The sequence below is a fragment of the Pseudomonas sp. B21-009 genome (assembly GCF_024749345.1).
GTDB lineage: Bacteria > Pseudomonadota > Gammaproteobacteria > Pseudomonadales > Pseudomonadaceae > Aquipseudomonas.
This window is the reverse complement of the sequence record NZ_CP087199.1, coordinates 3900961-4013018: the sequence shown is the minus strand read 5'-3', so window position 1 is coordinate 4013018 and position 112058 is coordinate 3900961. Positions and strand designations below refer to the sequence as shown.

The 112058-nt window shown below is 62.6% G+C and carries 111 protein-coding genes and 4 pseudogenes (2 of these 115 only partly in view); 81 read left to right on the top strand and 34 right to left on the bottom strand.

Annotation, left to right across the window (positions count from 1 at the left end; genetic code table 11):
* From LOY34_RS18440 to LOY34_RS18275, 34 genes are all read left to right on the top strand, one after another.
* A protein-coding gene (locus tag LOY34_RS18440; RefSeq protein ID WP_258594311.1) for a phage regulatory CII family protein crosses the window boundary here: on the top strand, positions 1–199 show its final stretch. It extends 290 nt beyond the left edge of the window; 199 of the gene's 489 nt are visible here — the last part of the coding sequence; its start codon lies beyond the left edge, outside the window; its stop codon occupies positions 197–199.
* A complete protein-coding gene (locus LOY34_RS18435; RefSeq protein WP_408980889.1) occupies positions 120–395 on the top strand; it encodes a TraR/DksA family transcriptional regulator in 276 nt (91 codons plus the stop codon). The genes LOY34_RS18440 and LOY34_RS18435 overlap by 80 nt, the downstream gene beginning before the upstream one ends.
* A complete protein-coding gene (locus LOY34_RS18430; protein WP_258663850.1) occupies positions 392–3127 on the top strand; it encodes a bifunctional DNA primase/polymerase in 2736 nt (911 codons plus the stop codon). Before LOY34_RS18435 ends, LOY34_RS18430 begins: the two co-directional genes overlap by 4 nt.
* Entirely contained in the window at positions 3124–3459 is a 336-nt protein-coding gene (locus LOY34_RS18425) for a hypothetical protein (protein WP_258663848.1), read from the top strand. Before LOY34_RS18430 ends, LOY34_RS18425 begins: the two co-directional genes overlap by 4 nt.
* Positions 3456–3929, top strand: a complete 474-nt coding sequence (locus LOY34_RS18420) for a hypothetical protein (RefSeq protein WP_258594305.1) — start codon at positions 3456–3458, stop codon at positions 3927–3929. The genes LOY34_RS18425 and LOY34_RS18420 overlap by 4 nt, the downstream gene beginning before the upstream one ends.
* Positions 3930–4121: 192 nt before the next feature.
* Positions 4122–4469, top strand: a complete 348-nt coding sequence (locus LOY34_RS18415) for a phage holin family protein (protein ID WP_258663847.1) — start codon at positions 4122–4124, stop codon at positions 4467–4469.
* 88 nt (positions 4470–4557) lie between these two features.
* The gene (locus tag LOY34_RS18410) at positions 4558–4821 is read left to right on the top strand and encodes an HNH endonuclease (protein ID WP_258663845.1); all 264 of its coding nucleotides are present in this window, start codon (positions 4558–4560) and stop codon (positions 4819–4821) included.
* 165 nt (positions 4822–4986) lie between these two features.
* Positions 4987–5520 carry a phage terminase small subunit P27 family gene (locus LOY34_RS18405; RefSeq protein ID WP_258663843.1) on the top strand — a complete coding sequence of 178 codons (534 nt, stop codon included), beginning with the start codon at positions 4987–4989 and terminating at the stop codon, positions 5518–5520.
* Positions 5483–7315, top strand: a complete 1833-nt coding sequence (locus LOY34_RS18400) for a terminase large subunit (protein WP_258663842.1) — start codon at positions 5483–5485, stop codon at positions 7313–7315. The genes LOY34_RS18405 and LOY34_RS18400 overlap by 38 nt, the downstream gene beginning before the upstream one ends.
* 187 nt (positions 7316–7502) lie before the next feature.
* The gene (locus LOY34_RS18395) at positions 7503–8771 is read left to right on the top strand and encodes a phage portal protein (protein WP_258594296.1); all 1269 of its coding nucleotides are present in this window, start codon (positions 7503–7505) and stop codon (positions 8769–8771) included.
* Positions 8768–9715 carry a S49 family peptidase gene (locus tag LOY34_RS18390; RefSeq protein WP_258663840.1) on the top strand — a complete coding sequence of 316 codons (948 nt, stop codon included), beginning with the start codon at positions 8768–8770 and terminating at the stop codon, positions 9713–9715. The genes LOY34_RS18395 and LOY34_RS18390 overlap by 4 nt, the downstream gene beginning before the upstream one ends.
* 85 nt (positions 9716–9800) lie before the next feature.
* Positions 9801–11105, top strand: a complete 1305-nt coding sequence (locus tag LOY34_RS18385) for a phage major capsid protein (protein WP_258594292.1) — start codon at positions 9801–9803, stop codon at positions 11103–11105.
* Positions 11106–11152: 47 nt separating this feature from the next.
* A complete protein-coding gene (locus LOY34_RS18380; protein WP_258663838.1) occupies positions 11153–11422 on the top strand; it encodes a hypothetical protein in 270 nt (89 codons plus the stop codon).
* 2 nt (positions 11423–11424) lie between these two features.
* The gene (locus tag LOY34_RS18375) at positions 11425–11976 is read left to right on the top strand and encodes a hypothetical protein (protein ID WP_258663836.1); all 552 of its coding nucleotides are present in this window, start codon (positions 11425–11427) and stop codon (positions 11974–11976) included.
* Between the two features lie 2 nt (positions 11977–11978).
* The gene (locus tag LOY34_RS18370; RefSeq protein WP_258663835.1) at positions 11979–12341 is read left to right on the top strand and encodes a head-tail adaptor protein; all 363 of its coding nucleotides are present in this window, start codon (positions 11979–11981) and stop codon (positions 12339–12341) included.
* The gene (locus tag LOY34_RS18365) at positions 12334–12855 is read left to right on the top strand and encodes a hypothetical protein (protein WP_258663833.1); all 522 of its coding nucleotides are present in this window, start codon (positions 12334–12336) and stop codon (positions 12853–12855) included. Before LOY34_RS18370 ends, LOY34_RS18365 begins: the two co-directional genes overlap by 8 nt.
* A gap of 21 nt (positions 12856–12876) precedes the next feature.
* Complete coding sequence (locus tag LOY34_RS18360) at positions 12877–13470, top strand: hypothetical protein (protein ID WP_258663831.1); 594 nt, start codon at positions 12877–12879, stop codon at positions 13468–13470.
* Positions 13467–13715, top strand: coding sequence for a DUF2635 domain-containing protein (locus LOY34_RS18355; RefSeq protein WP_258663830.1), 249 nt, complete (start codon positions 13467–13469; stop codon positions 13713–13715). The genes LOY34_RS18360 and LOY34_RS18355 overlap by 4 nt, the downstream gene beginning before the upstream one ends.
* Positions 13712–15205 (top strand): phage tail sheath subtilisin-like domain-containing protein, encoded by a 1494-nt coding sequence (locus LOY34_RS18350; protein ID WP_258663828.1) that lies wholly within the window; start codon positions 13712–13714, stop codon positions 15203–15205. The genes LOY34_RS18355 and LOY34_RS18350 overlap by 4 nt, the downstream gene beginning before the upstream one ends.
* A 57-nt stretch (positions 15206–15262) precedes the next feature.
* Entirely contained in the window at positions 15263–15610 is a 348-nt protein-coding gene (locus tag LOY34_RS18345; RefSeq protein WP_258663825.1) for a phage tail tube protein, read from the top strand.
* On the top strand, positions 15610–15909 hold the full coding sequence (locus LOY34_RS18340; RefSeq protein WP_258663823.1) for a phage tail assembly protein: 300 nt from the start codon (positions 15610–15612) through the stop codon (positions 15907–15909). Before LOY34_RS18345 ends, LOY34_RS18340 begins: the two co-directional genes overlap by 1 nt.
* Before the next feature lie 129 nt (positions 15910–16038).
* Complete coding sequence (locus tag LOY34_RS18335) at positions 16039–18411, top strand: phage tail tape measure protein (protein WP_258663821.1); 2373 nt, start codon at positions 16039–16041, stop codon at positions 18409–18411.
* A 2-nt stretch (positions 18412–18413) separates the two neighbouring features.
* Positions 18414–19841, top strand: coding sequence for a DNA circularization protein (locus LOY34_RS18330; protein ID WP_258663820.1), 1428 nt, complete (start codon positions 18414–18416; stop codon positions 19839–19841).
* Positions 19842–19845: 4 nt separating this feature from the next.
* The gene (locus LOY34_RS18325; RefSeq protein WP_258663818.1) at positions 19846–20958 is read left to right on the top strand and encodes a phage baseplate assembly protein; all 1113 of its coding nucleotides are present in this window, start codon (positions 19846–19848) and stop codon (positions 20956–20958) included.
* Positions 20955–21446: a phage baseplate assembly protein V gene (locus LOY34_RS18320; RefSeq protein WP_258663816.1), complete on the top strand. Its 492-nt coding sequence runs from the start codon at positions 20955–20957 to the stop codon at positions 21444–21446. The genes LOY34_RS18325 and LOY34_RS18320 overlap by 4 nt, the downstream gene beginning before the upstream one ends.
* Positions 21447–21453: 7 nt before the next feature.
* Positions 21454–21849 carry a phage GP46 family protein gene (locus tag LOY34_RS18315; protein WP_258665136.1) on the top strand — a complete coding sequence of 132 codons (396 nt, stop codon included), beginning with the start codon at positions 21454–21456 and terminating at the stop codon, positions 21847–21849.
* Positions 21839–22879 carry a baseplate J/gp47 family protein gene (locus tag LOY34_RS18310; protein ID WP_258663814.1) on the top strand — a complete coding sequence of 347 codons (1041 nt, stop codon included), beginning with the start codon at positions 21839–21841 and terminating at the stop codon, positions 22877–22879. Before LOY34_RS18315 ends, LOY34_RS18310 begins: the two co-directional genes overlap by 11 nt.
* Positions 22870–23466 carry a YmfQ family protein gene (locus tag LOY34_RS18305; RefSeq protein ID WP_258663812.1) on the top strand — a complete coding sequence of 199 codons (597 nt, stop codon included), beginning with the start codon at positions 22870–22872 and terminating at the stop codon, positions 23464–23466. Before LOY34_RS18310 ends, LOY34_RS18305 begins: the two co-directional genes overlap by 10 nt.
* Positions 23467–23472: 6 nt before the next feature.
* Complete coding sequence (locus LOY34_RS18300; RefSeq protein WP_258663811.1) at positions 23473–25395, top strand: hypothetical protein; 1923 nt, start codon at positions 23473–23475, stop codon at positions 25393–25395.
* A 47-nt stretch (positions 25396–25442) separates the two neighbouring features.
* The gene (locus LOY34_RS18295) at positions 25443–25829 is read left to right on the top strand and encodes a phage tail assembly chaperone (protein ID WP_258663809.1); all 387 of its coding nucleotides are present in this window, start codon (positions 25443–25445) and stop codon (positions 25827–25829) included.
* Positions 25830–25876: 47 nt separating this feature from the next.
* Entirely contained in the window at positions 25877–26506 is a 630-nt protein-coding gene (locus LOY34_RS18290; protein WP_258663807.1) for a hypothetical protein, read from the top strand.
* The gene (locus tag LOY34_RS18285) at positions 26506–27057 is read left to right on the top strand and encodes a glycoside hydrolase family 19 protein (protein WP_258663806.1); all 552 of its coding nucleotides are present in this window, start codon (positions 26506–26508) and stop codon (positions 27055–27057) included. Before LOY34_RS18290 ends, LOY34_RS18285 begins: the two co-directional genes overlap by 1 nt.
* Entirely contained in the window at positions 27054–27566 is a 513-nt protein-coding gene (locus LOY34_RS18280; RefSeq protein WP_258663804.1) for a lysis protein, read from the top strand. The genes LOY34_RS18285 and LOY34_RS18280 overlap by 4 nt, the downstream gene beginning before the upstream one ends.
* Positions 27567–27721: 155 nt before the next feature.
* Entirely contained in the window at positions 27722–28516 is a 795-nt protein-coding gene (locus tag LOY34_RS18275) for a DNA adenine methylase (protein ID WP_258663802.1), read from the top strand.
* 190 nt (positions 28517–28706) lie between these two features.
* Here the strand turns inward: LOY34_RS18275 and LOY34_RS18270 are convergent, their stop codons facing one another.
* Both LOY34_RS18270 and LOY34_RS18265 read right to left on the bottom strand, forming a co-directional pair.
* Complete coding sequence (locus tag LOY34_RS18270) at positions 28707–29798, bottom strand: hypothetical protein (RefSeq protein WP_258663800.1); 1092 nt, start codon at positions 29796–29798, stop codon at positions 28707–28709.
* Positions 29799–30923 carry a hypothetical protein gene (locus tag LOY34_RS18265; RefSeq protein ID WP_258663798.1) on the bottom strand — a complete coding sequence of 375 codons (1125 nt, stop codon included), beginning with the start codon at positions 30921–30923 and terminating at the stop codon, positions 29799–29801. It lies immediately after the preceding gene.
* A gap of 593 nt (positions 30924–31516) precedes the next feature.
* Between LOY34_RS18265 and LOY34_RS18260 the strand changes: the two genes are divergently transcribed.
* The gene (locus LOY34_RS18260; RefSeq protein ID WP_195884672.1) at positions 31517–31978 is read left to right on the top strand and encodes a hypothetical protein; all 462 of its coding nucleotides are present in this window, start codon (positions 31517–31519) and stop codon (positions 31976–31978) included.
* Positions 31979–32021: 43 nt separating this feature from the next.
* On the opposite strand, the gene LOY34_RS18255 is transcribed toward LOY34_RS18260, so the two are convergent.
* The gene (locus tag LOY34_RS18255) at positions 32022–32468 is read right to left on the bottom strand and encodes an acetyltransferase (RefSeq protein ID WP_195884671.1); all 447 of its coding nucleotides are present in this window, start codon (positions 32466–32468) and stop codon (positions 32022–32024) included.
* Between the two features lie 582 nt (positions 32469–33050).
* Here LOY34_RS18255 and LOY34_RS18250 point away from each other — a divergent pair.
* The 5 genes and pseudogenes from LOY34_RS18250 to LOY34_RS18235 all read left to right on the top strand — a co-directional run bounded on the left by LOY34_RS18250 (position 33051) and on the right by LOY34_RS18235 (position 38171).
* Positions 33051–34007 (top strand): LysR family transcriptional regulator, encoded by a 957-nt coding sequence (locus LOY34_RS18250; RefSeq protein ID WP_195884670.1) that lies wholly within the window; start codon positions 33051–33053, stop codon positions 34005–34007.
* A gap of 118 nt (positions 34008–34125) precedes the next feature.
* Positions 34126–34386: pseudogene (locus LOY34_RS27575) on the top strand (PAS domain S-box protein); the annotation flags it as partial.
* 357 nt (positions 34387–34743) lie between these two features.
* Positions 34744–35691, top strand: a pseudogene (locus tag LOY34_RS27570) (methyl-accepting chemotaxis protein); the annotation flags it as partial.
* Positions 35692–35700: 9 nt separating this feature from the next.
* Positions 35701–37458, top strand: a complete 1758-nt coding sequence (locus LOY34_RS18240; RefSeq protein WP_195884669.1) for a bifunctional diguanylate cyclase/phosphodiesterase — start codon at positions 35701–35703, stop codon at positions 37456–37458.
* Positions 37459–37535: 77 nt separating this feature from the next.
* The gene (locus LOY34_RS18235) at positions 37536–38171 is read left to right on the top strand and encodes a hypothetical protein (protein WP_258663795.1); all 636 of its coding nucleotides are present in this window, start codon (positions 37536–37538) and stop codon (positions 38169–38171) included.
* On the opposite strand, the gene arsH is transcribed toward LOY34_RS18235, so the two are convergent.
* The 3 genes from arsH to LOY34_RS18220 are packed head-to-tail and all read right to left on the bottom strand — an operon-like array spanning position 38142 to position 39674.
* Entirely contained in the window at positions 38142–38834 is a 693-nt protein-coding gene (gene arsH, locus LOY34_RS18230) for an arsenical resistance protein ArsH (RefSeq protein ID WP_195884667.1), read from the bottom strand. The two genes, LOY34_RS18235 and arsH, sit on opposite strands and share 30 nt — an antisense overlap.
* 12 nt (positions 38835–38846) lie before the next feature.
* Complete coding sequence (locus LOY34_RS18225; protein WP_045194831.1) at positions 38847–39317, bottom strand: arsenate reductase ArsC; 471 nt, start codon at positions 39315–39317, stop codon at positions 38847–38849.
* 12 nt (positions 39318–39329) lie between these two features.
* Positions 39330–39674 carry a metalloregulator ArsR/SmtB family transcription factor gene (locus LOY34_RS18220; protein ID WP_195884665.1) on the bottom strand — a complete coding sequence of 115 codons (345 nt, stop codon included), beginning with the start codon at positions 39672–39674 and terminating at the stop codon, positions 39330–39332.
* A gap of 170 nt (positions 39675–39844) precedes the next feature.
* Here LOY34_RS18220 and LOY34_RS18215 point away from each other — a divergent pair, with 170 nt between their 5' ends.
* The gene (locus LOY34_RS18215; protein WP_195884664.1) at positions 39845–40885 is read left to right on the top strand and encodes a DUF1176 domain-containing protein; all 1041 of its coding nucleotides are present in this window, start codon (positions 39845–39847) and stop codon (positions 40883–40885) included.
* A 74-nt stretch (positions 40886–40959) separates the two neighbouring features.
* On the opposite strand, the gene LOY34_RS18210 is transcribed toward LOY34_RS18215, so the two are convergent.
* The gene (locus LOY34_RS18210) at positions 40960–41745 is read right to left on the bottom strand and encodes a sulfite exporter TauE/SafE family protein (RefSeq protein ID WP_045194827.1); all 786 of its coding nucleotides are present in this window, start codon (positions 41743–41745) and stop codon (positions 40960–40962) included.
* A gap of 503 nt (positions 41746–42248) precedes the next feature.
* Positions 42249–42872 carry a helix-turn-helix domain-containing protein gene (locus LOY34_RS18205; protein WP_045194826.1) on the bottom strand — a complete coding sequence of 208 codons (624 nt, stop codon included), beginning with the start codon at positions 42870–42872 and terminating at the stop codon, positions 42249–42251.
* 121 nt (positions 42873–42993) lie between these two features.
* On the opposite strand from LOY34_RS18205, the gene LOY34_RS18200 reads away from it, so the two are divergent.
* From LOY34_RS18200 to LOY34_RS18190, 3 genes are all read left to right on the top strand, one after another.
* Positions 42994–44124 (top strand): FAD-binding oxidoreductase, encoded by a 1131-nt coding sequence (locus tag LOY34_RS18200; RefSeq protein WP_195886029.1) that lies wholly within the window; start codon positions 42994–42996, stop codon positions 44122–44124.
* A 19-nt stretch (positions 44125–44143) separates the two neighbouring features.
* Positions 44144–44521, top strand: coding sequence for a RidA family protein (locus LOY34_RS18195; protein ID WP_195884663.1), 378 nt, complete (start codon positions 44144–44146; stop codon positions 44519–44521).
* A gap of 71 nt (positions 44522–44592) precedes the next feature.
* On the top strand, positions 44593–45657 hold the full coding sequence (locus LOY34_RS18190) for a hypothetical protein (protein ID WP_093380939.1): 1065 nt from the start codon (positions 44593–44595) through the stop codon (positions 45655–45657).
* Positions 45658–45711: 54 nt separating this feature from the next.
* Here the strand turns inward: LOY34_RS18190 and LOY34_RS27565 are convergent, their stop codons facing one another.
* The 3 genes and pseudogenes from LOY34_RS27565 to LOY34_RS18180 all read right to left on the bottom strand — a co-directional run bounded on the left by LOY34_RS27565 (position 45712) and on the right by LOY34_RS18180 (position 48658).
* Positions 45712–46452: a methyl-accepting chemotaxis protein gene (locus LOY34_RS27565; RefSeq protein ID WP_408980598.1), complete on the bottom strand. Its 741-nt coding sequence runs from the start codon at positions 46450–46452 to the stop codon at positions 45712–45714.
* Between the two features lie 162 nt (positions 46453–46614).
* Positions 46615–47598 (bottom strand): annotated as a pseudogene (locus LOY34_RS27560) (cache domain-containing protein); the annotation flags it as partial.
* A 175-nt stretch (positions 47599–47773) separates the two neighbouring features.
* Positions 47774–48658, bottom strand: coding sequence for a LysR family transcriptional regulator (locus LOY34_RS18180; RefSeq protein WP_195884662.1), 885 nt, complete (start codon positions 48656–48658; stop codon positions 47774–47776).
* A 122-nt stretch (positions 48659–48780) separates the two neighbouring features.
* On the opposite strand from LOY34_RS18180, the gene LOY34_RS18175 reads away from it, so the two are divergent.
* Positions 48781–49227 (top strand): PACE efflux transporter, encoded by a 447-nt coding sequence (locus LOY34_RS18175; protein ID WP_045194813.1) that lies wholly within the window; start codon positions 48781–48783, stop codon positions 49225–49227.
* A gap of 9 nt (positions 49228–49236) precedes the next feature.
* Here the strand turns inward: LOY34_RS18175 and LOY34_RS18170 are convergent, their stop codons facing one another.
* The 6 genes from LOY34_RS18170 to LOY34_RS18145 form a co-directional block, all read right to left on the bottom strand.
* Entirely contained in the window at positions 49237–50283 is a 1047-nt protein-coding gene (locus LOY34_RS18170) for a hypothetical protein (RefSeq protein WP_195886028.1), read from the bottom strand.
* 64 nt (positions 50284–50347) lie between these two features.
* A complete protein-coding gene (locus tag LOY34_RS18165) occupies positions 50348–50773 on the bottom strand; it encodes a hypothetical protein (protein ID WP_258663793.1) in 426 nt (141 codons plus the stop codon).
* 135 nt (positions 50774–50908) lie between these two features.
* Complete coding sequence (locus LOY34_RS18160) at positions 50909–51595, bottom strand: GntR family transcriptional regulator (protein WP_195884660.1); 687 nt, start codon at positions 51593–51595, stop codon at positions 50909–50911.
* 16 nt (positions 51596–51611) lie between these two features.
* Complete coding sequence (locus LOY34_RS18155) at positions 51612–52316, bottom strand: FadR/GntR family transcriptional regulator (protein WP_045194809.1); 705 nt, start codon at positions 52314–52316, stop codon at positions 51612–51614.
* 69 nt (positions 52317–52385) lie between these two features.
* Positions 52386–53696, bottom strand: a complete 1311-nt coding sequence (locus LOY34_RS18150; protein WP_038994418.1) for a C4-dicarboxylate transporter DctA — start codon at positions 53694–53696, stop codon at positions 52386–52388.
* A gap of 246 nt (positions 53697–53942) precedes the next feature.
* Positions 53943–54257: a helix-turn-helix domain-containing protein gene (locus tag LOY34_RS18145; protein WP_045194806.1), complete on the bottom strand. Its 315-nt coding sequence runs from the start codon at positions 54255–54257 to the stop codon at positions 53943–53945.
* A 278-nt stretch (positions 54258–54535) separates the two neighbouring features.
* Between LOY34_RS18145 and LOY34_RS27555 the strand changes: the two are divergent.
* From LOY34_RS27555 to LOY34_RS18135, 3 genes and pseudogenes are all read left to right on the top strand, one after another.
* Positions 54536–54805 (top strand): annotated as a pseudogene (locus LOY34_RS27555) (PAS domain-containing protein); the annotation flags it as partial.
* Between the two features lie 174 nt (positions 54806–54979).
* On the top strand, positions 54980–56089 hold the full coding sequence (locus LOY34_RS18140; RefSeq protein WP_371128675.1) for a methyl-accepting chemotaxis protein: 1110 nt from the start codon (positions 54980–54982) through the stop codon (positions 56087–56089).
* Between the two features lie 22 nt (positions 56090–56111).
* Positions 56112–57800, top strand: a complete 1689-nt coding sequence (locus LOY34_RS18135; RefSeq protein WP_045194801.1) for a bifunctional diguanylate cyclase/phosphodiesterase — start codon at positions 56112–56114, stop codon at positions 57798–57800.
* A gap of 78 nt (positions 57801–57878) precedes the next feature.
* On the opposite strand, the gene LOY34_RS18130 is transcribed toward LOY34_RS18135, so the two are convergent.
* Positions 57879–58277 (bottom strand): hypothetical protein, encoded by a 399-nt coding sequence (locus LOY34_RS18130; RefSeq protein ID WP_045194799.1) that lies wholly within the window; start codon positions 58275–58277, stop codon positions 57879–57881.
* 285 nt (positions 58278–58562) lie between these two features.
* Here LOY34_RS18130 and kdpF point away from each other — a divergent pair, with 285 nt between their 5' ends.
* The 6 genes from kdpF to LOY34_RS18100 are packed head-to-tail and all read left to right on the top strand — an operon-like array spanning position 58563 to position 66355.
* Positions 58563–58652, top strand: coding sequence for a K(+)-transporting ATPase subunit F (gene kdpF, locus LOY34_RS18125; RefSeq protein WP_036996387.1), 90 nt, complete (start codon positions 58563–58565; stop codon positions 58650–58652).
* Positions 58653–58660: 8 nt separating this feature from the next.
* Entirely contained in the window at positions 58661–60355 is a 1695-nt protein-coding gene (gene kdpA / locus LOY34_RS18120) for a potassium-transporting ATPase subunit KdpA (RefSeq protein ID WP_045194798.1), read from the top strand.
* Positions 60356–60365: 10 nt separating this feature from the next.
* On the top strand, positions 60366–62420 hold the full coding sequence (gene kdpB / locus LOY34_RS18115; protein WP_195884658.1) for a potassium-transporting ATPase subunit KdpB: 2055 nt from the start codon (positions 60366–60368) through the stop codon (positions 62418–62420).
* 15 nt (positions 62421–62435) lie between these two features.
* Complete coding sequence (gene kdpC / locus LOY34_RS18110; protein ID WP_195884657.1) at positions 62436–62996, top strand: potassium-transporting ATPase subunit KdpC; 561 nt, start codon at positions 62436–62438, stop codon at positions 62994–62996.
* A gap of 15 nt (positions 62997–63011) precedes the next feature.
* On the top strand, positions 63012–65666 hold the full coding sequence (locus LOY34_RS18105; protein ID WP_093380958.1) for a sensor histidine kinase KdpD: 2655 nt from the start codon (positions 63012–63014) through the stop codon (positions 65664–65666).
* Positions 65663–66355, top strand: a complete 693-nt coding sequence (locus LOY34_RS18100) for a response regulator (protein ID WP_195884656.1) — start codon at positions 65663–65665, stop codon at positions 66353–66355. Before LOY34_RS18105 ends, LOY34_RS18100 begins: the two co-directional genes overlap by 4 nt.
* Positions 66356–66415: 60 nt before the next feature.
* On the opposite strand, the gene LOY34_RS18095 is transcribed toward LOY34_RS18100, so the two are convergent.
* Positions 66416–67456, bottom strand: coding sequence for a patatin-like phospholipase family protein (locus LOY34_RS18095; RefSeq protein WP_045194791.1), 1041 nt, complete (start codon positions 67454–67456; stop codon positions 66416–66418).
* Positions 67457–67614: 158 nt separating this feature from the next.
* Between LOY34_RS18095 and LOY34_RS18090 the strand changes: the two genes are divergently transcribed.
* From LOY34_RS18090 to LOY34_RS18080, 3 genes are all read left to right on the top strand, one after another.
* Complete coding sequence (locus LOY34_RS18090) at positions 67615–67893, top strand: hypothetical protein (RefSeq protein ID WP_028941416.1); 279 nt, start codon at positions 67615–67617, stop codon at positions 67891–67893.
* A 14-nt stretch (positions 67894–67907) separates the two neighbouring features.
* Positions 67908–68678 (top strand): CHAD domain-containing protein, encoded by a 771-nt coding sequence (locus tag LOY34_RS18085; protein WP_230090884.1) that lies wholly within the window; start codon positions 67908–67910, stop codon positions 68676–68678.
* Positions 68679–68760: 82 nt separating this feature from the next.
* Complete coding sequence (locus LOY34_RS18080) at positions 68761–69561, top strand: acyl-CoA thioesterase II (protein ID WP_045194787.1); 801 nt, start codon at positions 68761–68763, stop codon at positions 69559–69561.
* 6 nt (positions 69562–69567) lie between these two features.
* Here the strand turns inward: LOY34_RS18080 and LOY34_RS18075 are convergent, their stop codons facing one another.
* The 3 genes from LOY34_RS18075 to LOY34_RS18065 all read right to left on the bottom strand — a co-directional run bounded on the left by LOY34_RS18075 (position 69568) and on the right by LOY34_RS18065 (position 72378).
* Positions 69568–69930 (bottom strand): Mpo1-like protein, encoded by a 363-nt coding sequence (locus LOY34_RS18075; protein WP_045194785.1) that lies wholly within the window; start codon positions 69928–69930, stop codon positions 69568–69570.
* 76 nt (positions 69931–70006) lie between these two features.
* On the bottom strand, positions 70007–71485 hold the full coding sequence (locus tag LOY34_RS18070; RefSeq protein WP_045194783.1) for a methyl-accepting chemotaxis protein: 1479 nt from the start codon (positions 71483–71485) through the stop codon (positions 70007–70009).
* An 86-nt stretch (positions 71486–71571) separates the two neighbouring features.
* A complete protein-coding gene (locus LOY34_RS18065; protein ID WP_045194781.1) occupies positions 71572–72378 on the bottom strand; it encodes a TatD family hydrolase in 807 nt (268 codons plus the stop codon).
* A gap of 158 nt (positions 72379–72536) precedes the next feature.
* Here LOY34_RS18065 and LOY34_RS18060 point away from each other — a divergent pair, with 158 nt between their 5' ends.
* Entirely contained in the window at positions 72537–73961 is a 1425-nt protein-coding gene (locus tag LOY34_RS18060) for a transglycosylase SLT domain-containing protein (RefSeq protein WP_195886026.1), read from the top strand.
* Between the two features lie 570 nt (positions 73962–74531).
* Positions 74532–74840, top strand: a complete 309-nt coding sequence (locus tag LOY34_RS18055) for a hypothetical protein (protein ID WP_045194777.1) — start codon at positions 74532–74534, stop codon at positions 74838–74840.
* A gap of 18 nt (positions 74841–74858) precedes the next feature.
* On the opposite strand, the gene LOY34_RS18050 is transcribed toward LOY34_RS18055, so the two are convergent.
* Positions 74859–76076 carry a DUF3422 domain-containing protein gene (locus LOY34_RS18050; protein WP_195884655.1) on the bottom strand — a complete coding sequence of 406 codons (1218 nt, stop codon included), beginning with the start codon at positions 76074–76076 and terminating at the stop codon, positions 74859–74861.
* A gap of 152 nt (positions 76077–76228) precedes the next feature.
* Between LOY34_RS18050 and greB the strand changes: the two genes are divergently transcribed.
* Positions 76229–76705, top strand: coding sequence for a transcription elongation factor GreB (gene greB / locus LOY34_RS18045; protein WP_195884654.1), 477 nt, complete (start codon positions 76229–76231; stop codon positions 76703–76705).
* On the opposite strand, the gene LOY34_RS18040 is transcribed toward greB, so the two are convergent.
* On the bottom strand, positions 76706–79204 hold the full coding sequence (locus tag LOY34_RS18040; protein ID WP_045194764.1) for an ABC transporter permease: 2499 nt from the start codon (positions 79202–79204) through the stop codon (positions 76706–76708).
* Positions 79204–79887 carry an ABC transporter ATP-binding protein gene (locus tag LOY34_RS18035; protein WP_045194762.1) on the bottom strand — a complete coding sequence of 228 codons (684 nt, stop codon included), beginning with the start codon at positions 79885–79887 and terminating at the stop codon, positions 79204–79206. Before LOY34_RS18035 ends, LOY34_RS18040 begins: the two co-directional genes overlap by 1 nt.
* A 10-nt stretch (positions 79888–79897) precedes the next feature.
* On the opposite strand from LOY34_RS18035, the gene LOY34_RS18030 reads away from it, so the two are divergent.
* The 3 genes from LOY34_RS18030 to LOY34_RS18020 all read left to right on the top strand — a co-directional run bounded on the left by LOY34_RS18030 (position 79898) and on the right by LOY34_RS18020 (position 81940).
* On the top strand, positions 79898–80503 hold the full coding sequence (locus LOY34_RS18030) for an arylesterase (protein ID WP_195884653.1): 606 nt from the start codon (positions 79898–79900) through the stop codon (positions 80501–80503).
* Between the two features lie 56 nt (positions 80504–80559).
* On the top strand, positions 80560–80841 hold the full coding sequence (locus tag LOY34_RS18025; protein ID WP_010222548.1) for a hypothetical protein: 282 nt from the start codon (positions 80560–80562) through the stop codon (positions 80839–80841).
* A gap of 121 nt (positions 80842–80962) precedes the next feature.
* Entirely contained in the window at positions 80963–81940 is a 978-nt protein-coding gene (locus LOY34_RS18020; RefSeq protein WP_093380972.1) for a L,D-transpeptidase family protein, read from the top strand.
* 129 nt (positions 81941–82069) lie between these two features.
* On the opposite strand, the gene oprI is transcribed toward LOY34_RS18020, so the two are convergent.
* Positions 82070–82321 carry an outer membrane lipoprotei OprI gene (gene oprI / locus LOY34_RS18015; protein WP_003259780.1) on the bottom strand — a complete coding sequence of 84 codons (252 nt, stop codon included), beginning with the start codon at positions 82319–82321 and terminating at the stop codon, positions 82070–82072.
* A gap of 507 nt (positions 82322–82828) precedes the next feature.
* On the opposite strand from oprI, the gene LOY34_RS18010 reads away from it, so the two are divergent.
* Complete coding sequence (locus LOY34_RS18010; protein ID WP_010222546.1) at positions 82829–83113, top strand: GNAT family N-acetyltransferase; 285 nt, start codon at positions 82829–82831, stop codon at positions 83111–83113.
* A gap of 86 nt (positions 83114–83199) precedes the next feature.
* Here LOY34_RS18010 and LOY34_RS18005 read toward each other — a convergent pair whose 3' ends face one another.
* On the bottom strand, positions 83200–84276 hold the full coding sequence (locus LOY34_RS18005; protein WP_195884652.1) for a 3-deoxy-7-phosphoheptulonate synthase: 1077 nt from the start codon (positions 84274–84276) through the stop codon (positions 83200–83202).
* Positions 84277–84440: 164 nt separating this feature from the next.
* The gene (locus LOY34_RS18000; protein WP_045194748.1) at positions 84441–84893 is read right to left on the bottom strand and encodes a PilZ domain-containing protein; all 453 of its coding nucleotides are present in this window, start codon (positions 84891–84893) and stop codon (positions 84441–84443) included.
* 116 nt (positions 84894–85009) lie between these two features.
* Here LOY34_RS18000 and LOY34_RS17995 point away from each other — a divergent pair, with 116 nt between their 5' ends.
* The 10 genes from LOY34_RS17995 (at position 85010) to LOY34_RS17950 (ending at position 96790) form a co-directional block, all read left to right on the top strand.
* Positions 85010–85978 (top strand): putative 2-dehydropantoate 2-reductase, encoded by a 969-nt coding sequence (locus tag LOY34_RS17995; RefSeq protein ID WP_195884651.1) that lies wholly within the window; start codon positions 85010–85012, stop codon positions 85976–85978.
* Positions 85979–86020: 42 nt separating this feature from the next.
* Positions 86021–86929 carry a 5'-nucleotidase gene (locus LOY34_RS17990; protein ID WP_045194745.1) on the top strand — a complete coding sequence of 303 codons (909 nt, stop codon included), beginning with the start codon at positions 86021–86023 and terminating at the stop codon, positions 86927–86929.
* Between the two features lie 92 nt (positions 86930–87021).
* Positions 87022–87519, top strand: a complete 498-nt coding sequence (locus LOY34_RS17985) for a universal stress protein (protein ID WP_045194744.1) — start codon at positions 87022–87024, stop codon at positions 87517–87519.
* Between the two features lie 124 nt (positions 87520–87643).
* The gene (cysB, locus tag LOY34_RS17980; RefSeq protein WP_010222540.1) at positions 87644–88618 is read left to right on the top strand and encodes an HTH-type transcriptional regulator CysB; all 975 of its coding nucleotides are present in this window, start codon (positions 87644–87646) and stop codon (positions 88616–88618) included.
* A gap of 421 nt (positions 88619–89039) precedes the next feature.
* A complete protein-coding gene (locus LOY34_RS17975) occupies positions 89040–89519 on the top strand; it encodes a CS1 type fimbrial major subunit (RefSeq protein WP_195884650.1) in 480 nt (159 codons plus the stop codon).
* A gap of 96 nt (positions 89520–89615) precedes the next feature.
* Positions 89616–92147, top strand: a complete 2532-nt coding sequence (locus LOY34_RS17970; RefSeq protein ID WP_195886025.1) for a CS1-pili formation C-terminal domain-containing protein — start codon at positions 89616–89618, stop codon at positions 92145–92147.
* Entirely contained in the window at positions 92147–93358 is a 1212-nt protein-coding gene (locus LOY34_RS17965; RefSeq protein WP_195884649.1) for a hypothetical protein, read from the top strand. The genes LOY34_RS17970 and LOY34_RS17965 overlap by 1 nt, the downstream gene beginning before the upstream one ends.
* Before the next feature lie 134 nt (positions 93359–93492).
* On the top strand, positions 93493–94227 hold the full coding sequence (locus tag LOY34_RS17960) for a molecular chaperone (RefSeq protein ID WP_258663787.1): 735 nt from the start codon (positions 93493–93495) through the stop codon (positions 94225–94227).
* A 36-nt stretch (positions 94228–94263) separates the two neighbouring features.
* The gene (locus LOY34_RS17955; protein ID WP_195884647.1) at positions 94264–94890 is read left to right on the top strand and encodes a response regulator transcription factor; all 627 of its coding nucleotides are present in this window, start codon (positions 94264–94266) and stop codon (positions 94888–94890) included.
* A gap of 13 nt (positions 94891–94903) precedes the next feature.
* Complete coding sequence (locus tag LOY34_RS17950; RefSeq protein WP_195884646.1) at positions 94904–96790, top strand: ATP-binding protein; 1887 nt, start codon at positions 94904–94906, stop codon at positions 96788–96790.
* On the opposite strand, the gene LOY34_RS17945 is transcribed toward LOY34_RS17950, so the two are convergent.
* On the bottom strand, positions 96777–97511 hold the full coding sequence (locus tag LOY34_RS17945; RefSeq protein ID WP_093387442.1) for a phosphoadenylyl-sulfate reductase: 735 nt from the start codon (positions 97509–97511) through the stop codon (positions 96777–96779). The two genes, LOY34_RS17950 and LOY34_RS17945, sit on opposite strands and share 14 nt — an antisense overlap.
* Before the next feature lie 129 nt (positions 97512–97640).
* Here LOY34_RS17945 and thrH point away from each other — a divergent pair, with 129 nt between their 5' ends.
* Complete coding sequence (gene thrH, locus LOY34_RS17940; protein ID WP_195884645.1) at positions 97641–98258, top strand: bifunctional phosphoserine phosphatase/homoserine phosphotransferase ThrH; 618 nt, start codon at positions 97641–97643, stop codon at positions 98256–98258.
* A gap of 44 nt (positions 98259–98302) precedes the next feature.
* Here thrH and pabB read toward each other — a convergent pair whose 3' ends face one another.
* From pabB to LOY34_RS17920, 4 genes are all read right to left on the bottom strand, one after another.
* Positions 98303–99646, bottom strand: coding sequence for an aminodeoxychorismate synthase component I (pabB, locus tag LOY34_RS17935; protein ID WP_195884644.1), 1344 nt, complete (start codon positions 99644–99646; stop codon positions 98303–98305).
* Between the two features lie 127 nt (positions 99647–99773).
* Complete coding sequence (locus tag LOY34_RS17930; RefSeq protein ID WP_045194737.1) at positions 99774–100751, bottom strand: alpha-L-glutamate ligase-like protein; 978 nt, start codon at positions 100749–100751, stop codon at positions 99774–99776.
* On the bottom strand, positions 100751–102283 hold the full coding sequence (locus LOY34_RS17925; protein ID WP_045194736.1) for an inactive transglutaminase family protein: 1533 nt from the start codon (positions 102281–102283) through the stop codon (positions 100751–100753). The genes LOY34_RS17930 and LOY34_RS17925 overlap by 1 nt, the downstream gene beginning before the upstream one ends.
* Positions 102284–102288: 5 nt before the next feature.
* The gene (locus LOY34_RS17920) at positions 102289–102825 is read right to left on the bottom strand and encodes an ATP-dependent zinc protease (RefSeq protein WP_026001282.1); all 537 of its coding nucleotides are present in this window, start codon (positions 102823–102825) and stop codon (positions 102289–102291) included.
* A 293-nt stretch (positions 102826–103118) separates the two neighbouring features.
* Between LOY34_RS17920 and LOY34_RS17915 the strand changes: the two genes are divergently transcribed.
* The 6 genes from LOY34_RS17915 (at position 103119) to prpD (ending at position 111499) form a co-directional block, all read left to right on the top strand.
* Positions 103119–103829 (top strand): GntR family transcriptional regulator, encoded by a 711-nt coding sequence (locus LOY34_RS17915; RefSeq protein WP_045194728.1) that lies wholly within the window; start codon positions 103119–103121, stop codon positions 103827–103829.
* A complete protein-coding gene (prpB, locus tag LOY34_RS17910) occupies positions 103826–104716 on the top strand; it encodes a methylisocitrate lyase (RefSeq protein ID WP_045194726.1) in 891 nt (296 codons plus the stop codon). The genes LOY34_RS17915 and prpB overlap by 4 nt, the downstream gene beginning before the upstream one ends.
* Positions 104717–104793: 77 nt before the next feature.
* On the top strand, positions 104794–105921 hold the full coding sequence (gene prpC, locus LOY34_RS17905) for a 2-methylcitrate synthase (RefSeq protein WP_195884643.1): 1128 nt from the start codon (positions 104794–104796) through the stop codon (positions 105919–105921).
* A gap of 160 nt (positions 105922–106081) precedes the next feature.
* On the top strand, positions 106082–108673 hold the full coding sequence (acnD, locus tag LOY34_RS17900) for a Fe/S-dependent 2-methylisocitrate dehydratase AcnD (protein ID WP_195884642.1): 2592 nt from the start codon (positions 106082–106084) through the stop codon (positions 108671–108673).
* A 99-nt stretch (positions 108674–108772) separates the two neighbouring features.
* The gene (gene prpF / locus LOY34_RS17895; protein WP_195884641.1) at positions 108773–109963 is read left to right on the top strand and encodes a 2-methylaconitate cis-trans isomerase PrpF; all 1191 of its coding nucleotides are present in this window, start codon (positions 108773–108775) and stop codon (positions 109961–109963) included.
* A gap of 51 nt (positions 109964–110014) precedes the next feature.
* Positions 110015–111499, top strand: a complete 1485-nt coding sequence (gene prpD, locus LOY34_RS17890; RefSeq protein WP_195884640.1) for a 2-methylcitrate dehydratase — start codon at positions 110015–110017, stop codon at positions 111497–111499.
* An 85-nt stretch (positions 111500–111584) separates the two neighbouring features.
* Here prpD and acnB read toward each other — a convergent pair whose 3' ends face one another.
* A protein-coding gene (gene acnB, locus LOY34_RS17885; protein WP_195886024.1) for a bifunctional aconitate hydratase 2/2-methylisocitrate dehydratase crosses the window boundary here: on the bottom strand, positions 111585–112058 show its final stretch. 2136 nt of this gene lie beyond the right edge of the window; 474 of the gene's 2610 nt are visible here — the last part of the coding sequence; its start codon lies beyond the right edge, outside the window — the gene reads right to left on this strand; the stop codon is at positions 111585–111587.

Below are 112058 nucleotides of genomic sequence, written 5' to 3'. Positions count from 1 at the left end.
TGAAGCACTGAAGGCCGTGGGCAAGTTGCTGGAAGAGGCCAGCGAGTTTGTGTCCAGCATGCATGACGGTGCCGCCGACAAAAAGTGGGAACTCCATGAGGTTCTCGACCTAGAGAAGCATGGTATGGACGTTATCCGCGAAGTGTTGGGCATCATGGCCGGTGCGCGGCAGGCGATGGAGGACCGTATCGATGGCTGATGAAATTGATCGGGCCAATGAGCAGGTCGAGTATCACCTGCAGGTCGCATTGCAGTCCCGGCCACGCCAGTCGCTCAAGCCAAGCGCTCAGTTCTGCGTTGATTGTGAAGACCCGATCCCGCTGCCCCGTCAGCGGGCCGTTGCAGGTTGTGAGACCTGCATCAGCTGCCAGGGGTTACGGGAGCGTTGGGGATGACTGAGCGCAATGGAGTGCCGACTGCTGTCTGGGCCCGCCGCTATATCGAAACTTTCAACTTCGCCCTGGTGCCAATCGAGCCGGGACAAAAGGGCCCGAAAGGTAAGGGCTGGAACCAGCCTGGTGGGTACTTTGTAGATGCGGAAGCCGCTGAGGCATTCTGGCAGAAGAACCCATCGCACAACATGGGCGTCGTTCATGGCCCCAGTCGAGTCTGTTCCCTGGACGTGGATGATGTCCAGTGGACGCGCTTCGTCCTGCAAGAGCAGTTGGGGGTCGATTTGGATGCGTTGGCAGTTGCCTATCCGACGGTGGTAGGCAACCCGGCACGTTTTCGTGTGTTGTTTCGCGTGCCTGACGGCGTTGAGCTGAGTCGACATTCGCTGTTCTGGCCAAATGAAAGTGATCCTGATGGTTCGATTTTCCGGGGGTTCATGGCCCAGGCCAAGGCAGCGAAAGAGGCCGGAGACGCGGAAGCCGAGGCCGTTGCGCGGGCTGCAGCTGAGCCCTACAAGAAGTTCACCGTATTTGAATTGCGCGCCGGCCTGACGCAGGACGTGCTACCGCCTTCAATCCACCCGGGAACGCAGAAACCTTATGTATGGCGCAACCCTCCCAGGGCTGAAGGTTTGCCAGATCTACCTGCTGAGTTGTTAGCCATCTGGCAGGGCTGGGATGCATTCAAGCCTGAAGCGGAAGCCGTCTGTCCATGGGCCCTGAAGCTCGCTAAGGCTCCACCGGCTGCGCCCAAGCGAGCTTTGGTCGGAGGTAAGCAACTGCCGAAAGTTATCGATGAGTTCAATCGTTGTCATGACATCGAAGCGCTGCTGGCAGCTCATGGTTACAGCAAGCACGGCGGTAAATGGCTCTGTCCTCAAAGTAGTAGCGGGCTGCCTGGGATCACTATTACGGAGGGTCGTCTGTACTCGCATCACAGTTCTGATCCGTTGGCGAATGGGCACAAGAACGATGCCTTTGATGTGTATTGCATTCTTGAGCATGGGGGGGATGTACAGGTTGCGACGAAGGCGGCAGCTCAATTGTTGGGCATCGATTCAGCGAGTCGCTCATCGCAGCCACCGACGCGCGGTGAGCTTCCCCGTTCCCCATCGAATGAGAGCGAGATTGAAGAGGTGCTGCCTCAGGTGGTTGAGGGCCTTCCCCGCACCCCATCAGAGGAAAGCGCGGCCAGCTCCTCCAATATCGGGGGTGAGGGGGATGAGGGCCTTGGTATCGCGCAGATTCTGAGGCGATTCGCCTTGGTGGAAGGAACTACTCACGTTTGGGATTTCGACAAGTCGAGGCTGATTAAGAAGTCGGGATTTGAAGCGCTGATTGGCAAGCCGCTCGCGAAAGAATGGTTGGCAGATGCCAGCCGAAAGCTGATTTCTGCTGAGCAGGTTGAGGAAATTCAACAGATCCGGCAGTTGGACAGCAAAAAGGGCGGTGCTTTGCAGATGTCGCCCATTGACCGGTATGTGTACATCGACGGCACTAAAGATGTGTGGGACCGAGAGAAGAAGCGGCGTATAGCTGAGGGGGCCGTCAAGATGGCCCTTGGCGGTATGTATCCCGTTTGGCTTAACAGCCCAAACCGACGTGTCGTTGATGTCGACCATATTGTGTTCGACCCAACGATGACCAAAGACCCAAATCAGTACATCAACACATTTGAAGGCTTGCCCCTGGAGCCTTTGCGCAATGACGAAGCCTGCGAAAACCTGCGCTGGCTTATTTCATTCCTTTGCAACCATGACCTACCCGCCACTGAGTGGCTAACACGTTGGTTGGCGTACCCGCTGCAGCACATGGGCGCCAAAATGGACACTGCTGTACTAATGCACTCCATCATGGAGGGCTCGGGCAAGAGTCTGCTGTTTGCCGATGCAATGGGCGAACTCTACGGCCAATACGCCGCAACAGTAGGGCAGACGCAGTTGGAGGGGTCTTTCAACGCTTGGCAGAGCCGCAAGCTTTGGGCGGTGTTTGAAGAGGTTGTGAGCCGGGATCAGCGGTACAACCAAGTCGGCAAGATCAAGCACCTGGTCACTGGCAAGACGGTGCGCATGGAGTCCAAGTTCATCAACGGTTGGGAGGAAGCCAACCATATGAACGCGGTGTTTCTGAGTAACGAGATCTTGCCGTGGCCGATCAGCGATAGCGACCGGCGGATGTTGGTGATGTGGCCAATGGAGACACTTCCGGAAGAGCGTCAGCGTGCGATAGGGCACGAGTTGAAGAACGGTGGCATTGCGGCCTTGTATGCCTGGTTGTTGAGCGTTGATATGGGCGACTTCAACCAGCGGACCCGCCCGCCCAAGACTGAAGCGCGCCAGCGCCTTGTAGCTCTCAGCCGCGCAGCCTGGCAGACGTTCCTGCACCTTTGGCGGTGCGGTGATCTTGGGCGAGGCCTATGGGGTTGTTGCATGTCGTCGGACCTCTATGCCCTGTTCTTGGAGTGGTGCCAGCGCAATAGAGAGCATGCGATGAGTCAAACGAAGTTCTCGCTGTTCATTAGCTCTGAGGTCGAGAAGACGCGGCCCATTCCCTGGACGGACGGCAACAACAGACGATTTGCGGCATTTTTCTTCCCAAATGACTCTGATGCTTCCCTTCCCCCATCGTTGAAGGCGGCCGAGCTGGGCGTGGCGGTCACCGAGTGGCGTGCCAAGGCAAAGCTTGCGGGTTGGAACGTGGATGGCTGGGACCATGTGAAGGGGCTTGCAGCATGAATACGGCTATCGGTGTGGTGGGTGTGTTGGGTTGGTGTTGGGTCTATGTGTCGGGGGCAACACAGGCAAAGTCCGCAAATTCTGCGGGTTTGACTGGGGCTGTAGTGGGTGTGTTGGGTTTGTCGTCGCGCACGCGCGGGCGCGTATTTTTCATTGGGTTTAAACAGGAGGAAAACACTCCCCATGCGAGCCCTAAAAAACTCAACAAACCCAACACACTAAACACAAGGCTTATGAAGTTATTGAAATCACTGGCTTTTAAGTGTGTTGGGTTTGTGTCGGGTAGCTCTGTTTTGTGTCGGGTGCGCGATTTGCGGGAGATTCAGGGATGATTGAGGATATCGAGAGCCTCATGAAGCATTGGGGTGAGCAGCAGGCCCGGTTCGGCCATGAGGCCAGTCTGGGCAGCCAGATGGGTTCAATCGTTGACTGGAAAGGAGGGGCGCCACGTGGCACGCCAGGAACTAGACCACTTATTGGTGGCGGATCGGGGATGGACTACGCAGCGGCTGAAGTAGATGCTGCCATCGCCGAGCTAGAGCGCCGCGACGAACGCGGCCAAGCATTGGCCAAGCTGGCCCGGTTTCGGTATCACTACGGCGCGCCCATTCGTGAGCAGATGCGCGAAGTCGGATTGGCGGAAGGCGCTGATCGTACCTACCGAAACTGGGTGCAAGCGTTGCATTTGCGTGTCATGACAATCCTGATGGCGCGTCAGGGCGTCGTCCACGGTCGTACCGTTCGTCGGAGTGGAATGGCTCAAAGTGGGGCCAAAGTAGTGTCAAAGTCTGGTCGAAGTTGATAACCGAAAATTGCCTCTTTTCGGTTTTTCCGGAGGCGGGTAAAAAGTCCCCACGATATGCGAACTGCGCTTAGGCGCTCCCCAAAGCACTGTGCTGTGCAAGTCTGCCCCGAGTCGTCGGAGCAATGAGAACCCTGCCATTTGGCGGGGTTTTCTTTTTCCGGCGCCGTGTACTCGACCTATGAGGCTCTCATGACCAATGAGCAACAAGCGTTAATCGAAATGCCGATCTGGATGGTGGTAGTACTGTCCTTGGTGGGCGGTGTATCGGGCGAGATGTGGCGCGCCGATAAAGCAGGTGTTCGCGGCTGGGGCTTGGCGCGGCGTGTTGCGTTGCGTTCCGGTGCCTGCATCGTTTGTGGGCTGTCGACCATCATGCTCATGTATTCAATGGGTGTTTCGATCTGGGCATCTGCGGCGGTTGGTTGCCTCACCGCAATGGCCGGTGCTGATGTGGCGATTGGTTTGTATGAGCGCTGGGCCGCAAAGCGCCTGGGTGTCTGTGATGTGCGCCCTACCAGCAATGAACAAGGGCAGTGATCGTCGCGGGAGCAGTGCTTCCCGTGGTTATGGTCACCGGTGGCGGTTAAGCCGGGATGCATTCTTGGCTCGGCATCCGTTCTGCTCAATGTGTTCCACCGATTACCGCCCGGTCGCTGCAATGGTGGTTGACCACAAGATCCCGCCTCGATTGAAAGAGGCGAAGGAAAGCGGCGACGCCGAGCGGATCAAGGCTGCCTGGAAGTTGTTTTGGGATCAGGGCAACTGGCAGCCACTATGCAAGCTCTGCCACGACTCGACCAAGCAGCGGCTTGAGCGCAGCGGTCGGATTGCTGGCTGCTCGGCGTCAGGCATTCCCCTCGATCCGAATCACCACTGGAACCGGCGCTGATCGGGTGCGGGCCGCCGTCGGGCAGCCAGCCCCCCCTACCCCTGGCTGCCAGGGGTAGGGGGGGTAAAAAACTATTTTCCTCTTTGCTTCTAGACCGCATGCCCCCCTCTGTGTGCAAAACCGGGAAAAATGAGGGAGGGGGGGTATCAGAAATGGAGGTTTCCCATGGCTGGAAACGGTAATTCCGGGCGGCCTGGTCTGCCCGCGTCGGTGCATTTACTCAACGGCAACCGAAGTAAGCGTTCGCCGGCTGAGCTGTTGAACGAAATCAAGGATCCGGCGCTGCCGGCTGCTGTGCCGCCTATGCCTGATTTTCTTAGCGGTGACGCTGCAGCCGAATGGACCCGTATTACCGGAGCGCTTCTGGCGCTTGGGTGGGTGTCGCGGTTGGACCAGATGGCGCTCGCCACTTACTGCCAGGCGTACGGCGACTGGTTGCGTTTCCAGCGGTTGATCGCTGAGCGCAATGCGAAGTCGGATGATGGCCTGGGTGGTGAAGTTCAGACCTTCAAGACCGGCGCGCAGCAGACCCACGTTCTGCGGCAGCTGGCCAACGACGCCGAGAAGCGTGCCAACGCTGCCGGTGCTCAGTTCGGGTTATCTCCCTTGGCGCGCCGGAATATGAGAGCCGCGCCGGCGGCACAAGGAGATTTGTTCCCCAATGCAGAACGAGACGCTGCCGCAAAGTATTTCAACTGACTGCCGGGTAAAGAGCTTCGCTGACAGAGTGTTGGCCGGCTCGATCATCGCTGGCCCAGACGTTCGCAATGCTGCGCGGCGGCATCTGCTGGATCTGGAGAAAGGGCACGAACGCGGGTTGATCTGGAATGCCGAAGCGGCGCTGCGCGCCATCGGTTTTTTCGAAGACGTGCTGTGTCTGAACGGCGGCGACTTCGAGGGCCTGCCATTCCGCCTTGCGCCATGGCAGGCGTTCATTATCGGTAGCCTGTTCGGCTGGTACACCGATGATGGCTATCGTCGGTTTCGCCAAGCGTACATCGAGACCGCCAAGGGCTCGGGCAAGTCGCCCCTGGTCGGCGGGATCGGGCTGTATGGATTGGTTGCGGACGGTGAGCAACGCGCTGAGATCTACGCTGCCGCAACGAAAAAAGACCAGGCGCAGATCCTTTTCCGCGATGCGGTCAGCATGGTGAACATGGCGCCACACCTCTCGGCACGCCTGGTGCAATCGGGCCGTGATGAAAAGGTCTGGAACCTGTTCTATCCCAGCACGCATAGCTTTTTCCGCCCGATCAGCTCCGACGAAGGCCAGTCCGGCCCTCGGCCGCACATCGCGCTGATTGATGAACTGCATGAGCACAAGACGGCCAGCGCGGTGGACATGATGCGGGCCGGTACCAAGTTCCGGCGCCGTGCGTTGATTGTGATGATCACCAACAGCGGCTCCAACAAGGGCTCGGTGTGCGGTCAGTATCACGACCTGTGCGTACGGATCTGCGAGGGCAAGGAAGAAAACGATGCGTTTTTTGCCTTCATCTGCTCGCTGGATAAGGGGGATGACCCATTCAAGGATGAGTCGTGCTGGCCGAAGGTGAACCCTTCGCTGGACTTCATTCTGGAGGGCCAGACCGACGGCATCCCGGGCCGCAAGTACCTGCGGGAGCAGGTGGCCGAAGCGAAGGGGCTACCGGCGAAAGAGGCCGTTGTCAGGCGCTTGAACTTCTGCGAGTGGACCCAGGCGACATCGCCTTGGCTGTCCTGGGAGATCTGGCGCGGTGCTGCTGAGCGGGTGCCGATGCGCGTCCTGCGCAACCGACCATGCGTTGGCGGGCTGGACCTTTCCAGTACCACGGACCTGACTGCATTCGTGCTGATGTTCAGCCCGATGCCGCACGATCCGCACTGGCGCTCGCTGTCGTACTTCTGGATCCCCGACGACGACCTGTCTGGCCGGGAGAAGCGCGACCGTGTGCCGTATCTGCAATGGATCAAGGAACGCCATCTGGAGACCACGCCGGGGCGAGCCATCAGCAAGCTGCATGTGCTACGGCGCCTGCAAACTATCTGCGATTACTTCGACGTGCGGCGGATCGCCTACGACCGGTGGCGGATCGAGGACTTGCTGTCATTGATGAACGACAACGGCATCACGTTGCCCGAACTCAAGCCTTTCGGCCAGGGCTTCAAGGACATGGGGCCGGCCGTCGATGAGTTCGAGCGACGTTTGTTGGGTCGCAAAGTAGAGCCGTCGGCGGTGATTGAGCTGGACCCGGAGGACTATGAGGTTGTGTCTGAGGTCGACACATCCACCGAGGTGGTCGAAACGCTCCTGCACGATGACAACCCGGTGATGACTTGGAACGCGGGCAACGCGGTGATCGTGTTCGATCCGGCCAACAACCGAAAGGTCGACAAATCCAAAGCCACGGGCCGCATCGACGGCATCGTTGCCGCTGTGATGGCGGTTGGCATCAGCGGTGACATTTCCGAGGCATCCGGCACGTCGGTTTACGACGAAGGGGTAGGTATATGAAGTTGGCAATTTTGTCCTGGCTGGCAGGCCTTCTAGGGTTTGCACTGCTGGTGGGTGGCGTCTGGATGGTGCATCGGCCAGCCGCATTTATCGTCGCCGGAGCCGGGCTGTTGGCCTGGTCAAGGCTGGCTGACCAAGCGGCAGCGCGCCTGGCGGCGCGCCAGGTGGCTGGAGGAGGGGGCTGACCATGTTCTTTTCCAGCTTGCGTGACACCGGTGCTGCTACGTTGACTAACCCGGATCATGGGTTCTGGCGCGGCCTCCTCGGGCGTGGTCGAAGCTCTGCAGGCGTGACGGTAACGCCAGACACAGCGCTTGCCCTGCCTATCCTGCAGAACTGCGTGACCTTGCTGGCTGAGACGGTGGCGCAGCTGCCGCTTGAGATGTATCAGCGTAAGGCCAATGGGCAGCGTGAACCGGCGATCAATCACCCCTTGTACGATGTGCTGCGCTACCAGCCCAACCCATTCCAGACACCTTGTGAGTACATGGAGCGACACCAGGGCGCGGCGGGGCTGCGGGGTAACGCCTTCAGCTTCATCGACCGTCGGGAGGACGGCAACGTCACCGCCCTTTGGGCGCTCAAAAATGAACAAGTGCAGGTGCTCAAGGGCGCTGACCTGCTGCCTTACTACCGGATTGGTGTAGGCGAGGCGGTGCCGATGCGGATGGTGCATCACGTGCGCTGGTTCGGCACGAACCCCTACGTCGGGCTTTCGCCCATTGAGTTGCACGCTGATGCAATTGGATTGACCCAGGCTGTTCGCCAGTACACCGGCAAAAGTTTCGCCAATGGCGTGGCCGTGTCTGGCGTGATCGAGCGCCCCCGCGAGGCACCCGCGATCAAAGACCAGGGGATCATCGACAAGATCGTTGATCAGTGGGGGCAGAAGTTCGGAGGCATGGACAATGCTAAGAAGGTCGCGCTCCTGCAGGAGGGCATGACGTTCAAGCCGGTGTCGATGACCAACGTCGATGCCGAGATTGTCGGAATCATGAAACTGACCGGACTGGACATCGCACGGATCTACAAGATCCCACTGCCGATGGTGAATGATCTGGAGAAGTCGAACTACAACACCCTGGAGCAGCTGATGATTCAGTTCGTGGTGTTCGCCCTGCTGCCCTGGGTGAAGCGCCATGAACAGTCGATGATGCGCGACTTCCTGTTGCCGAAGGATCGGCGAGATTACTTCATCGAGTTCAACCTGGCCGGCCTGCTGCGCGGCGACCAAAAAAGCCGCTATGAGGCCTACGCCATTGGCCGCCAGTGGGGATGGCTGAGCGTAAACGACATCCGGCGCCTGGAGAACATGCCGCCAGTACAAGGCGGCGATATCTACCTGCAGCCCCTCAACATGGTCGACGCTGGCAAGCAGCCCGACTTAAACAACCCTGCAGTGCGTGCTCAGCTGGAAATGCAGCACGCCGAGATCGGGAGGATTCTTGCCCAATGAGTAAGCGCTATCTGCGGGCATCCAGCCTGCTATTCAATCAACCTCTGCTGGTCACACCGGACATGCTCGACCTGGGCGTGCGCTGGGCCAACCAGACCATGAGCCTCAACATCGTCAACATCGGGGGCAGCTCGGCCCAGATTTGGAAGGATGACGATCCCATCGACCGCGTAGCGTACGCCGACGAACAACGGCGTAGTGCCATTGCCCAGACCGGGATCGAGGTCATTCCAGTAAGCGGTGTGTTGGTCAGTCGAGGCAGCCATCTGAACGCCTGCGAGACGATGACCAGCTATGAGGGCCTGCGCTCCCAGCTGCAGCGCGCCGTGGGTGATCCGATGGTCGAGCACATTGTGTTGGATATAGACAGCCCGGGCGGTTCCGCTGTTGGCGCCTTCGAGCTGGCCGAGGATATCCGTGCAATGACCGCACAGAAGCCTATCACCGGCCTGGTCAATTACATGGCGTACAGCGGCGGTTACCTGATCGGGTCCGCCTGCAGCGAGCTGGTTGTAAGTCGGACTAGCGGCGTCGGCTCCATCGGCGTGATCGCGAGTCACATGGACCGCTCGAAAATGGAAGAAGGGATGGGCGTCAAGGTGACCACGGTATTTGCCGGGGCGCACAAAAATGACCTGTCACCGCATGAGCCGATTACGGAACAGTCGCTGGCTTTCCTCAACGAGCTGGTGCAGGAGAGCTATCAGATGTTTGTGAGCGCTGTGGCTGAGTATCGCGGCTTGCCGGTCGCCAAGGTGATCGCCACCGAGGCCGGGGTATATCGCGGCCAGAATGCAATCAATGCAGGCTTGGCTGACCGCATGCAGATCCCTCAGCACACCGTCGATGAGCTGTCGCGTGCTGTTGCGCAGAACCGTGCAACGCGCCAGTCGAGCCGCATCAGCGTGCGTGCAGCGGCGTTGGCGATGCAATCGTTCGTCTGACCCTATCAACCGTATCAACTGAATCCAGACCCGCTTAGTGCGGGTTTTTTTATGCCCAGGAGGCAGCATGTCCCTTGTACTTCAAATGCGTAACGAGCGCGCAGGCCTGGTCACCCAGGTGCAAGCTCTGGCCAAGATCGAGGCCGGCGGCGGTAGCTTGAGTGCCGAGCAGCTGCAGCAGTTCACTAATCTGGAATCGCAGATCAATGACCTGACCGCCAAAATCAGCCGCGCCGAATCAGCGGAGCGCTTAGCGGCCGCGAGCGCTGTGCCGGTGAACGAGTCGGCTCAGGGCGCTACTAGCCCGCCGAACGGTAGTATTTCCGGCCCATTCAGCGAAAAGGCCAAGCCTGGTACTGGTATGGCGCAGATGGCGCGCTTGCTGGCCTCTGCCCAGGGGAATCAGCAGACGGCCGCCCAGATGGCGAAGGACGGCGGTTTCCCGGCTGATGTCCACATGGCTTTGAGCGTCGTAACCCCAGGTGCGGGCGGTGTGCTTGTGCCGCAGAACTTCGCCACCGAAGTCATTGAATCGCTTCGCCCGGTATCCATTGTTCGCAAAATGGGGGTCACCAGCCTGCCGCTGAACAACGGCAACCTGACCCAGCCACGTATTACCGGCAACACCGTAGTGACGTACATCGGTAGCGATACCGATATCCCGATCACCGGTATGACGTTCGCTGACACCAAGCTGTCGGCGAAAAAGGCGGCCGCCATCGTGCCGATCTCCAACGATCTGCTGGCGATGAGCGGGGTTAACCCTCGCGTCGATGGCCTGGTGCTCAGTGATCTGACGGTGAGCATGGGCCTGTCGGAGGATCTGCACTTCATCCGTGCTGACGGCACCGGCTCGCTGCCCAAGGGTATGCGTCACTGGGCGCTGCCTTTCAACATCCTGACCGCGCCTGTGGTGGATGGCCTCACGCTGGAAAAAATCGATTTGTTCCTGGGCGGGATGATGCTGCGCCTGGAAACGGCGAACGTGATGATGAAGTCGTGCGGCTGGCTGATGGCGCCGCGTGTGTTGCGTTGGTTGCAGGCGCTGCGCGACGGCAACGGCAACAAGGCTTACCCGGAAATCGATGCCGGCATGCTCAAGGGTTACCCGGTTGGCCTCAGCAACCAGATCCCGGTGAACCTCGGCGCCGATGGCAACGAAACCGAGATCTACTTCGTCAACTTCGCGGACTGCATGATCGGCGAAGACATGGATCTTACCCTGAGCTTCAGCAACGAGGCTTCCTACAAGGATGCCCAGGGCGAGATGGTCAGTGCCTTCCAGCGTGACCAGACCTTGCTACGTGTGATCGCGAAGCACGACTTCGGCCCGCGCCACGTCGAGAGCATCGTGGTGGCGGTCGCTGTGAAGTGGGGCGCTGGCATGTAACCCCTGGCCCCGGATGAGCCGGGGCCGCTCAACTGGATGGAATGTTTATGGCAAAGGTAATTATTACTTTCACCGGCTCCTGGCGTGGCTACGGCAAGGGCGAGGTAGCGGGTTTCGAGGAAGACGTAGCCCAGTCGCTGATCGATGGTGGGCGTGCAGAGCTGTATGAGGGCAAGAAAACTGGCAAGCCCGGCGGCGGTAAGGGCAAGTCGGCGCCGGCAGCGAAAGGCCCCGCCCAGCCCGGCCCACCAACGGAGCCGCCACCGGATGAAGGGTCGGACAACACCGATCCCGAAGACGATGAAGACAAGCCCTGATCATGGCTCGCCGCATCGCCTACACGGGGGCGCCCGTGCTAACGCTGGAGCAGGTGGCCTTTCAGTGCAGGGCCGAGCCAGAGGACCTGCAGCCCGAACTTATCGACCTGATCATTATCCCCGGGGTTACCGCGCAGGCTGAGTCGAGGACCGGGGCGGCCATTCGTGAAGCGGTTTATGAGGAGGACTGGCCAGCGTCGTATCCGTCGGGGCATTCGCTGGATGTTGGCCAGGTGGTTGCTGTTGAATCAGTGCTGGCCGTTAGCGATGCCGGGCAGGAGAAGGCATTTGACGGGAGGGTAGAGCTCCGCCAAGGAGGCAAGGAGAGCTATCTGATCTTTCCGGGGGGCAGACCTGAGGGCCGGCTGCGTATTCGCTATCGCGCCGGGGTGGACTTGAAGGCGCACCCGGGTGTTTTGAGCTGGCTGCTGATGGCCGCCGAAACCGCATTTACGCATCGTGGGCTGATGGTCGTTGGCCAGTCGCTGACCGAGTTGCCGTCGAGCTTTATCGACCATCTGATAGCGGACATCACTGTCCCGCCGAGATTTTAGTCATGGCTCTCAGGGAGCCCGCAACGGGCGAATTAAACCGGCGAATCATGATTCGGCAACGCACCGATAAGCCGGCTAAAGACTTCGGCTTGGACTCGGCTTTCAGTGGCGAGGTTTGGCGCTGGGCATCCATTTTGCCTGTTGGTACCGCTGCTTACGCTGCTGGTGTTCAGCTGGATGCCAAGGTCACTCACCGCGTTACTTTTCGCTTTCTGGACGGTATCTCGGAGGATCATGAGGTGGTGCACGGTGCCAAAATCTACAGGGTGCGTCGCGTGGCTGATCTGAACGGGGCCCATCGTTTCACGGTGTTGGAAGTGGAGATGATCGGCGGGGTGACCGCTGGAGGGGGCGTTTATGGCTAGCCGTTCTTCGGTCGAAGGTTATGTGCACTTTGAAGGCTTTGACAGTTTCGAGCGCGACGCCTTCGACAAGTCCAAGATCCGCGCGGCGATGCGTAAAGCCGGCCGCCTGGTCACGCAACGAGCGCAGATGAACCTAGCGCTTGGTAAAGGTCAGGACGGCTATCCGGTCAACCGCACGGGCGCCACCCTTGAATCGATCAACTTCAAGGTATCGCGGGCCGGCTTTCTCGTGCGGATCGCTCCGCGCAAGACCAGCTCCATGAAGGAGTTCTATCCGGCCTACCTGCATTACGGGGTCAAGAAAGGAAACCGCCCCGGAAAGCTTGCACCAGGCATGGGTAAAGGCAAATCGAACCGCCGAGCCAATGGCGATAGGGCGCTGGCCCTTGCTGCCCGTGCCGCCGCTGGGTGGCGTATTACCCCCCGCGACAACTACATGGCGGATGCCTTGCAGGACTCCAGGTCATCGGTGCAGGCGCTGCTATCAGCTGCATTTGCGGCCGCCTTGAACTGACCTCAAAAACCGGAAACCACGATGAGACTAAATGTGATCGTCGCGCATTTGCGCGCCTACTGCCCGACATTCTCCACACGTATTGCGGCGGGTATCGACTGGGATGCAGTCGCGAGCAGTTCCAAGCTGCAGCACCCATCGGCCTATGTGATCGCTTCCGACGATCAGGCAGAACCGAATGACCTGCAGACCGGTGTCCGCCAGGTTATTTCAGATGGATTCGACGTGGTTGTTGTGTTGGACACCAGCGATGAACGTGGCCAGGAGGCCGCGCAGGATCTGCACGAACTGCGCGCGGAAATCTGGCGGGCACTGGTGGGGTGGAAACCCGACAGCGAGTACGACGCCATCACCTATGGCGGGGGCGCGCTGATCTTCATCAACCGAGCCCGGGTGATCTACCGCTACAGCTTCAGCGCTGAGTTCCAGTTGGGCCGTAATCGTGATGGTGACCCGGCTGAGACGTGGCACGAGCGCGAGCTTGACGGTCTGCCTCCGCTGGAGGGCATCGACACGCGATACGACTTTATCGACCCCCTGAGGGATCCGAACGCGGCTCCTGGCGGGCCTGACGGGCGGGTAGAACTTGAAACCCGAGAGGACTTGAACCCATGAATCTGATTCACGTGAAACCGGCGCCGGGGCGACTCTGCCCCATGCCGGAGAAGGGCGGCCAGCTGCTGCCGGAGGCGGGCGACAAGGTACCCCGCGACGCGTACTGGCAGCGCCGTATCAGCGACGGCGACGTAGTACGCGTCGAAGCTGCGCCGGCAGAAAGCCCGGCCGTAGAGTCCGAACCTGTGGCGGCGCCTGAGCCCGTCACTCAATCCAAGCCAGCCCGAGGGAGTAAGGCGCAATGAGCGTAGGTTTCAGCACTATTCCGGCCGACATCCGCGTGCCGCTGTTTTATGCCGAGGTCGACAACTCGCAGGCCAACAGCGGCGCCTCGACCCTGCGCCGGCTGCTGGTCGGCCAGGTCAACGACGACGCCGACAGCTCCGAGATCGGTAGCCTGGTTCTGGTGGCCCGCACCGCCGAGGCCCGCGCTATCGCTGGTGACGGCTCGATGCTGGCCGCCATGCACAAGCAGCACCGCGCCATTGACTCGGCCGGCGAGGTTTGGTGTTTGCCGCTCAAGGCAGTCGGTACGCCGGCGAAAGCCGACGTTACCGTAACGGGCACGGTTACTGTGGCCGGGCTGGTCAATCTGTACATTGCCGGGCAGCGCGTGCGCGTCCCAGTCGTTGCCGGCGCTACCGCTGACGTGGTGGCCGCCGCCCTGGCTGAGGGCATCAATGTGGCGCCTGACATGCCGGTGAAGGCCACGGCAGAGGCTACGGCGGTGAAGCTGGTGGCCAAGTTTTCGGGGGAGCTGGGCAACGACATTCAGTTGCAGCTCAATCGCCTGGGCCGCAATAACGGCGAGGTAACCCCCGCCGGCCTGGTGCTGACCATCACTGCCATGACCGGCGGCGCCGGTACGCCGGACATTGCCGAGGCCCTGGCGGCCCTGGGTGATGAGGAATTCGAGTTCATTTGTCAGCCCTGGACTGACACCGCGACGCTCGATGCCTGGAAAGTCGCCATGGATGACAGCGCCGGGCGCTGGTCCTGGGCAAAGCAGCTGTATGGCCACGTCTACACCGCCAAGCGCGGCACGCTGGGCCAACTGGTGGCGGCGGGGCGCCTGCGCAATGACCCGCACGTGAGCATTCACGGCTGTGAAAAGGGCGTGCCCCAGCCAGTCTGGGAAGTCGCGGCGCAGTGGGCCGCGCGTACTGCCGTGTTCATCAGTGCCGACCCGGCGCGCCCGACGCAAACCGGTGCGCTGGCAGGCATCGAGCCGGCGCCGTCGAGTGAGCGCTTCATGCTGACCGAGCGGCAATCGCTGCTGACCAGCGGCATCGCCACGGCCTGTTACACCGGCGGTAACTACCGCATCGAGCGCGCCGTTACGACCTACCAGCGTAACGACCTGGGCCAGCCGGATGACTCCTACCTCGACAGCGAGACGCTGCACCAGTCGGCGCACGTTATCCGCTACCTGCGCGGGATCATTACCAGCAAGTACGGGCGAAGCAAGCTAGCCAACGACGGCACCCGCTTCGGTGCTGGCCAGGCAATCGTCACCCCGCTGGTGATCCGGGGCGAACTGATCGCCGCCTATGGCGCGCTCGAGCGCGACGGCATTGTTGAGAACAGCGAGCTGTTCAAACAGTACCTGGTGGTCGAGCGCGATCCGCGTAACCCCAATCGTGTCAGCGTCCTGTTTCCGCCGGATCTGGTCAATCAGCTGCGGGTGTTCGCCTTGGCGTACCAGTTCCGCCTGCAGTACCCCGAAGCGGTGTAACCCTTTTCGTTCAACTCCAGCCCGCCACGCGCGGGCTTTTTTATGGGAGATCCTTTCATGAGTCAGAAAGTCGCGGGTACCTGTTACGTCAAGGCCGACGGCGAACAGCTCACGATCAGCGGATCGGTGGAGTGTCCGCTGTCCGACGTGAAGCGCGAAACCATTGTGCGGGGCCATTACAAGGAAGAAGACCTGGTGCCTTACATCAGCGTCGATGCGGTTAAAACGCGCAATTTCCCTCGGGCCAAATTGGCCAACGCCACCAACATGACCATTACCGCCGAGTTGGCCGACGGTAGTAGCTACGTGCTGAGCGGCGCGTATCTGGTTGATGAAACCAAAGTGACCGGCGATGACGCAAAAGTCGCGCTGAAGTTTGAAGGCATTGCAGGAGACTGGCAGTAATGAGCACCGTAACCCACAAGCTGAGCGCCCCCATTCAAGCCCATGCCGAGGAAGTCACTGAACTGAGCCTGCGCCGTCCAACTGTGCAGGAGGTCCGGGCCATCAAACTCCTGCCGTACACCATGGGCGAAAGCGGCTACCCCATTGCCGATGTCGAAACCGCGTCGAAATACATCGCGGTGTGTGCCGGCATCCCGCCCAGCTCGGTTAACCAGTTGGACCTGTCCGACCTGAACACCCTGGCGTGGATGGTCATTGGTTTTTTCATGGCCCCCGCTTCAGCTCAATCGACGGACTGATCGAACTGGCCTACGACCTGGCCTGGTACTGGAAAGTCAGCCCGGGAGAGGTCACGGCTTGGCCGCTCGACGTGTTGTTCGAGAGTGAAGAAAACGCCTGGCGAATTCAGGCGTTAGTAGGGGGCGGCAATGGCGGATAAGTTCCAGCTCAAAGCGCTTATTACCGGCGTCGACAAGCTGTCGCCGGTGTTGAGCGGGGTTCGCAAGAACGCGGCCAACTTTCGCAAGCAGTTGAACAGCTCGGGCCTTGGCAAGATCACCTTCATGGATGCGATCCAGGGCGGGGCCATCGCGGCCCCGTTTGTCATGGGGGTGCAGGCTGCCATGGGCTTTGAAAGCGCCATGGCGGACGTTAAGAAGGTGGTTAACTTCGACTCGCCCGAGCAGTTCAAGGCGATGAGTGATGACGTGTTGGGCCTGTCCGAACGCCTGCCGATGGCGGCCGAGGGCATCGCGCAGATTGTCGCCGCCGGCGGCCAGTCGGGCATTGCCCGGGAGGAACTGAATCAGTTTGCTGAAGACGCGGTGAAAATGGGCGTCGCGTTCGACCAGACGGCCGAGCAGTCGGGCAACATGATGGCCAAGTGGCGGACGGCCTTCAAAATGAATCAGGCCGAGGTCGTCACCCTGGCCGACCAGATCAACTACCTGGGCAACACCGGCGCGGCCAGCACTGGGCAAATCTCGGCGATCCTGACGGCCATCGGGCCGCTGGGTGAGGTGGCCGGGGTCAGCGCTGCACAGTTGGCGGCGATGGGTTCGACCCTGGCTGGTGTGGGTATCGCCCAGGACGTGGCCGCCACCGGCATCAAGAACTTCATGTTGACGCTGACCGCTGGCACGGCCGCGACAAAGGCACAGAAAGAGGCCTATAAGGCGTTGCGCCTGGACGCGAACCAAATCGCCAAGGGCATGCAGACCGACAGCGAGGGCACGATTAACCGCGTGCTGCAGACGCTGGCCAAGGTCGAGAAAAGCAAGCAAGCGGCCGTGCTTACCAACCTGTTCGGCAAGGAATCGGTAGGGGCCATTGCGCCGCTGCTGACCAGCTTGAACACGCTGCAGAAGAACTTTAAGTCTGTCGGCGATGAAAGCGAATACGCCGGATCGATGCAGGCGGAATACACGGCCCGCGCGGCGACCACGCAAAACGCCATGCAGCTCCTGCAGAACCGGGTGACCCGGTTGGGCATCACGGTTGGCAGTGTGCTGCTGCCGCCGTTTAACGAGTTCATGGCCACCGTGGGGCCGATCATCGGCAAGGTGACCGAGCTTGCCGGGGCCAACCCGTGGTTGATCAAGGGCATTATCGGCGCGGCTGTGGGCTTTACCGTGTTGCGCTTGGCCACGGCAGGGGCAACCGCTGCGCTGACGGTGATGAATGGCGTTGCCAGCATGAGCCCGATTGGTCTGGTGGCGCGTGGCATCGCCCTGGCCGCCGGCCTGGTGATTGCCAACTGGTCGACCTTGGCGCCGTACTTCGAGGCTATTTGGTCGCGGATTCAGGGGCCGGCGATGGTCGTGTGGGGCTGGATGAAAACGGCCTTTGCCTGGACGCCGCTGGGGCAGATCATTGCCAACTGGGGGCCCATCAGCGAATTCTTTGGCGCACTGTGGGGGCTGGTTAAAGCCTTTTCGGTGCCGTTCTTTGACTTCCTGAAGGCCGTTTTTGACTGGTCGCCGCTGGGCATCATCGTCAAGCATTGGGAACCGATCACGGGCTTTTTCCGCAGCCTGTGGGAGAAACTGCGGCCAGTCATTGAACCGATGATGAAGTTTCTGGGCATCGAGACCGACGGCGGCGGGGTGATCAATGCGGCGACGGAAAAGGTCAACGCCTGGACAGAGCAGCAGAACGCCCGTAACGCTGCCAATAACCCGGCACCGGGGCAGTTGGTCAAGCCGATAGCATCGGCGCCGGAATTGATGCCGGCGGCCACCAGCACGGCCAGCTTGCTACGCGCCCCGGGCGCTGGGGCTCCTGCCGCACCGCTGCAGCTAGTGAAGCCGCAGCCGGTGGCGCAACTGCTCCCGGCCGCGTCGGCGGCCGCTACGACGCTTCCAGAAGCGGCAAAAACGGCGACCGCTCAACCGGTACCCGCAGCCCCACCGGGTCCGCTCGCGCCGGTGTCCAAGGTCGGCTCGCAGGACATGCTGCCGGAAGCCGAGAGGCGCCCAGTGGCTGCCCAGGTGCTGCAGTTTGAGCAACCCAAGGGGATGACCCCCGCAGACATGCTCAAAGCCGCGCAGGCAGCCCAGCAGCTCGCCCAGCCGCCACGCTCAGGTGCATTGCCAGGGCAGTTGCCGGCGTCGGGCAGTTTGCCAGCCGCGCGCGGGTCGCTGGTGCAGCAGGCGGCAGCCACGCAGAAAACCAATCTGGAAGGTTCCATGCTGGTGCGCTTTGAGAACGCCCCGGCGGGTATGCGCGTGGATCAGCTACAAACCAATCAACCCGGCCTGACGGTAACCCCGCAAGTCGGCTACCGCTCGCTGAGGGGGTGACAATGGAAAGAACCTGGCGGGATGAGCTGCACCCGGCATCCTTTCGCGGGGTGCCGTTTCATGTGGACAGCGACGCCATGCCGGTCGGCCGGCGCACGCAGCTGCATGAGTATCCCCAGCGGGACAAACCGCTGGTCGAGGATATGGGCCGGCGCACGCGAACCACCAAGCTAACGGCCTTTGTCATTGGTGATGACTACCTGGTAAAGCGGGATGACCTGCTGAAAGCGCTGGATGAGCCCGGCCCGGGGGAGCTGGTGCATCCCTGGTTCGGACGCATGAATGTAACGGCGGGGGACTGCGAGGTCACCCACGAGCGGCGCGAAGGCGGCATGGCGCGCTTTGACCTGGTGTTCATCGAAGCCGGGGAGAAGGGGTTCCCGGCCGGGGTGCCGAACACTGCGCGGCAGGTTGAGGAATCATCGGAAAGTCTGCTGGAGTCGGCGATCAGCCGATACAAGGCGGCAATGTCGGTGGTGAATCGGGCGCGCCTGGCGGTGGTGGCTCTGCAGAACGGCATTGCCGGCATCCAGATGGCGATCTATCAGGAATTCGGCCAACTGGTCGCCCTGGTCGGTTCCGTCGAAGCCCTGGCTGACATGCTGATCAATGCCCCGGGCAACTTCGCCGCGATGATCCGGGCGCAGTTTGCCGATATCGGTGGCCATTCGCGTTCCTCGGGCTACCGCTGGGCACCGTCGGCAGACGGTTCGGGCAGTGCGTCGTCGGGTGGGGCGGGCGGCGTTTCTGGTACTGGCGGCACTGCGGCGGCCGACCTCGAGGCCGACCCGGAGTTTGCCCGCACGGTCGCTGGCCTAGCTGAGGTTGAGCCGGTCTTTACCACTTTTGTGACGGCGACCCGGGATATCACCGGCCAAGTCGAAACGGCTCGGGCGCTGGCCGCCGAGGCCGCTACCGACAAGGCAATCAGCAACACCGCCGGCGGTACGGCTACGGTCGCAGTCGTCAAGGCGGCCCGCGAGCTGGTGCGCGATGCCTTGCTTGTGCTGGCAGCGCGAACGGCGGCGGTTATGCCGGTGATCGCTGCGCCGGCGCCGCTGCCGGGTAGCCCGTCTCTGGCCCAGCAGGTGGCGGCGCCGATCCAGCGGCCGGAAGTGCCGGCGGCCGCAGAGGTGGTGTTGATCCGTGATGCCATCGGCGCCGCGCTGTGGGAGGCGGCGCAGACCGCATCGCATCATCATTTTGAGGTGTTGGAAGCCGTGCGCAAGCACGTTACCGGGCACCTGACCGAGGTGGCCCGCTCGGGCGTTCGCCTCACCGAGGTCACGACGCAGGAAAGTCTGCCGGCGTTGGTGCTGGCTTATCAATGTTTCGGCGACGCCACGCGCGCCGGCGAAATCGTTACACGTAACAAGGCCGTACACCCGGGCTTTCTGCCGCCGGGTGTGTTGACCGTCGCCCAGGAGTAGGCCAATGGACAACTTGAACGCTGTCACGCTGAGCGTGAACGGCCTGGATTATCGCGGCTGGACGAAAGTCAGCATCAGCGCCGGGATCGAGCGGCAGAGCCGAGACTTCAAGCTCGACGTTACCTGGCGCTGGCCCGGCCAGGACACCGAAATACCGGTACGCCAGGGTGACTACTGCCAAGTGCGCATTGGTGATGACCTGGTGCTATCGGGCTGGATCTACAGCACGCCAGTCAGCTACGACAGCAAGTCGGTCAATCGGGCCATTGCCGGCCGCTCGCTAACGTCTGATCTGGTCGACTGTTCAGCGATCAACAAACCCGGGCAGTGGCGCGGGCAGAGCGTGCAGAAGATCGTCCAAGCCCTGGCCGAACCCTACGGGGTGCAGGTGCTGAGTCAGGCGGCCGAAACCACGAAGGTGGCCGATCACAGCATCGAGCCGGGAGAAACGGTGTTCGAGTCGATCGACCGCCTGTTGACGCTTTCCCGGCTGCTCTCGACCGACGATGCCCGCGGCCGATTGGTGATCATCCGTCCGGGCAGCGCCGGCCGGGCAGTCGACCGCCTGGAGCTGGGGCAAAACATCCTGACCGGTTCTGCCGCCCTGGACTTTTCCGGGGTGTTTTCTGAATACCGGGTGACCGGCCAGCGCTCGGGCACTGATAAGGAGTTCGGCGAAAAGGCCTCGGAGGTGCGGGCGTCGGTCACTGACCCGCGCGCCACCCGTAAGCGGGTGCTGCTGATCCACGAAAGCGGCCAGATGACGCCGACGCTTGCCGAGGCGCGGGCCAACTGGGAGCGCGGTAACCGCATGGGCAAGGCGCTGACCCTGCAATACAAGGTGCAGGGGTGGCGGCAGTCCAACGGCGCGCTATGGCTGCCCAACATGGTCGTGCGGGTGGTCGATGGCCTGATCGGCATCGACCGGGACATGTTGATCAGCGAAATCGAATACAGCCTGGATGAGAACGGCACGGTAGCCAACATCACCGTAGGCCCGCCGGACGCCTTCGACCCGGAACCGAAAGACCCGCACAAAGCCCGCAAGCTGAAGAAGGGCGGCAAGGCGGACAACTTCGAATACCTGATCCCCGCTGACTGGAAGCCTGGCACATGAGTGGATTTAAAAACTTCCTGGCCCGGGGCGTGCTGTCGCTGGTGAACGCCGGCAGCAAGATGCAGGGCCTGCAAATGCGGCTGACTGCTGATGAAGTGAAAGACGGCATGGAGCACTTCGAGCCCTACGGCCTGACTTCAAATCCCCACCCCGGCGCGGAGGGCCTGGCGGCGTTCCTGAACGGCGACCGCTCGCATGGGGTGGTGATTTGTGTGTCCGACCGGCGCTTTCGCCTGCAGGGGCTCAAAAGCGGCGAGGTGGCGTTGTACACCGATGAAGGCGACTACCTGCACTTCAAGCGTGACCGCGTGATCGAGGTCAGCACGCTGACCCTCAAGGTCAAGGCGGAAACGGCGGTTGAGTTCGACACCCCGGTCATTCGGACCACGGGACGCATCGAATCCGCCGGCGACCAGATCGCCGCCGGCGTGAGCACGTCCCTTCACGTTCACGAAGGCTCAGACAAAAAGCCGGTACCGGAGGGCTGAAATGGCATTGCTCAATGACGACGCGTGCGAAAGCGCCTGGCGCCGGGCGGCGGTGATCAGCCTTTTGACCTGGCGCCGCGCCGAGGCTGACGACCGCTTAGACGACGGCCAGCGGTATGGCTGGTGGGGCGACAGCTTCCCCACCCTGGCCAATGACCGCATTGGCTCGCGCCTGTGGCAACTACGCCGGCGCACGTTGACCGCCGACACCGAGCGTGACGCGGTGGCCTTCGCCCGGGAGGCGCTGGGCTGGATGCTGGAGGACGGGCGGGTGACCAGCGTTAGCGTAACGACCGCGCGCGGGGTGGACCGGCTGAACATGCTGGTGGTGCTATCGATGAAGGACGGCACCGCCATAGACCTGAAACTCGACAATCTCTGGCAGGTGATCAATGCCGTTTGAAACCCCGACGTTACCCGGGCTCATCGCTCGGGCGCAGGCCGACTTGGCGGGCTCCAGCGCGCTGCTACGGTCTGACGCGGAGGTGCTGGCCCGCGTGCTGGGCGGCGCCTCCTTTGCTCGCTATGGGCATCAGGAATACATCGCCGCGCAAATCCTGCCCGACACGGCCGATGAAGACACGCTGCGCCGCATGGCCCGCGCGCGGCTCAAGCGTGACCGCCTGGCGGCAGTTGCGGCCAGCGGCACCGCGACCTTTATCGGTGCCGTCTCAGCGCTGCTCGATGCCGGCACGCTCCTGCAGCGCGACGACGGCGCACGCTTTCGGGTGGTGGCCACGGTCAAGCTGACCGTGGCCCAGGGCGTGGCCAAGCTGGAAGCCCTGGAAGCCGGCCTGTTGGGCAACACCCCGGCCGGTACCACGCTGAGGCTTATCAGCCCGGTGCTCGGGCTCAATGAGGTCTTTACCGTTGAGGAACCCGGCCTGCAGGGCGGTACCGAACAGGAGAGCATCGAGACGCTGCGCGGCCGGGTGATCCGCTCTTATCAGGTGATCCCGCACGGCGGCAGCAAGGACGATTACGTCACCTGGGCGCTTGAGGTGGCTGGAGTGACGCGGGCTTGGGTTGTGCGCCGTTGGATGGGCCCGGGCACGGTGGGGGTGTTCTTTGTGCGTGACGGCGATATCGACATCATCCCCAACGCCGAGGCCTGCGCGAAGGTGGCGGCCTACATCGAGAAAGAACGGCCGGTAACGGCTGAGGTGTACGTGCAGCCGCCGGCAGAAAAGCCGGTTCAGTACCAGCTCAAGGTTACTCCCGACAGCAGCGCGGTACGGCGGGCGGTCGAGGCGGCGTTGATCGATCTGCACAACCGCGAGTCGGAGTTGGGCGCCGAACTGCTGGCCACCCATATCAGCGAGGCAATCAGCGGCGCGGCCGGCGAGCGGGACCACGCCCTGACCGCGCCGGTGGGCAACGTATTGGCCGCCGCCCATGAGCTGCTGACCTATGGGGGTGTGCTGTGGCTGTAAGGACGGCAGAGGATTACCAAGGGCAATTGCGCGCGCTACTGCCCCCGGGCCCGGCCTGGGATCGTGAGCTTAACCCGCAGGTTGACGCGCTGTTGGCTGCCGCCGCCCAGGAGCTGGCCCGCGAAGATTTGCGGGTGGCGGACCTGCTGACTGAGAGCGAGCCGGACACCGTGCGCGAGCTGGTACCGGACTGGGAACGGGTCATGAAACTGCCTGACCCGTGTCTGGGCGAGTCGCCGACCTTCGATGACCGGCAACTGGCGGTGCGTCGACGCCTGGTCGAGGTCGGCGGCCAGACGCCGGCGTACTTCGTCGAGCTGGCTTTCAGCCTGGGTTACACGCAAGCCCGGGTGATCGAGCACCGCGCGCCTCGCTTTGGCCGGTCGCGCTTTGGCGCCGCGTACTTCGGGACGTGGACCGCCCAGTTTATGTGGACCCTAGAAACCGGGCCGCGCCTGCGCCTCGGGCGCCGCTTTGGCGCGAGCTACTGGGGGCAACGCTTCGGGATGAACCCAAGCGGCGCCCTGGAATGTGTGATCAGGCGTTCGGCGCCGGCGCATGCAATCGAATTCATAAACTACGGATAACTGCTAATGGACTTTCCCAAAACAACCCCCGGCGCCGGCCTGGTAAATGGTCGGTTTGTTGATGAAGACCCGTCCCTCGGCACCATGGGCTCGCTGATCCCCGCTGCCTGGGGCAACTCGGTCACCCAAGAGATTCTTAACGTGATCACGGCGGCCGGACTGGCGCCTAGCGAAAGTGACGTGAGCCAGTTACTGAAGGCCATCCAGAGCCTTGCGGCCAGCGATATGAAGCGCTCGGTGCGCTGCGCGACCACGGGCCCTATTGCCCTGTCCGGTCTGCAGAGCATTGACGGTGTGGCCGTTGTGGCCGGTGACCGGGTGCTGGTGAAGGATCAGGCCAACGCGGCGCAAAACTGGATCTACACCGTGGCGCCTGGCGCGTGGGAGCGCGCGCTTGATGCAAACGAGAGCATTGAATGCACGCCAGGACATTTGATTGGTGTTCAGGCTGGCACCGTCAATGCGGGCTCTATTTGGCAGCTGGCTAATACAGTTCCACCCGTTCTGGGTGCCACCGGGCTGACCTTTGTACGCGTGGTTGGGAAAACCGGCGTGGCAGCTGGCAGCTATCGCCAGGTGGATGTAGATGTGCTGGGCCGTGTAGTCGGCGGGAGCAACCCGACCACCCTGGCGGGCCATGGCATCACCGATGCGCTCAAGAACGTCAACCCGTTGCCGGGTGGCAGTATCGATATTCATGGCGCGCCCTATGCCTTCGTGACTTCACCATATGAAACGTCGATGGGGCAAAACTGCTATTGGAACGGTACGGATTGGCTCCGCCATAACGAGAGTGCGGCAGCCATCTGTGTGACGGCAACCAATGGCGGGGTGCTTATTCGCCGGGCGCCGGCCGGGCCTAACCCGATTGCGTGGGCCACCGCCTCGCCGATTCTGGATACCTCGAACATCCTGTTCAGCTACCTCAAGCAGTTGCCGGCAAAAGTGGTTGACCATGGCATTACCGACGTTTACACCAAGACGGAAACCCAGCAGCGCATTGCCACGGCGGTTGCTGACCTGGTGGGCTCGGCGCCCGGTGCACTGGACAAGCTTGATGAGCTGGCCGCTGCCCTGGGTAATGACCCGAACTTTGCCGCGACGATGATCAACCAGCTGGCCACCAAGGCCAACCGGGCAACCACCCTCGGGGGCTACGGGATTACCGACGCCATTCCGAACCGCAACCCGTTGGCGGCCGGCAGCCTTGATATTCACGGCGGGCAATTTGCGTTCCTGACCTCCGGTGATGAATCGGCAGTGGCACAAAATGCGTATTACGACGGGTCGAAATGGGTTCGGCATGATCCGTCGAAAGGTTCGGTTGCACTGGTGGCTACGGCCGGCGGCGCGGTGGTGCGCAAGTGGGCAGCGGGCACCCCGGCGGGAGATCCCGGTGTAGTTCGTCAGATTGTCGACTTCAGCATGCAGGCCTCTGAGGCGGACATTGACGAGGGGGTTTCGTCGAGCAAATGGGTCAGCGTGGGGGGCTTGGCGCGCTTTGTGGTGCGCACGGTGAAGCAAGCAACCGAAGCGCTGGCCGGGCTTGCGCGGATCGGTACGCAAGCCGAAGTGAACGCCGGCATCGATGACACGCTGATCGTGACGCCGAAGAAACTACGCTTCGGGGTCGCCTACAGCCTGACGCAAAACGGCTATATCGCGCTGCCGTACTGGCTCGGCGGCTTCATTTTCCAATGGGGTTACGTGTACGAGTCGCAAAGCGTTACCGACTATCGGCCTTTCACCATTCCGTTTCCGAACAATGTTTTCGGCATGACGATGTCGATTGAGGCGCAGACCACTGGCGGGCACACCAACAGCTTGGGGCATGTGGTGCAGGTGATCGGGCGCAATGCGTTTCTGTGGTCGGTCGGCGGTTCGCTGAGCGGTGCAGGTTATGGCTACTACTGGGCTTGGGGGAACTGAGAGTGTCTGATCGTTATTGGTTTGTAGTGGATGGCGCCGGCCGCCTAATGGGTCGCCTCGACGCCGTGGTTAATCGCGAGGTACCGCCTGAGGCGATTCCCGTCAGTAAGCGGCTGTTTGATCAGAGCCTGGAGGCCCCGCGCGGCCTGCAGTGCTATTTCGTTGACGGCGCGGTGGAGTTTCGACCGATCGAAGGGCTGGCCGCCACTGAGCAGCGGGACTGGCGTAATGCGCAACTGGCCGGCGTCGAGTGGCTGCGCAACCGTCACCGCGACGAGCAGGACCTGCAGCGCGAGCCGACCCTATCAGCGCAGCAATTCAGCGAGCTGCTGGGCTACATGCAGCAGCTGCGCGAGTGGCCGCAAACCGAGCAGTTCCCCGACGCCGAACACCGGCCCGTGGCGCCGCCGTGGATCGCCGAGCAAGTCCAATAGAGCCCCGCACTGTCGGGGCTTTTTCTTTCCTGTAATCCGAGGTTTCCATGTTCAAACACCTATTCCGGGCGGCCCTGCAATGGCTGCTGTTGTTCCCTGTCCGTGTAGTGCTGATTCTGCTGGGGGTGTTGGTGGTGCCCCTTGCGCTGCCGTTTGCTCGGGCTGAGGGGCCACCGGTGCCGTTCACCCAGGCGCCCGGCTGTTGGCGCCTGGTCAAGTTGCCGGCCTGGGCCTGGCTCTGGTCGAACGACCGGGACGGCGCCCGGGGCGATAAGCGCGGCTGGTGGCACCTGAATGCCCCCTTTGGCTTGGGCGCCGAGCATTGGTTTTCGATGCTCTGGTGGCTGGCTCTGCGCAACCCGGCCAACAACATGCGCTTTACCCCGTTACTCGGTTGCCCCGTAACGGAGTGTGATTACCGCTACTGGGGTGACGAAAACGTCGAGGATCGCCCAGGGCAGGGCGGTGCTCGTTTGCTCCTGGCTACGCACAAAGTCACTGGCCGTCGCTACTACGGCTTTTATGGCGTGCGGCAGTGGTCCGCAAAACGCGCAGTGGTTGTGCAGCTGGGGTTCAAGGGGGAGCCCAAAGACTGGGCAGAGGACTACACCAGTGACCTCTCCCGCCAGTGGGCGGGCCTCACCTTCGAAATCAATTTTTTCAAGGATATTTCCTGATGGCTATCACCGCACCGCAACTGCTGCAGATCCTCCCCAACGCCGGCAAACAAGCTGGCGTTTTTGTTCCTGGCCTCAATGCCACCATGGGCAAGTACGCCATCATCACGCGCCTACGTATGGCCGCATTCATTGCCCAGATCGGCCACGAGTCCGGCCAGTTGCGATACGTCCGTGAGCTGGGTGGTGACACCTACCTGGCGAAGTACGACACCGGCAGACTGGCCCAGCGCCTGGGCAACACACCAGAGGCTGACGGCGACGGCCAGAAGTATCGCGGCCGTGGGCTGATTCAGGTTACCGGGCGTGCCAACTACCAGGCCTGCAGCGAAGCCCTGTTCGGCGACAGCCGATTGCTCAACACGCCTGAGCTGCTCGAGCAGCCGGTCTATGCCGCGATGTCGGCGGGCTGGTACTGGCAACGGGCGGGGCTCAACTCCCTGGCCGACAAGGGCGACTTTCTCGCCATCACCAAGAAAATCAACGGCGGTACCAACGGTCTGGAGGATCGCGAAGAGCTGTATGAGCGCGCCTTGAAGGTGCTGCAGTGAAGGGCCTGAATTGGCAACTGCCGGTGCTGGCACTGCTGTTCGGGGTTGCCCTGGGCGGCGGTGCTGCCTGGATCTGGCAGGCAAACAGCTACGAGAAGGCGCTGGCCCTGAAGGACGCTGGCCATCAGAAGGAGCGAGAAGACGCCGCGACCGCCGCGATCAATCGGCTCGGCCAGGAGCAGACCCAGCGCCGGGCCCTGGAGGATCGCCTGCAGGCGAATGATCAAACCCACTACCAGGAGCTGTTCGATGCCCAACAGACTCAGGCTCGCTTGCGTGACCGCCTTGCTACTGCTGATCTGCGGTTGTCAGTCCTACTCGACGCCACCCAGGGTGGTGACTGTGGGGTGCCAGCCACCACCAGCGGCACCGGCGTGGTTCATGGAGCCATTCGAGCCAACCTTGACCCAAGACATGCTCAACGAATTATCAGCATCTCCGACCGAGGCGACAAAGGATTGATCGCCCTCAAGGCTTGTCAGGCCTACGTGCGCGCTATCACGCGCTGAAGTGAAAAGGAGCGGGCCAGCAGGATGCGTCAACATCCAGCTGGCCCACCGAACCCGCAGACCCTTCCTGCAAGTCCAGCCGAGGCTCCTGCTCCGTGCACAAAGCGCGGCGAGCCTAACACCTGTTTATTCATACAGTAAAGACTTGCTATCAAATGACCACTCCAATCATTCCCTGGATGGGCGGCAAGCGCCGCCTGGCCGACCGCCTTATCCCACTCTTCCCCCCTCACGAATGCTACGTCGAGGTCTTCGCTGGTGGTGCTGCGCTGTTCTTCATGCGGCCGCAGCCCGCGCCGGTGGAGGTGCTCAACGACCTCAACGGCGACCTGGTGACGCTCTACCGGGTGGTGCAGAACCACCTGGAAGAATTCGTCCGCCAGTTCAAATGGGCGCTCAGCTCGCGCCAGATTTTCGAATGGCAGAAGATGACCCGGCCCGAAACCCTCACCGATATCCAGCGTGCTGCCCGGTTCTTTTACCTGCAGCAGCATGCCTTTGGCGGCAAGGTCACGGGCCAGACATTCGGTACCGCGACAACCGGTCCGGCCATCAACCTGCTGCGGATCGAGGAGAACCTGTCGGCCGCGTGGCAGCGGCTGGCCGGTACCTATGTGGAGAACCTCTCCTGGCTGGAATGCGCCGAGCGCTACGATCGAGCGCACACCTTCCACTACATGGATCCGCCGTACTGGCAGACCGCCGGGTACGGGGTCGACTTTCCGTTCGACAACTACGAGCGAATGGCTGAATTCATGAGGCGCTGCAAGGGCAAGGTGATGGTTAGCATCAACGACCATCCGGACATTCGGCGGGTCTTCGAGGGCTTTCATTTCGAAACGTTAGAAGTCCGTTACACCACAGTCAATCAGCGGCTAGGTAAGGCCGATACCGCTGGCGAACTTGTTATCATGAACTGGCAGCCGGCAGGTCTTGGACAGTTGTTCTGATCGAAGTCTATGGGGCAAAAATGGGGCAAACTGAGTGCCATTCTATGCCCCTCTATGCCGTTTAGGCGTTTCGCCAACAGATGTAAAAAAAGCGCCCAAGCCCTTTAGATATGGGGCTTGGGCGCTTTTTTACGTTAATAGTCCAGCACAATCGGGAGTGGGGCGCTCCGCGAGTATCAGGCTGACAGAGCTATGGCGTTTTTTTATACATTTGACTAATCAATCCCATGAGGAGAGGCGTAGCCTTCGTCGTTATTAAGGCAGAATCTTGGATTGTTAAAATGTGTTCGCCGATAGATGCATGCGCAATTGCACAGCGGAATCGGTAGATGATGTACGCAACAGCCCTTTGTAAATTTTCGAGGGTCCACCCAAATTTTGCGCCATCTACGCTCGCTTTTGTAAAGGAGTGCTTTACATGTGCCGCGAACTGGACTCGTTTTGCTGGTTGATCCTTGAAAGACCAGGGGAATCCATCTTTGTCATAGTCGTAAAGCATTTCGTCGATTGTATTGTCAAATGGCGAGTGGCTAAAAAAGTCGCGCAAGTGGTGCTCAAGCGATGCCTCTTCGGACCAGTATTTTTTTACAATTCTTATAAGTTTCTGCAGCTCGGCATTATTGTACGTCGCGATGAGCTTTCCAAATCCCCTGAGGTCTGTTCCCAATGCTACTAAATCTTGTAGCAAGTCTAAGTCGAAACTTAGTTCGATAAGATGGTACAGAGATAGGTAGTGTCCGAGGGCAGTAGATTCATGGATCGTTCTTAGAGTTGACAGCTTGTGATCTTCAGTTGGTATGCATAAGTCAGAATAAGCTTCAACTGTAAATGCGTTCGTCAGTTTTTCGTGCTGGGGTAGATTTCTCTGGTGAGAAAAGGCTCCCCATATTGAGCTTGTTTCTTTGTAGAGAGAGTGATAGAGGGCATAGCTGGAGTCTCTAACTACAACGTAATCGTGTTTGAAAGCGTAGTCCGTATAGTGGGAGTTATATATGTCTTCTGTATTTGCGTCCCGCAAAAAGGCTGCTACAGAGGTTGCTGATGCCGCACCGTAGGTGAACGGCATCCCTTTGCACGTAATCAATACGCAGTCATGGTTATGGTGATGGCTGAGCTTGATTGTGAATGTTTCATTGGTTTGGTATCGGGGTGACAAATGATATACAGGTATCGCAATATAACCGTTGATTGAGCATTGTCCATAGGCCTCGGTCAAATTAAGGCTGGGATCGATTCTCAGATCATCGAAGCTGAATTGTTCGTTGACTTCCCTGTAGTTCATTTATTCGGCCTCGCGCTCCCATATATCTCGCAATGGTGTTTCGCCCTCATCCCTGAAAAATTCTTTCAGAGCTACGAAGATTAGCTTTCGCGTTGCATACCCGATATTTGTTTTGCGGCTTGGGAAGCCTGCTATGATTTGCTGGAACAGATCAAGTCCCAAGGTTTCTTCCGATCGACTGACTTCGATTGAGCGGGTCAGGGTTCCAAGGGCTTTTTTAATCCTCTCTTTACGAGCCGGAGTAGAGCCAAAATCGGCGACAGCGGCGAAAAAAGCATTGAGCGTATTTTCATTGCCTAGCCAGTTAGTGGCGGAGAGGGTGTCACCTGCAGGGATAGTACCTTCAACAGCATCATCCAACTCGCAATAGAGTCTGAAAAATTCTACAAATTCACTAAACTGGATACCAAATTGTTCGACGTCTTGCTGTAAAACGGCTTGTTCACTTAGTCTTTGTGCAACGACGTTCTGTTTGTCTACTTCGGGTGACTTCAATAAGTATGCATGATACCCACTTGAAACTTTGTCAAGTGAATAGCGTCGAGCCCGAGTTCTTCGGCCTCCGTCGACTTCCGGTACGAGTTCCAAACGGTCGATTTCTTTGATCAACGTCTTACGTAGGCTGAGAGATAGAATCTCAATCTGATGCCTCATCGACATGGGTTTTTGTCCTGCGTTTAAAACAATGATTCTATAAATCAAGTGATCAAGGTCTGGCTCTGCGCGTATTTCCAAGTGGATCAGTTGTTCGGGAGGGAAGTTATGGCCGCTCTCTAGAATTTCTTTTAGAATGAAAGTGCGTTGCAGTCCATCTAAGATATTGAGTGGGGCAGATTCCTGCACCATCTTCTTGATTTCGCCTAGATTGTCTGTTTTGACAGCTTCACTCGCAAGTTCAGATTTTTCGATTGGAAGCGCAAGAGTGATGGTCGGCAGAAGAGTGCCGTTTATAATGTCTGCTTTAAGTCGAGTGTAAGCGGTGAACTTTTCCCGCTTCCGTTGGATTGAAAACGAAGCAAAATCCTCGCCGACAAGAGCCAAATAATTAGGGATATCGCACTGCGCATAAATTACCGGTGTTTGGGTGCGTAGGTCTTTCGCTGTTCCAAGGATCTTGATTTCCATTTCTTGCTTTCCGGGCATGACGGGTGCTCGACACTCTACCTGCGCATCGTTGGGTTGGGAATACGCTGCGCGAAGCGCCTCAGGCCCTTCCGGGGGTATCAATGGATGGCGCCATGGTTAGGCATCCATCAGACGAGTGACATGATCAGGGTTTTAAAAGTGAGCGGGCTCAGCGAAGCATGCTGGAAATCATGCTCGGATGGTACAAAATTGGTACGGGTTACGATGTTGGTAGTTAAAGTCCCTGTATATAAAGGGATTCAGAGAGAGTGTGTCCAATCCATCATGGGCGCAACGCTGAACCGGCGGGACGGCTCAGGGCGCGGGTTTACTGGGGTTGAGGCGGATTCTAGGGGCATGTTCTACGACGCATTTGCAGCCATTCAGGGGTGTTTTGCTTTGCGCGGTTTGTTACAGCTTGCCGGCGCGAAGCAACAACAGGGGTGCGTTAGTCTACCAAGAGTGCCGAGTGTTCGCTCGTAAGCAGTCTAGGACGAGAGGCGTTTCGTACAGCCCCTGAACAGGACTCATGTAACCCGACAATGCGCCGATACCGTGCAGCGCAAGGTCCATAAAAGGCAGGAGCCTGAACATTGTTCGAACACATCTGGCGCAGCATCCATTCCCCAGGCTACTTCCCCAGCGTACTGGAATGGATGATCGATATTCTCCTCAATCCGTTCATGGTGGTTATGTGTCTGATGGTCGGGGCGCTGGCCGGTAAAGGATGGCGAGCCATCCCCTACGGCAGCCTCACGTGTTATGTGGTGTTCCTGAGCCGCTCGCCATTCTATCGCTGGGAAAGTATTTTTCCCGTAGCCGGGCTGCCCGCGCTGTTGATTGATGGCGCACTGTTGGCCCTGCTCGGCTTCTATTTGAAGGGCGTACTCAGAACCTGCTCAGCAGCAAGACCCGAAGGTCATTGGTTGCGCTGGCTTTATCAAAGCCTGAAGGTTGTCATGCTGACAATCGTGGTGGTGTTCTGGGTACTCCTTGTGCTGTTTGTCTTGATCTTCACCGTCTCGGTCGCTACCCAACCGTCACTGGCGCACTAACCCAACGCCTGCTTGCAGTTTTCGTACAGAACCCAGGACCGTTTCAGGCCGTTGCAGTCGGCAAACTCATGTGCAGCAACGGGAACGGCCGGCCTTCGCCATCCAGCGGGGAACGGCCAGTCTGAACAAAGCCGTAATGCAGATAAAACCCCACCGCCTGGGGATTTTGCTCGTTTACGTCAACGCTCAGGGTATCCCGCGAATCATGCGCGTAATCCAGTAGCGCTCGGCCAATGCCTTGCCCACGCAGGTCGGGATCAATGAAGAGCATCTCAACGTGGGTTTCGTTGAGCCCGATAAAGCCCAGCGGGCGGTCTTCAGCATCTACCGCAACCCATAACTCAACCGCGGGTAGGTAGACGTCGCGCAGTTGCGGCAGCAGCGCGTCTATGTCGGATGCTTGCAGGAAGTGGTGGGTGGCGCGCACGGAGCGCAGCCAGAGGTCGAGCAGTTGCGGGTAGTCGGCAGCGTTAGCCTGACGAATGATCATGGAATCATCCTTGTGCACTTGATATCGGAGTAGAGGTACGCCAGGGGAGGGCGACCGTATAAGTGTCGGCAGCGGTATGACCGCTTCGCGAGTTAACGCCTGGGCGGTGCACGGCAGCGGTAGCCGAAAAGGAGGGGGTGAGAAAATTACTGGGGGCTTTTGGCTGTGTCAAGGGCAGGGTCAAGCGCCCAATCCATCGTTGAGCCAAGTAGCGATATTGAATTCTGCTGATATTCCAAGTTGTTATAGTTGTGTTCGTTATTTTTATTTCAACTTTAATCGACTGCTTTATAGGCTGTTTGGAATAACAAGGAAGCCGCTGCCTTGCCGATGTCTGAAAGTATGTTATGCTCGGAAAATAACCCCCGCCGCACCCTCTCTCCCTACCTGTTTTTCTCGCCTAAATTGATGATCTGCATCAGTTTTTTGCTCGCCTGCGGGCTCTATATTGAATTTAAAGGAATGAACAACTCTCCCCGCCACGCTGCGAAGTTCTGGTGTGAAAGTTTATAAAACAATAAGGAATCGCCCGTTAGGTTGAGTGCTGTTTTTACGGCGCTCGATCATCATCCGGTGTTACCCATGAAGTCGACCGTTGTCTCTGTTGCGCGCAAACTCAAACTCTATCAATTGGTGGTCTTCGACCAGGTCCTGCGTAGCGGCTCGCTGGTGGGCGCGGCCCAGGCGTTGAACCTGACCCAGCCGGCCGTGACCAAGATCATCCACGAAATGGAAGCCTTCCTTGGCGCCGCCTTGCTGGTGCGCGGCAACCGCGGGGTGCGTGCCACCGAGCTGGGCGGGGTGGTGGTGCGCCGCGCCCATGCCATGCTCACCGAACTGCGCAGCCTCACCGATGAGGTCAATGCCTACCACAGCGGCACCACCGGCCAGGTCATGGTCGGCTCGCTGACCTCGTCATCGGCCTTGCTGTTGCCGCATACCCTGCGCCTGCTCAAGGAGAGCGCGCCGGGGGTGCTGGTGACGGTGCGGGTCGGGCACATGGACCAGCTGTTCTCAAGCCTGTTGGCCGGTGAGCTGGATATTGTCGTCGGGCGCATCCCCGATGACTGGCGCTGGCACGAGCACGAGCCGCGGCTCAAAGTCGATGTGCTGTGCGAAGAGGCATTGTGCATCGTCGCCGGTGCCGAGCACCCGCTGCACACCAGCGGCGGGCCGCTGAGCCTGGCCGAGCTGCATCCGTTCCCGTGGATTCTGCCGCCGCGCAGCGGTCTGTTGCGGCGTACCGTCGACCGCCTGTTCGAGGAACTGGACCTGGGCCCGCCGGCCAACGTCATCGAGTCGATCGCGGCCCTGACCAACTACGAATTGATGCAGGACCAACAGACCGTCGGCTTCTTCCCCCTGCAAACCACCCAGCAACTGGCCCAGGGCGGCAAGCTCAAGGCCTTCGACCTTGGCAAGCCGCTGAGCTTTGGCAGCATCGGCTGCTTCTACTCGGCCAATCGCAGCCTCGACCCGGCCAGCCGGCTGTTCCGTGAATGCCTGACCCTGGCCAACCAGCCCGGCGAGCAAAATTAACCAGGTATTCCATATCGCTATAGCTACAGCCGCTCTATTCATGAGGTATGGCCAATTGCCACACCTACAATGCGGGTAATTACACCCGATTGATCTCGCAATAACGGATACCCAGCGCATGAGAAGCAATCTGCCGGTCACCCAGCAGGAAGTCATCTTCCAGAACCAACAGCGGCTGATTTCTGCCACCGACCTGCACGGCAACCTGACCTACTGCAACGACGAGCTGGTGGCCATCAGCGGCTTCAGCCGTGAAGAGCTGATCGGCAGCCCGCACAATATCGTCCGCCATCCGGACATGCCCGAAGCGGTGTTCGCCCACATGTGGTCGTACCTCAAGGCCGGCAAGAGCTGGATGGGCATCGTCAAGAACCGCTGCCGCAACGGCGATCATTACTGGGTCAGCGCCTATGTCACGCCGATCCTCGAGGGGGCGACGGTCGTCGGCTACGAGTCGGTGCGGGTCAAGCCGCAGCGTGCCGATATCGAGCGTGCCGCCGCGCTTTACCAGCGCATCCGTACGGGCAAAAAGAGCTGGAGCTTCAAGCACCTGGCCAAGGCTGTGAAAGAGCAGGCGCTGGCGCCGGTGGCGCTTGGCGTGCCTTGCCTTGCCGCCGTGTGGTACCTCGATAGCTGGGCGGCGCTGGCCGTGCTGGCCTGTGGTTTTGTTGGCATGCAGGTGGCTGCGCACTGGAACCTGCAGCGCAAGTTCGCCCTGGCCCGGCGTGCCACCGCCGACAGTTTCGACAGCGAACTGATTGCCCGCACCTACACCGACGAGCACGGCGCCGTGGCGCAGTTGATGATGTCGCTGATCAGCGAACAGGCCAAGGTGCGCACCGCCCTCAGCCGTTCCGGCGACTACGCGCAGAAGACCGAAACCATGGCCGGCGAAAGCGGCAAGCTGGCTCAGGCCTCCGAGTCGTCGTTGCAGCGCCAGCGCGACGAGACCGACATGGCCGCTACCGCCATGACCCAGATGGCGGCGTCTATCTCCGAGGTTTCGACCCACATCCACGACACCGCCCGTGAGGCCGACGACGTCAACCAGCTGACCCGGGTCGGCTCCGAAGAAGCCGGCAAGACTCGCCTGGTGATCGAGAAACTGCAGGACACGGTGAACCAGATCAGCCAGTCGGTGGAAAATTTTGCCGACGAGACCCAGTCGATCCAGATCGCCTCGAACATGATCCGCCAGATCGCCGACCAGACCAACCTGCTGGCGCTCAACGCCGCCATTGAAGCGGCGCGGGCCGGCGAGCAGGGTCGTGGTTTTGCCGTGGTCGCCGATGAGGTGCGGGCGCTGGCGTTCAAGACCCAGGAGTCGACCGAAACCATTCAGACCATCATCCAGTCGCTGCACAGCGCCGCCAACCAGGCGGTGGATATCGCCCGCCAGGGCAGTGACGAGGCCCATGCCGGTGTCGATCAGGTGATCGCCACCCAGAACGCCCTGGAAGGCATCGGCGTGGCGGTCGAGCATATCCACCAGATGACCGAACAGATGGCCGCCGCCTCCGAGCAGCAGGCCCATGTCGCCGAAGACATCAGCCGGCAGATCACCACCATCGCCCAGGTGTCCGAGCAGAACGTCGACATAGCCGCCAGTTCCGCCAGCATCGGCCGTGAGCTTGAACACACGGCGCATGAAATGTATGCGCTGGTGGACCGCTTCAACCGCTAGGCCGCGATCATGACCCGAGAGGATTTCGACAAGCTTGCGGCCAACGCCGAGCGCGAGCTGACCAGCATTCCCTACGCGATTTTCGAGGCCGCCGCCGATGCGATTGTCATCACCGATGAATGGGGGCGGGTGCAGGCGATCAATGCCGCAGCGCAGAAGCTGTTCGGCTACAGCTTCGCCGAACTTGCCGGTGCGAATATTTCCCGGCTGATGCCCAGGGCCTACGCCGAGCACCATGATCAGTGCCTGGCGTCCTACCGTGCGGGCGGCGGGCGCAAACTCAACGGCCTGGTACGCGAGCTGCTCGGCAAGCGCAAGGACGGCTCCTTGTTCGATTTGCACGTAAGTGTCGGCGAGCTGTTGCTGGGTGGCCGGCAACTGCTGATCGGGGTGTGCTATGACATCAGTGAACAGTTGCAGATGCACCGGCGCATCAACCACCTGGCCAGCCATGACACCCTGACCCACTGCATGAACCGCAGCGCCCTGCATACGCGCCTGCAGCAGGAGATCGCCCTGGCGCAAGCGCAGGTGCAGCAACTGGTGCTGGTGTTCATCGACCTCGATGGCTTGAAAATCATCAACGACAACCATGGTCATTACGTCGGTGACCGGGTGCTGGTTGGCGTCGCCGAGCGCTTTCGCCAGTGCCTGACCGGTGCGGGGTTGCTGGCCCGGGTTGGCGGCGATGAGTTCGTGGTGGTGATGCGTCAGCCGTTTGCCGAACAGGGTGGCATGGGCCTGGCCACACGGCTGTTCGAGTGCCTGCAGGCGCCGCTGCGGATCGACGGCATGGCCTTGGCTGTGCGCGCAAGCCTTGGCGTCAGTACCTGCGCCAATTGCCGGGAAGGGCAAGCGCCGGCGCCGGATCAACTGATCATCGATGCCGACTTTGCCATGTACCAGGCGAAGAAGGCCGGCGGCAATCGCATCGCTTGTTTCAACCCGGCCATGCGCATCACCCAGCAGCGCGAGCAGCAGCGCCTGGAGCGTCTGCGCCAGGCGATCGAGACCGAGCAATTGCAGCTGCATTACCAGCCGCAGTTCGAGCTGGCCGACCCGCAACGGATCACCGGCCTTGAGGCTTTGCTGCGCTGGAACGACGGCGCCAACGGCCCGGTATCGCCGGAGGTGTTCATCCCCCTGGCTGAGCAGAACGGGCTGATGTCGGCGCTCAATGTCTGGGTGGTGACCCGTGCCTGCGCCGACAACCGGGCGCTGATCGAAGCCGGCCTGCTGGATGTGCCGGTGGCGGTGAACATGAGTGGCTACTCGTTCATGCAGTGCGATTTTGTCAGCAAGTTGGCGGCGGTCCTCGAGCGCAGCGGCCTGGCGGCCAACCGCCTGGAAATCGAAGTGACCGAAACCGCCGCGCTCAAGGATATCGAGCAGGCCCGGCAGAACGTTTTGCGCTTGCAAGGCATGGGCGTGCAGGTGTCGATCGACGACTTCGGTACCGGCTATTCATCGCCCAGCACCTTGCGCGCCTTGCCGTTCGAGAAGCTCAAAATCGACCGGGTGTTCATCAGCGAGGTGCAGAGCAACCCGATCGACCAGGCTATCGTCAATGGCTACCTGATGCTGGCCGAGAGCCTGGATATCCAGGTAGTGGCCGAGGGCATCGAAACCCGCGAGCAGCTCGATTATCTCAAGGCCCAGGGCTGTAGCCTGGGTCAGGGCTTCTGGTTCTGCCGGCCATTGCCGATGGACCGCTTGCTGCAGTTCGTCATGGGCCGTGAGCATGCCGGACGTCGGTTGGTGAGGTAGCGCCAGCAAGGCTTGCCTACACTCATCGGTCGCCTGTGCAATGGATGCATGGGGCCATTTCATGGAGATCAGTGGCAATGAATTCGCCCGGAAAAGGACTTCCCGAGACTTTCCTGCAAGCCGCCGCCCTGCGCGAGCACGACCGCTACCCCGAGGATATGGACTGGCAGGCGCTGGTCCATGCGTTTTTCCCCGACAGCGTGGTCGGCATGGCCCAGTCGCTGTCGAACATCACCGGAGCCTTCTATGGCCTGATGCTGGAGCAGGCCGGGGAAATGTTTGGCCGCGAGCACATCAATCGCCTGTCCGAGCGCATGTTCTATCGCCTCGGCCGGCGCATGGCAGCGCGGCACATGGCCAGCCAGGTGCAACTGGAGCGCGACGCCCGTGGCCTCGGCCGGTTGGTGGTGGCGGCGATCTTTACCTCCAGTCCGGAATACCGCCTGCACATCCTCGAATTCGGCGCCGAGCAGGTGTTTATACGCATCACCGGCGCCGACCGCTACCACCGCATCGCCTGTGAGCTGGGCGTCGAGGATGCGCTGCAGTGGCCGGTACTGCGCGAGTTTTTCCGTGGGCTGGGGGATGAGCTGGGGATTACCGAGCGCTTCGCACTGGCCATGGAACTGGTAAGCCTGGATGACGACAGCCGGTGCGATTATTCGCTGGCTATCGTCAGGCGCTCAGATCGAACGCTGGCCGACCCGCTGTGACAAAGCCTCGGCCGACTCCTTGCGCTCGGAGTAGCGATCGACCAAATGCTCGCTGCGCCCGCGCAGCAGCAGGGTGAACTTGACCAGCTCTTCCATGACGTCGACCACGCGGTCGTAGTAGGCCGAAGGTTTCATCCGGTCGTTACCGTCGAATTCCAGCCAGGCCTTGGGCACCGAGGACTGGTTGGGGACGGTGAACATACGCATCCAGCGCCCCAGTACCCGCAGCTGGTTGACCACGTTGAATGATTGCGAACCACCACACACCTGCATCACTGCCAGGGTTTTACCCTGGGTCGGACGCACCGCGCCCATGGCCAGCGGCACCCAGTCGATCTGCGCCTTGAACACCGCCGACATGGCGCCGTGGCGCTCGGGCGAGCACCACACCTGGCCTTCGGACCATTGCATGAGGTCGCGCAGTTCGACCACCTTGGGATGGTCCTCGGGCGCGTCGTCGGGCAGGGGCAGGCCGCTGGGGTTGAAAATCCGGGTTTCGGCGCCGAAGTGCTCCAGCAGGCGCGCAGCTTCCTCAGTCAGCAGGCGGCTGAACGAGCGTTCGCGGGTCGAGCCGTAAAGCAGCAGGATGCGCGGCTTGTGCCCGTCATGGGCGGCGTTGGCAGGGATCAGGTCGAGGTCGAGATTGGGCAGTTGATCATTCATGGGAGAGTCCTTTTACAAGGTGCCGATGCGGTCAATTTCAGCCTGCAGCTGATCGCGGCTCAGGCGCTCGAAGGGCAGGGCGAGGAAGGTTGTGCAGCGCAGCGCGATACGCGCCAGGGTGGCGTCGAAGGCGGCATCGAGCTGGGTGTCTGTGCCGTGGATTTCGGACGGGTCCGCCAGCCCCCAGTGGCTCTTCAGTGCCGGGCCGAAGTACAGCGGGCAGGCTTCGCCAGCGGCGTTGTCGCAGACGGTGATGACGATGTCCGGTGGGTTGTCGGCGAAGGTGTCGTTGCCTTTGCTGGTCAGGCCGCTGATACCGATGCCGGCGCGTTGCAAGGTCGACAGGCTGCGAGGATGCACCTGGCCCTTGGGGAAGCTGCCGGCACTGAGCGCTTCGAAACCGGCCGGGGCCAGGTGGTTGAACAGCGCTTCGCACAGAATGCTGCGGCAGCTGTTGGCGGTGCACATGAACAGGATTCGCATGGGGCGGACTCCTTAGCAGCAGGTTGCGCGGGCAGGGCGATCACCCATGCCGTCGAGGCGGGTGCTGTCGGCGCTGAGCCACTGGCCGTTGGCTTCAAGGGTCAACAGCAATACCTGGTTGACCCAGGCCGGCAGTTGCGGGTTAAGCCGGTAGTACACCCACTGGCCCTGGCGGCGGTCGAGCAACAGGCCGCAGCTGCGCAGTTGCGCCAGGTGGCGGGAGATCTTTGGCTGGCTGTGGTCGAGCGCGCACATCAGCTCGCAGACGCACAGCTCACCTTCGCGGGCGATTAGCAGCGTGGCGCGGGCACGGGTTTCATCGGCGAGGCATTTGAACAGGGCGGTGGGGCTGAGCATCGAATCGGCCTTTTACATATGGAAATTCGAATATACGGATTTCCATATGTTTTTGGCAAGCCGGTTGTCTAATCAGCCAGCCGCTGGTGAACTCAGCATCATTACCCTGAAGCAGTACTTTCAGGATGCCCAGCGTTAGAATGCGCCGTTTACCTGAAACGGAATTCATCATGAGCGCACCGTTGCACGCCGCTTTTTTCACCTTGCTGGCCTTGCCCGGTGCTGCCCACGCTGCGGCGGCAGAACCGGTACCGCTGTACCAGCCCCTCAAGGACTGGGTGGTGGGCTGTGACAATACCCGCCAGTGCACGGCGCTGGCGGCCGATACCCGGGCGGACATGCCGCTGGGCATCCAGGTAATGCGCGGGGCCGGCCTCGATGGCCAACTGCAGGTGACGATCTTCAGCAACAGCTCGCTGGAGGCGCCGTTGCAGCTCGATGGCCAGCCGCTGGCACTACCCTTGAGCGAGGCTCAGGAGGACGGCGTGGTGTTCTGGCGCGCCAGCGGCGAGCAGGCCATGGCCCTGCTCAAGGCATTGCGCAACGGCGCGCGCCTGACCTCGCAGAGCAATGATGGTGAGCTTGGCAGCTCTCTGAACGGCCTGACGGCTTCGTTGTTGCTGATCGATTCGGTGCAGGGGCGGGCAGGGCATCGCAGCGCCTTGGTGCGCACAGGGGATGCGCCGGATAGCGCCGTGCCTTCTGCGCCAGTACTGCCCAAGCTGGCGCCATTCGTACGCCCCGAGCCGATGGGTGAAGCAGAGGCCAGGCGCATCAGCGAGGTGGTCATGACTGCCACCGCAAACGACTGGCGCGACCCCGACGCGGACTGGACCCCGGACAGTGCCCAGGCCTATGCCTTGAGCAAGGACACGGCGCTGGTGAGCTTTCGTTTCGGCTGCGGTGCCTACAACTGCGAGTACGCGCTGTACACCACTTCGCGGGCGCATCCCGAGCAGGCGAAGGCGCTGCAACTGGAGAAGATTGCGGCGCAGGAGCAGTGGGGCGACTTTGGCGGTTCGGTGGGCTATGACCCGGACTCCGGGGTGCTCAGCAGTTTCATCCTGGCGCGGGGCATTGGCGATTGCGGCATGGAACAGAGCTGGCGTTTTGACGGGGAGCGCATGCGACCGCGCTCGCTGTCACGCATGGGCAGTTGCACTGGGAACTGGCCAGACAAGTGGCCGGTGCTGTGGCGTACGCAGGATTGACCCTGGGGCTACTGCGTAGCCCATCGCCGGCAAGGCCGGCTTCCACAGGGATTGGTGTTGCCTGAAAGCCTTGATCAGAACGCCAGCTTGTAGCCAATCATCAGCAGCATGCCCGCCAGGCACGGGCGCAGGATGCTGTCGGAAATTCGCCCGGTCAGGTGGCTGCCCATGTAGATGCCCGGCAGCGAGCCGAGCAGCAGGTAGCCGAGCAGCGACCAGTCCATGTTGCCCATGCTCGCATGGCCGAGACCTGCGACCAGGGTCAGGGGCACGGCGTGGGCGATTTCGGTGCCGACCAGGCGGCGGGTGACCAGGTACGGATAGAGCAGAAACAGCGCCACGGTGCCCAGGGCGCCGGCACCGATCGAGGTCAGCGAGACCATGACGCCGAGCACCACGCCGGTGACTACGGTCAGCAGGTTGAGGCTGGTGCCGCTCAGGTGGTAGCGGTCGCCGGCGTGTTTGCTGGCGAAGGCCTGGAGTTTGCTTTTGAACAGGATGGCCAGGGCGGTGAGCACCAGGACCACGGCCAGGCCTTGCTTGATAATGGCGTTGGCGGCCTGGGTGTCGGCATCGAGGCTGGCGAGGAACCACAGGGTCAGGGCGGCGGCCGGGACGCTGCCAAGGGTCAGCCAGCCGGTGATTTTCCAGTCGATATTGTTGTTTTTGCCGTGGACCCAGACGCCGCTGGCTTTGGTGATGGCGGCGTAGAGCAGGTCGGTACCTACGGCGGTGGCGGGGTTGATGCCGAACCACAGCAGGATCGGGGTCATCAGCGAGCCGCCGCCGACGCCGGTCATGCCGACGATGAATCCAACTACCAGGCCTGCAATGGTGAAACCGAAAGAACCTACATCCATAAGTAACCTAAACGCCCAACGTGCCCGTGATCGGATGGCAGCCAGCATAAAGGTTTTTTTATAGCCAAATAGACTTGTTCGTTATTAGGTTATAACTGGGTCGAGCTTCGGGAGGGTTTGCACCATCCATTTGCCAGGGTGTGGCTTAGTCACCTTTCCGCCCTTACGGCGGCTTACTTTTTTTAGTCGAAAAAAAAGTAAGCAAAAATTCTCGCCCCACCAGGGGCCCTACGCTGCGCTTCGGGTTCCCTCGCTACGGTGTCGCTACGGGGCATTGCGAACTACGAGTTGCAAGCAACTCTACGTTTCGCAACTTCGGCTAACGCCGAAGGTGCTGCGCACTCGCCCCTTCGCAACACCTGCACTCGGCCCTTCTGGTTAACGGGGCGGCAGATCAAGATCAAGAGCACAATTCGCTTCGCTCTTGTTGAGCGCGTAGCGCTGTGGGAGCGGCGGTGCGACGTCTCGACTTGACCCGCGATGCGGTGTTACAGACAACGCTTTTACCGATCCGTCATCACCACCATCACATGCGCATCCCCACCATCTTCCGTCTCGGAAAGATAAATATGCCCGACATTGCTGTTGAAGTAGGCTGTCTCCTGCGGGCCGATACTCACCGCCTCACCGGTCTCGAATACGATGCGCACCCGCCCGCTCAGCACCAGGGCAAATTCCTGCCCGGGGTGGCGGATGAATTCGTCGAACTGTTGCCGCTCGCGGGCGATGATCCGGGCGTACATCGGGGTCATCAGGCGCTGTGGGAATTCGCCGGCAATCGGGTGGTAGTCGTAGGTGCCGGTGCTGTAGCCGGGGGCGCTGGGCAGGGAGTTGACCACTACGGTGGTCGGCACTGGTACATCGCTCACGCCTGAAGCGCGAAACAGCTGGGCGATATCCACCTGCAATGCCCGCGCCGCCGCCGCGAGTTTTTCGTAGCTCACCGAGACCTGCGCCAGTTCCATTTTCGACAGGGTCGAGACCGGTACCCCGGACAGCGCCGAGAGTTGCTTGAGCGTCAGTTGCTGGGCCTTGCGCACGCTGCGCAGGCGCGCGCCGACTTCGGCGCGGTCAATCAGCGGCAGCGCGCCAGGGCGGGTGTCGGCAGGGGAGCGGTCGGCACTCATCAAGCATCTCGGTCAGGTAAAACGGATGCGCATCTTACCGTGAGCGCTTGCATAATCCGAAATTCTCAGATATTAGAATTCTCACAAATGATAATTTCATCTCGCAGGTGATTGCATGGCTATGACACAGACCTTCGACATCGTGATCATCGGCGCCGGTATTGCCGGTGCTTCATTGGGCTATCGGCTGGCGCCAGGGCGCCAAGTGCTGATGCTTGAACGCGAAGCCCAGGCCGGCTACCACTCCACCGGGCGCTCGGCGGCGATGTTCATGGAGGCCTATGGCACCCCGCAGATCCAGGCGCTGACCCGCGCCAGCAGGGCCTTTTATGAGTCGCCGCCGCCGGGCTTCTGCGAGCATGCACTGCTCGAACCGCGGGGTTGTCTGTATGTGGCGACCCTGGAGCAACAGGCGCTGCTCGACAGCACCTATGCACAGAGCCAGGCCAACGGTACCGAAGTGACCTTGCTCGACCGCGACGGGGCGCTGGCGCTGGTGCCGAGCCTGCGCGCCGAGGTGGTGACCGGCGCGGTACTCGAACCCGGCGCCATGGACCTGGATGTACACGCGCTGCACCAGGGCTTCTTGCGCGGTTACCGCCAGGCCGGCGGGCACTTGCACTGCAATGCCGAGGTGGTCGAGGGCAGTTACCACGACGGTTACTGGCAGCTCGTGATGGCCGACGGCAGCTGCATTCAGGCGCGCCAGTTGGTCAACGCCGCTGGCGCTTGGGCCGATCACATCGCGGCGGTCTGCGGCGTACAGCCGGTCGGCCTGCAGCCGTGCCGGCGCTCTGCCTTTACCTTCGACGGCCCGCCAGACCAGGCCTTCAGCCGCTGGCCGGCAGTGATCGGCGTCGATGAGAGCTTTTATTTCAAACCCGATGCCGGGCAGTTGCTCGGCTCACCGGCCAACGCCGACCCGGTCGAGCCCCAGGACGTGATGCCCGAAGAGCTCGACGTCGCCATCGGTATCTACAACATCGAGGCCATCACCACCCTGGCGATTCGCCGCCCCAGTCATAGCTGGGCCGGGCTGCGATCGTTCGTTGCCGATGGCGACCTGGTGATTGGCCGCGATCCGCACAACCCGGCGTTTTTCTGGCTGGCGGCGCAAGGCGGTTATGGTATCCAGTCCGCCGCTGGCGCTTCGCAACTGGCCTGTGCGCTGTTGCTTGAGCAACCGTTACCGGCAACCCTGAGCGCCGAAGGGGTCGAGCCGCAACGCTTGTCCCCGGCGCGTTTTCGTTAATTCCCGAAGGAGATTTCCCATGAGTTCGACTATCGAGCGTATCCCCAGCCACCTGCCATATCCGTTTTCCAAAGCGGTCAAGGTCGGCGGTTTTGTGTTTCTTTCCGGGCAGATCCCCCTGCACGCCGACGGTGAAGTGGTGCGCGGCGACATTCAGGTTCAGACCCGGGCGGCGCTTGAGCGTATCGGTGAAACCCTGGCCGAGTGCGGCGTCGGTTTCGACCAGGTGGTGAAGGCCACCGTGTGGCTGTCCGACATGGCTCATTTCGCCGGTTTCAACGAGGTCTACAAAGGCTTCTTCGCCAACGGCTACCCGGTGCGTTCCACCGTCAGCGCCGGTCTGGCCCTGGGCGTGGATGTCGAGATCGAAGTGCAGGCCTGGCTCGGCAACGACTGAGTCAGCACGGCAACACTGGATAAAAACAACAACAAAGGCCCCGCAGGGCCATCGATACCAGAGGGCTGAAAATGAAAGAGCAGCTGAAAATTGCAGGCGCCTTTATCGGCGTGATCGTCGGCGCAGGGTTCGCCTCGGGGCGGGAGCTGTTGCTGTTCTTTGTCGACTTCGGCCTCTGGGGCCTGCTTGGGGCGCTGGTCAGTGCGGCGTTGTTCACCTTTCTCGGCATGGCCCTGGCAAGGCTCGGCAATCGCTTGCAGGCGGCCTCGCACAAGGACGTGGTGTACGCCATCTGCGGGCGTTACCTGGGCTTGTTCGTCGATTTGCTGATCACCTTTTTCATGTTCGCCGTCACTGTGGTGATGCTTGCCGGCGGTGGGGCCTTGCTCGAGCAACAGTTCGCCATTCCGGCGCTGGCCGGCAGTGTGCTGGTGACGGTGCTGGTGGTGGCGGTGGTGTGCCTGGATGTGCAGAAGGTGATTCTGCTGATCGGTGCGGTGACGCCGTTCCTGATCCTGGTCGCCACGGCGATTGCCTTGTACGCGGTATTTACCCGCGAGCTGAGCTTTGCCCAGCTTGACCAGGTGGCCAGCCAGCAAGAGGCGGGCACCCGCCATTGGCTGCTCGGTGCGTTCCTGTATGTGTCGTACAACATCGTTGCCGGAGCGCCGATCCTGGCGATTCTCGGAGGTTCTGCGCGCCTGGAGAAAACCGCGATCTGGGGCGGGATTCTTGGCGGCGCGGCGTTGGGTGGGCTGATGCTGGTGATGAGCGCCGGGCTGTTGTCGCGCCTGGACAGCGTGGCCGAGCTGCCGATGCCGATGCTGTCGATTGCCAGCGAAATCTCCCCGGCACTGGGCGTGATCATGTGCGTGATCATCTTCGGCATGATCGTCAACACCGCCGTGGGCACGCTGTATTCGTTTCTGGCGCGGCTGTTGCCGGCCGGCACCCGCAGTTTTCGCCTGGGTTCGGTGGCGGCGGGGGTGGCGGCGTTTGTCTGCAGCCTGATCGGCTTTATCAGCCTGGTCGGCCAGGTCTATCCGTTCTTCGGTTACCTGGGTTTTGTGCTGATGCTGGCGGTTTTGATCGGCTGGCTGCGCCTGGGGCGGGCCAAGCAGGTGCTTGCGGTGTAGCGCGAGAGGATGAAAAAAGGGGCCGCAAGCGGCCCCTTTTGTTTTTCACAGCGGTCAGATCTTGAAGCTGTCGACCAGTTGCTTGAGGCGCCCGGCCTGTTGGGCCAGGGCATCGCAATGACGCAGGGTGTCATTGAGGTTGGCCACGCCTTGCTGGTTGAGCACGTTGATCTGGGTGATATCCAGGTTCAGGCTTTCCACCACGGCGGTCTGCTCTTCGGTCGCGGCGGCCACCGACTGGTTCATGCCGTCGATCTCGCCGATGCGCTGGGTCACGCTGCTCAGGCGCTCGCCGGCCTGGTTGGCAACCATCACGCTTTCTTCGCTGGAGACCTGGCTGGCGTTCATGTTGTGCACCGCCTCGCGCGAACCGACCTGCAGGGTGGTGATCATCTTGTGGATCTCTTCGGCCGACTCCTGGGTGCGGTGGGCCAGGTTGCGGACCTCGTCGGCCACCACGGCAAAACCACGCCCGGCTTCACCGGCACGGGCCGCTTCGATGGCGGCGTTGAGCGCCAGCAGGTTGGTCTGCTGGGAGATGCCCTTGATCACGTCGAGGATCTGGCCGATGTCGTCGGTGCTGGCGTTGAGGGTTTCGATCTGCTCGCACGATTCGCTGATCTTCTGCGACAGCGAGGTCATCGCCGAAATGGTTTCCTGCACCACCTGACGACCGTCGTTGGCCTGCTCGCTGGCGCCGCTGGCGTGTTGCGAGGCATCGGCGGCGTTGCGGGCGATTTCCTGGGTGGCTGCGCCCAGCTCGTTGATCGCCGCGGCCACGCTGTTGGTGCGCATGCTTTGCTCTTCGGAGCCGATGATCGAGGCGTTGGAAGCGCTCATCACGCGCTCGGACAGGTCGTGGACCTGGCGAGTGGCCGAGGACACTTCGGCAATCGAGGCATGGATACGCTCGACGAACTGGTTGAAGGCGCCGGCCAGTTCACCGAACTCGTCCTTGTTCTCGACGACCAGGCGGCGGGTCAGGTCGCCTTCGCCCTGGGCGATGTCCTGCATGGCGCGGCCCATGGTGGTCAGCGGACGCATCAGCACCGGGATCAGCAGGCTCAGCAGGCCGGCGATGGTGGCCACGGCAATGAGCATGGCGATAATGGCCGAGGTACGGAACTGGCTCAGGCCGGCGTAGGCTTTGTCGCGATCGATCGACAGGCCGATGTACCAGTCAGCGGTCGGCAGGCCGCTGATCGGGGCGAAGGAGATGATCCGCTCCTGTTTGTTCAGGGTGACCTCGTGGGTGCCCGGGGCGATATGCAGGTTGCTGCCCGGGTAGATGTCCTTGAGGTTCTTCATCACCTGGTCTTTGTCCGGGCTGACGATCACCTGGCCGTTACGGTCGACCAGAAATGCATGGCCGATACCGCCGAAGTCCACGGCGTTGATGATGTCCACCAGGGTCGCCAGGCTCAGGTCGCCACCGACCACGCCGAGCAGCTCGCCGCTGGTTTTGCTTTTCACCGGCATGCCGATGGTCACCACCAAGCCGCCGACCGCAGCCATGTATGGCGGGGTCAGCATGGTCTGGTTGGCAGCGACGGCCGCGGTGTACCACGGGCGCTGGCGCGGGTCGTAGCCGTCAGGCATTTTCGCGTCCGGGCGCTGGGTGAACACGCCGTTGGCCTGGCCAACGTAGGTGAACTGGAAGTTATTGGTGTACGAAGGCTGGTCGACCAGGCCCGGCAGGTCGGCGTTGGCGCCTTGCTGGGCGACGTCCTGGGCGAGGTTTTCCAGGACCAGAATGCGCCCGCTCATCCAGTTCTGCACACTACTGGCAGCCAGTGCACCGGCCTGTTTGACCGACGAGTCGATGTTCTGTTTGATGGTGTTGCGTTGCAGGTAATCGTTGTAAAGGGTGAACAGTGCAAATGCCAGAACCACGACGCCGCAGGCGCACAGCAGGATCTTGTGGCGAAATTTCAGGTTCATGTTCCGAGACCTTGTGCCAGTAAAGAGGAGTGCCGAGCGGCGCTTTTGGCGTGTGCTCGTACCTATCCAGACGGGTATCGGCCGCAAAACTGAAAAATTGATAGGAGTTTTTGCCGCAGGGGCTGACAGGATTTTCCTACTGCCTGCTCTGGCGTGCGTGTTTCAGCCGGGCGCTTTATTGCACGCCCAATAAACGCACCAGCGCCTGGGCAGCTTTTTGCAGTGGCTGGTGCTGGCGCCAGAAGGCATGCACCGGCAACTGCAACTCGTTGCGGGTGTTGCTGAAGTCCAGGCGCACCAGGCGCCCGGCGCCGAGCAACGGTGCTACCCGCGACAACGGAAAGTCGCCCCAGCCAAGGCCGGCTTCGACCATTTCGATGGCCATGGCCAGGCTGTCGGTGCGCCAGTACGCCTTGCCGATCAGCGCGCGGGTGTCGCTCAGGGGCAGGTCGCGGCTGGCCACCAGGATCTGCCGGACGTTGGCCAGGTCTTCGAGGTAAACGATTTGCCGGGGGCGCTGTTGCAGGGCCGGGTGCTGCGGGCCGATACAGGCCACCAGCGACTCCATGCCGATGTTCTGAAAACGCTGGCGGGCGTCCACCGACAGCCCGGCGAAGGCCAGGCACAGGCTGACGCGGCCGTCGTGCAGCAGTTGCAGGGCATCTTCCTGCGGTGCGCTCAGCACCTCGACATTCAGCAACGGGTGGCGCTCGCTGAGGGTTCTGATCGCCGCCAGCAGGCGGGTGTGGTCGATGTCCGGCACCACGCTGATGCTCAAGGTGCTTTCCAGCCCCTGGGACAGCTCCAGGGCATGCACCTGCAATTGCCCCAGCTGGTTGGCGATCATCCGTGCGTGCGGCTCCAGGGCCTGGGCCATGGCGGTGGGGCGGGTTTCCCGGTGGGTGCGTTCGAACAGGCTGAAGCCCAGTTCCGCTTCCAGGTTGCCGATGGCCATGCTCACCGCCGACGGCACCCGGCCCAAAGCCCGGGCGGCAGCGGAAAACGAGCCGCGGTCGAGTACGGCGAGAAACAGTTCGATGTTGTCGCTGGAAAAGTTCATGGCAATCTCCTGTCAGATAATCTGATAGCTGCTGACTTTGGCTGTCAATAAGATTGACGCATGCTTGCCCGCCTCAGTTGCCCAAGAGGGCGACGTTTTACGGCAAAACCGAGGTTAGCAACGTGCAAGGTGTCAAACGCAAACTGGTCTACGTGACCGCCTATGAACTGATCGGACTGTGCATGTCGACCCTGGGCCTGGCCTACCTGGCCGACAGCGCGCCGAGCAATACCGGGCCGCTGGCGGTGATGATCACCACCATCGCCATGGCCTGGAACTTCATCTACAACACCCTGTTCGAGTACTGGGAAAGCCGCCAGGCCAAGCGTGGGCGCAGTGTTGGCCGGCGGCTGGCGCATGCCATCGGTTTTCAGCTGACCCTGGTGGTGTACTTGATTCCGCTGATTGCCTGGTGGCTGGACATGAGCCTGCTGGAGGCCTTTGTCGTCGACCTGGCGTTCATCATCCTGATCCCGTGCTACACCTTCATCTACAACTGGCTGTTTGACCGCATCTTCGGCCTGCCGACCTCGGCCCAGGCCCAGCCCGACAACCGCGTCGCCGCATAAGCCGCGCGTTTATTGGGCCGGCAGGGTGATCACCTGGGCTGCGGGCTGCGGCTCGCGCTCGGGGCCTTCGGCGGCCAGCAGGCTGTCTTCTATCTCCCCCGACAGGTAGTAGACCCCGGCCATGGCGCCGGTCTTGCGGTTCTCCATCAATTCCCGCCATTCCTCGTTCAGCGCGACGTTGAGGATCACCCGCAGTTGCTCGATCATCGCCGGTTGTTCGCGGTTGTGGGTCATCACCCCGATGCCGGTGGCCGCCAGGGAAATCACCGTGCCCGCCGCACGCCCGACGGCTGCCGCCACGGCGCTGGCGATGCCCCGTGGCGCCAGGGTGGCGCCGAGCTTTTCACTGGCTTGCCGGGCGACCGATGACAGGCCGATGTCGGCGCGCTGGGTGCCGGCGCGCACGGCGCTGTGCAGGCGTTTGACCAGTGCGGCGTAGGCGGGTTGCTGTTCCAGCGGCTTGCTGAACAGCAATTGATGGAGCGAGGCATTGTTGTTGGCCGGGGGGGCGAGGCCGATGGCCTGGATTCGCGTCAGGTGCAGGTTGAACTGCTCCGGCGGCGCCCGGTAGCGTTGGGCAATCTGCTGCAGTTGCTGGCCAAGCAGCTGGATATACAGCTCCATGGCCCGGTCGCGAATGGCCTCGGGGTCGATCTCCTTGGCCACCGGGTCCAGCACCCGTTCGTGGTACTGCTCCTGCAGGTACTGGGCCAGGCGCTTTTCCGGGGTTTCGCTGCCGTCGCCACTGTTCATTTTGTACCAGGCCACTTTCATGGTCAGCCATTGCTGGGTCCAGTAGCCGGTGAACCAGGGGATGAACTCGCTTTCGGTGTACTGCTGCACGCGGTCTTTCCAGACCCGCATGGAGCGCCGGGCATAGTCGTTGACTGAACTGGTGACCGCCAGCGAAGCGTCGATGATGTCGCGGTCGATCTGTTGCCAGGTCGCCGCATTGACCGGGATGGGCGGCGGCTCGCTGACCTTTTGCCGTGAGCCGCAGCCGCCCAGCGCCAGGAGCACGGCGAGCAGCAGGGCGATGAGCGGGGAACGCGGAATCAAAGCGCAGCCCCCCTGTGGTCAGGCAAGCTCGAATGGTGTGGTTACCTGAGTATAGGTGCCGTCACTCGCGCTGCTGTTCGGCCTCGGCCTCGTCCAGGGCGAGGAGGATGTCGGCCCAGATCTCCTTGTAGAAAAACCACACCCAGGTGGCGTTCAACAGGCGGTCGATATGGCGCCGCCACCAGCTGTCGCGGCGTGCCTGGAGGGTTTCTTCGATCTCCTCCTGCAGCCAGGTTTCGTCGAAACCGGTCCAGACCGGCGGTACCGGCGTCATGATGTTGCCGTAGCAGGCGGGGGCGACTTCGCTGTAGAAGATTTCCTTGAGCAGCTCGCGGTCAAAACCCACCAGGTGGCGGGCGATCCACAGGTATTCGACGTGGGTGTCGACGAAGGCATCGGACATTGCTGCGCGCACTTGCTGGCGCTGCTGCGGTGTCATGTGCGGCGCAGGTGTCATCAGGGTGCCCTCCAAGGCGATTGACGTCATGGTAAAGCGGGCAGGCTATAACTGTCGCCTGGTAGGCGAGCGCTTCGCACTCGATCGCTGGCAAGGCCAGCTCCCACAGGTTCGGTGCATGCCACTATTGTGGGAGCCGGCGTTGCCGGCGATGAGGCCCTTCGGTCAATCCTCCAGGTCGAGCTTGGCCTCGATATGGTCCAGATGCTCATGCATCAATGCCAGCGCCGCCTCGCCATCGCCGTTCTCCAGCGCATCGATGATCGCCGCATGCTCCTGCCAGGCGCAATGGCTGCATGGTCGTGCTTCGTACTGGGCAATGATCAGCGAAGTCTGCGGTACCAGGCCGTTGAGAAAACGCGCCAGCGGCAGGTTGTCGGCCATGTCCGCAAGTTTGAGGTGAAACTCGCCGCCCAGGCGGATCGCCGTGCAGCGCTGGCCCTGTTCATGGTGCTGGCGCTCGCGGGCCACCAGTTCGCGCAACTGGCGGATCTTGGCCGGCCGTGCGCGCTTGGCCGCGAGGCTGATCAGGGTGGTTTCGGCCAGGCGCCGGGCGCTGAGGATCTGCCGTGCATGCTGCGGGTCGGGCGCAGCCAGGCGTGCGGTGTGGCTCGGGCGCTGGACGATCACCTGTTGGTCCGACAAACGCCCGAGCACCCGCCGGATCACCGTGCGGCTAACCCCGAAAGCATCGCCCAGGGCTTGCTCGGTCAGGGCGCTGCCAGGAGCCAGGCGCTGCTCGAGGATGGCATCGAACAGCCGTGGGTAGATCTGCTCGGCCGACAACCTGCGCTCACCTTGGGCAAGCAACGAGGGCAGGGCGGTGTCATGGGCGTGGGCGCTGGCGTTCATGGTCGCACTCCTGGGGTCAGTTGCCCGGATGATCGTCCGGGATGTTCAGTTCGATGCCCATGCGCCGGCCTTCCTGAAGGATATGGTGGCGCATCTGCGCGCTGGCCTGGGCGCTGTTCTTGTTGCGGATGGCGCGCACCACCGCTTCGTTTTCCTCAAGCCGCGCCGCCAGGTGCTCGGGCGAGTTGCGCAGCACTGCGGCGCTTTGCTTGAGGGCGTTGCTGGTCTGCTGCACCACGCTCTGGAAGATCGGGTTGGCGGTCAGGGTGAACAGCTCTTCGTGAAAGGCGATGTAGGCGTTGACCCCGGCTTCGCTGTCTTCGGCCTCGAGGGCTTCGCGCATGTCCATCAGGGTCAGGCGCAACTGACCGATTTCCTTGCTGCTGATCGACTGCGCCACCAGGCCGACGATAAACGGCTCGAGGGTGTAGCGCAGTTGCAGCACATCCTCGAGGCTGGCCTCGGCGACGCCACTTTGGGGCGAGGTGCTTTGCGCCGCATCAGCGTCCAGCACCAGCACGCCCTTGCCCGGCATCGAGCGCACCAGGCCGAGGGTTTCCAGCACGGTCACCGCTTCGCGCAGGCTTGGCCGGCTGATGCCCAGTTGCTCGGCCAGTTCGCGCTGGCCCGGCAGCATGTCGCCGGAGCGCCACTGGCCGCGGGCCAGGGCCTGGCGGAGTTTTTCCACCACTGAGTTGACGACGGTTGATGAAGTAATCATTGGTCACTCCATGAGAACACTTGCATGGTTTGCTCCTGTGGCCGGCAGTTTTGCTGCCGGCCCTGTTGCTCAGAACTCTTGTTGATGGGCGTTGGGGGTTTTGCGCTGGGCAAAGCCGAAGCCCTGTTTGCCCGACAGCACATTGTTGGCCCGTTCCATGTCGATATCGCCTTCCCAGCGGCCGATGGCCACGGTGGCCACGCAGTTGCCGATCAGGTTGGTCAGCGCCCGGCCGATGCCCATGAACCAGTCCACCGCCAGCACCAGCACCAGGCCGACCACCGGGATCGCCGGAATCGCGGTGAGGGTCGCGGCAAGGATCACCAGCGCCGAACCCGGAATACCGTGGGCGCCCTTGGAGGTAATCAGCGACACCAGCAGGATGGTCAGCAGGTCGGTCATCGCCAGCGGCGTGCCGGTGGCGTTGGCAATGAAGACGATGGCCAGGGTCAGGTAGATCGAGAAGCCGTCGAGGTTGAACGAGTAACCGGTAGGAATCACCAGGCCCACCGTCGAGCTGCCGATGCCCAGGTGCTCGAGCTTGCGCATGATCTGTGGCAGCACGGCGTCGGAAGAAGCGGTGCCGAGGACGATGGTCAGCTCTTCGCGCAGGTACTTGATGAACGGCAGGATCTTCAGCCCCGACAGGCGCATCACGGTGCCCAGGATCAACAGCACGAAACCGGTGCAGGTCAGGTAGAACAAGGCCACCAGGCCGCCCAGGTGCTGCAGCGATTCCAGGCCGTACTTGCTGGTGGTGAAGGCGATGGCACCGAACACGCCGATCGGCGCCAGGCGCACGATCATGCCCATGATGCGGAAAATGATGTGGCTCAGTTCGTTGATCAGCCGCGAAATGCCCGAGGCCGCTTCACCGACCAGGTTCAGGGCGCTGCCGAACAGCACTGAAAACAGCAGGACCTGGAGGATGTTGTTGTCGGCAAAGGCGCCGACCACCGAGGTCGGGATCAGGTCCATGAGGAACGCTGCAGTGCCATGGATGTGCTGGCCGCGTTCGGCCAGGTTGCTGGCTTCGCTGCTGGCCAGTTGGTCCAGATGAATGTTGGCGCCGCTGCCAATGCCCGAGGTAAAGGCGAACACCAGGCCGATCACCAGGGCGATGGTGGTCAGGATTTCGAAGTAGATCACCGATTTCAGGCCGATGCGCCCGACCTTCTTCAGGTCGCCAGCACCGGAGATGCCGCTGACCACCACGCAGAACACGATCAGCCCGATCAACATCTTGATCAGCTTGATGAAGCCGTCACCGAGGGGTTTGAGTTGCAGGGAAACTTCAGGAAAGCTCAGGCCGCAGGCTATGCCTAGCACAAGGCCCAACACCACTTGGAGGAAGATCGAACGCGAGCACCATTTGAGCATGGGAGGGATCTCTGGTCGGTGTCCCTGCTTCGATGCCACGGCGGGCGAAAGAGCGGAGGACTTAATTATTGTGGTCTTACCGGTATGTCCAGTGCGTGGGCAGTGTAGGCGCGATTTTTTTGGGTTTGCAAGGGGTTTTCGGCTGAGCGGGCAAGAATTGGCTTTACCGGTCTGACCAGTTGCGGTGCAATAGCCAGGCAAAAAAAAGCGGCAGGGTCGACCTGCCGCTTTTCGGGGTTGCCGCCACTAAGGCTTGGACAAGGCCAGGTCTACCGCTGCGATCAGCTTTCCCAGGTCTTGGGAGGGCGTTTTGTGAATGACGCCGAAGAGGTAGGCACGCTGCTCGTCTTCGTCGTTCTCTTCGGCGAAGAAGGCTTTGAGTTTGATCCCCAGCACTTCGGAAAAGCTCGACAGGGCTTCCACGCTGGGAGTGTAGGTGCCGGTTTCGAAGCGACTGATGGTCTTGGGGTCAAAACCGGTTTTCTCGCCAAGTTCAGCCTGAGTGAGCCCGGCTACCTTGCGGTAACGTCTGATGGCCGAACCCAAACTTGAAATTGTCATCGCTTAATTCCCATTTAGAATCAAGAACTTAACGATATCTATCGGCAAGAGGCAACGCCACAATTCATCACCTTTGTTTGCATAATGTGATGTAATTCGTAGAATTGATCGTTTGGACAGGTCAAAAGCCATCGAGTTTCAACCGCGCTGACCCAGCTGAGACTATTCAGCAAAGCACCCCGGTAGAAGGCTGATCTCGGTGTCGGACGAATGGTTTGGGCGCTGCGCAGGACAACCTGGCAGACCCCTGCAAATGGAGTTTTATCGTGCGTCTCAACATGCCGGTTACCTCGGTCGAACAGACTTTCGGCGAGGATCAACGGCTTATTTCCGCCACCGACACTGCCAGCAATATTACCTACTGCAACGCCGAATTCGCCGCCATGAGCGGGTTCAGCCAGGCCGAGCTGATCGGTAGCCCGCACAACCTGGTGCGCCATCCGGACATGCCGCCAGCGGTGTTTGCCCTGATGTGGCAGTACCTCAAGGCCGGCCAGAGCTGGATGGGCATCGTCAAGAACCGCTGCAAGAACGGCAACTTCTATTGGGTCAGCGCCTATGTCACGCCGATTCTCGAGGACGGCCGCCTGGTCGGCTATGAGTCGGTGCGGGTCAAGCCCACTCGCGAGCAGGTGCGCCGTGCCGAAGCACTGTATGCACGCTTGCGCGAGGGCAAGCCGGCAGTGGCGAGCGGGCGCCGGCTGGCCCAGCTTGGCCAGGTGATGAGCCTGCCCCTGGCCGCAGGCGCGCTGGCGGTGGCAGCCAACCAGGTGCTGCCGGGATGGCCGGGCCAGGGGATCACCCTGGGCCTGTTCGCGCTGCTCGGCCTGTGGGCCCATGGCCGCCTGGGCCGTCAGTTGGGGCAGATCGTCGGGTGTTCGACGCACACCTTTGCCGACCAGATCAGCGCCCTGACCTACAGCGACCTACTGGGCCCGGCGGCGCAGTTGCAGATGATTTTGATCAGCGAAGAAGCGCGGCTGAAAACCGCGCTCACCCGCCTGAGCGACCTGGCCACACAAATGGCCGAAGCCGCCAGCGACTCCAGCCGTTTGTCGCGCAACACTGAAACGGCGCTGCTGGAACAGCGCGGCGAAACCGACATGACCGCCACCGCCATGACTGAAATGGCCGCCTCCATCGGCGAGGTGGCCGAGCATGTGCAGCAGACCGCCGTGCAGGCGCAGACCGCCAACCAGTTGGCCGAGCAGGGCAGCCAGGTCGCCGGCACCAGTCGCGAGGCCATCCAGTTGCTGGCCACTACCGTCAGCCAGATCAACCAGGCGGTCACCCACCTGGCCGGGCAGACCCAGGACATCATGCTCGCCGCTGAAGTGATTCGCGCGATTGCCGAACAGACCAACCTGCTGGCGCTCAACGCCGCCATCGAAGCGGCCCGCGCCGGCGAGCAGGGCCGTGGCTTTGCCGTGGTCGCCGATGAGGTTCGCGCCTTGGCGGCCAAGACCCGGCACTCGACCGTGCAGATCCAGGGCATCATCGAGAACCTGCGCAGCGGCGCCGACGAGGCGGTGAGCATCGCCAGCCTCGGTATCAACGAGGCCGAGCAGGGCGTGGCCCAGGTGCTGGAAGCGCAGCGCGCCTTGCAGGGTATTCGCGCCGCGGTCGAGCGCATCAGCGACATGAGCCAGCAGATGGCCGCCGCCTCGCAAGAGCAATCCTCGGTGGCCGAAGACGTGTCCGAGCAGATCAACAAGGTTGCCAGCACCGTGCAGGCCACCGCGCTCAACGCCAATGCTGCAGCCAGCCGCGGCGCTGAACTGGAAAGCATTTCTTCGGGCCTGCGGGCCCTGGTCGAGCGTTTCAATCGCTAGCCACCAGGGTGCAGAGGAATTCATGGACGATAACTACCGCGCGGCAGTCGATGCCGCCGCGATCTTTTCCGAAACCGACCTGAGCGGCCGGATCACCTACGTCAACGAGCAGTTCTGCAGCATCTCCGGCTACAGCCGCGAGGAACTGCTGGGCGCCAACCACCGGATCCTCAACTCCGGCCTGCACGGGCCGGAGTTTTTCATCGGCATGTGGCGCGCGCTGGTTGCCGGGCGGGTGTGGAAGGGCGAGATCTGCAACCGCGCCAAGGACGGTTCGCTGTACTGGGTCGACAGCACCATGGTGCCGTTGATCGACCCGGCCACGGGCAAGGTGCGCAAGTACGTTTCGATCCGCTTCGACGTCACTGAAAAACGCCAGCTGCTGCATACCCTGCAATGGCGGGTCGGCCACGACGTGCTCACCGGCCTGCCCAATCGCGCCTACTTGTCCGACCTGCTTAACCAGGCCCTGGAGTTCTCGCGCAACGAGGACATTCCGCTGGCGGTGTGCATGCTCGACCTGGACGGCTTCAAGGCGGTCAACGATGGCTACGGGCATGCCAGCGGCGATCTGCTGCTGGTCGAAGTGGCCACCCGGCTCAAGGGCATCCTGCGTGGCGGCGATGCCGTGGCGCGCTTGTCGGGCGACGAGTTCGTGCTGATTCTGCGCCACGTGCAAGACCCCACCCACTTGCAGGCGGCGCTCGACCGGGTGCTGACCGCGATCGCCGCGCCATACCGGATTCGCGAGCAGGAGATTCGCGTCAGCGCCAGCATCGGCGTGACCCTGTTCCCCCAGGACAACGAAGACACCGACACCCTGGTGCGCCACGCCGACCAGGCCCTGTACGTGGCCAAGCAGAGCGGGCGCAACCGCTTTCACCTGTTCGACGTGTCGCTGGACCAGGAGGTCAAGGCCACCCACCAGACCGTGGCGCGCCTGCGCCAGGCCTTGCACCAGGGTGAGCTGTGCCTGCATTACCAACCCAAGGTCAACATGCACAGCGGCGTGGTGATCGGCTTCGAGGCGCTGCTGCGCTGGCAGCACCCGGGCAAGGGCCTGGTGCTGCCCGGCGATTTTCTGCCGCAAGTCGAACAGACCGACTTGATCGTCGAGATTGGCGAGTGGGTGATCGACCAGGCCATGAGCCAGATGCAAAGCTGGCAGGCGCTGGACCATCAGTGGCCGGTCAGCGTCAACATCGCTGCCCGCCATGTGCAGCGTGACGACTTTGTCGAGCGCCTGCAGTTGCTGCTCGGGCGTCATCCGGACGTGGCGCCGGCGATGCTCGACCTGGAGATCGTCGAGTCGGTGGCGATCGAAAACATCCAGCGCGTCAGCCAGTGCCTGGAGGCCTGCCAGCGTTTGGGCGTGCAGTTCTCCCTGGATGATTTCGGCACCGGCTATTCGTCGCTGAGCTACCTCAAGCGCCTGCCGACGCGGACCATCAAGATCGACAAATCGTTCGTGCGCGACATCCTCCACGACCACGACGACCTGGCCCTGACCCGCGCCGTCATCGGCCTGGCCCGCGCCTTTGGCCGCCAGGTAATCGCCGAAGGCCTGGAGACGGTAGAGCATGGCCAACTGCTGATGGGCCTGGGTTGCGACATCGCCCAGGGCTACTGCATCGCAAGGCCCATGCCGGCCGAGCAGGTGATCGGCTGGGTTGCCGGTTACCAGCAGCCAGCGCAGTGGAAAGTCCTGTAGGGGCGGGCCTTCTGTGGGAGCGGGCCTTGCCCCGCGATCGAGCGCGCAGCGCTCGCTATCCAGGCGACGCTGAGCTCTCTAGTACTTCCCCAGCTGTACCAAGCCAGCACCCAGCATCAACCAGATGCCTCCTGCTACGGTCAGCCAGCAAGACACCTTCATTCGGCGTTGCAGGTAGGCTGGAAGCTCGTGAGTTTCTTGCGCTTCAAGCACTCTCCTGCCAATACCGATGCTCGACCAAGCTAGCGCGCCACTGATAGATGCAACTACCAGGGTGCGTGACATAATGCCCCTGCGTCCCCATAGCTGAATTTGTTGCTCCAGCCCGCGATTGTTCTGTAGCGCTGCACACATCACCTCAAAATGTCGTGAGCAGGCGATATGCACGTCGATGGCAACGCCGGATAACGCGATAACGAAAGGCGCCAGGCCGAATCCGATCTGGGCGTGAAGGGGCCAGGTGTTGATTTCAAACATTGCTTAGTCTCCTTGGGCAATGAGGCCCGCAACCTAGCACCGGCAATCCAAGCCTGGCGCCCCGCTGGGCGGAATAGGAAACTTCCCACAAATTTCTATGCACTGCCCCGGTGGGAGCGGGCCTTGCCCCGCGATCGAGCGCGTAGCGCTCGCAATCCAGGCCCCGCCGCATCGCGTTATTTACGCATTCTTTATGCCCGGCCCTGGCTCTCGATCTCGCCCCTTTACAGCCTCTCTACCGACAATGACCGTCAGCGGCACGTGCCGTAAGGACGGAGAGTTTTCATGAGCATTCTGGACGGGGTGTCACTGCTGCTGGCAGTGGCCTTGATGATCTACCTGCTGGTCGCGCTGCTGCGCGCCGATCGGGGTTAGGAGCGACCATGCACAGTTACGATTACGCGTTGCTGCTGGCGTTCTTTGCGCTGGTACTGCTCCCGGCACCCTTGCTCGGGCGTTTCTATTTCAAGGTGATGGAGGGGCAGCGCACCTGGCTGTCGCCGCTGCTGGGGCCGGTCGAGCGTGGCTGCTACCGGCTCGCCGGGGTCGATGCCAGCAAAGAGCAGAGCTGGCAGCAGTACACCCTGGCCTTGCTGGCCTTCAACCTCGCAGGCTTTGTGCTGGTGTTCGCCGTACTGCTGTTACAGGGCTACCTGCCGCTCAACCCGCAGCACCTGGCGGGGCAGGAGTGGTCGCTGGCGTTCAATACCGCCGTGAGCTTCGTCACCAACACCAACTGGCAGTCCTATAGCGGCGAAGCCTCGGTCAGTTACCTGAGCCAGATGCTCGGCCTGACCGTGCAGAACTTCGTCAGCGCCGCCACCGGCCTCGCCGTGCTGGTTGCCTTGTGCCGCGGCATCGCCCGTCGTTCGGCGCAGACCCTGGGCAACTTCTGGGTCGACATGACCCGCGCCACGCTCTACGGCCTGCTGCCGCTGTGCCTGGTGCTGGCTTTGCTGCTGGTGTGGCAGGGCGTGCCGCAGACCTTCGCCGATTATGTTCATGCCCTGACCCTGCAAGGCGCCGACCAGACCATCCCGCTGGGCCCGGCTGCCAGCCAGATCGCGATCAAGCAACTGGGCACCAACGGCGGTGGCTTTTTCGGCGTCAACTCGGCGCACCCGTTCGAGAACCCGACGGCCTGGAGCAACCTGTTCGAGGTGGCCTCGATCATTCTCATTCCGGTGGCCCTGGTGTTCACCTTCGGCCATTACGTCAAGGACATGCGCCAGAGCCGGGCGATCATCGCCGGCATGCTCGCGCTGTTCCTGATCGGCGGCGGCACCGCGCTGTGGAGCGAGTACCAGGCCAACCCGAACCTGAGCAGCCCGCTGGTTGAACAGACCGCGCCGCTCGAAGGCAAGGAAAGCCGTTTCGGCACCACCGCCAGCGTGCTCTGGACGGTGACCACCACCGCCGCTTCCAACGGCTCGGTGAACAACATGCACGACAGCCTCAACCCGCTCAGCGGCATGGTCGCGCTGGTCAACATGATGGTCGGCGAGGTGATCTTCGGCGGCGTCGGCGCCGGGCTCTACGGCATGCTGCTCAACGTGCTGATCGCGGTGTTCCTCGCCGGCCTGATGATCGGCCGCACCCCGGAATACCTGGGCAAGAAACTGCAGGCGCGGGAAGTGCAGTTGCTGGTGGCGACCCTGCTGGTAATGCCGGTTGGCGTGCTGGTGCTCGGCGCCCTGGCGGCCAGTTTGCCCGGCCCTGCGGCGGCGATCAGCAACCCCGGTGCCCACGGCTTCAGCCAGTTGCTGTACGCCTACACCTCGGCCAGCGCCAACAACGGTTCGGCCTTTGCCGGCCTGGGTGCCAACACCACCTTCCACAACCTGATGATCGGCCTGGGCATGCTGATTGGCCGTTTCGGCTACATCCTGCCGGTGCTGGCCCTGGCTGGCAGCCTGGCACTGAAAAAATCCGCACCGGTGGGGCAGAACAGCTTCCCGACCCACGGCCCGCTGTTCGTCACCTTGCTGGTGGTGACCATCCTGTTGGTCGGTGGCCTGACCTTCCTGCCGGCCCTGGCCCTGGGGCCGGTGACCGAATACCTGAGCCTGGGCTTGTGAGGAACAACTGATGAACATGCCGATTCCTGAAGTAAAGGCGCAGGCCCCCGAGGCTGCGCGCACTACCTTTGCCGCCCTGTGGCGCCCGGCGCTGGTGCAGGCCTTCGTCAAGCTCGACCCGCGCCAGCTCAAGCGCTCGCCGGTGATGCTGGTGGTGGAACTGACCGCAATCTTCACTACCTTGCTGTGCTTCGTGCCCGACAGCCGCGTGCCGACTGGCGTGGCGGTGCAGATCGCCCTGTGGCTGTGGTTCACGGTGCTGTTTGCCAACTTCGCCGAAGCCCTCGCCGAGGGCCGCGGCAAGGCCCGCGCCGACAGCCTCAAGGCCGGCAGCCAGGGCCTCAGTGCCCGCCGCCGGACGGCCTCGGGCAGCTTCGAGATTGTACCGGCCACCAGCCTGCGCAAGGGCGATGTGGTCAAGGTCTCGGCCGGGGAGATGATCCCTGGCGACGGCGAGGTGCTCGAAGGTATCGCCGCGGTCAACGAGGCGGCGATTACCGGTGAGTCTGCGCCGGTGATCCGCGAGTCCGGCGGTGATCGTTCGGCGGTGACCGGCAACACCCGGTTGGTCTCCGACTGGCTGCTGATCAGCATCACCAGCAACCCCGGCGAGTCGACCCTGGACCGCATGATCGCCCTGGTCGAAGGCGCCAAGCGGCAGAAGACCCCCAACGAAATCGCCCTGGATATTCTGCTGATCGGCCTGACCCTGATCTTCCTGGTGGTTGTGGTGACCCTGCAGCCGTTTGCCCATTTCGCCGGTGGCAGCATCCCCCTGGTGTTCCTGGTGGCGCTGCTGGTCACGCTGATCCCGACCACCATCGGCGGCCTGCTGTCGGCCATCGGCATCGCCGGCATGGACCGCCTGGTACGCCTTAACGTCATCGCCCGTTCCGGCCGTGCGGTAGAAGCGGCAGGCGACGTGCATGTGCTGATGCTCGACAAGACCGGCACCATCACCTTCGGCAACCGCCGCTGCAGCGCCCTGCATGCTGCGCCTGGCGTCACCGCCCGCGAGCTTGGCGAGGGCGCCTTGCTGGCGTCGCTGGCCGACGACACCGCCGAAGGTAAATCGATTGTCGAATACCTGCGCCAGTTGCATGACTTCAACGAACCCAACGCCGAACAGTTCACGCCTGTAGTCTTCAGCGCCGAAACCCGGCTGTCCGGCATCGACTACCAGCAGCGTCGCTACCGCAAGGGCGCGGTGGACTCGGTGCTGGCCTTCGTCGCCATGCAGCGCCTGGAAATGCCCGCGCCCTTGGCCCGCGAAGTGGACAAGATCGCCCAGAGCGGCGGCACGCCCTTGCTGGTCTGCGCCGACAAGCGCCTGCTGGGGGTGATTCACCTCAAGGACGTGGTCAAGCCGGGCATCCGCGAGCGCTTTGCCGAATTGCGCAAGCTGGGTATTCGCACGGTGATGGTCACCGGTGACAACCCGCTGACCGCCGCCGCGATTGCCGCCGAAGCCGGGGTCGATGACGTGCTCGCCGAAGCCACCCCGGAGAAGAAACTGGCGCGCATTCGCCAGGAACAGAACGACGGCCGCCTGGTGGCGATGTGCGGCGACGGCGCCAACGACGCCCCGGCGCTGGCCCAGGCCGATGTCGGCATGGCCATGAACGACGGCACCCAGGCCGCGCGCGAGGCGGCCAACATGGTCGACCTCGACAGCGACCCGACCAAGCTGCTGGATGTGGTCCAGGTCGGCAAGGAGCTGCTGGTGACCCGCGGCGCGCTGACCACCTTCTCGATTGCCAACGATGTGGCCAAGTACTTCGCCATCCTCCCGGCGCTGTTCGCGGCGATCTACCCGCAACTGGGCGTGCTCAACCTGATGCACCTGAGCAGCCCGCAAAGCGCGATCCTCTCGGCGATCGTCTTCAACGCCCTGATCATCGTCGTGCTGATCCCGCTGGCCCTGCGCGGGGTGCGGGTACAGGCGGCCAGCGCCGCCCACCTGCTGCGTCGCAACCTGCTGATCTATGGCCTGGGCGGGCTGATCGTGCCGTTCGCCGGGATCAAGCTGATCGACCTGTTGCTCACCGCCCTGAAGCTGGTCTGAACCAAGGAGATGACCATGACTACCCCTATTCGTCCGGCCCTGAGCCTGATCCTGTTGATGACATTGATCACCGGCGCGGTGTACCCGCTGGTGGTCACCGGGGTGGCCCAGCTGGCCTTCCCCGAGCAGGCCAATGGCAGCCTGCTGCGCGACGGCCAGGGCCAGGTGCGTGGCTCGCAGTTGATCGCGCAACGCTTCGAGGGTGACGCCTGGTTCCAGTCGCGGCCGTCGGCCGGTGACTACGCCACGGTATCGAGCAGCGCCAGCAACCTGGCGCCGAGCAACCCGGCGCTGGCCGAGCGGGTCAAGAGCAGCGCCGCGCAGTTGTATATCGAAGCGCAGGGGCCGGTGCCGCTGGCCTTGCTGACCACCTCCGGCAGCGGCCTGGACCCGCACCTGTCGCCGGCGGCGGTGGCTTACCAGCTGCCGCGGGTGGCGGCGGCGCGCAAGGTTGCCCCCGAGGCCTTGCAAGTACTGGTCGAGCAGTCCACCCTGCACCCCTTGATCGGCCCGCCGGTGGTCAATGTACTGGCCCTGAACAGCGCCCTTGAGCAGCTGTCGCCGGCGTCGAAATAAGGACAGGCAGTGAGCATGAGCAATTCCGAACGCGCTGATGCGTTGTTGGCCGGGCTGCCGCGCGAAGGGCGCGGCCGGCTCAAGGTATTTCTGGGGGCGGCGCCGGGGGTAGGCAAGACCTACGCCATGCTCCAGGCCGCCCATGCCCAGCTGCGCCAGGGCGTGGCGCTGCTGGCGGCGGTGGTCGAGACCCATGGCCGCGCCGAGACCGAGGCGCTGCTCGGCGGCTTGCCCCAGCAGCCGCTGCTACGCAGCGAATACCGCGGCATGCTGCTGGAAGAAATGGACCTCGACGGCCTGCTCAAGGCCCGTCCGCAACTGGTGCTGGTCGACGAGCTGGCCCACAGCAACGCCCCCGGCAGCCGCCATGCCAAGCGCTGGCAGGATGTCCAGGAACTGCTGGCCGCCGGCATCGACGTCTACACCACGGTCAACGTCCAGCACCTGGAAAGCCTCAACGACCAGGTGCGTGGCATTACCGGTGTGCAGGTGCGCGAAACCCTGCCCGACTGGGTGCTGCAGGAAGCCTTCGAACTGGTGCTGATCGACCTGCCGCCGCGCGAGCTGCTCGAGCGCCTGCGCGAGGGCAAGGTCTATGTGCCGGAGCAGGCGCGGGCGGCGATCGATGCATTCTTCACCCAGACCAACCTGACCGCCTTGCGCGAGCTGGCCATGCAAACCGCTGCGGCCCAGGTCGATGCCGACCTGGCCCACGGTTACCGCCAGCTTGGCCAGGATGCGCCGGCCTTGCGCGGGCGTTTGCTGGTTGGCGTCGATGGCGATGCCCAGGCCGAACGCCTGGTGCGTCACGCCAGCCGGGTGGCGCAGCGGCGTCATCTGCCGTGGACCCTGGTGCACGTCGACAACGGCCGGCTACGTGACGAAACCGCGCGCCAGCGCTTGCAGGCGGCCCAGCAACTGGCCGAACGGCTGGGCGGCGAAGTGGTGCTGCTGCGCGCCGGCGAGGTGGCCAAGACCCTGATCCAGCATGCCCTGGAACGCCGCGCCAGCCTGGTGCTGGTCGGCCAGTCGCGCGATCGCCTGCGCCGGCGGTTGTTCGGCGCTGGCGTGGCGACGCGCTTGCTGCGCGATGCCCACGGCCTGGAAATCAACGTGCTCGACCGCGACACTCAGCCCGAGCCGCCCAGTGCAGCGGCGAAAAAGGTCTGGGTCTGGCGTCATTACCTGTTGGCCTTCGCCGCCACGGTCCTGGCCACCGGCCTGGCCTGGGCGGTGGCCAGCGTGCTGGCGCTGCCGAACATTTCGCTGGTGTTCCTCGCGGCGGTGTTGCTGGTGGCGGTGCGCAGCAGCCTGGGCCCGGCATTGGCCTGTGCAGTGATGTCGTTTCTGGCCTATGACTTTCTGTTCATCCCGCCGAATTTCTCCTTCAGCATCCAGCGTGAAGAAGACGTACTGACCTCGCTGTTCTTCCTGTTGATGGCGGCGCTTACCGGCAACCTGGCGGCGCGCCAGCGCCGGCAATTGCAGGCTTTGCGCGAAACCCAGGAGCAGACCAGCCAGTTGCTCGACCTGTCGCGCAAGCTCACCGCTGCCACCGATCGCCAGGCGGTATTCACCGCCGCCGGCCAGCACCTCGATGGCTGGCAGGACCTGCAGGTGTGCCTGCTCGAGCGCGACGCCGAAGGCCGTCTGCAGGTGGCCAGCGGCGGCAACCTGCAGTTCAGCGACAACGAGCGTGCCGCCGCCGACTGGGCCTGGCAGCACGACCAGGCCGCGGGTCTGGGCAGCGATACTTTGCCCAACGGCCGTTGGTGGTGGTGGCCGCTGTCGGTGGACGATGCGCGTCTGGCGCTGCTCGGCGTGCGCCCGCACAAGGGCGAGCAACTCACCGCTCAGCATCGGCGCCTGCTCAAGGCCCTGAGCCAGCCGCTGGCCCAGGCCCTGGCGCGGGCGCGCTTGGCCGAGCAGCTGGAATCGGCGCGTTTGCACGGCGAAACCGAGCAACTGCGCAGCGCCTTGCTGGCCTCGGTGTCCCACGACCTGCGCACGCCGCTGACCGCCATGCGCGGCAGCATCGACAGCCTGCTGGCCCTCGGCGAGGCGATCCCCAAGGCCGACCGCCAGGAGCTGCTCGAAGGCACCCGCAATGAAGCCGAGCGCCTGGATCGCTATATCCAGAACTTGCTCGACATGACCCGCCTGGGCCATGGCGGCCTCAAGCTTGCGCGCGACTGGGTGGCGCCCGGCGACATCGTCGGCAGCGCCCTGAACCGCCTGCGGGTGGTGCTGGCGCCGTTGCAGCTGCGCACCGAAGTGCCGGCCGATCTGCCGCTGTTGTTCGTGCACGCGGCGTTGATCGAGCAGGCGCTGATCAATGTGCTGGAGAATGCCGCGCGCTTTTCGCCGGCGGCTGGCCGCCTGGACCTGCAGGTCAGCGTCGACGGCGAGTTGCTGTGCTGTGCCGTCAGTGATGAAGGCCCGGGCATTCCCGAAGCCGACCGCGAGCGGATATTCGACATGTTCTATACCGCCGCGCGTGGTGATCGAGGCGGGCAGGGCACGGGGCTGGGCCTGGCGATCTGCCAGGGCATGATCGGCGCCCACGGTGGGCACATCCGCGTCGCTGACGGTATCGATGGCAAGGGCACCTGCATCACTCTATGCTTGCCGCTGCCGACCCAACCCGAGCCTGAAAGCGAAGCCCCATGAGCCAGAGCGCGACCCTGCTGGTCATCGATGACGAACCGCAAATCCGCAAGTTCCTGCGTATCAGCCTGAGCTCCCAGGGCTACAAGGTAGTGGAAGCCGGCAGCGGCGCCGAGGGTCTGACCCAGGCGGCACTGGCGCGCCCGGACCTGGTGGTGCTTGACCTGGGCCTGCCGGACATGGACGGCCAGCAGGTGCTGCGTGAATTGCGCGAGTGGAGCGCGGTGCCGGTGCTGGTGCTGTCGGTGCGTGCCAGTGAAGTCCAGAAGGTCGAAGCCCTGGACAACGGCGCCAACGACTACGTCACCAAGCCCTTTGGCATTCAGGAATTCCTCGCTCGCGTACGCGCCTTGCTGCGCCAGGCGCCGCAGGCATCGGCCAGCGTCTCGGCGCTGAGCTTCGGGCCGTTGACCGTCGACCTGGCGTTTCGCAAGGTGACCCTGGACGGCGTCGAGGTGGCGCTGACGCGCAAGGAATATGCACTGCTGGCGCAGCTCGCCAGCCATCCCGGGCGGGTGATTACCCAGCAGCAACTGCTCAAGGACATCTGGGGGCCGACTCATGTCGACGACAGCCATTACCTGCGCATCGTCGTCGCCCATGTGCGCCAGAAGCTTGGCGATGACCCGACGGCGCCGCGGTTCATCGTGACTGAGCCCGGGGTGGGGTACAGGCTGATCGGACCGGAGTAGGGCCAAGCCCGCTCCCACAGCAAGTGTAGGAGCGGGCTTGCCCCGCGATGCTGTTAGTCATCAACGCCGCTCCGCCTCATAGTTATCCAGCGTGTCGCGGGCAATCTCCCGCCCCAGGGCGATCAGTTCCGGCGCCTTGTAGAACTCGAAGAACCGGCACACCCGCTTGGGCACGTTGATCAGTACATCCGGCGGGTAGCCGGCAATCTTGTACTGCGCCAGTGACGTCTGCATCACCTCGAAACTCTGGTTGATCAAGTCAAGCAATGACGCCGGCCCGACGTTGTCGATGATGAACGAGCCGGTCGCCGATTTCGGCGCGCCTTCAATTTCTGGCGCTGCCGCCGGTTGCTGGGCTTCGGGGTCGGCGGCATCGCTGAGCCAGGGGTTGGGGATTTGCGCCGCCTCCGGTTGCAGGCCCTGCTCGATACGCATCAGTTGTTCGGCCGGTTTGCGCCGGAACGGCAAGTGCGAACCCAGCGAATTGATCAGGTTGTCAAAGCGCAGCTTGAACGCCGCCGGGCGTTCGATCACTGGCAACTGGTACTGCTTCTGGTTGGTCGAGTTGAGGTTCACGGCGATGATCAGGTCGCAGTGGCTGGACACCACCGGGATGATCGGCAAGGGGTTGAGGATGCCGCCGTCGACCAGCATGCGGTTGCCTTGCACCACGGGCGTGAACAGGCTGGGGATCGCCGCCGAGGCACGCATGGCCTGGTGCAGGCAGCCTTCCTGAAACCAGATTTCCTGCTGGTTGGTAAGGTCGGTGGCCACCGCCGTGTAGGGGATGCGCAGGTCTTCGATGTTGATCTCGCCGACGATTTTGCGGATCTGGCCGAAGACTTTCTCACCACGGATCGCCCCCAGGCGAAAGCTCACGTCCACCAGGCGCAGGACGTCGAGGTAGTCCAGGCTTTCAATCCAGTTGCGGTATTCATCGAGCTTGCCGGCGGCATAAATTCCGCCAATCACCGCGCCCATGGAGCAGCCGGCGATACAGGCGATGTCATAGCCACGGCGTTCGATTTCCTCGATCACGCCGATGTGTGCATAGCCCCGGGCCCCGCCCGAACCCAGAACCAGTGCGACGCGTTTTTTCATGATGCTTCCCCGGTGTTCTGCTTCCATGGTCTAACAATGCGCCCAATTGTGTCTGTGCTTCAATCGTCACTGGCACTGGGCTACGCTGAACAGGGCACTTTTCTCGCTGTTTACCGTCGAAGTCGCCACCCTGATCTTTTTCTTTTGAGGTATTGCCGATGAAAGCCTGGATTTGCCTGCCCCTGATTGCTCTGGTTCTGACCGGTTGCGCTGGCAAGACAGCCTACCGCGACAGCTGCGCCAATCAGCTGGACTCGGCCTGGAAGGAGCTCGACCTGGCCAAGGCCGAAGGTTTCGCCGGTACTGTCAGTTATTCAAAAGCCCTGTCGTTGTTGACCGGGGCCAAGACCCAGCAGCAGTTCGAAGCGTTCGAGGGCTGCAGCAAGAAGGCCGAGAAGGCTCGCTTCTACATTCGTGAATCTCGCGCCGGGCGCTGATACAGGAGTAGACCATGTCGTCGGCCATGCTCGACCACGTCATTGCCCAGGTGCTGAGCCTGCAGGTGCGCCTTTTGGCCTGCCAGGCGCGCCTGGTTGCCGATACCGACAGCGAGGCGCTGCACGACCTGCGCATCGGCGTGCGGCGCTTGCGCAGTGTGTTGCGACCGTTACGGGCACTGCCCGGTGTCGATCAGCTGGAAGCTGCGGCCAAGGCCCTGGGCAGCTTGACGACGCCGTTGCGTGACCGTGAGGTACTGGCCGCGCAGCTGCTTGAGCGCCAGCAAGTGGCCGCCGCGCAGGCACGCCTGGCCCAGCGCCGGCAAACCTTCGCCAGCGTTGCCGCCAGTGCCGAACTGGCGCGCCTGCTGGCGATCATCGACGCCTTTCCGGTGTTCCTGCGCGCCGCCCAGCGCCAGGGCTTGATCCGCCAGCTGCAACAGCGCATCGACAAACGCCTGGTAAAACAGTGGAAGCAACTGCGTCAGGCCCTCGACGACCCGGCCCACGACCGCCATCGTCTGCGCCTGCTGATCAAACGAGTGCGCTACGCGGCCGAAGCCTACCCGCAACTGCAGCACTCCAACTCGCGCCTGCAAAAGGCTCTCAAGCGTGCCCAGAGTGACCTGGGCAGTTGGCACGACCTGTTGCAGTGGCTGCTGCAGGCCGAGCAGCAACGCGATCTGGCGCCGTGCGTCAGCCATTGGCAAGCGCAGTTGGCCAAAGCCGAACAAGACGCCGACGCCACCCTCGAACGCCTGCAGGCGCAGCTTGCGCAGCGATAGCCCGCTGAAATGGCCGAAATGCGTGCTGTAGACCGCTTGCTGGCTGGTTAAGATCAGTTTTTTCCTGATCGCTGAGGTCGGCATGAACTTCTCACAATTGCTCACGGCGGTCCGCCAGCATCCCCAGTCGGTAGTTATTGATTCCAGCTGGGCCCAGGGCCGCGCCTGTTTCGGCGGGCTGATGGCGGCCTTGCTGTATGAGGCCATGCTGGCCAAGACCTCGCCGGGGCGCCCGGTGCGTTCCCTGGCCATCACCTTTGTCGGCCCGGCCGAGCCGCAAATGCCGATCAGTTTTGAAGTGGAACTGCTGCGCGAAGGCAAGGCGGTCAGTTCGCTGCTGGGCCGCGCCGTGCAGAACGGCCAGGTGGTTACCCTGATGCAGGGCAGCTTTGGCAGCGGCCGCGATTCGCTTATCGATGTTCCGGCCTTGCCGGCGGTAGACATGAAGCCGCTCGAGCAGTCGAGCACGGAGCTGCCGTACATCAAGGGCGTGACCCCCGAGTTCATGCGCCATGTGTCACTGCGCTGGGCCATCGGCGGCATTCCGTTCAGCAACAACAAGTCCCGCGACATGGGCGGCTGGGTGCGTTTTCGCGACAGCGAGCGTGAAGAGCCGATCAGCGAGGCGCACTTGCTGGCGCTGGTCGATGCCTGGCCGCCGACCTTGCTGTCACACCTGAACAAGCCGGCGGCTGGCAGCACCCTGACCTGGACCATCGAGTTCATCCAGCCGGTGGCGAGCCTGACCACCCTGGACTGGTGCCGCTATCACGTCGAAACCGAACATGCCCGCGATGGTTACGGGCATGCGGCGGCTGCGCTGTGGAGCGACAAGGGCGAGTTGCTGGCGCTCAGCCGCCAGACCGTAACAGTGTTCGGCTGACGCCACTCAATGCCGGTGGCGGTCGCGCCAGGCGCGCCACCAGGCACCGCTGAGCACAAAGCGCGGGAAGGTGATGAACTGCTCCACCAGCAGGCGGCCGATGGCGTCCTGGCGGTTGGCGAACGGCTCGGGTTGCTGGGCCTCCAGGCGATGCCCCTGGCGTTGCAGGCCGAGCCCGGCGATCAGGGCGATGATACCCACCGCCAGTTGCCCCAGGTCCAGCGAGAACAAACCGGACAGCACCAGCAGCACGCCGAGGATGAACAGCGGCACGGCAATCAGGTGCAGCACCAGGTTGGTCGGGTTACGGTGGTTGTGGTGGTAGCCACGCCATTGCCAGGCGGGCAGGTTGGGCAGGCGTTTGCTCATGGAAATGTTCCTCAGGGTCTTGCCTGAAGAATAGTGCGGCCCCGGTGAAGGGGCCAATCGATGGCGCCTATGACGCCTATAGCTTGAGCTGACCGATGGCCTTGTTCAGCTCACCGGCCAGGGTCGCCAGCTCGCTGCTGGTGGTGGCCGAGTCGACAGTCTGCTGTACGGTCTCTTCGGTCACATCGCGGATGCTTACCACTGCCCGGTTCATTTCTTCGGCCACCTGGCTTTGCTGCTCGGCGGCCACGGCAATTTGCGTGTTGCTTTCGCGCATCTGTGCCACCGCGCTGGTGATTTCCGCCAGGGCGGCGCCGGCTTCCTGGGCCTGCTGTACGCAGTCGTCGGCCTTGAACGAGCTTTCCTGCATGAAGTCCACGGCGTCGCGGGTACCGGCCTGCAGCGCCGAGACCATGGTGGTGATTTCGTCGGTGGAGGCCTGTACGCGCTTGGCCAGGTTGCGCACCTCGTCGGCGACCACGGCAAAGCCGCGGCCCAGGTCACCGGCACGGGCGGCCTCGATGGCAGCGTTGAGGGCCAGCAGGTTGGTCTGTTCGGCAATGCTGTGGATCACCCCGACCACGCCGTTGATCTTCTGGCTGTCGTCGGCCAGTTGGCGAATCATCTCGGCGGTCTGCTGCACGCCGCTGGACAGCCCGGCAATCGAGGTCTGCACCCGGCTGACCACCTCCTGGCCACTGCCGGCCAGGGAGTCGGCGCTCTGCGACAGGTCGCGGGTGGCGCCGGCGTGCTGGGCAATGTGGTAGACCGTGGCGGTCATTTCGTTGATGGCGGTGGCGGCCTGGTCGGTTTCGCTCTGTTGGCCGAGCATGCCGTGGCGCACATCGTTCATGCTCGCGGCCAGGCGCGCGGCGCCGGAATCCAGCTGCGCGGCAGTGCGCGCCACGGTGTTGACCACCCGGTGGTAGGTGGTTTGCATGGCGTTGAAGGCGCTGGCCATCTGTCCGACTTCATCGCCGCAAGCCAGCGGCACGCGGGCCGACAGGTCGCCGGTTTTTTCCACGTGCAGCATCACGTCCTTGAGGGTGTTGAGCTGGCTGAGCAGAAAGCGGATCAACAATTGCGAGGCACAGAGCATCGCCAGCATCAGGATCAGTACGCACACGGCGTAGTTGGTGAAGCGGTCGGTGAACACCTGGATCAGGCTGGGGGAGGGGGCGAGCACGGCAATCTGCTGGTCACCGCGGCTGATCACCTGGGCGCCGGTCAAAGGGTTCTCACCCAGCAACGGCAAGCCTTCGAGTTCGACCCAGCCTTGGGCCGTGGCCAGCGCATCGAGGCTTTGCCCTTCAAATTGCGGTACCTGGCCGGGGCTGTAGGTCAGCCACAGGGCGTTGCTCGGCAAAGTTTGCCCGGCAGGCCAGGCAGCCAGCAACTGCGCCTCGGCTTCAGCTTTGCTTTGGGCGGTCTGGGCCCGCGCCTGTTGCTCCAGGTGCACGGCATAGAGCACCAGGAACAACGTGGTGACAAAGGCGACCGCGTTCACGGCCCAGAACTTGTATTTCAGGGAGATATTGCTAAGCCAGGCACCCATGGTAGGTCTTCTCTGATTGAGCGGAAACATTGTTGGCAAGGTGCCATCATTGTGCCGACTCGATCATCAAGACGTTTTGATATGCGTCAAATAATCGCGGGCAGGTTAAAGAAGGCCCGTGCCGTGGCGGTGCTGTGGGCGGCCAGTTGCTCGACGCTTTCGCCACGGTGCAGGGCCACTTCACGCAGCACTTCGGTGAGGAACGCCGGTTCGTTGCGCCCGCTTTTCGGTTTGGGCCGCAGGCTGCGCGGCAGCAGGTAGGGCGCATCGCTTTCGAGCATCAGGCGGCCCTGGGGGATGCTGCTGACCAGTGGGTGTAGGTGGGTGCCGCGGCGCTCGTCGCAGATCCAGCCGGTGATGCCGATGTGCAGGTCCAGGTCCAGGTAGCCGAACAACGCTGCGCGCTCGCCGGTAAAGCAGTGCACTACCGCTGCCGGCAGGCGGTCGCGAAAGTCCTTGAGGATCGCCAGCAGGCGTTCGCTGGCGTCGCGCTCGTGGAGGAACACCGGCATCTGCAACTCGACCGCCAGGGCCAGTTGTTCTTCCAGGGCTTTTTCCTGCTGTGGGCGTGGCGAGAAATCGCGGTTGAAATCCAGCCCGCATTCACCCACCGCCTGCACCCGCGGCTGTTCAAGCAAGGCCCGCAGCTGACGGCTGCTGGCACTGCTCCAGCTGCTGGCGTCATGGGGGTGCACGCCTGCGGTGCTGAACAGGTGCTGGGCGCTTTCATCGAGTTGCTGGCACAGCTCCAGGGCCTGTTCGCTGCCCTCAAGGCTGGTGCCGGTGACCATCATCTGCACCACCCCGGCGGCCAGGGCGCGTTCGAGAATTGCCTGGTGTTTGTCGGCAAAACTTGGGTTGGTCAGATTGACGCCGATGTCGATGAGTTGCATGGTGCTACCTCAGGCCGGAAGCCGGCCAGCATAACAAAGCTCGACCGAAATCGATAAAGCCAAGAACTTCAACGAGTTGTCGTGGTCTTTTGCGGTCAATTGTCATGGAACGACTGCAAACTATGGCGCCAACCCCACACGCGCGGACCTCGCAACGGATGACCCGAGCGCTGTTTTTGTTGATCGTGCTGAGCTTCTCGCTGCTGCCTACCGGGCCGGCCAGCGCGCGTCTGGCCGGGCCGCAACAGGCGGTGCCCAAGACCCCGGCGCGCGACCTTGCGCAAATCCGCAGCAGCCGGGTATTGAAGGTACTGGTCAACCAGAGCCGCAACAGCTCCGGCGAAGTCAAGGGCGAGCCGGTGGGGGTCGAGTATCACCGCCTGCGCGCGTTCGAGCATTACCTCAATGCCCGCGCCCGCGATGGCGAGGAAATCCGCCTGAAGATCATCCCTCGCGCCAAAGACCAGTTGCTGGCCGCCTTGCAGCGCGGCGAAGCCGACCTGGTGGCGCCTGGCGAGCTGGTCGACCCGACCTCTACCCGCGGTCTCAGCGCCAGCGATCCGGTGGTCGACAAGGTGCCGCTGGTGCTGGTCGGGCGCAAGGGCGAGCGCAGCGTCCAGCGCGTCGAGCAGTTGTCCGGGCGTACCCTGGCGCTGACCAGCTCCAGCGCGGCCGGTGACACCCTGCACGAGATTAACCAGAAACTGGCCCTACGTAAGCTTGCGCCGATCAAGGTCGAGTGGGTCGACCCGACGCTGGCCGTGGAAGACGTGCTGGAGATGGTCCAGGCCGGGATCTTTCACCTGACCGTGGTCGAGCAGCCGATTGCCGAACGCTGGGCCAAGGTCATGCCCAAGCTGCGGGTCGAGCGCAAACTGCACCTGGCCAGCCCCGAGGCCATGCGCTGGTACGTGCGCCGGGATGCGGTGATGCTGCACGCCAGCGTCGATCGTTTTTTGCAGGGCTACAAGGCGCCGGCCAACCAGGACGCAGCGTTCGAGCGGATCTACCGGCGCCTGTACCGGGTGCACAACCCGTTGGCGCGTAGCGACCGCAAGCGTCTGGAAGCCCTGCGGCCGGTGTTGCAGCGCCATGCCAGCGCACAGAATATCGATTGGCTGAACCTGGCGGCGGTGGCCTTCAAGGAGTCTTCCCTTGACCCGAGCGCGCGCGGCGCCGGTGGCGCCCACGGGCTGATGCAGATCACCCCCAGCGCTGCCCAGCGGGTCGGGGTGAGCAATATTTCCAATGTCGATGGCAATGTTCAGGCCAGCGCCCGCTACATGGCGCTGATCCGGCGCAAGTTCTTTGCCAGTAACCAGCTCAACGAGCGTGAGCGCATGGCCTTCACTCTGGCGGCCTACAACCTGGGGCCGGAGCGGGTCCAGGCGATGCGCGCCGAGGCCCGGCGGCGGGGGCTCAATGGTAATCAGTGGTTTTTCCAGACCGAGCGCATTGCCATGGAGCAGGTGGGCATGGGGCCGGTGAGTTATGTGAACAGTGTCAACAAGTACTTCCTGGCGTTTGATCGGGAGCGGGCTTCGCTGGAGCCCAAAGGGGGGAAGGGTAATGGGCGCAAGTAGGGGGGGTGTTGCTCATTAGGGTTCAGGGAGATCCGGATGGGGCGGGGATGCCGAGTCACCTTTGCGCCCTTACGGCGCCTTACTTTTTTCAGTCGAAAAAAAAGTAAGCAAAAATTCTTGCCCCACCAGGGGCCCTGCGCTGCGCTTCGGGTCCCCTCGCTCCGGTGTCGCTACGGGGCATTGCGAACTACGAGTTGCAAGCAACTCTACGTTTCGCAACTTCGGCTATCGCCGAAGGTGCTGCGCACTCGCCCCTTCGCAACACCTGCACTCGGCCCTTCTGGTTAACGGGGCCGGTGGATCAAGATCAAAAGCAGATCACGATCAAGAGCACAATTCGCTTCGCTCTTGCTGAGCGCGGCTTGTCGAAATTCCGGGGTTTTTTAGTCCCAGGGCCGTTGACATTCCACCCGCAGCGCCTCTAGGATGCTGACTTGCGCCGATTTAAACAGCTACTTGCGGGGCGCAGGGTTACCTCTTCGGGGGTTTCACCAAATACCGCTAAAACGCTGGTTCGGTGACGCCTCCCACCGCAGCCCAGCGGGTTTTGCGAGGCGGAGATCTAACCCCATGAGTTGTCCACGTTCCAGTGTTTGCCTGACCCCGTTGCCCGCCAGCCAGGGCACGCGCACGCCGCGTATTCTTCTGGGCGGCAGTCATCAGCCAACCCTCCTGCGCTACCTTGACGGCTGGCCGCGTCGCAACAGCCGCAACACTGCCTTCCTTATCCAGTTCGCCGACAGCCGCGATTCCCTTGGCCAGTTTGCCAACGACCGTTTCGATCTCGCCGTGATCCAGTCGCCCAGCGCCGACGACGCTGCCGAAGTTATCGGCCACCTGACCCGCGTCGCCCGCCAGGGTTTGATCACCCGGGCCTGAGCAGCCCGGGCCCGGGCGTCAATGCGCCTTGGCTTTCCTGATCCGTAGCAAAATCACCAGCAGGGTCAATATCACCACCGGCGCCATGCCCAGCAGCGCTTCGCGGGCAGTGATCTGTGCGCCGAGGGTGTGCAGGCCGGCATATAAGAGCTTGAACAGGCTCAGCAGGTAGTAGCTGATGGCGATGATCGACAGGCCTTCGACTGCCCGCTGGATCTTGATCTGGGTGTCGGCGCGGGCGTTGAGGCTGCGCAGGATCTCGGCATTCTGTTCTTCCATCTCCACCTGCACCCGCGCCTGCAACAGGTCGCCGAGGTTGGCGACGCTTTCGGCCAGGTGCTCCAGACGCTGCTCGCTGGCCGCGCAGTAACGCACGGTGGGCTTGAAGCGCCGCTCGATGAACACCCCCAGGCGCTGGCAATCGCCGACATGGCTCTCGCGCAGTTCGCCCAGGCGTTCGAACACCAGTTGCGCATAGGCCTGGGTGGCGCTGAAGCGGTGGCGGTGCTTGACCGTGCTGCCGACCACCTGGCGCGACAACTGGGCGATATCGGCCAGCAGCGCTTTGGCGTTGCCGCCGTCACTGCTGACGTTGCGCTCCGACAGGCTCACCAGTTTACGGTCATAGGCGTCCAGTTGCGGGCCCAGGGCCTTGGCAGCGGTCAGCGACAATGACGCCATCATCCGGTAGGTCTCGATCTCCAGCAGGCGGCGGATCATGCGCCCCTGGCGGTAAGCATTGAGCCTGCGGTTGATAAACAGGAAGCGGTTGGTGCCATCGGCAGTCAGGCGAAAATCGCTCCACACCACGGCATCGCCGCCTCCCACACATGAGCCGCTGGGGTCCTTGAAGCCGTAGCGGCTGAGGTCGAGGTTGTGTTCATCGCGCACCAGCACCTGCACCGAATTGATCATCTGCTCACGGTAGGGCTCCACACCTGCAGCCAGAGCCGCCGGCAAAGTGCTCCAGTGCAGCTCGGCGCTGGCGGCGGGCACCACCAGCGTCAGGGTGAAGAACTCGGAATGGCGTTCCCATTTGAACGGATGGCCGTCCAGCGTGGTGATGCCCTGGGCGGCATCGGGCTCGAAGGCGCCCGGGCAGCAACGCTGCAACAGGGCATTGCAGTCGGCATCGGCGCCGAGAAACGCCAGGTGGAAAACATGCGCGGGCTCATCGAAATACAGCGACGGGCGGGCGTGCAACTCGTTGTGCAAGGCGGTGCGTTGGGCGTGCATGCGGGTCAGACCGTATTGTTGTGGTTGTCTGCGGTTTCACTCTTGGGACTGGAGCCGACAGGCACAAGTCACGTGCAGTTGCGCTGCGCCTCGACAGGGTTGATGATCAGGCCCTGCAAGCCACTCAGTCAGCCTGGAAGCGAGAATTTTTGTTGAGTACGCAAATCATCACGAAGGAAGGTCACGAAGCGCTCAAGCAGGAGCTGGACCATCTGTGGCGAGTCAAGCGTCCCGATATCACCCAGAAAGTCACCTGGGCGGCGTCGCTGGGCGATCGCAGTGAAAACGCCGATTATCAGTACAACAAGAAGCTCTTGCGCGAGATCGACCGCCGCGTGCGCTACCTGCGCAAACGCCTGGAAGACATGCGTGTGGTCGAGTATTCGCCAGAGCAGGAAGGCCGGGTGTTTTTCGGCGCCTGGGTCGAGATCGAGAACGAGGAGGGCGAGAGCAAGCGCTTTCGCATCGTTGGCTACGACGAGATCTACGGGCGCATGGACTACATCTCGATCGACTCGCCCATGGCCCGCGCCTTGCTGAAAAAAGAGGTCGGCGATGAAGTCATCGTCCAGACCCCTTCCGGCGAGATGTGCTGGTGGGTCAACGCCATCGACTACGTCAAACCCTGATCAGCCCTCGCGCAGTACCGCCAGCGGGCTGGCATTGAGCGCCCGGCGCGTGCCGTAGACCCCGGCGCCGCCGACCAGCAGGGCGCCGAGGACCGGCAGCAACAGCAGCCATGGGTGCGGGCTCCAGTGCAGGTCGAAGGCGTAGCGGTACAGCACCAGGGTGATCAGCTCGCAGCCAATCGCCGCCAGCAGGCCGCTGGCCGCCCCGAGCAAGCCAAACTCGATGCGTCGGGCCTTGACCAGCAAACCGCGCCCGGCGCCCAGGGCGCGCAGCAGGGCGCCCTGGCGAATACGCTCGTCGAGGGTCGCCTGCAAACCGGCGAACAGCACCGCCAGGCCCGCCGCCAGCACGAACAACAGCACGTACTCCACCGCCAGGGTGACCTGGGCGAGGATGCTGCGCAGTTGTTCCAGCAACGCATCGACCTGAAGGATGGTCACCGCCGGGAACGCCCGCGACAGCGCCACCACCTGCTGGTCATGCCCGGGGGCCAGGTAGAAGCTGGTCAGGTAGGTGGTCGGCAGGTCCTGCAGGGTCTGAGGCTGGAAGATCATGTAGAAGTTGGGCTGGAAGCTGTCCCAGTTGACCGTGCGCAGGCTGCTCACCTGAACCTGGCGTTGCAGGCCGCCGATGCTGAAGGTCAGCTGGTCACCGAGTTTGAGCTTGAGGCTCAGGGCCAGTTCGGCTTCCACCGAGACGCCGGGCAGGGCGTCGGCCGGCGGTTGGGCCTGCCACCACTGGCCTTCGCTCAGGGTGTTGCCTTGGGGCAGGTCGGCAGCCCAGGTCAGGCTCAGGTCGCGCTGCACGGCGCGGTCGCCGGTGGATTCCTTGCTGACGATCTGTTGCACCGGCTCGCCGTTGATTGCGGTCAGGCGTCCGGGGATGACCGGGTACAGCGGCGCGGCTTCGGCGGAGAACTCGCTCAGGCGCTGGGCGAAGCTGTTCTTGTCGTCGGGCAGGATGTTCAGGGCGAAGTAGTTGGGGGCGTCCTTGGGCAGCTGGTTCTGCCAGGTGTCGAGCAGCTCGGCGCGCAGCAGGGCAATCAGCGCCATGGCCAGCAGGATCAGGCCGAAGGCCAGCGATTGCCCGGCCGCCGCCAGCGGATGGCGCAGCAACTGGCCAAGGCCCAGGCGCCAGGCCAGCGGGCTGCCGGCGAGCAGGCGGCGCAGGCTGCGCAGGCCGAGCAACAGCAGGCCGCCCAGCAGCAAGGCGGCCACCAGGCCACCGCCGAGCAAGGCGAAGGTCAGCAGCAGGTCGAGGCTCAGCCGCCACATGATCAGCCCAAGGGCGAACAGTGCGGCGCCATACACCAGCCAGCTGCTGGCCGGTACCGGCAGCAGGTCGCGGCGCAATACCCGCAGCGGCGGCACCCGGCCCAGGGCGGCCAGCGGCGGCAGGGCGAAACCGGCCAGGGCCACCAGGCCGGTGGCAATCCCGGCCAGGGCCGGGCCGATGCCGCCAGGTGGGATCTGCGCCGGCATCAACCCCTGCAGCAACTGGAACAGGCCCAGTTGGGCCAGCCAGCCGAGCGCCGCGCCACACAGCGCAGCGATGCTGCCAAGAATCGCCAGTTGCAGGCAGAACAGGCTCAGCGCCTGGCGCCGCGACAGGCCCAGGCAGCGCAGCAGGGCGCTGGCATCGAAACGGCGGGTAGCGAAGCGGCTGGCCGACAGGGCCACGGCGACACCCGCGAGCAGCACTGCCACCAGGCTGGCCATGTTCAGGTAGCGTTCGGCCTTGCCCAGGGCGCCGCCGATCTGCTGGTTGCCATCGCGCGAATCCTGCAGGCGCTGGTTGGCGGCAAGGTTTTTACTCACCGCGTCACGGTAGCTGGCCAGGGCTTCGGGCTCGCCGCGCCAGAGTTCGCGGTAGCTGACCCGGCTACCCGGTTGCACCACCCCGGTGGCCTCAAGGTCGGCAAGGTTGATCAGTACCCGTGGGGTCAGGCTATAGAAGTTGCCGGCGCGGTCGGGCTCGTAGGTCAGTACCCGGCTCATGCGCAGGGTTTTCATGCCGACATCGATGCTGTCGCCGATCTTCAGCTCCAGCGCTGCCAGCAGCCGTGGCTCGACCCAGGCCTCGCCCGGTGCCGGGCCGCCACCGGCGGTTTCGCTGGCATAGGGTTCGGCGGCGCTGCGCAGCTCACCGCGCAGCGGATAACGGTCGTTGGCCGCCTTGATGCTCGACAGCTGGATGCCGTTGTCGGTGGCGATCACGCTGGAGAACTCGACCACCTGGGCATGCTGCAGGCCCAGGGCGGTGCCGCGGCTGATCTGCTCGGGGGCGGCCGGCGAGCTGCCCTGCAGCACCAGGTCGGCGCCGAGGAATTCGGTGGCGCGCAGCAGCATGGCGCCATTGAGGCGGGCGCCGAAGTAGCCGATCGCGGTACTGGCCGCCACCGCCACCAGCAGGGCGAAGAACAGCACGCGCAACTCGCCGGCGCGGGCGTCGCGCAGCAACTGGCGCAGGGCCAGGGGGAACAACGGCAGGCGTTTCATCAGGGCTCCAGCGGCGCGACCAGGTGGCCGGCGTCCAGGCGGATCAGGCGACGGCAGCGCTGGGCCAGGCGTTCGTCATGGGTGACCAGTACCAGGGTGGTGCCGCGCTCCTTGTTCAGTTCGAACAACAGGTCGCTGATGCGCTCGCCGGTGTGGCTGTCGAGGTTGCCGGTCGGCTCGTCGGCAAACAGCACCGCAGGCTCGGCGGCAAAGGCGCGGGCGATGGCCACCCGTTGTTGCTCGCCACCGGACAACTGGCGCGGCGAGTGGCTCAGGCGCTGGCCCAGGCCCACCCGTTCGAGCAGGCTGCGGGCGTGCTCGCGGGCATCGCGGCGACCGTCCAGCTCCAGCGGCAGCATGACGTTTTCCAGGGCGTTGAGGCTGTCGAGCAACTGGAACGACTGGAACACGAAGCCGACATGCTCGGCCCGCACCCGTGCGCGCTGGTCTTCATCCAGCGGGCCGAGGTCGTGGCCGGCCAGGGTCACGGAGCCTGCGCTAGGCAGGTCGAGGCCGGCCAGCAGGCCGAGCAGGGTCGATTTGCCTGAGCCCGAGGCGCCGACGATGGCCAGGCTGTCGCCTTGTTTCAATTCCAGCGAGAGTTCGTGCAGGATGGTCAGGTCGCCTTCCGCGCTGGGGACCACTTTGCTAAGGTTGCGCGCACTGAGAATGCTGGGGCCCATGGAGAATCCGATGCGAGTGTGGTTATTGAGTGCTGGCCTGGCCTTGATGTGCCTGGCCCAGGGCGCAGCCGCGGGGACCGTGCTGATTGTCGGCGATAGTATCAGTGCCGCTTTCGGCCTGGATACCCGCGAGGGGTGGGTTGCCTTGCTGGAAAAACGCCTGAAGAGCGAGGGTTTCGACGCCAAAGTGATCAATGCCTCGATCAGCGGCGACACCAGTGCCGGCGGCCAGGCGCGGCTGCCGGCGCTGCTTGCAGCGCACAAGCCAAAGTTGGTGGTGCTCGAATTGGGGGGTAACGATGGCTTGCGCGGGCAGCAACCAAAGCAATTGCAACAAAATCTTGCTTCGATGATCGACAGCTCGCGCAAAGCCGGCGCCAAGGTACTGTTGCTGGGCATGCGCCTGCCGCCCAACTACGGCAAGCGTTATACCGAGGCGTTTGCCCAGGTGTATGAAAACCTGGCGACGGAAAAACAGGTGCCGCTGGTGCCGTTTTTCCTCGAAGGGGTGGGCGGTGTACCCGAGCTGATGCAGGGTGATGGCATCCATCCGGCGCAGGGCGCCCAGGCCAGGTTGCTGGAAAATGCCTGGCCGCAACTAAAACCGCTGCTTTGACGCTTTTATAGTGACCGGCTTTCGGCTAATGTTGCGCCCCCGATTTGGAGCCCCCGATGCCGCGTCCCGCCTGGTCCCTGTATGCCTATCAATTGATCGAGCCTGACGAACAGCTTGACCTGTTCGCCTGCCAGGAGATCCGCGTCCACCTGGTAGCCCGCCAGCTCGAGCTCGGTGGCTCGGCCGACCGCACCCTCTGCGGCACCCTGTTGCCGGCGCAACCGCGCTGGTCGCAGGCCGAGCGCAGCATCTACCGTGACCGCCGCCTGTGCTCGCTGTGCCGGGCAATTCTCGATGCCCAGCGCCGTGGCACGCGGCCAGTGTGGCCCGAGCTGTAACGCGCTGATATAACCTTTCATCCCCTGCACCGCCAACTGCGCCCGGGACATCTCCCTGTTCCGCGGGGGGCGGTGTACAATCGATTGCTTGACTCAATTGAATTAGCGAAGGATTTCCCGGATGTTGCCGCGCTTTCCCGCCGTCACCCGTTGCCTGTCCCTGGCCGCCCTGCTGGCGGCAGGTCCCGCTGCTGCGCTGGAGTTCCCCCTGCCGCCTCCCGGTGAAGACGTCATCGGCCAGGTCCAGGTGATCAAGGCCAAGTACGAAGACACCTTTGCCGACATCGGCACCGCCAACGACCTTGGCTACCTGGAAATGATCGCCGCCAACCCCGGCGTCGACCCGTGGCTGCCGGGCGCCGGCACCGAGATCATCCTGCCGACCCGCTTCATCCTGCCGCCGGGCCCGCGCGAAGGCATCGTCATCAACCTTGCCGAGTACCGCATGTACTACTACCCGAAAGGGCAGAACGTGGTGCATACCTACCCGCTGGGCATCGGCCGTGAGGGCTGGGGTTCGCCGATTGCCAACACCAGGGTCACCGCCAAGACCCCAAACCCGACCTGGACGCCGCCAGCCTCGATCCGCAAGGAGCACGCCGAAGACGGTGACATCCTCCCGTCCGTGGTACCGGCAGGTCCGGACAACCCGCTGGGGCCGTTCAAGTTCACCCTCGGCGTGCCGGGCTATCTGATCCACGGTTCGAACAAGAAATTCGGCATCGGCATGCGCACCAGCCACGGCTGCTTCCGCATGTTCAACAACAACGTGCTGGAACTGGCCAAGATGGCCCCGGTCGGTGTGCCGGTGCGCATCATCAACGAGCCGTACAAGTTCGGTATCAGTGCCGGCAAGGTCTATCTCGAGGCGCACACGCCGCTGGACGACAAGGGCGATCCGTCGGTGGTCGACAAGCACACCGCGGTCATCAACGCCCTGCTCAAGCGCGAAGACCTGGCCAACAACCTGCGCATGAACTGGGACATGGTTCGTGACGTGGTCGCCGCCGAAGACGGCATGCCGGTGGAGATCGCCGTGCCCAATGGCGCTGGCAACCCGGCGCCGATGGTGTCCAGCGTGCCTTACGACATGCAGTAAGCCATTCCTGCTGTACCTGAGGCCTGCCATCGTGCAGGCCTCGTCGTTTCTGCTGTTGCACTTTCACGGCGGCAATAAAAAAGCCGACCCACAAGTGGGTCGGCTTCCAATAACAATCCCGAAGGACTATTACTTGCGGCTGGCTTTGTCCAGCATACGCAGAGCGCGCTCGTTAGCTTCGTCAGCGGTCTGTTGTGCTTTTTGAGCAGCAGCCAGAGCGTCGTCAGCTTTGCGATAGGCTTCATCGGCACGAGCTTGTGCACGAGCAGCTGCGTCTTCGGTAGCGGTCAGACGAGCTTCGGTTTCTTTGGATACGCTGCTGCAACCGGTAGCCAGGACTGCGGCCAGAGCCAGAGCAGAAAATTTCAGAACGTTGTTCATCGTGTTCCCCTTCAAGGACTTTCTATTAAATAGCCATCTCTCAAGAAAGAGAAACTGGCCGGCGTACATAGTACCCATTACTTGTAGTAAGTAAACTGACAGAGCGCAAGAACTGCAAAAAAATGCGCCTGTCCCGGGTCCGCCACAGCCTTATGTAGAAAAACTGTGAAGGCGCCGCATGCGCGGGTGCTAACAAGTGTAGCAAGTGTGTAATTTGTTGAACTAAAAGTGACTTAAAGTGTCATCCTTCGTCATAGCACTACAACATCCGGCAACTGTTCAGGCCGATGCTCGCCGCCGTGTCCGCTTGCCACAAGTGGGTGAAATTTGCGACCAGCCACCTTGAGCATCCGGGCATCGGGCGCCTACTATTTGTACGTGCTCATTTGCCAGAGAACAGCCATGCTCTTCTCGTTGTCCAATGGGGCACGGGGTGGCGTAGAGGTTCCTTCGCCGGACAAACATCGGTAAGGTAGGGTCATAGCACAAGACCCGCGAGGAGTAGTGATGAGCGAGGCGTTGTCCATCCACCATGACCAGGCTGGTCATCAGTTCGAGACCAATGTGGACGGTCATCGTGCTTACCTGACCTACATGGACCTGGGTAAGCAGACCCTGGATATCTACCGCACGTTCGTGCCCAACGCGTTGCGTGGCCGGGGTATCGCTGCGGCGCTCACCGAGCAGGCGCTCAAATACGCCGAAGACATGGGCTATACCGTGATTCCGTCGTGCTCCTATGTTGAGCGCTACATGGAACGTCAGCAAAAGCACGCCACCAACAAGGCCTGAAGATCACGAAGGGCAGCCCTTTGCGCTGCTGTTCAACGCACCAACAAAAACGCCGGGCAATTGCCCGGCGTTTTTGTACCTGCCTGTCAGCCGCGCTGGCGTTTGGGCAACACGTCCTTGAGCTTGGCGTGCATGCTGCGCAGGGTTTTCTCGGTGGACGCCCAGTCGATGCAGGCGTCGGTGATCGAGACACCGTACTGCAGGTCGTTGAGGTCTTTCGGGATTGCCTGGCAGCCCCAGTTCAGATGGCTCTCGACCATCAGGCCGATGATCGACTGGTTGCCTTCGAGGATCTGGTTGGCGACGTTCTCCATCACCAGCGGCTGCAGTGCCGGGTCCTTGTTGGAGTTGGCGTGGCTGCAGTCGACCATGATGTTCGGCTTAATCTGGGCCTTGGCCAGGGCCTGTTCGCACAGGGCGACGCTGACCGAGTCATAGTTGGGCTTGCCGTTGCCGCCACGCAGCACCACGTGGCCGTAGGCGTTGCCCTTGGTGGTGACGATGGAGACGCCGCCTTCCTGGTTGATACCAAGGAAGCGGTGCGGGCTCGACACCGACTGCAGGGCGTTGATGGCAACGGTCAGGCCGCCGTCGGTGCCGTTCTTGAAGCCGACCGCGGAGGACAGGCCCGAGGCCATTTCGCGGTGGGTCTGGGATTCGGTGGTGCGCGCGCCGATGGCCGACCAGCTGATCAGGTCCTGCAGGTACTGCGGCGAGATCGGGTCGAGGGCTTCGGTGGCGGTCGGCAGGCCCATTTCCGCCAGGTCCAGCAGCAGCTGGCGGCCAATGTGCAGGCCGTCCTGGATCTTGAACGAGTCGTCCAGGTATGGGTCGTTGATCAAGCCCTTCCAGCCGACGGTGGTACGCGGCTTTTCGAAATACACGCGCATGACCAGGTACAGGGTGTCGGACACCTCTGCCGCCAGCACCTTGAGGCGCTCGGCATACTCGTGGGCAGCCTTGATGTCGTGGATCGAGCAGGGGCCGATCACCACGAACAGGCGGTGGTCCTTGCCGTCGAGGATATTGCGCACCACTTCGCGGCCGGCAGTCACGGTCTGCAGGGCGGTAGCGCTGAGAGGGATTTCCTTCTTGAGCTGATCGGGGGTGATCAAGGTCTCGTTGGAGGCAACGTTTAGGTCATCGATCGGTAAATCAGCCATCGTGTTACTCGTCAGGTCACGGGTGCCGGCCGCCAGCGATCCCCGTGCGGCGGAGCAGCGAAAATTGTACGCAGCGGGGAGCCGAACCTTAGCGCGTTACACCGTGGCTCGACAATGGGCAAGGGCGGCTTTCCTGCAAGGAAAAGCCCACAGCCACGGGGTTTTTACCCCGGAAGGAGGATTTCCCGGGTATGGCTTGCCTCAAGGCTGGCCTCGGAGAACTCGCCGGCGTGCAGGCTGACCCACTGCTGGGCGAGGGCTTCGACATCGGTATCGGGGTTGGCGGCGTGTTCCCGGGCCTGACAGAAGTGCTGGATCTGGCACACCTGTTCGCCCATGCGTGCGCCAAACAGCGCCTGTTCGTCGATAAAGGCAATACCCACCCGGTAGCCGTCCTGGTGCTTCTGGCACCAGGCCACGTAACCTGGGTAGCGCGCCTCGGCGCCGAGGGAGGGAATGAGCATTTCCACCGCCATGCCGCGTCGGTAGGCCCGAGGGTGGTTGCAGGCGATTCCGCCCAGGCTGATAGTGTGCAGCCGTTGGCGGAACAGTTTGGGCGACTGACGCAGGGTCAGCTCCACCGGAACATCGTCCGGGTGCAGCAAGAAACCACGCATGCTCGACTCCGTGTCGATTTTTTGACCTTGTTCGCCTCAGTATAGTGAAGGTTCGTAAAACGTATGATTTGCGTGTAAAAAATGTGAACAGAAAATGAACGCTTGAGGAGAGCAGGATGAACACGAGCAGCCCGCGTATCGGCGTAATCGGCACCGGTGCCATTGGTGGCTTCTATGGCCTGATGCTGGCGCGTGCCGGGTTCGAGGTGCACTTTCTCTTGCGCAGCGAGTTCGACGCCGTTCAGCTCAACGGTTTGCGCCTCGACAGCGCCGTGCATGGCATCGTGCAGATGAAGGTTTCGGCCTACGCCGACGCCGCCGACATGCCGCCCTGCGACTGGCTGCTGGTGGGCGCCAAGACCACCAGCAACGCTGAACTGGCGCCGTTGATTGGCAAAGCGGCGGCGCCGGATGCCAAGGTGGTGCTGCTGCAAAACGGCCTGGGCGTCGAAGAGCAGCTGCGGCCCTTGCTGCCGGCCAACCTGCACCTGCTTGGCGGCTTGTGCTTTATCTGCGTCAACCGCGAAGCGCCGGGGGTGATCCGCCATCAGTCGCTGGGCGCGGTGAACCTGGGCTATCACAGCGGCCCGGCGGCCGATGATGACAGCCGCCAGCAGATTGTCGAGGCCGGGGCGGCGCTGTTCCATGGCGCCGGCATCGATTCCCAGGCCATGAGCAACCTGGCCCAGGCGCGCTGGCAGAAGCTGGTGTGGAATGTGCCCTACAACGGGTTGTCTGTGCTGCTCAAGGCCAGTACCACGCCGCTGATGGCCGATGCCGACAGCCGCGCATTGATCCAGGCGCTGATGGCCGAAGTAGTGCAGGGTGCCCGTGCCTGTGGCCATGAACTGCCGCAAGGCTATGCCGAGCACCTGTTTGCGGTGACCGAGAAGATGCCCGACTACTGGCCGAGCATGTACCACGATTTCGCCCAGCAGCGGCCACTGGAACTGGCGGCGATCTACGCCGAGCCGTTGGCCCAGGCGCGGGCGGCGGGCTGTGAGTTGCCGAAGATGCAGGTGTTGTATCAGGCCTTGGCTTTTATTGATCGGCAAACAGCACCGCCCCTGCAGGAGCGGGCTTGACCCGCGATGAGGCCCGCTAGAACAGCGCAAAAGGAGCAGCACATGAGCAAGAACCTCGGTGACAAACTGGTCGTCGCCATCTCCTCCCGGGCGCTGTTCGACCTCAGCGAGAGCCATCGGCTGTACCTGGCCGAGGGCGTTGAGGCGTATCGCCAGTACCAGATCGAACACGAAGACGAAGTGCTTGAACCCGGTGACGCTTTCCCGCTGGTGCAAAAGCTTCTGGGCCTGAACGCCCATCTTGGCCAGGCGCGGGTCGAGGTGGTGCTGGTGTCGCGCAACAGCGCCGACACCGGCTTGCGGGTGTTCAATTCGATCGAGCATCACGGCCTGGGTATTTACCGCGCCGCCTTCGTCGGCGGTCGTAGTCCTTATCCGTATCTGGCGGCGTTTGGTTGTCACCTGTTCCTGTCCACCGATGCCGATGACGTACGCAGCGCCCTGGAGGCTGGCTTTGCCGCCGCCACTATTCTCTCCGGTGGCGCCCAGCGCGCTGCCAGTGACGAGCTGCGCATCGCTTTTGACGGCGACGCGGTGCTGTTCTCCGATGAGTCCGAGCGGGTCTACCAGCTCGGCGGCCTCGAAGCGTTTCAGGCCAGCGAGCGTCAATCGGCGCGTGAGCCGTTGCGTGGCGGGCCGTTCAAGCCGTTCCTGGCGGCGCTGAACCTTTTGCAAAAGGAGTTCCCGCAAGGCGCCTGCCCGATCCGCACGGCGCTGGTCACCGCCCGTTCGGCACCGGCCCATGAGCGGGTGATCCGCACCTTGCGCGAATGGGATATTCGCCTGGACGAATCGCTGTTTCTTGGCGGCCTGGACAAATCGGCGTTCCTCGAAGCCTTCGCCGCCGATGTGTTCTTCGACGATCAGGCCGGCCATTGCGAACGGGCTCGCAGCGTCGTCGCCACTGGCCATGTGCCCCATGGGATCAGCAACGAACCGACCCTGGGCTGACTGGCAAACCTCGGCGCCGGACGGCCCTGCGGCCGATCTTGGCGCTGCTAAGCTGAAGCTTGCTCTGCCGTCGTGGCAGTCGAGGAGGTCGAATGATCCGTTCCATGCTGTATGCCACTGACCTCGGTGTGTACGCGCCTTTTGTCATGCAACACGCGCTGGCGCTGGCGCGGACCTTCAACGCAGAGCTCTACGTCATTCATGCAGTCGAGCCCATGGGCCAGTTCGCCGAGTCGCTGCTGCAAAGCTACCTGGACGAGCAGACCCTCGATGAACTGCACAGCGAAGGCGTCACCACGGTGATGGCCAACATCGAGCAGCGGGTCCTGGAAAACTTTCGTGACGAATTAGGCGAGGAGGCTGACCTGGCCCTGATCAAGGCCGTGCGCGTGCGCCAGGGCGACCCGGCGCAGGTGATTCTCGAACAGGCCCAGCGCCTGAGTGTCGACCTGCTGATCTTCGGCAGCCACAGCCAGGGCGCCGGCGTTGACATTCCGATTGGCCGCACCGCTGTGCGCTTGCTGCAGCTGTCGCCGGTGCCGGTGTACATGGTGCCGCTCGCGCAACATCTCGGTCGTAGGAAGTCTTAACTGGGTGACGTAGGTGGGTTCCTTGAAGACTGCTAAAATAGTTCTAGATTTATTCTTCAAACCACTAATATAGTTATAAATCGTCGCTGCTGCCGGTGACGCCCAGCTGATTTGAGGGATACCTATGAAGCTTCAACAATTGCGCTACATCTGGGAAGTGGCGCACCACGACCTCAACGTCTCCGCGACAGCGCAGAGCCTGTACACCTCCCAGCCGGGCATCAGTAAGCAGATCCGCCTGCTCGAGGACGAGCTGGGCGTCGAAGTGTTCGCCCGCAGCGGCAAGCACCTGACCCGCGTGACCCCGGCCGGTGAGCGCATCATCACCACCGCCGGCGAGATCCTGCGCAAGGTCGAAAGCATCAAGCAGATTGCCCAGGAATTCTCCAACGAGAAGAAGGGCACCCTGTCGATCGCCACCACCCACACCCAGGCGCGTTATGCCCTGCCGCCGGTGATCAGCAGCTTCATCAAGCAGTACCCGGAAGTGGCCCTGCACATGCACCAGGGCTCGCCGATGCAGATTGCCGAAATGGCCGCCGACGGCACCGTCGATTTCGCCATCGCCACTGAAGCTCTGGAGCTGTTCGGCGACCTGGTGATGATGCCGTGCTATCGCTGGAATCGCTGCGTGGTGGTGCCTCAGGGCCACCCGCTGACCAAACTGCCAAAGCTCACCCTCGAAGCCCTGGCCGAATACCCGATCGTTACCTACGTGTTTGGTTTCACCGGCCGCTCCAAGCTCGATGAAGCCTTCAGCCACCGCGGCCTGACCCCGAAAGTGGTGTTCACCGCCGCTGACGCCGACGTGATCAAGACTTACGTGCGCCTGGGCCTGGGCGTCGGTATCGTCGCCAAGATGGCGGTCGACACCAAGCTCGACAATGACCTGGTGGTGCTCGATGCCAGCGAGCTGTTCGAGTCCAGCGTGACCAAGATCGGTTTCCGTCGTGGCACTTTCCTGCGCGGTTTCATGTGCGACTTCATCGAGAAGTTCGCCCCGCACCTGACCCGCGAAGTGATGGCCAAGGCGATCGCCTGCCACAACAAGCAGGAGCTTGAAGAGCTGTTTGAAGGCGTCGAGTTGCCAGTGCACTGATTTGCGTCTTCAATAGCTGATGTGCAGAAAGCGCCCTTCAAGGGGCGCTTTTTTTTGGCTCTTTGTCCCGTCCTGAATATGGTTTACACCTTCTGACCTATCTTCTGGAGGTCTCTACACCAAGAACAAAAGGGACCCGCCGTAAGGGCGGAAGGGGCCAACAGCGGCGCCACACCGAATGGATAAGTCCGCAACCCAACCCAAGAATCATAGCCCCCGGGATTCCGTGAAGAACCTTTTTTTGTGCGATTGAACGCTAATGCTCTTTGGGAAATTTCCCAACTCTGCTGGGAGTGATCCGACTTTTTGCGTCGGATATCTGCCGAATAATCCTCCTCGCCAACCGCCCTGTGCGGCGCGGCACTCGCCGCCGGCACGTCACCTGTGACGATTTCACAGGTCTATTCGAGGAGATTGATTCATGAAGCGCACTTTTCTGGCCCTGCCGCTCGCCTTGCTGGCTGTTGGTAATGTCTTTGCCGCCGATGCACTGGAGAAACAAGTCACCGTAACTGCCACTGTCCCGACCGAGAACTTTTATGTCGAGCCGGTGGGCGGCAACTGGATGAACGAACCGCAGAACATGGCCTGGAACGCCCTGCGCGAATCGCTAGAACCGATCAACAAGCAACTGCAGGTCAAGAGCACCACCGGGGCGATTTCCGCCCGTCTGCTCAGCCCTGCCGTGATTAACAGCGGTGCCAACAGTATCGGCCTGGACGTCGCGGTCAACGGTACCGGCCTGACCACCACCTCGACTCCGGTGGTTCCGGCAGCTGCAGCAGCGGCAGGCAGCCGGATCTCCTTCGACATTGCCGCCCGGTCGGCCGGCGCTGGCGGCTACGTGCCTGGCAACTACCAGGGCATCGTCAGCATGCTGTTCGAGACTGTCTCGCCGTAATTCGCAAGCCAAACGCTTTTCCATCCCCATCTATTCGCCCTGCTGCTCATTCGTTCGGATGAGCGCGGGGTGAATATTGCCTGTGAAAAAATGGACATGGCCAACTACTTGTCTCTCGCTGCATCCATCCGACTGGCCCTGGGGTGTTTTGTGTTCTCGGGGACAGCCTGTGCCTGGGCCGATGCCCAGGGGCAGCCCGGACCCTTGGGGGTGCTGAGTCAGGCGCAAGGCTTGCCGCAAGAATTCAGCGAGCACTTCTTTGATGTGCCCCTGGCGGTCCGCGTCGACCTCGATGGTCGCTACCTGGGCGATGCGCTGGTGGTGCTGTCGAGCGATGATCGCGTGCATCTGCTCGACTTTACCGACACCTTCGAGAGCTATGCCGCTGACAGTGAGCGCTCACGCTGGCGCGAACAGCTGCAGGAGCCCAGGCTGCTGGGCAACTGCCTGTCCAGTTGCCCGCTGGGGCTGGTGGCCTTGCACTACAGCCTGGTCAATTCGCAGCTGTCGATCCTGACCTCGGCAGCGGAACGCAGCGATCAGCCGTCGCTTTATCATCAATTGCCCGAACGTGGCAGCCACGGCTTGCTGCTGCGCAACCAGTTGAACCTGGTCGGCGGCGACCTGGAAACCACCGGCCGTTATGCCGTGCAGGGGCAGGGCAGCTTCGGCAACTGGACCACCGTTGGCGAGGCGCGGCTCGACCGCAACAGCGACTATGCCGAGCAAACCCGGCACCGCGTGGACCAGCTCTACGCCGAACGTTTGCACGACCAGCATTTCTTTCGCCTGGGATATTTCACCCCGGGCGCCCAAGGCCTTACCCGCCAGCCGCGCTTGCTTGGCAACCTGCCCGACACCACCCGTGGCCTGATGCTTGGCAGCAGCGACAGCCTGGCAGTCAACAACGGTCAGGCCAGCACCACCCCGGTCTATGTCACGCCAAACCGCGCCGGCGTCGCCGAAATCTACCGTGACGGCGTGCTGATCAACAGCCAGGCAGTGCAGGCCGGCCTGCAGGCGCTGGACACCCGGGTGCTGCCCGGCGGTATCTATGAGGTTGAGATCCGCCTGATTGAAGACAACCAGGAAACTTCGCGCAGCGAGGCCTTCATCTACAAACCGAGCAACTGGAGCAACGCCGAGTCCCCCTGGCGCTACAACGTGTATGTCGGGCAGCAGAGCAGCCTGTGGAGCAATTGGGACAAGGAGTATGACAACAGCCTGACTGCCGGTGTGTTCAGCAATTACCTGGTGCACCCGCGGGCGGTCCTCGGGCTGTCGGCCCAGCGCATCGACGAACTCATGCAGTACGGCGGTTCGCTGGATTGGGATGTACTCGATCCGCTCAAACTGTATGGCAGTGTTTTCCACACCGAAGACCACGGCAACGGCTACGACCTGCAAGGCATCTATAACTATGCCTCGGGCTCGCTGGTGTTCAGTCAGAGCCGCTCCTGGCTCGACAGCCGGCGCTTCGACGATCAACAGCCCGCCACCTATCGCCAGTTCGACGTTCGCGAGGTGCGTCAGAGTGCGTTGTCGCTCAACCACCGGGTCGACCGGCAAAGTACCGCAACATTACGGGTGTCGCACAGCAGCGGTACAGGGGCTGATGGCATGGGCTTCGATGTCGGTTGGGGATACTTCGGCAAGTTGCTGAACTCCGATACCAACTGGCGTCTGTCACTGTTTGACCGGCCCGGCAGCAGCAGCTCCGGCGACGCCCGCAACCGCGGCGTCACCTTGAGCATGAGCATGAGCCTCGGCGGGCCGGGCCGCAGGATTTCGGCAACCCTGGGCAGCCGCACGTCCCGCGACGGCGGGCGCGATCAGAACGCTTCGCTGACCTATCAGCAGGACGTCGACTACGGCGCACTGCAGAGCCTGGCCGGCACGGTTTCGCTGGACCGCTACGGCACCGGCTTTGGCGGCAACGCCCTGTTCGAAAGCCCGTTGCTGCATGGCGATGCCTATGCCCAGCGCTCCTCCTATAACGGCGAGCTGACCGCCGGCTTGAACCTCGACAGCGTGCTGGCGATTGGTGCCGGCAAAGTGGCGATGTCCGGGCAATACCAGCCCCAGGAGGCAGGGCTGATCGTCGATGTCGATTCCGACCTGCAAGGGGTGCGCATGCGCGCCGATGACCATCACGGCCACAGCGCCGTGCTGCGCCCGGGGCGCAATGTGATTCCGGTCAGTGCCTACAAGGCCGGCCAGGTGCACTTCGATTTTGAAGGCACGCACGCTTATGCCGCGGTCATCCAGCCCGCGGCGGTGGAGTACCACCTCAACCGCGGCGGGGTCGATTATCACCAGATTCGTGTGATGCAGACCCTCACGGTGATTGGTCGACTGGTCGATGCAAAAGGCCAGCCGCTCAGGGGCGCAATGGTGATCAACCACGCCAGCCGCAGTGCCAGTGAAGCGGATGGTTTCTTCGCCATCGAAATGAGCGAGTCGACACCTACCCTGGAAATTCGCCGGGGCGCCGAAGCCTTGTGCCTGATCAGTTTCGATCAAGGCATGTACACCCGTGAGAACGACGTCCTGCTGGTCGGCGATCTGACCTGCGCCGGAGCCAATGTGGCCCGGGCCGAGTTGAAACAAACAAAGGAGGATGCTTGATGCGATGGCTGGAACAACCTCGGTGCGCAGCCTTTGCCGCACTTCTCGCGACGCTGGCAGCGTTGTGCCTGGGGCCGCTCGCAGGCGTTGCCCAGGCCAGCGTGGTGGACATTACTGGCGAGTACGCGCCAGATTATAGCGGCAGGCCGCCCAGTGGTTTCGTCAACACCACGCCGCGGGCAGAATTCTGCTCGGGGTTTGTGCCTTGCGTCGGCAGCGAGTATCGATACACGGTCAGTTTGCCGCTGAGATTCTCTACGGCGTTCATCCGCCATGCACCGTATCCGCGCGACAGTTACTATTTCCGGCTGCCGGCAACCAGAACCCTGAATCTGGTCAATGAGCAAGGAGAGTCTTTTTCTGTCCGGTTCAGGCCTACGCATTTCGGTTTGAGGATTCAGCCGGGTTATGCGGTCGCGGTCGGGCCAAGTCAGGGTGTTTGCGCACCTGCGGCGGTTACTGAGCATCAAGCCGTTACCCAGTACCTGGGCCGGGTCGATATGCTGGTGCCCAGCGGTTGCTACATGGACGCACGAAGCGGCAGTGCCGGGTCTGTTGTGAAAGTCGACAGCACCGTCACAGGCCTGGGCTTTGAGCTGGTGTTGCCGTCGCCTCTTTCGTTGAAAAGTGGCATCTACCGTGCTCAGTTGCAGTTGAGTGTTGGTGGTAGCGGGGCGGACTTCGACCTGGGCAACCGAGTCACCAACGTCAGCACCGACCTGCTAACGCTGAATTTCGAGTTCACTGTCAAACACCCCTTGAAGGTCGAGTTTCCGGCCGGTTCCGAGCGGGCGGTGCTTGAACCACCAGGCGGCTGGATGGGCTGGATCAATCGCGGTGCGGCGCCTCAACGCTTGTACCGGATCCTGCCGTTCCGAATCTGGACTACGGGTGCAATCAGCGTGCACACCCGCTGCGAATACGACATGGGCGGACGCTGTGGCATTCGCGGGCGCGGCGGTCATCAGGTTCCGTTGAAAGTCGCCCTGACCCTGCCGTCCAGCATGAAGCACCAGGGGGCGCCGGTGGATAACCTGGTGGTGCCGGTCGGCGCGCCGGCCGCGCTGACCATCGATACCGTCGAGGCCACGCTCGACCGTCAGGCGCGCTTGCTGTTCGAAGTGTCCCAGGCCGATACCGCTTCGATGCTCGGGTACCCGGGCGAGACCTTCCAGGGCGATGTGACGCTGGTACTGGATGCTGCGCTTTAAACAACCCCCGAACTGGGCAATTGGAAGTTTCGCTGTCAGTTAAGGAAGTTTCCTACAGCCCCTGCCGGTTGCCCGGACAGCCCGGGTGGATGAGAATGATATTAATTGGCCAGTTGAGCTGGGAGCTAAACGACATGAAAGGAATACTGGCGGTACCGCTGCTATGGATACTGGTGGCGAGCGCTGCGCTCGCCGGGCCCGAGCTCAACATCGGGACCTTCTACGATTACCTCGACGGTGAAAAGAGCACGTTGCTCAAGCGCGTGCGCAATGCCGGCGACACCACCGCCTTCGTCAAGGTCAGCGTCGCCGAGCTGGTCTACGATGAGCAGGGCCAGGCCCGCGAGGTTGAAATGGACGGCCGCGAGGCGTTGCAGCGTGGCCTGGTGGTGAGCCCTGCGCGGTTGATCATCCCCGCCAATGGCATGCAGGCGGTGCGCCTGCTGTATCGCGGCGAGCGTGAGCACGAGCGTTACTTCAGGCTGCGTTTCATCCCGGTGCTGCCGGAGGTCAACGACGGTTTTGCCGTGACCGAAGATGAAGCCGAGCGCTATGAAAACGCCCTCAAGGTCGGCGTCAACATTTTGGCCGGCTACGGCTCGATCCTGTTCGTGCGGCCCCAGGCCAGCCGCTACCAGGTCGAGGTCGAGCATGAGGCCGGGCGCTTCCTGGTCCCCAACCGGGGCAACACCACCATCGTCCTCGATCATTTCAATGATTGCGCCGCCGGCAACAAGGACTGCGCCCCGGCGACCAAGCACCATGTGCTGCCGGGCAACACTCGCGTGTTTGAAAAAAAGCCCGGACGCCATTACCGCTTTGAACTGGTCGAGGGCGAGCAGCGCCGCGAAATTACCTTCAAGGGCTGAGCCGGAGCCCGCCAACATCGTGGCATGAGGGAAGGTATGAGTAGTGTTCTGATCGTGGACGATCACCCGTTTATTCGCTCCAGCGTCAACCTGCTGCTGGTCAGCGAGCGCTTCGAAGTGGTCGGCCAGACCGACAACGGCATCGATGCCGTGCGCCTGGCTCGTGAGCTGAGCCCTGACCTGATGATCCTCGATATCAGCATTCCGGGCCTGGACGGCCTGGAGGTGATTGCCCGGGTCAAAGCAATGAAGCTTGCACTGAAAATTCTGATTCTGACCTCTCAGCAGGCTGATTATTTTTCCCTGCGCTGCATGAAGGCCGGCGCGGTCGGCTATGTATCGAAAACCGACGATTTATGCGAGCTGAGCAAGGCCGTGCATGCGGTCATGTCCGGCTACACCTACTTCCCTGAAGTCGCCTTGAGCTCGGTGAGCAGGGTCGATGTGCGCGCCTCGGAAGCCGAGTGCATCGCCAGCCTGACCAACCGTGAACTGCTGGTGCTGCAGCAACTGGCCCGCGGCCTGAGCAACAAGGCCATCGGCGATGCGATGCTGTTGAGCAACAAGACCATCAGCACGTACAAAACCCGTCTGATCGAGAAGTTGAGGGTCAAATCATTGGTGGACCTGGCGGATGTCGCCAAGCGCAACCTGCTCATTTAGGTTGCCCAATTGTGTGCATGCTCGCTTGCTGCAGGCGCTGGTGTTGCTGGTACTGCAGTGCCTGGCCACAGTGGCCGGGGCCGAAGAGGTAGCGCCAGGCATCTGGCCGGATGCCATCCGCGGCCTGCACGCCTTTGAGGCGCAAGCGCATGCGGTGGCGGTGCAACACCCCACGCTGGCGATTGTCGACAGTTTCTGGCACGAAAACGGGCGCCTGATTGCCCAGGCTTGTGCCGTGGTCGGCAGCTTGCTAGCGCTGGCGCTGGTGTGGATTCACTACCTGCGCCAGTCAATCCGCAAGTGCGAACGGGCCGAGCGTGCCCTGACCGAAATGTATGCTGAACTGCAAGCGGCCAAGGAACAGGCAGAGGCGGCCAACCAGGCCAAGACGACGTTTCTGGCGACCATGAGCCACGAGATCCGCACGCCGATGAACGCCCTGTTGGGCATGCTCGAACTGGCCCAGGAAAAGGCCGATCAGGGTGTGCTCGACCGGCTGGCTATCGAGGTGGCCTCAAGCTCGGCGCGTGGCCTGCTTGAACTGCTCGGCGATGTGCTGGATGTCACCCGCATCGAATCCGGCCATTTGCTCCTTGAACCGCGCCGCACCCAGCTGCGCCAGCAGGTCGAAGGGGTGGTGCGCATGTTTGAACAGCAGGCCCTGGGCAAAGGCCTGCGCCTGCACCTGGAGGTTACCGGCGCCCTGGACAGCGACGTTCTGCTCGACGCCCTGCGCTTCAAGCAGATTCTCTCCAACCTGATCAGCAATGCCATCAAGTTCACCCGTGAAGGCTCGGTGCGTGTGCGCCTGCACACCCAGCGCCGGCTGCGCCGCGTGGAGGTGAGCCTGGTGGTGGAAGATACCGGCGTCGGCATTCCCATGGCCGATTTGTCACGCCTGGGTACGCCCTATTGCCAGGCCAGCAACAACCGCCAGGCCGGGCGCAATGGTGCCGGGCTGGGGCTGAGCATCTGCCGGATGCTGTGCGAGCTGATGGGCGGGCGTATGCAGCTGGACAGCAGTATCGGTGTCGGTACCCGTGTCGAGGTGCAGTTGAACCTGGCCTGCCTGCCACCGGCGGCGTCCAGCGACGCTCCGGGCCGGCGCCGGGAGAGCGCAGGCCTGAGCAAGCCGCTGAAGGTGCTGGTGGTGGATGACTACCCGGCCAATCGCATCCTGCTCATGCACCAGCTCGGTTACCTGGGCCATCGCGTGCGGGTCTGCGAGCACGGCGGCGAGGGCTTGCGCTGCTGGCTGCGCGAGTCGTTCGATGTGGTCATCGCCGACTGCAACATGCCGATCTTCGATGGCTATCGGCTGGCCAGGGCGATCCGCGAGCATGAGCGGCGCGCCGGCCGCGAGGCTTGCCGGGTGCTGGCGGTGACCGCCAATGCCCAGGCGTCGGAACGTGCCCGCTGCCTGGCGGCGGGAATGAATGCCTGCCTGTTCAAGCCCTTGAGCATCGACGATCTGCAGCAGGCGCTGGAGGGCCTGACGGGCCGTGTCGCGGTGCCGGTGGTGGCCCAGGCAGCGCCGGTGCTACCGGGCATGGACATCTCCAGCCTGCTGGTGCTGGCCGCCGGTGATCAGGACAAGGTCCGGGCCCTGCTCGGCGATCTGGTCAGCAGCAATCGCCAGGACCTGCGCGGTCTGGACCGGTTGCACGATGGTAAGGATCGGGTGGCGTTGGCCGACCTGGTGCATCGGCTCAAGGGCGGGGCGCGGATGATCCGTGCTCATGAGGTGTTGGCAGTTTGTCTGCAGCTGGAGCAGGCCTGCAGTACACAGGCGCCGGCCCACCGCATCAGCCAGCTGGTGCAGATGCTGCGCCAGGCGATTATCGACCTTGAGCAGCACCTGGAGCGCTATTGCCAGCGCGAGGAGGTCAACCCTTGGTGATCAGGTTGCCGGCGTGCAGCCCGCATTCTTTCTGGGTCGACTCTTCCCACCACCAGCGGCCTTCGCGCTCGTGCTGGTTTGGCAGCACCGGGCGGGTGCAGGGCTCGCAGCCGATGCTGATGAAACCGCGCTCGTGCAGGCTGTTGTATGGCAGTTCGAGCATGCGGATGTAACCCCAGACTTCCTCGCTGCTCATCTGTGCCAGCGGGTTGAACTTGTACAGGGTGTGCTCGGGGCTCGAGAAGGCGCTGTCGATTTCCAGCGCCGCCACCTGGCTGCGGGTGCCTGGGCTCTGGTCGCGGCGCTGGCCGGTGGCCCAGGCGCTGACAGTGCTCAGCTTGCGCCGCAGCGGCTCGATCTTGCGGATGCCGCAGCACTCGCCATGGCCGTCCTTGTAGAAGCTGAACAGGCCTTTTTCCTTGACGAAGGGCTCGAGCTTGCTGTGATCGGGGGAGAGGATCTCGATCGGCAGCTGGTACTGTTCGCGCACCTGGTCGATGAAACGGTAGGTTTCCGGGTGCAGGCGGCCGGTATCCAGGCTGAACACCTTGAGGTTCTTGTTGAGCTTCCAGGCCATGTCCACCAGCACCACGTCCTCGGCGCCGCTGAAGGAAATCCACAGGTCATCGCCGAAGTGCTCGAAGGCCAGCTTGAGGATGTCTTGCGGCGACTTGTTGGCGTAGGTCGCGGCCAGGGCGGCGACGTCGAAGGGTTGGCTCATCAGGCGGCTTCCGGTCATTGAATGGCGCTTGGCGCTCGTAATGCCCTGATCTTAACAAAAATTGCCCGGGTAGACGCCGCGCATGTAGAGTGCGGCTTCCCATTTTTGGCGTTGTTCGAGGAGTGTGCTGTGGAAATTGCCTGTCTCGACCTGGAAGGCGTATTGGTCCCGGAAATCTGGATCGCCTTCGCGGAAAAAACCGGAATCGAATCGCTGCGGGCCACTACCCGTGACATTCCCGATTACGACGTGCTGATGAAACAGCGCCTGCGCATCCTCGATGAGCACGGCCTGAAGCTTTCCGATATCCAGGCGGTGATCGCCACGCTCAAGCCACTGGACGGCGCCATCGAGTTCGTCGACTGGCTGCGTGAGCGTTTCCAGGTGGTGATTCTTTCCGACACTTTCTACGAGTTCTCCCAGCCGCTGATGCGCCAGCTGGGCTTCCCGACGCTGCTCTGCCACCGGTTGATCACCGACGAAAACGACCGGGTGACCGGCTACCAGCTGCGCCAGAAAGACCCCAAGCGCCAGTCGGTGCTGGCCTTCAAGAGCCTGTACTACCGGGTGATTGCCGCAGGTGATTCATACAACGACACCACCATGCTCGGCGAGGCAGATGCGGGGATTCTGTTCCATGCGCCGGACAACGTCATTCGCGAGTTTCCGCAGTTCCCGGCGGTGCATGATTTTTCGGCGCTGAAGAAAGAGTTCATCAAGGCTTCGAACCGCTCGTTGAGCTTGTAGGGCCTCATCGCGGGGCGACGCCTCGACTTGCCCCGCGATGCTTTTCAGAGGCCTTGCAAGGTCTCGAGCAACACCTTGACCTTGGTGATCGACTCTTCGTACTCCGCCTGCCAGTCCGAATCCGCCACCACTGCGCCACCCCCCCAGCAGCACACCTGACCGTCCTTGACCAGCAGGCTGCGGATGGCGATCGAGCTGTCCATCTCGCCGCGCACATCCACATACAGCAACGACCCGCAGTACAGCGCCCGACGGCTGGGTTCCAGCTCGTCGATGATCTGCATGGCGCGGATTTTCGGTGCGCCGGTGATCGAGCCGCCGGGGAAGCTGTCAGCGATCAGGTCCAGGGCATCCTTGCCGGCCGCCAGGCGCCCGGTGACGCTGCTGACCAGGTGATGCACGTTGGGGTAGCTCTCCAGGCTGAACAGCTCCGGGACCTTCACCGAACCGATCTCGCAGGTGCGCCCGAGGTCGTTGCGCAGCAGGTCGACGATCATCAGGTTCTCTGCGCGATCCTTGCTGCTGCCCAGCAGTTCGGCGGCGTTGCGCGCATCTTCGTCGGCATCGCTGCTGCGCGGGCGGGTGCCCTTGATCGGCCGGGTTTCGACCTGGCCATTGCTGACCTGGATGAAACGCTCCGGCGAGAAGCTCAGCAGCGCGCTGCCGTCGGCCAGCAACTGGAACCCCGAATACGGCGTCGGGCAGGCCTGGCGCAGGGCCTGGTAGGCGTGCCAGGGGTCGCCCTGGCAGGGCGCGCGAAAGCGTTGGGTGAGGTTGATCTGGTAGCAGTCGCCGGCATGAATGTACTGCTGCACGCGGTCGAAGGCCTGGCGGTAGCTGTGTGCGCTGATATCGCCGCGCATCGGTGCTTGCAGGGCGAAGCTGGCGGTATCGATAGCGGGTGGCGCCTCGAACAGTTCAATCAGGCGCTGACGTTCGGCTGCAGCCAGGCTTGGGTGAAACAGCAGCTGGCTACTGTGCAGGCGGTGATCGCTGATCAGTGCCCAGGCATACAGGCCAAGGCTGGCATCGGCCAGGCCCAGGTCATCGACAGCGATGCTTGGCAGTTGCTCCAGGCGCCGACCAAAGTCGTAGCTCAGGTAACCGATCAGGCCACCGGCAAACGGCAACTCGATGCCGTCCGGTACCTGCGCCAGGCCCAGTTGCGCCAGGCTTTCACGCAGCCGTTGCAGGTAGGCGCTGCCGCTTTCACCCGCAGTGGGCGTCAGGGTTTGCAGCGGCCAGGCGCTGAGCAGGTCAAAGCGGCCGCGTTCGGCGCTAGGCCGGGCGCTGTCGAGCAACACGGCGCCGGGCGCGTGGCGAATACGCGCGAAGTAGGCCGCAGGGTCGGCCTGGTAGGGCAGGGGGTGGAGCGTACAGGTCGGCATGCAAGTAACAGCTATGAATGCGGGGAGGCGATTGTAGTCCTCTGTAGGAAATGCTCCTAGCGCTGACTACGACATAGAGGCTCCAGGGCGCGCCAGCCGGGCAGGCTGGCGCGCACAGGATGTGGACTCAGCTCGGCACGTGGCCGAACAGCTCCTGGGCGAAGCGTACGCGTTCTTCGGGGCTTTCCTGGCGGCCGTCTTTGGCCAGTTGCTCCAGGTGCGCTTCCACCGCGTGGGTACGCAGGGTCAGGCCGCAGTCGTTGGCGATCTGGATGTTCAGGCCGGGGCGGGCGTTGAGTTCGAGGATCAACGGGCCCTTGTCCTGGTCCAGCACCATGTCGACACCGATGTAGCCCAGGCCGCACAGCTCGTAGCAGCCGGCGGCAAGCTTCATGAAGCCGTCCCAGTTCGGCAGTTGCACGCCGTCCACCGCGTTGGTGGTGTCCGGGTGCTTGCTGATGATGTTGTTCAGCCAGGTACCGCGCAGGGTCACGCCGGTGGCCAGGTCGACGCCGACGCCGATGGCGCCCTGGTGCAGGTTGGCCTTGCCGCCGGACTGGCGGGTCGGCAAACGCAGCATGGCCATCACCGGGTAGCCCATCAGCACGATGATGCGGATGTCCGGCACGCCTTCGTAGCTGATGCTCTTGAAGATCTGGTCGGGGGTAACGCGGTACTCGATCAAGGCGCGGTCGCGGTGACCGCCCAGTGAGTACAGGCCGGTGAGGATGCTGGAGATCTGGTGCTCGATTTCCTCGTGGCTGATGATCTTGCCCGAGACCGTGCGGTAACGGTCTTCGAAGCGATCGGCAACCACCAGGATGCCGTCGCCGCCGGCACCCTGGGCAGGCTTGACGACGAAGTCGCTGCGCCCGCCGATGATCTCGCCGAGCTTGTCGATCTCTTTCTCGGTGGAGATGATCCCGTACATTTCCGGCACATGGATGCCGGCCTGGATCGCACGCTCCTTGGTGATGATCTTGTCGTCGACGATCGGGTACAAATGGCGCTTGTTGTACTTGAGGACGTAGTCCGCATTGCGCCGGTTGATACCCATGATGCCCCGGGCCTCCAGGGCTTTCCAGGTTTTCCAGAGACCGAACATCAGGCGTCAGCCTTCACGAAAGCCTTGAAACGCACCAGCTCCGTCAGGCGGTAGCCGCGGTAGCGACCCATCGCCAGCATGAAGCCCACCAGAATCAGCAGTACCGCCGGGAAGGTGAAGACGAAGTACACCAGCTCCGGCACGCTCATCAACAGATGCGCCAGGGAGGCAGCGAACAGGGTGCCGATCGCCACTTTCATGGCATGGCCGCCGCCGCGTTCTTCCCAGGTGATCGACAGGCGCTCGATGGTCATGGTCAGGATCACCATCGGGAACAGCGCGACCGACAGGCCACGTTCCAGGCCCAGCTTGTGGCTGAACAGGCTGATGGCGGCGATCAACACCACGACGAAGGTGAGTACCACCGACAGGCGCGGCAGCATCTGCAGCTTCAGGTGTTCAAGGTAGGAGCGTAGCGACAGCCCGAGCGCGGTAATCACCGTGAACAGGATGATGCCGAAGCCCAGCTGGGTTTCGCGGAAGGCCAGGGCGATCAGCACCGGGGTGAAGGTACCCAGGGTCTGGATGCCGATCAGGTTGCGCAGCACCAGGATCACCAGCACGCCGATCGGGATCATCACCATGATCATGAAGGTCTGCTGGGTCTGCAGCGGCAGGCCGTACAGCGAGTACTCGAGGAAGTCGGCGTCGGTGTTCTCGTCGGTCAGCTTGGCCAGGCGAATGGCGTTCATTTCGCTGTTGTTGAGGCTGAAGCTGACGTTGGCTTTCTTGCCGCCATCGACGGTGATCAGGTTGTCGTCACCGGTCCACCACAGCAGGCGGTCGGCCGGCAGGCCTTGCTCGCCGGTGTCCGGGTTGAAGTACAGCCAGTCGCTGCCGTTGAAGCTGCGCAGCCACAGTTCAGGGGTTTGCGGCTGGTCGGCGACCAGGCGGATGGTGTGGACCTTCTCCACCGGCACGTGGGCAATCGACAGCAGCAGGTCGATGACCTTGGCCTTGTTCAGCGACGAGGTATCGCCGGCCAGCAGCAGCTTGACGTTGTCGTCGTTGAGGTTGTTGACCCGCTTGATGGTCTCGCCAACGAAGGTTTCGACGTCGGCCGAGTGCTGGCGAATAGGCGCCATCAGGGCTTCGGCGGCGATCTTCTCGGGGCCTTCGACCGCCAGGCTGTCGCGGAAGGTCGGGCCTTTGATCTTGGCTTTTTCGGTGCTGTAGCGCTTGGTCAGCACCAGGCGGTAGTAGAGGGTCTGGTTGCCGCTGGCGCGACGGGCCGACCAGGTCACCTTGCGGTTGCCGTCGACGCGGTTGACGCTGACGCCGTAGTTGTTGGAGATGAAACTCTCGTTGAGGCTCACATAGTCGCGGCTCAGCGGCGGCACGAACATCTGGACCTTGACCGGGTCCTTGGGGCTGGCGACGAACTCGACCTTGGCGTCGATGTTCCACAGGTCATCGGTTTCGTCCTCGGTCACCGGAATGCCGAGAAAGAAGATCTGATAGGCCGTGACCAGGATGCCCAGTAGCACCAGGACGGTAATCAGGACTTTCAGATGGAGGGTAAGAGAGCGCATCAGGATTACTCTGCGGTGTGAGCGTCAGTGGCGCAGGCGGGTTTGCCGGCAGCGTATTTAAGGCTTGGATCGACCAGCGCGTCGAAGTGCTTGAGGGCCTCGGAGCCGATCAGCAGCGGATACTGGAACGCGCTGCGGTCGGTCAGGTTCACTTCGATGCTGCGCAGGGCCGTACCCATGCAGATGTTCATGGCAATCACCGGGCGGGCGGTATAGGCCTTGCCTTCGTCCGGGTCGTAATCTCCGGCGCGTCGCTTGATCTTGCTGACGCGGGCCAGTGGTCGTTCTATCGGATGCGAGTGGGCAGCGTCAATTGCCAGGTAGAAGCGCACCCATGACTCACCATTGCGCTTGAAGCGCTTGATGTCGCGGGCACTGAGCGAGGCGGTCTTGGCCCCGGTGTCGAGTTTGGCCGCCACTTCCAGGTCGATATCGGCCAGGCGGGCGTATTCATTAAGGCCGTACACGGTCTTTTCCGCAGCCTGGCCCAGGGCCGGCAACAGACAGAGGCTGAACAACAGGGGGAGGGGCGTAAGTCTCATAAATCCTGGCGCGGTGCTGTGCGATGTTCGGGTCAAGGCCACTGGCAGTACTGCGCAAGCTTCCTCGTTTACCTGGCACCTGCATAAACAGATGACAGACACACTATTCGTGCCCCGTCGGGAGGCGCGGCATTCTATCACGCTGGTGTGCTGGCGCCAGCGGCTGGACTCAGACAACAGCGGACACCTTGAAGTTCGTTCTTAGACGATTGTCGACAATGTTCATTTTGTCTTTGACTCCGCATGCCGATTTAGCTAGTTTTGCCCTCATTGATTTATGAGGTGTCGACAATATGCTGGACACAGCCCAAGCCCCCGGCACAGTGGCAGACGACAGCGAAACCCTCTCGGAAAACGTCTTCCGGCGTATCCAGGCGGCCATCGTCAAAGGCGAGATCGCCCCCGGCAGCAAGATCTCCGAGCCTGAGCTGGCACGCACCTACGGCATCAGCCGCGGGCCGCTGCGCGAGGCCATCCACCGCCTGGAAGGCCAGCGCCTGCTGGTGCGCGTACCGCATGTCGGGGCGCGGGTGGTGTCGCTCAGCCATGCCGAGCTGATCGAGCTGTACGAGATCCGCGAGTCCCTCGAAGGCATGGCCTGCCGCCTGGCCGCCGAGCGTATGAGCGTAGCCGAGATCGACGAGCTGCGCCGGGTGCTCGACACCCACGAGCGCGACGCCACCTTCCAGGCCGGCCTGGGCTATTACCAGCAGGAAGGCGATTTCGACTTCCACTACCGGATCATCCAGGGCAGCGGCAACCGCACCCTGGTGCAGATGCTCTGCGGCGAGCTGTATCAACTGGTGCGCATGTACCGCATCCAGTTCTCCGCCACGCCCAACCGGCCACGCCAGGCGTTCGCCGAACACCACCGGATTCTCGATGCCATCGCCGACCGTGACGGTGAACTGGCCGAGCTCTTGATGCGCCGGCACATCGGCGCCTCCAAACGCAACATCGAGCGTCACTATCTGGACGCTACCAGCCCACGAGGTGAGTCATGAGTCAGAAAAGCAGTCCCGGCCAGCGCTTTCGCGATGCAGTTGCCGCCGAACACCCGTTGCAGGTGGTCGGTGCGATCAACGCCAACCACGCGCTGCTGGCCCAGCGTGCCGGTTTCAAGGCCATCTACCTGTCTGGTGGCGGTGTTGCCGCAGGCTCCCTGGGCCTGCCTGACCTGGGCATCAGTGGCCTGGACGACGTGCTGACCGACGTACGGCGCATCACCGACGTCTGCGACCTGCCGCTGCTGGTCGACGTCGATACCGGTTTTGGCTCCTCGGCGTTCAACGTCGCCCGTACGGTCAAGTCGATGATCAAGTTCGGCGCTGCCGCCATTCATATCGAAGACCAGGTCGGCGCCAAGCGCTGCGGCCACCGCCCGAACAAGGAGATCGTCACCCAGCAGGAGATGGTCGACCGCATCAAGGCCGCCGTTGATGCCCGTACCGACGACAGCTTCGTGATCATGGCGCGTACCGACGCCCTGGCCGTCGAAGGCCTGGAAGCGGCCCTGGACCGCGCTGCCGCCTGCATCGAAGCCGGCGCCGACATGGTCTTCCCGGAAGCCATCACCGAGCTTTCGATGTACAAGACCTTTGCTGACCGGGTCAAAGCCCCGATCCTCGCCAACATCACCGAATTCGGCGCGACGCCTTTGTACACTACCGAAGAGCTGGCCTCGGTCGATGTCTCGCTGGTGCTGTACCCGCTGTCGGCCTTCCGCGCCATGAACAAGGCCGCGGAAAACGTCTACACCGCGCTGCGCCGCGACGGCACGCAGAAAAACGTCATCGACACCATGCAGACTCGCATGGAGCTGTACGACGCCATCAACTACCACGTGTTCGAGCAGAAGCTCGACGCCCTGTTCGCCCAGAAAAAGGGCTGAATGCTCGAACCTGTAGGAGCGGGCTTGCCCCGCGATTAGCCAAGATTCCATAACAATTTCAAAAGTGGAGAAAGACAATGGCCGAAGCAAAAGTACTCAGCGGTGCCGGCCTGCGTGGTCAAGTGGCCGGGCAAACCGCACTGTCGACCGTGGGCCAGGCCGGTGCCGGCCTGACCTACCGTGGTTACGACGTGCGCGACCTGGCCGAGCACGCGCTGTTTGAAGAAGTCGCCTACCTGCTGCTGTACGGCGAGCTGCCAAGCAAGGCGCAGCTGGCCGAGTACCAGCAAAAGCTGAAAACCCTGCGCGACCTGCCGCAGGCCCTCAAGGAAGTGCTTGAGCGCATTCCGGCCAACGCCCACCCGATGGATGTCATGCGTACCGGTTGCTCGGTGCTCGGCACCCTGGAGCAGGAGCTGACCTTTGCGCAGCAGCACGACAAGACCGACCGCTTGCTGGCGCTGTTCCCGGCGGTGATGTGCTACTGGTATCGCTTCAGCCACCATGGCGTACGCATCGACTGCAGCAGCGACGAAGACACCATTGGCGGGCACTTCCTGCACCTGCTGCACGGCAAGAAACCGAGCGAGCTGCACGTCAAGGTGATGAACGTCTCGCTGATTCTTTACGCCGAGCACGAATTCAACGCCTCGACCTTCACCGCGCGGGTTTGTGCCTCGACCCTGTCTGACCTGTACTCCTGCGTCACCGCCGCCATCGGCTCGCTGCGCGGCCCGTTGCATGGCGGCGCCAACGAAGCGGCGATGGAGCTGATCGAGCGCTTCCAGAGCCCGCAGGAAGCGGTCACCGAGCTGCTGCAGATGCTCGCGCGCAAGGACAAGATCATGGGCTTTGGCCATGCCATCTACAAAGAGTCCGACCCGCGTAACGAAGTGATCAAGGCCTGGTCGAAGAAGCTGGCGGACGAGGTGGGCGATACCGTGCTGTACCCGGTGTCCGAAGCCATCGACAAGACCATGTGGGAGCAGAAGAAACTGTTCCCCAACGCCGACTTCTACCATGCCTCGGCGTACCACTTCATGGGCATCCCGACCAAGCTGTTCACCCCGATCTTCGTCTGCTCGCGCCTGACCGGCTGGGCGGCGCATGTGTTCGAACAGCGTGCCAACAACCGCATCATCCGCCCGAGCGCCGAGTACACCGGCGTCGAACAGCGCAAGTTCGTGCCAATCGAACAACGCTGAGACCAGGCCGAGCTGCAAGCTTGAAGCGCCAAGCTGCAAGTAACAGCAGGGATGTGCCCCGGCAGTAAATGCTGACGCACCACTCATCTGCTTTGCTTGCCGCTAGTGGCTTGGGGCTTGTAGCTGGCTTTCGACCTTACCGTGATTGAGTCCCTGTGCCATGAATAGTGAATTTCGCAAGAACCTGCCGGGCACTGGCCTGGATTATTTCGACGCCCGCGCGGCTGTCGATGCGATCAAGCCCGGCGCCTATGACCGTCTTCCCTATACCTCGCGGGTGCTGGCGGAAAACCTCGTGCGCCGCTGCGACCCGGCCAGCCTCAATGCTTCGCTGGGCCAGCTGATCGAGCGCAAGCGCGACCTCGACTTCCCCTGGTTCCCGGCCCGTGTGGTGTGCCACGACATTCTTGGCCAGACCGCGCTGGTCGACCTCGCCGGCCTGCGCGACGCCATCGCCGAAGGCGGCGGTGACCCGGCCCAGGTCAACCCGGTGGTGCCGGTGCAACTGATCGTCGACCACTCCCTGGCGGTGGAATGCGGTGGTTTCGACCCGCAGGCGTTCGAGAAGAACCGCGCCATTGAAGACCGCCGCAACGAAGACCGTTTCCACTTCATCAACTGGACCAAAAAGGCGTTCAAGAACGTCGACGTGATTCAGCCAGGCAACGGCATCATGCACCAGATCAACCTGGAGAAAATGTCGCCGGTGATCCATGCCGAGCGCGGCGTGGCCTACCCGGACACCTGCGTCGGCACCGACAGCCACACCCCGCACGTCGATGCCCTGGGCGTGATCGCCATCGGCGTCGGCGGCCTTGAGGCCGAAAACGTCATGCTCGGCCGTGCCTCGTGGATGCGCCTGCCGGAGATCGTCGGCGTCGAGCTTTCGGGCAAGCCGCAAGCGGGCATCACCGCCACCGACGTGGTACTGGCCCTGACCGAATTCCTGCGCAAGGAAAAGGTCGTGGGCGCCTACCTTGAATTCTACGGCGAAGGCGCTCGGGCCCTGACCCTGGGCGACCGTGCGACCATCTCCAACATGGCCCCGGAATACGGCGCCACCGCGGCGATGTTCTCCATCGACCAGCAGACCATCGACTACCTCAAGCTCACCGGCCGTGAAGACCAGCAGGTCAAGTTGGTAGAAACCTACGCCAAGATCGCAGGCCTGTGGTCCGACAGCCTGGCCAGCGCCGAGTACGAGCGAGTGCTGCGTTTTGACCTGTCCAGCGTCGTGCGCAACATGGCCGGGCCGTCCAACCCGCACGCCCGGGTCGCCACCAGCGACCTGGCGAGCAAGGGCATCGCCGGCCAGTGGGAGGAAGTACCGGGGCAAATGCCCGATGGCGCGGTGATCATCGCTGCCATCACCAGTTGCACCAACACCAGCAACCCGCGCAACGTGATTGCCGCCGGTTTGCTTGCGCGCAACGCCAACAAGCTGGGCCTGGTGCGCAAGCCGTGGGTCAAGTCTTCGCTGGCACCGGGTTCCAAAACCGTCGCCCTGTACCTGAAAGAGGCGGGCCTGGATGACGAGCTGGAGCAGCTCGGTTTTGGCATCGTCGCCTTTGCCTGCACCACCTGTAACGGTATGTCTGGCGCGCTGGATCCGCTGATACAGCAGGAAATCATCGACCGCGACCTGTACGCCACCGCCGTGCTCTCGGGCAACCGCAACTTCGACGGGCGGATTCACCCATACGCCAAGCAGGCGTTCCTGGCGTCGCCGCCGCTGGTGGTGGCCTACGCGATTGCCGGCACCATCCGTTTCGACATCGAGAAGGACGTGCTGGGCGTGGTCGACGGCAAGGAAATCCGCCTGAAAGACATCTGGCCAAGCGACGAAGAGATCGACGCGGTGGTCAAGGCCGCGGTCAAGCCCGAGCAGTTCCGCCAGGTGTACATCCCGATGTTCGCCGTGCAGGAAGACACCGGGCCCAAGGTCACCCCGCTGTACGACTGGCGCCCGATGAGCACCTACATCCGCCGCCCGCCGTACTGGGAAGGCGCCCTGGCCGGCGAGCGCACGCTCAAGGGCATGCGCCCGCTGGCGGTGCTGCCGGACAACATCACCACCGACCACCTGTCGCCGTCCAACGCCATCATGCTCGACAGCGCCGCCGGTGAATACCTGGCGAAAATGGGCCTGCCGGAGGAAGACTTCAACTCCTACGCCACCCACCGTGGTGACCACCTGACCGCCCAGCGCGCAACCTTTGCCAACCCGAAACTGTTCAACGAAATGGTCCAGGAAAACGGCAAGGTCAAGCAGGGTTCGCTGGCGCGCCTCGAGCCGGAAGGCAAGGTCACGCGCATGTGGGAGGCGATCGAAACCTACATGCAGCGCAAACAGCCGCTGATCATCGTTGCCGGTGCCGACTACGGCCAGGGCTCGTCCCGTGACTGGGCGGCCAAGGGCGTGCGCCTGGCCGGTGTCGAGGCCATCGTTGCCGAAGGCTTCGAGCGTATCCACCGTACCAACCTGGTGGGCATGGGCGTGTTGCCGCTGGAGTTCAAGGCGGGCGTCAACCGCAAGACCCTGGGCATCGACGGCACTGAAACCTTCGACGTGCTCGGTGAGCGCACCCCGCGGGCGACCCTGACCCTGGTCATCACCCGGGCCAACGGTGAGCGTGTCGAAGTGCCGGTGACCTGCCGCCTGGATACCGCCGAAGAAGTCTCGATCTACGAAGCGGGCGGGGTGCTGCAGCGCTTTGCCCAGGACTTCCTCGAATCGGCGGTCGCGGTTTGAGGTAGGGCCTCATCGCGGGTCAAGCCCGCTCCCACTGAACTGTGGGAGCGGGCTTGACCCGCGATAGCTCCCCCAAAGCATTCACAGGACAACTCAGCCATGGCTCACGTACCCCAGATCAAAATCCCCGCCACCTACATTCGTGGCGGCACCAGCAAGGGCGTATTCTTTCGCCTCGACGACCTGCCGCAAAGCGCGCAGATCCCGGGCCCGGCCCGCGACGCGCTGCTGCTGCGGGTAATCGGCAGCCCCGACCCCTACGGCAAGCAGATCGACGGTATGGGCGGCGCGACGTCGAGCACCAGCAAAACCGTAATCCTCTCGCGCAGCATCAAGCCCGAGCATGATGTCGACTACCTGTTTGGCCAGGTCTCGATCGACACCGCGTTCGTCGACTGGAGCGGCAACTGCGGCAACCTCTCGGCAGCCGTTGGTTCGTTCGCCATCAGCGCCGGCCTGGTCGACAGCAGCCGCATCCCGCACAACGGCGTGGCCGTGGTGCGCATCTGGCAGGCCAATATCGGCAAGACCATCGTTGCCCACGTGCCGATCACTGACGGTGAAGTGCAGGAAACCGGCGACTTCGAACTGGACGGCGTGACCTTCCCGGCCGCCGAAGTGCAGCTCGAATTCATGGACCCGGCCGCCGACGAAGACGGCGAGGGCGGCTCGATGTTCCCCACCGGCAACCTGGTCGATGACCTGGTGGTGCCCGGCGTCGGCACCCTGAAAGCCACGCTGATCAATGCCGGCATCCCGACCATCTTCATCCAGGCCGAGGCCCTCGGCTACACCGGTACCGAGCTGCAGGAGGCGATCAACGGCGACTCGCAGGCTCTGGCCCGTTTCGAAACCATCCGTGCCTATGGCGCGGTGCGCATGGGCCTGATCGAGCATATCGACGAAGCCGCCAAGCGCCAGCACACGCCGAAAGTCGCCTTTGTCGCGCCAGCGGCGGCTTATCAGTCATCCAGTGGTAAAGCCGTGGCCGCCGGCGACGTTGATCTATTGGTACGGGCGCTGTCCATGGGCAAGCTGCACCACGCCATGATGGGCACCGCTGCGGTTGCCATTGGTACTGCCGCGGCAGTGCCTGGCACCCTGGTCAACCTCGCCGCCGGTGGTGGCGAGCGCACGGCCGTACGTTTCGGTCACCCTTCGGGCACCCTGCGCGTCGGCGCTGAAGCCCGCCAGGTGAACGGTGAGTGGACTGTCACCAAAGCAATCATGAGCCGCAGCGCTCGCGTACTGATGGAGGGCTGGGTACGGGTACCCGGTGATGCCTTCTAACCAGTAGCGGCGCTTGGCTCCCTGTTACTTACGTCAACAGAGAGATGTGAAATGAGTGCCAACGTTGATCTGAATAACCGTCCCGACTATGACCGGGTGCTGCAGGACATCGCCGATTACGTCCTCGGCTACAAGGTCGAGTCGCAGGAAGCGCTGGACACCGCGCGCAACTGCCTGATGGACACCCTGGGCTGCGGCCTGCTGGCCCTGCGCTTCCCGGAATGCACCAAGCACCTGGGGCCGCTGGTGGAGGGCACGGTGGTGCCGTTCGGCGCGCGGGTGCCAGGTACCCGCTACTGCCTGGACCCGGTCAAGGCCGCCTGGGACATCGGTTGCATCGTCCGTTGGCTCGATTACAACGACACCTGGCTGGCTGCCGAATGGGGCCACCCCTCGGACAACCTCGGCGGTATCCTGGCCGTCGCCGATCACCTCTCGCAAAAACGTGTGGCCAATGGCGAAGCGCCGCTGAGCATGCGCGTAGTGCTTGAGGCGATGGTCATGGCCCATGAGATCCAGGGTGTGATTGCCCTGGAAAACTCCTTCAACCGCGTTGGCCTCGATCATGTGCTGCTGGTCAAGGTCGCCTCGACCGCGGTGTGCGCCAAGCTCATGGGCGCCAATCGCGAACAGCTGCTGGCGGCGTTGTCCCACGCCTTTGTCGATGGGCAGGCGTTGCGTACTTATCGCCATGCGCCGAACGCCGGCTCGCGCAAGTCCTGGGCGGCGGGCGATGCCTCCAGCCGTGGCGTGCGCCTGGCCGATATCGCCCTGCGTGGCGAGATGGGCATCCCCGGGGTGCTGACGGCGCCGCAGTGGGGCTTTTATGACGTGCTGTTCAGCCACACCAACAAGGACCTGGCGCTCAAACCCGAAGGCAAACGTGCTTTCAGCCTGAGTCAGAAGTACGCAAGCTACGTGATGGAAAACGTGCTGTTCAAGATCAGCTTCCCGGCCGAATTCCATGCCCAGACTGCCTGCGAAGCGGCAGTCACCTTGCACCCGCAGGTGCGCAACCGCCTGCATGAAATCGAGCGTATCGTCATTACCACTCATGAGTCGGCGATCCGCATCATCTCCAAGGTTGGCACCCTGGCCAATGCCGCTGACCGTGATCACTGCATCCAGTACATGACCGCCGTGCCACTGATTTTCGGCAACCTGGTGGCCGAGCAGTACGAAGATGATTTCCATGCTGCGCACCCGATCATTGACCGTCTGCGCGAGAAGATGGAGATCGTCGAAGAGCCGCGATTCACCCGCGAGTACCTGGAGGCCGACAAGCGTTCGATCGCCAATGCCGTGCAGGTGTTCTTCAACGATGGTTCGAGTACCGAGCAGGTGGTGGTGGAGTATCCGATCGGCCATCGCCGGCGCCGGGCCGAGGGCATTCCGCTACTGGAAGAGAAGTTCAAGGCCAACCTGGCGACGCGGTTTACCGGGCAGCGTTCGGCGCAGATATTTGCCCTGTGCAAGGACCAGCAGGCGCTTGAAGCGACGGCAGTGCAGCGGTTTGTGGATTTGTTTGTGATCTGAGGGCCTCATCGCGGGGCAAGCCCGCTCCTACAGGCTCAATAAAAAACCCCGCCAATTGGCGGGGTTTTTTTAACGCTAAGTCAGCTTAGGCTTGAACAACCGGGATCTTGGCGTTCGCAGCGGCTTCACGGAACTCGGCGATCTGGTCGAAGCTCAGGTAGCGGTAAACGTCGGCAGCCATGCTGTCGATGTTCTTCGCGTACTCCATGTACTCTTCGACGGTTGGCAGTTTGCCCAGGATCGAGGCAACAGCGGCCAGCTCGGCAGAGGCCAGGTAGACGTTGGCGCCATCACCCAGACGGTTCGGGAAGTTACGGGTCGAAGTCGACACTACGGTCGAGTTCGCCGCAACGCGTGCCTGGTTACCCATGCACAGCGAGCAGCCCGGCATTTCCATGCGCGCGCCAGCCTTGCCGTAGATGCCGTAGTAGCCTTCTTCGGTCAGCTGGTGAGCGTCCATCTTGGTGGGCGGCGACAGCCACAGACGGGTCGGGATCGAGCCTTTGACCTTGTCCAGCAGCTTGCCGGCAGCGCGGAAGTGACCGATGTTGGTCATGCA

Excerpts from the sequence above, each read along its gene's own strand:
- LOY34_RS18435 (WP_408980889.1), top strand. The coding sequence starts at position 120 with ATGGTATGGACGTTATCCGCGAAGTGTTGGGCATCATGGCCGGTGCGC.
- LOY34_RS18430 (WP_258663850.1), top strand. The coding sequence starts at position 392 with ATGACTGAGCGCAATGGAGTGCCGACTGCTGTCTGGGCCCGCCGCTAT.
- LOY34_RS18425 (WP_258663848.1), top strand. The coding sequence starts at position 3,124 with ATGAATACGGCTATCGGTGTGGTGGGTGTGTTGGGTTGGTGTTGGGTC.
- LOY34_RS18420 (WP_258594305.1), top strand. The coding sequence starts at position 3,456 with ATGATTGAGGATATCGAGAGCCTCATGAAGCATTGGGGTGAGCAGCAG.
- LOY34_RS18415 (WP_258663847.1), top strand. The coding sequence starts at position 4,122 with ATGACCAATGAGCAACAAGCGTTAATCGAAATGCCGATCTGGATGGTG.
- LOY34_RS18410 (WP_258663845.1), top strand. The coding sequence starts at position 4,558 with ATGTGTTCCACCGATTACCGCCCGGTCGCTGCAATGGTGGTTGACCAC.
- LOY34_RS18405 (WP_258663843.1), top strand. The coding sequence starts at position 4,987 with ATGGCTGGAAACGGTAATTCCGGGCGGCCTGGTCTGCCCGCGTCGGTG.
- LOY34_RS18400 (WP_258663842.1), top strand. The coding sequence starts at position 5,483 with ATGCAGAACGAGACGCTGCCGCAAAGTATTTCAACTGACTGCCGGGTA.
- LOY34_RS18395 (WP_258594296.1), top strand. The coding sequence starts at position 7,503 with ATGTTCTTTTCCAGCTTGCGTGACACCGGTGCTGCTACGTTGACTAAC.
- LOY34_RS18390 (WP_258663840.1), top strand. The coding sequence starts at position 8,768 with ATGAGTAAGCGCTATCTGCGGGCATCCAGCCTGCTATTCAATCAACCT.
- LOY34_RS18385 (WP_258594292.1), top strand. The coding sequence starts at position 9,801 with ATGCGTAACGAGCGCGCAGGCCTGGTCACCCAGGTGCAAGCTCTGGCC.
- LOY34_RS18380 (WP_258663838.1), top strand. The coding sequence starts at position 11,153 with ATGGCAAAGGTAATTATTACTTTCACCGGCTCCTGGCGTGGCTACGGC.
- LOY34_RS18375 (WP_258663836.1), top strand. The coding sequence starts at position 11,425 with ATGGCTCGCCGCATCGCCTACACGGGGGCGCCCGTGCTAACGCTGGAG.
- LOY34_RS18370 (WP_258663835.1), top strand. The coding sequence starts at position 11,979 with ATGGCTCTCAGGGAGCCCGCAACGGGCGAATTAAACCGGCGAATCATG.
- LOY34_RS18365 (WP_258663833.1), top strand. The coding sequence starts at position 12,334 with ATGGCTAGCCGTTCTTCGGTCGAAGGTTATGTGCACTTTGAAGGCTTT.
- LOY34_RS18360 (WP_258663831.1), top strand. The coding sequence starts at position 12,877 with ATGAGACTAAATGTGATCGTCGCGCATTTGCGCGCCTACTGCCCGACA.
- LOY34_RS18355 (WP_258663830.1), top strand. The coding sequence starts at position 13,467 with ATGAATCTGATTCACGTGAAACCGGCGCCGGGGCGACTCTGCCCCATG.
- LOY34_RS18350 (WP_258663828.1), top strand. The coding sequence starts at position 13,712 with ATGAGCGTAGGTTTCAGCACTATTCCGGCCGACATCCGCGTGCCGCTG.
- LOY34_RS18345 (WP_258663825.1), top strand. The coding sequence starts at position 15,263 with ATGAGTCAGAAAGTCGCGGGTACCTGTTACGTCAAGGCCGACGGCGAA.
- LOY34_RS18340 (WP_258663823.1), top strand. The coding sequence starts at position 15,610 with ATGAGCACCGTAACCCACAAGCTGAGCGCCCCCATTCAAGCCCATGCC.
- LOY34_RS18335 (WP_258663821.1), top strand. The coding sequence starts at position 16,039 with ATGGCGGATAAGTTCCAGCTCAAAGCGCTTATTACCGGCGTCGACAAG.
- LOY34_RS18330 (WP_258663820.1), top strand. The coding sequence starts at position 18,414 with ATGGAAAGAACCTGGCGGGATGAGCTGCACCCGGCATCCTTTCGCGGG.
- LOY34_RS18325 (WP_258663818.1), top strand. The coding sequence starts at position 19,846 with ATGGACAACTTGAACGCTGTCACGCTGAGCGTGAACGGCCTGGATTAT.
- LOY34_RS18320 (WP_258663816.1), top strand. The coding sequence starts at position 20,955 with ATGAGTGGATTTAAAAACTTCCTGGCCCGGGGCGTGCTGTCGCTGGTG.
- LOY34_RS18310 (WP_258663814.1), top strand. The coding sequence starts at position 21,839 with ATGCCGTTTGAAACCCCGACGTTACCCGGGCTCATCGCTCGGGCGCAG.
- LOY34_RS18300 (WP_258663811.1), top strand. The coding sequence starts at position 23,473 with ATGGACTTTCCCAAAACAACCCCCGGCGCCGGCCTGGTAAATGGTCGG.
- LOY34_RS18295 (WP_258663809.1), top strand. The coding sequence starts at position 25,443 with ATGGGTCGCCTCGACGCCGTGGTTAATCGCGAGGTACCGCCTGAGGCG.
- LOY34_RS18290 (WP_258663807.1), top strand. The coding sequence starts at position 25,877 with ATGTTCAAACACCTATTCCGGGCGGCCCTGCAATGGCTGCTGTTGTTC.
- LOY34_RS18285 (WP_258663806.1), top strand. The coding sequence starts at position 26,506 with ATGGCTATCACCGCACCGCAACTGCTGCAGATCCTCCCCAACGCCGGC.
- LOY34_RS18275 (WP_258663802.1), top strand. The coding sequence starts at position 27,722 with ATGACCACTCCAATCATTCCCTGGATGGGCGGCAAGCGCCGCCTGGCC.
- LOY34_RS18270 (WP_258663800.1), bottom strand. The coding sequence starts at position 29,798 with ATGAACTACAGGGAAGTCAACGAACAATTCAGCTTCGATGATCTGAGA.
- LOY34_RS18265 (WP_258663798.1), bottom strand. The coding sequence starts at position 30,923 with ATGGAAATCAAGATCCTTGGAACAGCGAAAGACCTACGCACCCAAACA.
- LOY34_RS18255 (WP_195884671.1), bottom strand. The coding sequence starts at position 32,468 with ATGATCATTCGTCAGGCTAACGCTGCCGACTACCCGCAACTGCTCGAC.
- LOY34_RS18250 (WP_195884670.1), top strand. The coding sequence starts at position 33,051 with ATGAAGTCGACCGTTGTCTCTGTTGCGCGCAAACTCAAACTCTATCAA.
- LOY34_RS18240 (WP_195884669.1), top strand. The coding sequence starts at position 35,701 with ATGACCCGAGAGGATTTCGACAAGCTTGCGGCCAACGCCGAGCGCGAG.
- LOY34_RS18235 (WP_258663795.1), top strand. The coding sequence starts at position 37,536 with ATGAATTCGCCCGGAAAAGGACTTCCCGAGACTTTCCTGCAAGCCGCC.
- arsH (WP_195884667.1), bottom strand. The coding sequence starts at position 38,834 with ATGAATGATCAACTGCCCAATCTCGACCTCGACCTGATCCCTGCCAAC.
- LOY34_RS18225 (WP_045194831.1), bottom strand. The coding sequence starts at position 39,317 with ATGCGAATCCTGTTCATGTGCACCGCCAACAGCTGCCGCAGCATTCTG.
- LOY34_RS18220 (WP_195884665.1), bottom strand. The coding sequence starts at position 39,674 with ATGCTCAGCCCCACCGCCCTGTTCAAATGCCTCGCCGATGAAACCCGT.
- LOY34_RS18215 (WP_195884664.1), top strand. The coding sequence starts at position 39,845 with ATGAGCGCACCGTTGCACGCCGCTTTTTTCACCTTGCTGGCCTTGCCC.
- LOY34_RS18210 (WP_045194827.1), bottom strand. The coding sequence starts at position 41,745 with ATGGATGTAGGTTCTTTCGGTTTCACCATTGCAGGCCTGGTAGTTGGA.
- LOY34_RS18205 (WP_045194826.1), bottom strand. The coding sequence starts at position 42,872 with ATGAGTGCCGACCGCTCCCCTGCCGACACCCGCCCTGGCGCGCTGCCG.
- LOY34_RS18200 (WP_195886029.1), top strand. The coding sequence starts at position 42,994 with ATGACACAGACCTTCGACATCGTGATCATCGGCGCCGGTATTGCCGGT.
- LOY34_RS18195 (WP_195884663.1), top strand. The coding sequence starts at position 44,144 with ATGAGTTCGACTATCGAGCGTATCCCCAGCCACCTGCCATATCCGTTT.
- LOY34_RS18190 (WP_093380939.1), top strand. The coding sequence starts at position 44,593 with ATGAAAGAGCAGCTGAAAATTGCAGGCGCCTTTATCGGCGTGATCGTC.
- LOY34_RS27565 (WP_408980598.1), bottom strand. The coding sequence starts at position 46,452 with ATGCGCACCAACAGCGTGGCCGCGGCGATCAACGAGCTGGGCGCAGCC.
- LOY34_RS18180 (WP_195884662.1), bottom strand. The coding sequence starts at position 48,658 with ATGAACTTTTCCAGCGACAACATCGAACTGTTTCTCGCCGTACTCGAC.
- LOY34_RS18165 (WP_258663793.1), bottom strand. The coding sequence starts at position 50,773 with ATGACGTCAATCGCCTTGGAGGGCACCCTGATGACACCTGCGCCGCAC.
- LOY34_RS18160 (WP_195884660.1), bottom strand. The coding sequence starts at position 51,595 with ATGAACGCCAGCGCCCACGCCCATGACACCGCCCTGCCCTCGTTGCTT.
- LOY34_RS18155 (WP_045194809.1), bottom strand. The coding sequence starts at position 52,316 with ATGATTACTTCATCAACCGTCGTCAACTCAGTGGTGGAAAAACTCCGC.
- LOY34_RS18150 (WP_038994418.1), bottom strand. The coding sequence starts at position 53,696 with ATGCTCAAATGGTGCTCGCGTTCGATCTTCCTCCAAGTGGTGTTGGGC.
- LOY34_RS18145 (WP_045194806.1), bottom strand. The coding sequence starts at position 54,257 with ATGACAATTTCAAGTTTGGGTTCGGCCATCAGACGTTACCGCAAGGTA.
- LOY34_RS18140 (WP_371128675.1), top strand. The coding sequence starts at position 54,980 with ATGAGCCTGCCCCTGGCCGCAGGCGCGCTGGCGGTGGCAGCCAACCAG.
- LOY34_RS18135 (WP_045194801.1), top strand. The coding sequence starts at position 56,112 with ATGGACGATAACTACCGCGCGGCAGTCGATGCCGCCGCGATCTTTTCC.
- LOY34_RS18130 (WP_045194799.1), bottom strand. The coding sequence starts at position 58,277 with ATGTTTGAAATCAACACCTGGCCCCTTCACGCCCAGATCGGATTCGGC.
- kdpF (WP_036996387.1), top strand. The coding sequence starts at position 58,563 with ATGAGCATTCTGGACGGGGTGTCACTGCTGCTGGCAGTGGCCTTGATG.
- kdpA (WP_045194798.1), top strand. The coding sequence starts at position 58,661 with ATGCACAGTTACGATTACGCGTTGCTGCTGGCGTTCTTTGCGCTGGTA.
- kdpB (WP_195884658.1), top strand. The coding sequence starts at position 60,366 with ATGAACATGCCGATTCCTGAAGTAAAGGCGCAGGCCCCCGAGGCTGCG.
- kdpC (WP_195884657.1), top strand. The coding sequence starts at position 62,436 with ATGACTACCCCTATTCGTCCGGCCCTGAGCCTGATCCTGTTGATGACA.
- LOY34_RS18105 (WP_093380958.1), top strand. The coding sequence starts at position 63,012 with ATGAGCAATTCCGAACGCGCTGATGCGTTGTTGGCCGGGCTGCCGCGC.
- LOY34_RS18100 (WP_195884656.1), top strand. The coding sequence starts at position 65,663 with ATGAGCCAGAGCGCGACCCTGCTGGTCATCGATGACGAACCGCAAATC.
- LOY34_RS18095 (WP_045194791.1), bottom strand. The coding sequence starts at position 67,456 with ATGAAAAAACGCGTCGCACTGGTTCTGGGTTCGGGCGGGGCCCGGGGC.
- LOY34_RS18090 (WP_028941416.1), top strand. The coding sequence starts at position 67,615 with ATGAAAGCCTGGATTTGCCTGCCCCTGATTGCTCTGGTTCTGACCGGT.
- LOY34_RS18085 (WP_230090884.1), top strand. The coding sequence starts at position 67,908 with ATGTCGTCGGCCATGCTCGACCACGTCATTGCCCAGGTGCTGAGCCTG.
- LOY34_RS18080 (WP_045194787.1), top strand. The coding sequence starts at position 68,761 with ATGAACTTCTCACAATTGCTCACGGCGGTCCGCCAGCATCCCCAGTCG.
- LOY34_RS18075 (WP_045194785.1), bottom strand. The coding sequence starts at position 69,930 with ATGAGCAAACGCCTGCCCAACCTGCCCGCCTGGCAATGGCGTGGCTAC.
- LOY34_RS18070 (WP_045194783.1), bottom strand. The coding sequence starts at position 71,485 with ATGGGTGCCTGGCTTAGCAATATCTCCCTGAAATACAAGTTCTGGGCC.
- LOY34_RS18065 (WP_045194781.1), bottom strand. The coding sequence starts at position 72,378 with ATGCAACTCATCGACATCGGCGTCAATCTGACCAACCCAAGTTTTGCC.
- LOY34_RS18060 (WP_195886026.1), top strand. The coding sequence starts at position 72,537 with ATGACCCGAGCGCTGTTTTTGTTGATCGTGCTGAGCTTCTCGCTGCTG.
- LOY34_RS18055 (WP_045194777.1), top strand. The coding sequence starts at position 74,532 with ATGAGTTGTCCACGTTCCAGTGTTTGCCTGACCCCGTTGCCCGCCAGC.
- LOY34_RS18050 (WP_195884655.1), bottom strand. The coding sequence starts at position 76,076 with ATGCACGCCCAACGCACCGCCTTGCACAACGAGTTGCACGCCCGCCCG.
- LOY34_RS18040 (WP_045194764.1), bottom strand. The coding sequence starts at position 79,204 with ATGAAACGCCTGCCGTTGTTCCCCCTGGCCCTGCGCCAGTTGCTGCGC.
- LOY34_RS18035 (WP_045194762.1), bottom strand. The coding sequence starts at position 79,887 with ATGGGCCCCAGCATTCTCAGTGCGCGCAACCTTAGCAAAGTGGTCCCC.
- LOY34_RS18030 (WP_195884653.1), top strand. The coding sequence starts at position 79,898 with ATGCGAGTGTGGTTATTGAGTGCTGGCCTGGCCTTGATGTGCCTGGCC.
- LOY34_RS18025 (WP_010222548.1), top strand. The coding sequence starts at position 80,560 with ATGCCGCGTCCCGCCTGGTCCCTGTATGCCTATCAATTGATCGAGCCT.
- LOY34_RS18020 (WP_093380972.1), top strand. The coding sequence starts at position 80,963 with ATGTTGCCGCGCTTTCCCGCCGTCACCCGTTGCCTGTCCCTGGCCGCC.
- oprI (WP_003259780.1), bottom strand. The coding sequence starts at position 82,321 with ATGAACAACGTTCTGAAATTTTCTGCTCTGGCTCTGGCCGCAGTCCTG.
- LOY34_RS18010 (WP_010222546.1), top strand. The coding sequence starts at position 82,829 with ATGAGCGAGGCGTTGTCCATCCACCATGACCAGGCTGGTCATCAGTTC.
- LOY34_RS18005 (WP_195884652.1), bottom strand. The coding sequence starts at position 84,276 with ATGGCTGATTTACCGATCGATGACCTAAACGTTGCCTCCAACGAGACC.
- LOY34_RS18000 (WP_045194748.1), bottom strand. The coding sequence starts at position 84,893 with ATGCGTGGTTTCTTGCTGCACCCGGACGATGTTCCGGTGGAGCTGACC.
- LOY34_RS17995 (WP_195884651.1), top strand. The coding sequence starts at position 85,010 with ATGAACACGAGCAGCCCGCGTATCGGCGTAATCGGCACCGGTGCCATT.
- LOY34_RS17990 (WP_045194745.1), top strand. The coding sequence starts at position 86,021 with ATGAGCAAGAACCTCGGTGACAAACTGGTCGTCGCCATCTCCTCCCGG.
- LOY34_RS17985 (WP_045194744.1), top strand. The coding sequence starts at position 87,022 with ATGATCCGTTCCATGCTGTATGCCACTGACCTCGGTGTGTACGCGCCT.
- cysB (WP_010222540.1), top strand. The coding sequence starts at position 87,644 with ATGAAGCTTCAACAATTGCGCTACATCTGGGAAGTGGCGCACCACGAC.
- LOY34_RS17975 (WP_195884650.1), top strand. The coding sequence starts at position 89,040 with ATGAAGCGCACTTTTCTGGCCCTGCCGCTCGCCTTGCTGGCTGTTGGT.
- LOY34_RS17970 (WP_195886025.1), top strand. The coding sequence starts at position 89,616 with ATGGCCAACTACTTGTCTCTCGCTGCATCCATCCGACTGGCCCTGGGG.
- LOY34_RS17965 (WP_195884649.1), top strand. The coding sequence starts at position 92,147 with ATGCGATGGCTGGAACAACCTCGGTGCGCAGCCTTTGCCGCACTTCTC.
- LOY34_RS17960 (WP_258663787.1), top strand. The coding sequence starts at position 93,493 with ATGAAAGGAATACTGGCGGTACCGCTGCTATGGATACTGGTGGCGAGC.
- LOY34_RS17955 (WP_195884647.1), top strand. The coding sequence starts at position 94,264 with ATGAGTAGTGTTCTGATCGTGGACGATCACCCGTTTATTCGCTCCAGC.
- LOY34_RS17945 (WP_093387442.1), bottom strand. The coding sequence starts at position 97,511 with ATGAGCCAACCCTTCGACGTCGCCGCCCTGGCCGCGACCTACGCCAAC.
- pabB (WP_195884644.1), bottom strand. The coding sequence starts at position 99,646 with ATGCCGACCTGTACGCTCCACCCCCTGCCCTACCAGGCCGACCCTGCG.
- LOY34_RS17930 (WP_045194737.1), bottom strand. The coding sequence starts at position 100,751 with ATGTTCGGTCTCTGGAAAACCTGGAAAGCCCTGGAGGCCCGGGGCATC.
- LOY34_RS17925 (WP_045194736.1), bottom strand. The coding sequence starts at position 102,283 with ATGCGCTCTCTTACCCTCCATCTGAAAGTCCTGATTACCGTCCTGGTG.
- LOY34_RS17920 (WP_026001282.1), bottom strand. The coding sequence starts at position 102,825 with ATGAGACTTACGCCCCTCCCCCTGTTGTTCAGCCTCTGTCTGTTGCCG.
- LOY34_RS17915 (WP_045194728.1), top strand. The coding sequence starts at position 103,119 with ATGCTGGACACAGCCCAAGCCCCCGGCACAGTGGCAGACGACAGCGAA.
- prpB (WP_045194726.1), top strand. The coding sequence starts at position 103,826 with ATGAGTCAGAAAAGCAGTCCCGGCCAGCGCTTTCGCGATGCAGTTGCC.
- prpC (WP_195884643.1), top strand. The coding sequence starts at position 104,794 with ATGGCCGAAGCAAAAGTACTCAGCGGTGCCGGCCTGCGTGGTCAAGTG.
- acnD (WP_195884642.1), top strand. The coding sequence starts at position 106,082 with ATGAATAGTGAATTTCGCAAGAACCTGCCGGGCACTGGCCTGGATTAT.
- prpF (WP_195884641.1), top strand. The coding sequence starts at position 108,773 with ATGGCTCACGTACCCCAGATCAAAATCCCCGCCACCTACATTCGTGGC.
- prpD (WP_195884640.1), top strand. The coding sequence starts at position 110,015 with ATGAGTGCCAACGTTGATCTGAATAACCGTCCCGACTATGACCGGGTG.